Annotated in this window: 112 protein-coding genes and 1 tRNA gene (1 of these 113 only partly in view); 80 read left to right on the forward strand and 33 right to left on the reverse strand. The window is 67.8% G+C overall.

Annotated features, from left to right (window positions below):
* The 6 genes from gspL to gspG all read right to left on the reverse strand — a co-directional run.
* Positions 1-989, reverse strand: partial view of a type II secretion system protein GspL gene (gene gspL / locus QTI45_RS09745; protein ID WP_286654194.1) — the 5' portion only. The gene continues 220 nt to the left of window position 1, outside the view; only the first 989 of its 1,209 coding nucleotides appear in the window; it begins with the start codon at positions 987-989; the stop codon falls past the left edge of the window.
* Between the two features lie 131 nt (positions 990-1,120).
* The gene (gspK, locus tag QTI45_RS09750; protein WP_286654195.1) at positions 1,121-2,266 is read right to left on the reverse strand and encodes a type II secretion system minor pseudopilin GspK; all 1,146 of its coding nucleotides are present in this window, start codon (positions 2,264-2,266) and stop codon (positions 1,121-1,123) included.
* On the reverse strand, positions 2,263-2,916 hold the full coding sequence (locus QTI45_RS09755; RefSeq protein WP_286654196.1) for a PulJ/GspJ family protein: 654 nt from the start codon (positions 2,914-2,916) through the stop codon (positions 2,263-2,265). Before QTI45_RS09755 ends, gspK begins: the two co-directional genes overlap by 4 nt.
* The gene (gene gspI / locus QTI45_RS09760; protein WP_286654197.1) at positions 2,916-3,281 is read right to left on the reverse strand and encodes a type II secretion system minor pseudopilin GspI; all 366 of its coding nucleotides are present in this window, start codon (positions 3,279-3,281) and stop codon (positions 2,916-2,918) included. The genes QTI45_RS09755 and gspI overlap by 1 nt, the downstream gene beginning before the upstream one ends.
* Positions 3,282-3,337: 56 nt before the next feature.
* On the reverse strand, positions 3,338-3,841 hold the full coding sequence (locus tag QTI45_RS09765; protein WP_286654198.1) for a prepilin-type N-terminal cleavage/methylation domain-containing protein: 504 nt from the start codon (positions 3,839-3,841) through the stop codon (positions 3,338-3,340).
* Positions 3,816-4,256 (reverse strand): type II secretion system major pseudopilin GspG, encoded by a 441-nt coding sequence (gene gspG, locus QTI45_RS09770; RefSeq protein ID WP_286654199.1) that lies wholly within the window; start codon positions 4,254-4,256, stop codon positions 3,816-3,818. Before gspG ends, QTI45_RS09765 begins: the two co-directional genes overlap by 26 nt.
* Before the next feature lie 64 nt (positions 4,257-4,320).
* On the opposite strand from gspG, the gene QTI45_RS09775 reads away from it, so the two are divergent.
* Positions 4,321-4,812, forward strand: coding sequence for a type II secretion system protein N (locus QTI45_RS09775; protein ID WP_286369019.1), 492 nt, complete (start codon positions 4,321-4,323; stop codon positions 4,810-4,812).
* 64 nt (positions 4,813-4,876) lie between these two features.
* Here the strand turns inward: QTI45_RS09775 and ilvA are convergent, their stop codons facing one another.
* Positions 4,877-6,430: a threonine ammonia-lyase, biosynthetic gene (ilvA, locus tag QTI45_RS09780; RefSeq protein WP_286654200.1), complete on the reverse strand. Its 1,554-nt coding sequence runs from the start codon at positions 6,428-6,430 to the stop codon at positions 4,877-4,879.
* Between the two features lie 250 nt (positions 6,431-6,680).
* Here ilvA and QTI45_RS09785 point away from each other — a divergent pair, with 250 nt between their 5' ends.
* Complete coding sequence (locus tag QTI45_RS09785) at positions 6,681-7,124, forward strand: OsmC family protein (RefSeq protein ID WP_286369021.1); 444 nt, start codon at positions 6,681-6,683, stop codon at positions 7,122-7,124.
* A 269-nt stretch (positions 7,125-7,393) separates the two neighbouring features.
* Here the strand turns inward: QTI45_RS09785 and coq7 are convergent, their stop codons facing one another.
* Positions 7,394-8,023, reverse strand: coding sequence for a 2-polyprenyl-3-methyl-6-methoxy-1,4-benzoquinone monooxygenase (gene coq7 / locus QTI45_RS09790; protein ID WP_286654201.1), 630 nt, complete (start codon positions 8,021-8,023; stop codon positions 7,394-7,396).
* Positions 8,024-8,306: 283 nt separating this feature from the next.
* Here coq7 and QTI45_RS09795 point away from each other — a divergent pair, with 283 nt between their 5' ends.
* The 7 genes from QTI45_RS09795 to QTI45_RS09825 all read left to right on the forward strand — a co-directional run bounded on the left by QTI45_RS09795 (position 8,307) and on the right by QTI45_RS09825 (position 16,558).
* On the forward strand, positions 8,307-9,581 hold the full coding sequence (locus QTI45_RS09795; protein ID WP_286654202.1) for a porin: 1,275 nt from the start codon (positions 8,307-8,309) through the stop codon (positions 9,579-9,581).
* Positions 9,582-9,741: 160 nt separating this feature from the next.
* On the forward strand, positions 9,742-10,722 hold the full coding sequence (locus QTI45_RS09800; protein WP_286369024.1) for an ABC transporter permease: 981 nt from the start codon (positions 9,742-9,744) through the stop codon (positions 10,720-10,722).
* The gene (locus QTI45_RS09805) at positions 10,723-11,979 is read left to right on the forward strand and encodes a M20 aminoacylase family protein (RefSeq protein WP_286654203.1); all 1,257 of its coding nucleotides are present in this window, start codon (positions 10,723-10,725) and stop codon (positions 11,977-11,979) included.
* A 27-nt stretch (positions 11,980-12,006) separates the two neighbouring features.
* Positions 12,007-13,590: an ABC transporter substrate-binding protein gene (locus QTI45_RS09810; RefSeq protein ID WP_286654204.1), complete on the forward strand. Its 1,584-nt coding sequence runs from the start codon at positions 12,007-12,009 to the stop codon at positions 13,588-13,590.
* Positions 13,591-13,648: 58 nt separating this feature from the next.
* Positions 13,649-14,560 carry an ABC transporter permease gene (locus tag QTI45_RS09815; RefSeq protein ID WP_286369027.1) on the forward strand — a complete coding sequence of 304 codons (912 nt, stop codon included), beginning with the start codon at positions 13,649-13,651 and terminating at the stop codon, positions 14,558-14,560.
* Between the two features lie 16 nt (positions 14,561-14,576).
* Complete coding sequence (locus QTI45_RS09820; protein ID WP_286369028.1) at positions 14,577-15,569, forward strand: ABC transporter ATP-binding protein; 993 nt, start codon at positions 14,577-14,579, stop codon at positions 15,567-15,569.
* A complete protein-coding gene (locus tag QTI45_RS09825) occupies positions 15,566-16,558 on the forward strand; it encodes an ABC transporter ATP-binding protein (protein WP_286369029.1) in 993 nt (330 codons plus the stop codon). The genes QTI45_RS09820 and QTI45_RS09825 overlap by 4 nt, the downstream gene beginning before the upstream one ends.
* A 123-nt stretch (positions 16,559-16,681) precedes the next feature.
* Here the strand turns inward: QTI45_RS09825 and zwf are convergent, their stop codons facing one another.
* The gene (gene zwf / locus QTI45_RS09830) at positions 16,682-18,151 is read right to left on the reverse strand and encodes a glucose-6-phosphate dehydrogenase (RefSeq protein ID WP_286654205.1); all 1,470 of its coding nucleotides are present in this window, start codon (positions 18,149-18,151) and stop codon (positions 16,682-16,684) included.
* A gap of 138 nt (positions 18,152-18,289) precedes the next feature.
* On the opposite strand from zwf, the gene QTI45_RS09835 reads away from it, so the two are divergent.
* The 4 genes from QTI45_RS09835 to QTI45_RS09850 are packed head-to-tail and all read left to right on the forward strand — an operon-like array spanning position 18,290 to position 23,256.
* On the forward strand, positions 18,290-19,309 hold the full coding sequence (locus QTI45_RS09835; protein ID WP_286654206.1) for an ABC transporter substrate-binding protein: 1,020 nt from the start codon (positions 18,290-18,292) through the stop codon (positions 19,307-19,309).
* Between the two features lie 14 nt (positions 19,310-19,323).
* Positions 19,324-21,531 (forward strand): ABC transporter permease, encoded by a 2,208-nt coding sequence (locus tag QTI45_RS09840; protein WP_286654207.1) that lies wholly within the window; start codon positions 19,324-19,326, stop codon positions 21,529-21,531.
* A gap of 19 nt (positions 21,532-21,550) precedes the next feature.
* A complete protein-coding gene (locus QTI45_RS09845) occupies positions 21,551-22,597 on the forward strand; it encodes an ABC transporter ATP-binding protein (RefSeq protein WP_286369033.1) in 1,047 nt (348 codons plus the stop codon).
* Positions 22,594-23,256 carry an HAD-IA family hydrolase gene (locus QTI45_RS09850; RefSeq protein WP_286654208.1) on the forward strand — a complete coding sequence of 221 codons (663 nt, stop codon included), beginning with the start codon at positions 22,594-22,596 and terminating at the stop codon, positions 23,254-23,256. Before QTI45_RS09845 ends, QTI45_RS09850 begins: the two co-directional genes overlap by 4 nt.
* Here the strand turns inward: QTI45_RS09850 and QTI45_RS09855 are convergent.
* On the reverse strand, positions 23,202-23,870 hold the full coding sequence (locus QTI45_RS09855; RefSeq protein WP_286369035.1) for a lipocalin family protein: 669 nt from the start codon (positions 23,868-23,870) through the stop codon (positions 23,202-23,204). The genes QTI45_RS09850 and QTI45_RS09855 overlap by 55 nt on opposite strands.
* Positions 23,871-23,982: 112 nt before the next feature.
* Here QTI45_RS09855 and tal point away from each other — a divergent pair, with 112 nt between their 5' ends.
* The 3 genes from tal (at position 23,983) to QTI45_RS09870 (ending at position 26,913) form a co-directional block, all read left to right on the forward strand.
* On the forward strand, positions 23,983-24,930 hold the full coding sequence (gene tal / locus QTI45_RS09860; protein WP_286654209.1) for a transaldolase: 948 nt from the start codon (positions 23,983-23,985) through the stop codon (positions 24,928-24,930).
* The gene (gene pgi / locus QTI45_RS09865; RefSeq protein ID WP_286654210.1) at positions 24,930-26,486 is read left to right on the forward strand and encodes a glucose-6-phosphate isomerase; all 1,557 of its coding nucleotides are present in this window, start codon (positions 24,930-24,932) and stop codon (positions 26,484-26,486) included. The genes tal and pgi overlap by 1 nt, the downstream gene beginning before the upstream one ends.
* Before the next feature lie 76 nt (positions 26,487-26,562).
* Positions 26,563-26,913, forward strand: coding sequence for a DUF805 domain-containing protein (locus QTI45_RS09870; RefSeq protein WP_286654211.1), 351 nt, complete (start codon positions 26,563-26,565; stop codon positions 26,911-26,913).
* A 6-nt stretch (positions 26,914-26,919) separates the two neighbouring features.
* Here the strand turns inward: QTI45_RS09870 and msrA are convergent, their stop codons facing one another.
* The 9 genes from msrA to QTI45_RS09915 all read right to left on the reverse strand — a co-directional run bounded on the left by msrA (position 26,920) and on the right by QTI45_RS09915 (position 35,288).
* Positions 26,920-27,651: a peptide-methionine (S)-S-oxide reductase MsrA gene (msrA, locus tag QTI45_RS09875; RefSeq protein WP_286654212.1), complete on the reverse strand. Its 732-nt coding sequence runs from the start codon at positions 27,649-27,651 to the stop codon at positions 26,920-26,922.
* Positions 27,652-27,798: 147 nt separating this feature from the next.
* Entirely contained in the window at positions 27,799-29,451 is a 1,653-nt protein-coding gene (groL, locus tag QTI45_RS09880; protein WP_286369040.1) for a chaperonin GroEL, read from the reverse strand.
* Positions 29,452-29,496: 45 nt separating this feature from the next.
* Positions 29,497-29,787: a co-chaperone GroES gene (groES, locus tag QTI45_RS09885; RefSeq protein WP_068675691.1), complete on the reverse strand. Its 291-nt coding sequence runs from the start codon at positions 29,785-29,787 to the stop codon at positions 29,497-29,499.
* Positions 29,788-29,959: 172 nt separating this feature from the next.
* Positions 29,960-30,727, reverse strand: a complete 768-nt coding sequence (locus tag QTI45_RS09890; protein WP_286654213.1) for an ABC transporter ATP-binding protein — start codon at positions 30,725-30,727, stop codon at positions 29,960-29,962.
* On the reverse strand, positions 30,724-31,791 hold the full coding sequence (locus QTI45_RS09895; protein ID WP_286654214.1) for a dihydrodipicolinate synthase family protein: 1,068 nt from the start codon (positions 31,789-31,791) through the stop codon (positions 30,724-30,726). The genes QTI45_RS09890 and QTI45_RS09895 overlap by 4 nt, the downstream gene beginning before the upstream one ends.
* A gap of 29 nt (positions 31,792-31,820) precedes the next feature.
* On the reverse strand, positions 31,821-32,672 hold the full coding sequence (locus tag QTI45_RS09900; RefSeq protein ID WP_286654215.1) for a GNAT family N-acetyltransferase: 852 nt from the start codon (positions 32,670-32,672) through the stop codon (positions 31,821-31,823).
* Entirely contained in the window at positions 32,659-33,723 is a 1,065-nt protein-coding gene (locus tag QTI45_RS09905; RefSeq protein WP_286654216.1) for an NAD-dependent epimerase/dehydratase family protein, read from the reverse strand. The genes QTI45_RS09900 and QTI45_RS09905 overlap by 14 nt, the downstream gene beginning before the upstream one ends.
* A complete protein-coding gene (locus tag QTI45_RS09910; protein WP_286654217.1) occupies positions 33,720-34,526 on the reverse strand; it encodes an ABC transporter permease in 807 nt (268 codons plus the stop codon). The genes QTI45_RS09905 and QTI45_RS09910 overlap by 4 nt, the downstream gene beginning before the upstream one ends.
* Positions 34,527-34,625: 99 nt before the next feature.
* A complete protein-coding gene (locus QTI45_RS09915) occupies positions 34,626-35,288 on the reverse strand; it encodes a TetR/AcrR family transcriptional regulator (protein ID WP_286369046.1) in 663 nt (220 codons plus the stop codon).
* 97 nt (positions 35,289-35,385) lie between these two features.
* On the opposite strand from QTI45_RS09915, the gene QTI45_RS09920 reads away from it, so the two are divergent.
* On the forward strand, positions 35,386-36,396 hold the full coding sequence (locus QTI45_RS09920) for an ABC transporter substrate-binding protein (protein WP_286654218.1): 1,011 nt from the start codon (positions 35,386-35,388) through the stop codon (positions 36,394-36,396).
* 33 nt (positions 36,397-36,429) lie between these two features.
* Here the strand turns inward: QTI45_RS09920 and pgm are convergent, their stop codons facing one another.
* Genes pgm through QTI45_RS09935 form a run of 3 tightly spaced genes read right to left on the reverse strand, consistent with a single transcriptional unit; the run spans position 36,430 to position 40,377 of the window.
* Positions 36,430-38,085: a phosphoglucomutase (alpha-D-glucose-1,6-bisphosphate-dependent) gene (gene pgm / locus QTI45_RS09925; RefSeq protein ID WP_286654219.1), complete on the reverse strand. Its 1,656-nt coding sequence runs from the start codon at positions 38,083-38,085 to the stop codon at positions 36,430-36,432.
* Between the two features lie 19 nt (positions 38,086-38,104).
* Positions 38,105-38,797, reverse strand: a complete 693-nt coding sequence (locus QTI45_RS09930) for an HAD family hydrolase (protein ID WP_286654220.1) — start codon at positions 38,795-38,797, stop codon at positions 38,105-38,107.
* Between the two features lie 11 nt (positions 38,798-38,808).
* Entirely contained in the window at positions 38,809-40,377 is a 1,569-nt protein-coding gene (locus QTI45_RS09935) for a phospholipase D family protein (protein ID WP_286654221.1), read from the reverse strand.
* Positions 40,378-40,556: 179 nt separating this feature from the next.
* Between QTI45_RS09935 and QTI45_RS09940 the strand changes: the two genes are divergently transcribed.
* From QTI45_RS09940 to QTI45_RS09955, 4 genes are all read left to right on the forward strand, one after another.
* Positions 40,557-41,741 (forward strand): PepSY-associated TM helix domain-containing protein, encoded by a 1,185-nt coding sequence (locus QTI45_RS09940; protein WP_286654222.1) that lies wholly within the window; start codon positions 40,557-40,559, stop codon positions 41,739-41,741.
* On the forward strand, positions 41,738-41,920 hold the full coding sequence (locus QTI45_RS09945; protein ID WP_286369052.1) for a hypothetical protein: 183 nt from the start codon (positions 41,738-41,740) through the stop codon (positions 41,918-41,920). Before QTI45_RS09940 ends, QTI45_RS09945 begins: the two co-directional genes overlap by 4 nt.
* 75 nt (positions 41,921-41,995) lie before the next feature.
* Complete coding sequence (locus QTI45_RS09950; RefSeq protein WP_286654223.1) at positions 41,996-44,128, forward strand: TonB-dependent receptor domain-containing protein; 2,133 nt, start codon at positions 41,996-41,998, stop codon at positions 44,126-44,128.
* A gap of 51 nt (positions 44,129-44,179) precedes the next feature.
* Positions 44,180-44,809, forward strand: coding sequence for a phosphoribosyltransferase (locus QTI45_RS09955; RefSeq protein WP_286654224.1), 630 nt, complete (start codon positions 44,180-44,182; stop codon positions 44,807-44,809).
* 3 nt (positions 44,810-44,812) lie between these two features.
* Here QTI45_RS09955 and metK read toward each other — a convergent pair whose 3' ends face one another.
* Positions 44,813-45,994, reverse strand: a complete 1,182-nt coding sequence (gene metK, locus QTI45_RS09960) for a methionine adenosyltransferase (RefSeq protein ID WP_286369055.1) — start codon at positions 45,992-45,994, stop codon at positions 44,813-44,815.
* A 186-nt stretch (positions 45,995-46,180) separates the two neighbouring features.
* Between metK and QTI45_RS09965 the strand changes: the two genes are divergently transcribed.
* Together QTI45_RS09965 and QTI45_RS09970 are read left to right on the forward strand one after the other, a co-directional pair.
* The gene (locus tag QTI45_RS09965; protein WP_286654225.1) at positions 46,181-47,059 is read left to right on the forward strand and encodes a lysophospholipid acyltransferase family protein; all 879 of its coding nucleotides are present in this window, start codon (positions 46,181-46,183) and stop codon (positions 47,057-47,059) included.
* The gene (locus tag QTI45_RS09970) at positions 47,056-47,943 is read left to right on the forward strand and encodes an LpxL/LpxP family acyltransferase (RefSeq protein ID WP_286369057.1); all 888 of its coding nucleotides are present in this window, start codon (positions 47,056-47,058) and stop codon (positions 47,941-47,943) included. The genes QTI45_RS09965 and QTI45_RS09970 overlap by 4 nt, the downstream gene beginning before the upstream one ends.
* Positions 47,944-48,072: 129 nt before the next feature.
* Here QTI45_RS09970 and QTI45_RS09975 read toward each other — a convergent pair whose 3' ends face one another.
* Entirely contained in the window at positions 48,073-48,987 is a 915-nt protein-coding gene (locus QTI45_RS09975; RefSeq protein ID WP_286654226.1) for an alpha/beta fold hydrolase, read from the reverse strand.
* A 103-nt stretch (positions 48,988-49,090) separates the two neighbouring features.
* A complete protein-coding gene (gene yihA / locus QTI45_RS09980) occupies positions 49,091-49,783 on the reverse strand; it encodes a ribosome biogenesis GTP-binding protein YihA/YsxC (RefSeq protein WP_286654227.1) in 693 nt (230 codons plus the stop codon).
* A 70-nt stretch (positions 49,784-49,853) separates the two neighbouring features.
* Between yihA and QTI45_RS09985 the strand changes: the two genes are divergently transcribed.
* The 5 genes from QTI45_RS09985 (at position 49,854) to msrQ (ending at position 55,928) form a co-directional block, all read left to right on the forward strand.
* Entirely contained in the window at positions 49,854-50,528 is a 675-nt protein-coding gene (locus QTI45_RS09985) for a c-type cytochrome (RefSeq protein ID WP_286654228.1), read from the forward strand.
* 105 nt (positions 50,529-50,633) lie between these two features.
* Positions 50,634-52,775, forward strand: coding sequence for a cytochrome c biogenesis protein ResB (locus QTI45_RS09990; RefSeq protein WP_286654229.1), 2,142 nt, complete (start codon positions 50,634-50,636; stop codon positions 52,773-52,775).
* Positions 52,772-54,088 (forward strand): c-type cytochrome biogenesis protein CcsB, encoded by a 1,317-nt coding sequence (gene ccsB / locus QTI45_RS09995; protein WP_286654230.1) that lies wholly within the window; start codon positions 52,772-52,774, stop codon positions 54,086-54,088. The genes QTI45_RS09990 and ccsB overlap by 4 nt, the downstream gene beginning before the upstream one ends.
* Before the next feature lie 113 nt (positions 54,089-54,201).
* Entirely contained in the window at positions 54,202-55,200 is a 999-nt protein-coding gene (gene msrP / locus QTI45_RS10000; RefSeq protein ID WP_286369063.1) for a protein-methionine-sulfoxide reductase catalytic subunit MsrP, read from the forward strand.
* Positions 55,201-55,268: 68 nt separating this feature from the next.
* Positions 55,269-55,928, forward strand: a complete 660-nt coding sequence (gene msrQ, locus QTI45_RS10005; protein ID WP_286654231.1) for a protein-methionine-sulfoxide reductase heme-binding subunit MsrQ — start codon at positions 55,269-55,271, stop codon at positions 55,926-55,928.
* Here msrQ and lysA read toward each other — a convergent pair.
* Both lysA and lptM read right to left on the reverse strand, forming a co-directional pair.
* Positions 55,918-57,198: a diaminopimelate decarboxylase gene (lysA, locus tag QTI45_RS10010; RefSeq protein WP_286654232.1), complete on the reverse strand. Its 1,281-nt coding sequence runs from the start codon at positions 57,196-57,198 to the stop codon at positions 55,918-55,920. The two genes, msrQ and lysA, sit on opposite strands and share 11 nt — an antisense overlap.
* Positions 57,195-57,404, reverse strand: coding sequence for an LPS translocon maturation chaperone LptM (lptM, locus tag QTI45_RS10015; protein ID WP_286369066.1), 210 nt, complete (start codon positions 57,402-57,404; stop codon positions 57,195-57,197). The genes lysA and lptM overlap by 4 nt, the downstream gene beginning before the upstream one ends.
* 36 nt (positions 57,405-57,440) lie before the next feature.
* On the opposite strand from lptM, the gene cyaY reads away from it, so the two are divergent.
* Positions 57,441-57,773 carry an iron donor protein CyaY gene (gene cyaY / locus QTI45_RS10020; RefSeq protein ID WP_286654233.1) on the forward strand — a complete coding sequence of 111 codons (333 nt, stop codon included), beginning with the start codon at positions 57,441-57,443 and terminating at the stop codon, positions 57,771-57,773.
* A gap of 36 nt (positions 57,774-57,809) precedes the next feature.
* Here the strand turns inward: cyaY and QTI45_RS10025 are convergent, their stop codons facing one another.
* On the reverse strand, positions 57,810-60,212 hold the full coding sequence (locus QTI45_RS10025; RefSeq protein ID WP_286654234.1) for a penicillin-binding protein 1A: 2,403 nt from the start codon (positions 60,210-60,212) through the stop codon (positions 57,810-57,812).
* Between the two features lie 241 nt (positions 60,213-60,453).
* Here QTI45_RS10025 and QTI45_RS10030 point away from each other — a divergent pair, with 241 nt between their 5' ends.
* From QTI45_RS10030 to hisA, 32 genes are all read left to right on the forward strand, one after another.
* Positions 60,454-61,533, forward strand: coding sequence for a pilus assembly protein PilM (locus QTI45_RS10030; RefSeq protein WP_286369069.1), 1,080 nt, complete (start codon positions 60,454-60,456; stop codon positions 61,531-61,533).
* Positions 61,530-62,144 (forward strand): PilN domain-containing protein, encoded by a 615-nt coding sequence (locus QTI45_RS10035; protein ID WP_286654235.1) that lies wholly within the window; start codon positions 61,530-61,532, stop codon positions 62,142-62,144. Before QTI45_RS10030 ends, QTI45_RS10035 begins: the two co-directional genes overlap by 4 nt.
* Positions 62,145-62,150: 6 nt before the next feature.
* A complete protein-coding gene (locus QTI45_RS10040) occupies positions 62,151-62,834 on the forward strand; it encodes a type IV pilus inner membrane component PilO (protein ID WP_286654236.1) in 684 nt (227 codons plus the stop codon).
* Complete coding sequence (locus QTI45_RS10045; protein ID WP_286369072.1) at positions 62,831-63,370, forward strand: pilus assembly protein PilP; 540 nt, start codon at positions 62,831-62,833, stop codon at positions 63,368-63,370. The genes QTI45_RS10040 and QTI45_RS10045 overlap by 4 nt, the downstream gene beginning before the upstream one ends.
* Positions 63,367-65,514: a type IV pilus secretin PilQ gene (locus QTI45_RS10050; protein ID WP_286369073.1), complete on the forward strand. Its 2,148-nt coding sequence runs from the start codon at positions 63,367-63,369 to the stop codon at positions 65,512-65,514. Before QTI45_RS10045 ends, QTI45_RS10050 begins: the two co-directional genes overlap by 4 nt.
* Positions 65,515-65,536: 22 nt before the next feature.
* Positions 65,537-66,088 (forward strand): shikimate kinase, encoded by a 552-nt coding sequence (locus tag QTI45_RS10055; RefSeq protein WP_286654237.1) that lies wholly within the window; start codon positions 65,537-65,539, stop codon positions 66,086-66,088.
* Positions 66,089-66,183: 95 nt separating this feature from the next.
* Positions 66,184-67,281: a 3-dehydroquinate synthase gene (gene aroB, locus QTI45_RS10060; protein WP_286654238.1), complete on the forward strand. Its 1,098-nt coding sequence runs from the start codon at positions 66,184-66,186 to the stop codon at positions 67,279-67,281.
* A gap of 19 nt (positions 67,282-67,300) precedes the next feature.
* Entirely contained in the window at positions 67,301-68,431 is a 1,131-nt protein-coding gene (locus tag QTI45_RS10065; RefSeq protein WP_286654239.1) for a deoxyguanosinetriphosphate triphosphohydrolase, read from the forward strand.
* A complete protein-coding gene (locus tag QTI45_RS10070; RefSeq protein WP_286654240.1) occupies positions 68,428-69,678 on the forward strand; it encodes an MFS transporter in 1,251 nt (416 codons plus the stop codon). The genes QTI45_RS10065 and QTI45_RS10070 overlap by 4 nt, the downstream gene beginning before the upstream one ends.
* Positions 69,675-70,247, forward strand: coding sequence for a DUF1415 domain-containing protein (locus QTI45_RS10075; protein WP_286654241.1), 573 nt, complete (start codon positions 69,675-69,677; stop codon positions 70,245-70,247). The genes QTI45_RS10070 and QTI45_RS10075 overlap by 4 nt, the downstream gene beginning before the upstream one ends.
* Positions 70,244-71,104 (forward strand): class I SAM-dependent methyltransferase, encoded by an 861-nt coding sequence (locus QTI45_RS10080; RefSeq protein WP_286654242.1) that lies wholly within the window; start codon positions 70,244-70,246, stop codon positions 71,102-71,104. Before QTI45_RS10075 ends, QTI45_RS10080 begins: the two co-directional genes overlap by 4 nt.
* A 52-nt stretch (positions 71,105-71,156) precedes the next feature.
* The gene (locus tag QTI45_RS10085; RefSeq protein WP_286369080.1) at positions 71,157-71,852 is read left to right on the forward strand and encodes a transposase; all 696 of its coding nucleotides are present in this window, start codon (positions 71,157-71,159) and stop codon (positions 71,850-71,852) included.
* 182 nt (positions 71,853-72,034) lie between these two features.
* Positions 72,035-76,777 (forward strand): glutamate synthase-related protein, encoded by a 4,743-nt coding sequence (locus QTI45_RS10090; RefSeq protein WP_286369081.1) that lies wholly within the window; start codon positions 72,035-72,037, stop codon positions 76,775-76,777.
* Positions 76,778-76,944: 167 nt separating this feature from the next.
* The gene (locus QTI45_RS10095; RefSeq protein WP_286654243.1) at positions 76,945-78,423 is read left to right on the forward strand and encodes a glutamate synthase subunit beta; all 1,479 of its coding nucleotides are present in this window, start codon (positions 76,945-76,947) and stop codon (positions 78,421-78,423) included.
* A 241-nt stretch (positions 78,424-78,664) separates the two neighbouring features.
* Positions 78,665-79,489, forward strand: a complete 825-nt coding sequence (locus tag QTI45_RS10100; RefSeq protein ID WP_286654244.1) for an ABC transporter ATP-binding protein — start codon at positions 78,665-78,667, stop codon at positions 79,487-79,489.
* Positions 79,486-80,268 carry a lipid asymmetry maintenance ABC transporter permease subunit MlaE gene (gene mlaE, locus QTI45_RS10105; protein ID WP_286369084.1) on the forward strand — a complete coding sequence of 261 codons (783 nt, stop codon included), beginning with the start codon at positions 79,486-79,488 and terminating at the stop codon, positions 80,266-80,268. The genes QTI45_RS10100 and mlaE overlap by 4 nt, the downstream gene beginning before the upstream one ends.
* 34 nt (positions 80,269-80,302) lie before the next feature.
* Positions 80,303-80,794, forward strand: coding sequence for an outer membrane lipid asymmetry maintenance protein MlaD (gene mlaD / locus QTI45_RS10110; protein WP_286654245.1), 492 nt, complete (start codon positions 80,303-80,305; stop codon positions 80,792-80,794).
* The gene (locus tag QTI45_RS10115) at positions 80,791-81,537 is read left to right on the forward strand and encodes an MlaA family lipoprotein (RefSeq protein ID WP_286369086.1); all 747 of its coding nucleotides are present in this window, start codon (positions 80,791-80,793) and stop codon (positions 81,535-81,537) included. The genes mlaD and QTI45_RS10115 overlap by 4 nt, the downstream gene beginning before the upstream one ends.
* Before the next feature lie 130 nt (positions 81,538-81,667).
* On the forward strand, positions 81,668-82,321 hold the full coding sequence (locus QTI45_RS10120; RefSeq protein WP_286369087.1) for an MlaC/ttg2D family ABC transporter substrate-binding protein: 654 nt from the start codon (positions 81,668-81,670) through the stop codon (positions 82,319-82,321).
* Between the two features lie 7 nt (positions 82,322-82,328).
* Positions 82,329-82,601: an STAS domain-containing protein gene (locus QTI45_RS10125; RefSeq protein WP_286369088.1), complete on the forward strand. Its 273-nt coding sequence runs from the start codon at positions 82,329-82,331 to the stop codon at positions 82,599-82,601.
* Positions 82,602-82,899: 298 nt separating this feature from the next.
* The gene (locus QTI45_RS10130; protein ID WP_286369089.1) at positions 82,900-83,847 is read left to right on the forward strand and encodes an ABC transporter ATP-binding protein; all 948 of its coding nucleotides are present in this window, start codon (positions 82,900-82,902) and stop codon (positions 83,845-83,847) included.
* Entirely contained in the window at positions 83,847-84,611 is a 765-nt protein-coding gene (locus QTI45_RS10135; RefSeq protein WP_286654246.1) for an ABC transporter permease, read from the forward strand. The genes QTI45_RS10130 and QTI45_RS10135 overlap by 1 nt, the downstream gene beginning before the upstream one ends.
* A 285-nt stretch (positions 84,612-84,896) precedes the next feature.
* Positions 84,897-85,139 carry a BolA family protein gene (locus QTI45_RS10140; RefSeq protein ID WP_286654247.1) on the forward strand — a complete coding sequence of 81 codons (243 nt, stop codon included), beginning with the start codon at positions 84,897-84,899 and terminating at the stop codon, positions 85,137-85,139.
* 18 nt (positions 85,140-85,157) lie between these two features.
* Positions 85,158-86,444, forward strand: coding sequence for a UDP-N-acetylglucosamine 1-carboxyvinyltransferase (gene murA, locus QTI45_RS10145; protein ID WP_286369091.1), 1,287 nt, complete (start codon positions 85,158-85,160; stop codon positions 86,442-86,444).
* On the forward strand, positions 86,441-87,079 hold the full coding sequence (gene hisG / locus QTI45_RS10150) for an ATP phosphoribosyltransferase (protein ID WP_286369092.1): 639 nt from the start codon (positions 86,441-86,443) through the stop codon (positions 87,077-87,079). Before murA ends, hisG begins: the two co-directional genes overlap by 4 nt.
* The gene (gene hisD, locus QTI45_RS10155) at positions 87,076-88,404 is read left to right on the forward strand and encodes a histidinol dehydrogenase (RefSeq protein WP_286369093.1); all 1,329 of its coding nucleotides are present in this window, start codon (positions 87,076-87,078) and stop codon (positions 88,402-88,404) included. The genes hisG and hisD overlap by 4 nt, the downstream gene beginning before the upstream one ends.
* Positions 88,401-88,958 (forward strand): WcaF family extracellular polysaccharide biosynthesis acetyltransferase, encoded by a 558-nt coding sequence (locus QTI45_RS10160; protein WP_286654248.1) that lies wholly within the window; start codon positions 88,401-88,403, stop codon positions 88,956-88,958. The genes hisD and QTI45_RS10160 overlap by 4 nt, the downstream gene beginning before the upstream one ends.
* Entirely contained in the window at positions 88,925-89,305 is a 381-nt protein-coding gene (locus tag QTI45_RS10165) for a hypothetical protein (RefSeq protein WP_286654249.1), read from the forward strand. Before QTI45_RS10160 ends, QTI45_RS10165 begins: the two co-directional genes overlap by 34 nt.
* 7 nt (positions 89,306-89,312) lie before the next feature.
* Positions 89,313-90,404 (forward strand): histidinol-phosphate transaminase, encoded by a 1,092-nt coding sequence (gene hisC, locus QTI45_RS10170; protein WP_286369096.1) that lies wholly within the window; start codon positions 89,313-89,315, stop codon positions 90,402-90,404.
* The gene (gene hisB, locus QTI45_RS10175) at positions 90,401-91,030 is read left to right on the forward strand and encodes an imidazoleglycerol-phosphate dehydratase HisB (protein WP_286369097.1); all 630 of its coding nucleotides are present in this window, start codon (positions 90,401-90,403) and stop codon (positions 91,028-91,030) included. Before hisC ends, hisB begins: the two co-directional genes overlap by 4 nt.
* 16 nt (positions 91,031-91,046) lie before the next feature.
* Positions 91,047-91,697, forward strand: coding sequence for an imidazole glycerol phosphate synthase subunit HisH (gene hisH / locus QTI45_RS10180; RefSeq protein ID WP_286369098.1), 651 nt, complete (start codon positions 91,047-91,049; stop codon positions 91,695-91,697).
* 125 nt (positions 91,698-91,822) lie between these two features.
* Positions 91,823-92,563 carry a 1-(5-phosphoribosyl)-5-[(5-phosphoribosylamino)methylideneamino]imidazole-4-carboxamide isomerase gene (hisA, locus tag QTI45_RS10185; RefSeq protein WP_286369099.1) on the forward strand — a complete coding sequence of 247 codons (741 nt, stop codon included), beginning with the start codon at positions 91,823-91,825 and terminating at the stop codon, positions 92,561-92,563.
* Positions 92,564-92,568: 5 nt separating this feature from the next.
* On the opposite strand, the gene QTI45_RS10190 is transcribed toward hisA, so the two are convergent.
* Entirely contained in the window at positions 92,569-93,507 is a 939-nt protein-coding gene (locus tag QTI45_RS10190; protein WP_286654250.1) for an amino acid ABC transporter substrate-binding protein, read from the reverse strand.
* A 9-nt stretch (positions 93,508-93,516) separates the two neighbouring features.
* Positions 93,517-94,824 (reverse strand): dicarboxylate/amino acid:cation symporter, encoded by a 1,308-nt coding sequence (locus QTI45_RS10195; protein WP_286369101.1) that lies wholly within the window; start codon positions 94,822-94,824, stop codon positions 93,517-93,519.
* A gap of 89 nt (positions 94,825-94,913) precedes the next feature.
* Here QTI45_RS10195 and QTI45_RS10200 point away from each other — a divergent pair, with 89 nt between their 5' ends.
* The 9 genes from QTI45_RS10200 (at position 94,914) to tatC (ending at position 99,753) form a co-directional block, all read left to right on the forward strand.
* Complete coding sequence (locus tag QTI45_RS10200; RefSeq protein WP_286654251.1) at positions 94,914-95,753, forward strand: D-hexose-6-phosphate mutarotase; 840 nt, start codon at positions 94,914-94,916, stop codon at positions 95,751-95,753.
* A 23-nt stretch (positions 95,754-95,776) separates the two neighbouring features.
* Positions 95,777-96,556 (forward strand): imidazole glycerol phosphate synthase subunit HisF, encoded by a 780-nt coding sequence (gene hisF / locus QTI45_RS10205; RefSeq protein ID WP_286654252.1) that lies wholly within the window; start codon positions 95,777-95,779, stop codon positions 96,554-96,556.
* A 16-nt stretch (positions 96,557-96,572) separates the two neighbouring features.
* A complete protein-coding gene (hisI, locus tag QTI45_RS10210; RefSeq protein WP_286504841.1) occupies positions 96,573-96,974 on the forward strand; it encodes a phosphoribosyl-AMP cyclohydrolase in 402 nt (133 codons plus the stop codon).
* Complete coding sequence (locus QTI45_RS10215; RefSeq protein WP_286654253.1) at positions 96,971-97,354, forward strand: phosphoribosyl-ATP diphosphatase; 384 nt, start codon at positions 96,971-96,973, stop codon at positions 97,352-97,354. Before hisI ends, QTI45_RS10215 begins: the two co-directional genes overlap by 4 nt.
* 14 nt (positions 97,355-97,368) lie before the next feature.
* The gene (locus QTI45_RS10220; RefSeq protein ID WP_286654254.1) at positions 97,369-97,758 is read left to right on the forward strand and encodes a DUF4870 family protein; all 390 of its coding nucleotides are present in this window, start codon (positions 97,369-97,371) and stop codon (positions 97,756-97,758) included.
* Complete coding sequence (locus QTI45_RS10225; RefSeq protein WP_286369107.1) at positions 97,748-98,107, forward strand: histidine triad nucleotide-binding protein; 360 nt, start codon at positions 97,748-97,750, stop codon at positions 98,105-98,107. The genes QTI45_RS10220 and QTI45_RS10225 overlap by 11 nt, the downstream gene beginning before the upstream one ends.
* Positions 98,108-98,172: 65 nt before the next feature.
* The gene (gene tatA, locus QTI45_RS10230) at positions 98,173-98,421 is read left to right on the forward strand and encodes a Sec-independent protein translocase subunit TatA (protein WP_286369108.1); all 249 of its coding nucleotides are present in this window, start codon (positions 98,173-98,175) and stop codon (positions 98,419-98,421) included.
* 13 nt (positions 98,422-98,434) lie between these two features.
* Entirely contained in the window at positions 98,435-98,893 is a 459-nt protein-coding gene (tatB, locus tag QTI45_RS10235) for a Sec-independent protein translocase protein TatB (RefSeq protein WP_286369109.1), read from the forward strand.
* A gap of 59 nt (positions 98,894-98,952) precedes the next feature.
* Positions 98,953-99,753: a twin-arginine translocase subunit TatC gene (gene tatC, locus QTI45_RS10240; RefSeq protein WP_286654255.1), complete on the forward strand. Its 801-nt coding sequence runs from the start codon at positions 98,953-98,955 to the stop codon at positions 99,751-99,753.
* Between the two features lie 27 nt (positions 99,754-99,780).
* Here tatC and QTI45_RS10245 read toward each other — a convergent pair whose 3' ends face one another.
* Entirely contained in the window at positions 99,781-100,944 is a 1,164-nt protein-coding gene (locus QTI45_RS10245; protein WP_286369111.1) for a trypsin-like peptidase domain-containing protein, read from the reverse strand.
* A gap of 115 nt (positions 100,945-101,059) precedes the next feature.
* On the opposite strand from QTI45_RS10245, the gene QTI45_RS10250 reads away from it, so the two are divergent.
* From QTI45_RS10250 to pdxA, 3 genes are read left to right on the forward strand one after another with little or no spacing between them, the layout of a single operon-like run.
* A complete protein-coding gene (locus QTI45_RS10250; RefSeq protein WP_286654319.1) occupies positions 101,060-102,406 on the forward strand; it encodes an MFS transporter in 1,347 nt (448 codons plus the stop codon).
* Positions 102,403-103,176: a Nif3-like dinuclear metal center hexameric protein gene (locus tag QTI45_RS10255; RefSeq protein ID WP_286654256.1), complete on the forward strand. Its 774-nt coding sequence runs from the start codon at positions 102,403-102,405 to the stop codon at positions 103,174-103,176. Before QTI45_RS10250 ends, QTI45_RS10255 begins: the two co-directional genes overlap by 4 nt.
* Entirely contained in the window at positions 103,173-104,225 is a 1,053-nt protein-coding gene (pdxA, locus tag QTI45_RS10260; protein ID WP_286654257.1) for a 4-hydroxythreonine-4-phosphate dehydrogenase PdxA, read from the forward strand. Before QTI45_RS10255 ends, pdxA begins: the two co-directional genes overlap by 4 nt.
* 49 nt (positions 104,226-104,274) lie before the next feature.
* Here the strand turns inward: pdxA and mscL are convergent, their stop codons facing one another.
* Positions 104,275-104,700: a large conductance mechanosensitive channel protein MscL gene (gene mscL, locus QTI45_RS10265; protein ID WP_286369115.1), complete on the reverse strand. Its 426-nt coding sequence runs from the start codon at positions 104,698-104,700 to the stop codon at positions 104,275-104,277.
* 175 nt (positions 104,701-104,875) lie between these two features.
* Here mscL and petA point away from each other — a divergent pair, with 175 nt between their 5' ends.
* From petA to QTI45_RS10300, 7 genes are all read left to right on the forward strand, one after another.
* Positions 104,876-105,499, forward strand: coding sequence for a ubiquinol-cytochrome c reductase iron-sulfur subunit (gene petA, locus QTI45_RS10270; RefSeq protein WP_286369116.1), 624 nt, complete (start codon positions 104,876-104,878; stop codon positions 105,497-105,499).
* Positions 105,500-105,512: 13 nt separating this feature from the next.
* Entirely contained in the window at positions 105,513-106,913 is a 1,401-nt protein-coding gene (locus QTI45_RS10275) for a cytochrome b (RefSeq protein ID WP_286369117.1), read from the forward strand.
* A gap of 16 nt (positions 106,914-106,929) precedes the next feature.
* Positions 106,930-107,685, forward strand: coding sequence for a cytochrome c1 (locus QTI45_RS10280; protein WP_286369118.1), 756 nt, complete (start codon positions 106,930-106,932; stop codon positions 107,683-107,685).
* Positions 107,686-107,777: 92 nt separating this feature from the next.
* On the forward strand, positions 107,778-108,389 hold the full coding sequence (locus QTI45_RS10285; RefSeq protein WP_286369119.1) for a glutathione S-transferase N-terminal domain-containing protein: 612 nt from the start codon (positions 107,778-107,780) through the stop codon (positions 108,387-108,389).
* 19 nt (positions 108,390-108,408) lie between these two features.
* Positions 108,409-108,966: a ClpXP protease specificity-enhancing factor gene (locus tag QTI45_RS10290; RefSeq protein WP_286369120.1), complete on the forward strand. Its 558-nt coding sequence runs from the start codon at positions 108,409-108,411 to the stop codon at positions 108,964-108,966.
* Positions 108,967-109,005: 39 nt separating this feature from the next.
* Positions 109,006-109,081 (forward strand) — tRNA-Thr (locus QTI45_RS10295).
* A gap of 43 nt (positions 109,082-109,124) precedes the next feature.
* Positions 109,125-109,805, forward strand: a complete 681-nt coding sequence (locus QTI45_RS10300; protein WP_286654258.1) for a PepSY-associated TM helix domain-containing protein — start codon at positions 109,125-109,127, stop codon at positions 109,803-109,805.
* Between the two features lie 10 nt (positions 109,806-109,815).
* On the opposite strand, the gene QTI45_RS10305 is transcribed toward QTI45_RS10300, so the two are convergent.
* Positions 109,816-110,121 (reverse strand): hypothetical protein, encoded by a 306-nt coding sequence (locus tag QTI45_RS10305; protein WP_286654259.1) that lies wholly within the window; start codon positions 110,119-110,121, stop codon positions 109,816-109,818.
* Positions 110,122-110,255: the final 134 nt, after the last annotated feature.

A 110,255-nucleotide genomic window follows, 5' to 3' on the forward strand; every position in this document is an offset into this window, starting at 1 on the left:
GCGACGCCTCCGGTGGCCTGCTGCAGGGCCGCGACTTCGCGCGCCATCTGCAGCGGGGCGTCGACCACCAGCTGCACCGAAGGGAAGGTCTGGGTCAGGAGCGCGCGCACCGCGCCTCTCTTGGCATCGAGCGCACTGCGCTCCTTCCAGGCCCAGGCGTTGAGGCCGACCAGCTGCGCCAGCACCAGCGCCAGCGCGCCCCAGCGCGCCGCCCGCCAGCGGGGTCCGTGCCACAGCTCGCGCGAGATCGCCGCCAGCTTCTTTCCGGCGCGGGCGCGGCCGGTCGATGCCAGGTCGAACTGCGCCAGATCCCAGGGCGAACGGCTGGCCTGCAGCCAGCGCGCGGCCGGCTTGATGATCGGCACGCGGCGCCCCAGCGCGCTTTCGGCCAGTTCGGCGACCGCCGGCTCCGCCAGCGCGGTGGTCTCGGGCGGCAGCGGACCGGCGAGCGCCAGTCCGGCGGCGTCGAGCGGCAGCAGGGCCACGCCCTCGGCGCCGCAGACCACGCACGAGGCCGTGGCCGGCTCGCCGATCGCGAACACCATCGGCGGCGCGCCGGCCGGCTGGGGAGAGAACTCCGGAATGATCCGGGTGATGCGGCGGCCCGCTCCTTCGAGCGCCTGCACGGCGCTGCGCAGCCAGATGCGGTTGCAGGCCGCCACCCACGCCGGCGCGTCGACCCGGGCACCGGGCTCGAGCGCGAAATGCAGCGATTCGGGATCGTCGAGCAGGCGGTCTTCCAGCAGGCCGTTGAGCACCGAGCGCAGCCGCGCGGCGCCGCTCATGCTGCCCTGGGGCAGCGTGACCTGGTGCCACGAGAGGGCGGCGACCGGCACCACCAGGATCACTTCGTCGCTGCTGGGCAGCAGGGCCGGTGCCGCGCTGCCCTGTGCGCGCAGCTTGCGCCCGTCGCTCGACCAGGCCGCCCAGCCGTACTCGGCGGCAGCCCCGCCGGAGGCGAGAGGAATGGTTACAAGCAGCAAGGCCATGGACAGCAGTAAAGGGTCACTATTGTAGGAGAGGGTGGCTTCTAGATGCTACAGATTTGATAGCATCTCATATAGATGCAACGGGCGTTGCGCTTATTTTTGACCCAATAGGGCCGAGCAGGGCTTCCGCATCAGGATCTGGGCGGCGGCAGCGTGGCGCCGGCGCCACGTTCTCGCCACACGATCCGGACGTCGCTGCCTTCGCGTCGCAGCAGGGTCTGTTCCTCGACCCAGGTCCGGTCGATGCGCAGCCGGGCGTGGACTTCGAAGTTGTTGCTGGACACGCCATGCTGGTCCGGCGTGAACTGCGGAGAGCTTTGCTGGACCAGCGCACTGGCATCCTCGAGCGACTTGAAGACGACGCGCGAGCGCGCCTCGACCAGCCGCTTGGCGCCCGCCAGGTCCAGCCCGGGCGCGCTGGCGAACAGGGCCTCGGCGCTGGCGGTGTTGAGGTTGAGCTTGGTGCCGGCCGGCAGCACCGTCACATAGGGCTCCAGCGCCGCCACGGTCGAGGGCGACAGGCCGAGCCAGACCAGCTGCGCGGTGCGCTGCGGAACCAGCGCGCCGGCGCTGCCGCCGCTGCTGCCGGCCTGGGCGCTCGAATCCATCGTGGTCTGGGCGGTCGCGCTGCCGCCGGTGGCGTCGGTCGTGGCCGCCGGGGTGCTGGTCGAGCTGCTGGTCGAGCTGCCGGTGCCGCTCGCCGTACCGGTGCCAGCCGTCGTTCCCGAGGTGCCGGCCGTCGCGCTGGCCGTGGCCGGCACGGCGCGCAGCAGGTTGGCGGTCAGCAGCGTCAGCTCCTCGCGCGGCAGCCGCAGCAGCTGGAACAGCTTGTCGAAGGCCGCCACCGCCTTGGGGGCCGCCTTGCCGCCGTCCACCAGGTTCATGACGTTGAGCTTCGACTGGGCATCGATGATGCGGCCCGACAGGAAGGCATCGGGCAGCCCTTCGAGGGCGTCGCTGGCGATGTTCTTGTCGGCCGCCAGGAAGGTGGTGAGCTTGGCTTCCTCGAGCGGCACCGCCCAGGGCTCGGCCAGGTGGTCGACGAGGGTTCCGCTGCCGGCGGTGCGGGCATCCTCGCGCAGGATCAGCCGCGACCAGTCGAGCGCGCCGATCAGCACCCATCCGGCCTGCGCCCGGGCCCGCTCGGCGGCCTCGATTTCGATCGAGCGCCATTGCTGCCAGAGCGCCGCCGCGGCGAAGGTCGCGACCAGCGTGACGGTCAGCATCGCCGTCAGCAGCGCGGCACCGTACTGGTTCGGCTTCCCGGCGGACCTCATGACTTCGGCACCGTCAAGCTCGGCCGCACCCAGTCGCGGGTGAGCAGGCCCGCGAGCGCCGGTCCCGGGGGCAGGCTCAGGACCAGGCGCACGCCGTCGGGCAGGGTGGAGGTGGTGCTGCCCAGCGCCGCGGCGCTCACGGCCGGCGTCCAGGCATCGTTGCGGAAATAGGCGATCTGCCAGCCATCGAGCGGAATCAGGTCGACGTCGGCCACGCCGGTGTTGCTGCTGCCGTCCGCCGCCCAGGCAGCGGCCTGCGCCCAGGCCTGCTGCCATTCGGCGCGGGTCGTGAAACCCGGTGATTGCCAGCGCCGCCAGTGCGCACCGCCGGTGGTCTGCGGGCGCAGCGTCCAGGCCACCACCAGGACCATCGGCGTGGCGCTGTCGGTGCTGCGGCGCGTGAGGCGCAGCACGCGCCCGTCCCAGTCGATGGCCGAGGTCTGCGGCAGTGCCACCATCGCGTCGAGGTCGGCACCCCACTGCGCCAGCGTGGTCTGGAGTGTCAGCACGGCGTCGCCGCGCTCCCGGTTCTGGGCCTGCGCGCGCCCCATGGCGTCGAGGCCGCGCCAGCTCATGAGCGCGAGCAGCGCCATGGCCGCGATCGCGACCATCAGCTCGATCAGCGTGAAACCGTGCGCCCTGCGTGCCATCAGTAGCGCCCCACCACGGTGGACAGGCGCAGCACCGGCGCCTCGGAGGCATCGCGCACCTGGACATCGACGCGGCGGAAGTTCGGATTCAAGGTCGACGTGGTCGAGACCGTCACGCCGAAGCTCTGGTTGGCTTGCGTGCAGATGACGCCGGCATCGCCCACCGGTGGCATCTGGCGGGCCAGCCTTGCCTTGATCAACTCGTTCTCGGCGCAGATCTGGGCCAGCATCACATCCGATTGGCGCTGCGCGTTGCGGGTCAGCGCCAGCGTGGCCTGGGTGCCGGCCATCAAGGCGATCGCGACGATGCCCAGGGCCACCAGCACCTCGATCAGGGTGAAGCCGCGCGCGGCCCTGCGTTTCATTCGGCAGCCTTCGCGCAGCAGCGCTTCGGCCTTCGCCTTGGGAGCGGCCCTGCGGCTCATGGCGCCACGACCGCGAAGGGACGCAGCCCGTCGGTGCCGACGCGCAGGCTGCGATCGGGCAGCGCCTGCGAAGTCAGCAGCACCTGCTGTGCCGCGATGATCGGGTCCGGGCCCAGCTGCAGGGCTGCCGCGGCCCTGCCGTCGACGCCGATCGGCTGGGCCGTGATGCCATCCGACAGCCAGGCCGTCGGCAGCGCGCCGAGCGGCAGGCCGTCGAAACTGAAGTTGCCGGGCCCATCCGGGGTGATGCGCCATCGCACTGCAACGCCGCTGGCGCGCGATTGCGCCCGCGCCGATTCGAGCAGGGCGACCAGCCGCTCGGCCTCGCGGTCGAGAGCGGCCTGGCCGGAATCCCTGAGCGAGAGCCCGACCCCGGCGGTGGCCAGCGCGATGATCGCGATCACCACCAGCAGTTCGAGCAGCGTGAAGCCGGTCGTGCCGGGACGGCGGCCCGAGTTCCGACGGCAGCGCGCGCTACTGCCAGCTGCCGATGTCGGCATTCTTGCCTTCGCCGCCGGGCTCGCCATCGGCGCCGAGCGAAAGCACGTCGATCTCGCCCTTGATGCCCGGGTTCATGTACTGGTACGGCCGACCCCAGGGATCGTTGGGCAGCTTCTCGACGTAGGGCTTCCAGTTGGGCGCGGCGGGGCCGCTGGTCGGGCGTACGAGCAGCGCTTGCAGGCCCTGTTCCGCCGTCGGGTAGCGCTGGTTGTCCAGACGGTACAGCTTGAGCGCCTGCATCAGGTTGTTGACGTCGGTCTTGGCCGCGGTGACGCGGGCGTCGTCGGCCCGTTCGATCACGTTCGGCACGATCAGGGCCGCCAGCACGCCGATGATGACCAGCACCACCATCAGCTCGATCAGGGTGAAGCCGCGCTGCAGGGCGCGGGAGGAGGTGCGGATGAAAGTGGGCATCGAGGGCGGGTGGGGCTGAAGGAAGGCGGCGACGGCCGCGTTCGCTGCATGATAATCCGGCCTCATGTCGGTTCCTTACGCACCCGCCCGCTGGCCTTCGGCCACTGCCACCACCGCCGTCTGGGCGCTGGCGGCCGCGAGCCTCGTGTTCTGGGGCCTCCGGCTGGCCGGGCCTTCGGATGCGCCGGCGCCGCCGGCCGTGGCCGGCACGCCGCAGGCCGCGCTCGACCCGGCGGCGGTCGCCCGGGTGCTGGGCGCGGTGTCCACGCAGGCGGCGGCGGTGGCCGCGCCCGAGGCCGCCAGCCGCTTCTCGCTGCTGGGCGTGGTCGCCGATGCCGAGCAGCAGGGCGTGGCCCTGATCGCGGTCGACGGCAAGCCGCCGCGGCCGTTCCGGGTCGGCGCCAGGGTGGCCGACGGTTTCGTGTTGCAGTCGCTCGGCGCCCGGAGCGCGGCGTTCGGCGCCAGCCCCGAAGCGGCCACCGCGTTCACCCTGCAGCTGCCCACGCGGCCGCTGGCGGTCATGACGCCGCCCGGGCCGCTGCCAGCGCAAGACTGAAACCTTGCGGGACAGACCAAGAAACTGCGCAGCAGTTTTTGCCCTGTCCTCAACTGACTGACGGTTACACCTTCAGGAACAGCCGGTAGACCGGGTTGGCGGTTTCTTCCACGAACGGATAGCCCAGCGTCTGCAGGAACTCGTCGAAGGCCGCGTTGTCGGCCGGCGGCACCTGCAGCCCGACCAGGATGCGTCCGTAGTCGGCGCCCTGGTTTCGGTAGTGGAACAGGCTGATGTTCCAGTTCGGCCGCAACAGGCTCAGGAACTTCAGCAGTGCGCCAGGCCGCTCCGGGAACACGAAACGCAGCAGCCGCTCCTCGTGGGCGAGCGTGCTGCGCCCGCCCACCATGTGGCGGATGTGCTCCTTGGCGAGTTCGTCGTGCGTGAGGTCGATGGCGCCGAAGCCGTGCGCCACGAAGGTGTCGGCGATGGTGGTCGATTCGCCGCGCGTGGTGGTCGTCAGGCCGACGAACACGTGGGCTTCGGTCGAATCGCTGATGCGGTAGTTGAACTCGGTCACGTTGCGCGAAGCGCCCGGCAACTGCCCGACCAGCTCGCAGAAGCGGCGGAAGCTGCCGCGCTCCTCGGGGATGGTCACCGCGAACAGCGCCTCGCGCTCCTCGCCGACCTCGGCCCGCTCCGCCACGAAGCGCAGCCGATCGAAGTTCATGTTCGCGCCGCACAGGATCGCGGCATAGGTCTCGCCGCGGGTGCCGCGGGCCTCGACATACTGCTTGATCGCCGCCACGGCGAGCGCCCCGGCCGGCTCGACGATGCTGCGGGTGTCGATGAAGACGTCCTTGATGCCGGCGCAGACCGCGTCGGTGTCGACCGTGATGAACTCGTCCACCAGGTCGCTGGCGATGCGGAAGGTCTCCTCGCCGACCAGCTTGACCGCGGTGCCGTCGGAGAACAGGCCGACGTCGGGCAGCGTCACGCGCTGGCGGGCGGCCACCGATTGCATCATCGCGTCGGAGTCGTTCATCTGCACGCCGATCACCCGGATCTCGGGCCGCACCGCCTTGATGTAGTTGGCCACGCCGGAGATCAGGCCGCCGCCGCCGATGGCGACGAAGACGGCGTGCAGGGGTCCCTGGTGCTGGCGCAGGATCTCCATGGCGATCGTGCCCTGGCCGGCGATCACGTCCGGGTCGTCGAAGGGATGCACGAAGGTCAGGCCGTGCAGCTTCTGCTGCTCGAGCGCGTAGCCGTACGCGTCCGAATAGCTGTCGCCGTGCAGGTGCACCTCGCCGCCGAGCGCGCGCACGGCGTCGACCTTCAGTTGCGGTGTGGTCACGGGCATCACCACCACGGCCCGCGCGCCGAGCTTGTGGGCGCCCAGGGCGACGCCCTGCGCATGGTTGCCCGCCGAGGCGCAGATCACGCCGCTGGCCAGTTGCTCGGGGCTCAGCTTCGCCATCTTGTTGTAGGCGCCGCGCAGCTTGAAGCTGAAGACCGGCTGCTGGTCCTCGCGCTTGAGCAGCACCGTGTTGCCGATCCTGGCGCTCAGGGCGCGCGCGGGTTCGAGGGCCGATTCGACCGCCACGTCGTAGACGCGCGCGGTCAGGATCTTCTTGAGGTAGTCGGCGGGAGTGAGGGGCTGGGGCGCAGAGGACATAGGGCCGCGATCATAGGCTTTGCCGATGCGCGGGCCGGCCCCAAGAAAAAAGCCCCGGGCCTTGCGGCTCGGGGCTAAATCCACCAATTGGGAGGGTGGAGGAGACAACCGGTGCACATATGTCGATGTGCGATGAAATAAAGTATATCGGTTGATTGCTGCAATGCAACACGCCCGTTGCTTTTTTTGAACAATAAATCACGCGGAGCGAGGTTTCCTCACCTTGGTCTGCGACTTTTCGGAGTCTGAAATGGAATGCACAGTGAGTTGGACCGGCAACGCCGGCGCGCGGTCGGCGATGGGCTTCGTTGCCGAGACCGGTAGCGGACATGTCCTGATGATGGATGGCGCGCCGGATGCCGCCAAGCCGGAGAACGGTGGCCAGAACCTGGCGGCCCGGCCGATGGAGACGGTGCTGGCCGGTGCCGGCGGCTGCACCGCCTACGACGTGGTGCTCATCCTGAAGCGCGGGCGGCACCAGGTCGAGCGCTGCAGCGTCAAGCTGACCAGCGAACGGGCGGAAAAAGATCCCAAGGTATTCACCAAGATCCACATGCACTTCACGGTGGCCGGCAAGGACATTCCCCCCGCCGCGGTGGAGCGGGCCATCGCCCTGAGCCATGAGACCTATTGCTCGGCGACCATCATGCTCGGCAAGACGGCCGAGATCACGACCAGCTTCGAACTGGTTTGACTCGCCCCCAGGTTGGGCTCACTTCGTGTAGCCCGCCCACCCCCTGCCGGGGGCAACACCAGCGGCCTGGCAAAGCCAGTTCCGCGGTGTTTCACCAACGGGCCTGGCTGCGCCGGCCAACAACAATCCGGCGCCGTGTTGTTCTCCGGCGGCGCGCAGCGCCCGCCCGTTGGTGGGCAGTCGCGGAACCGGCTTCGCCGGGCCGCTGACTGCGCCCCCGGCAGGGGGTGGGCGCCCGGACACGAAGTGCCGGGCAACCTGGGGGCGAGCTAAACCCGGTGCGCGATGGTCGTCATGACGCGCGAGGCCATCCGCATCGCCGCCTTGGCGGGTGCAGGCAGTTCCTTGGCGCCGGCTTGCCAGGCCTGGGCGGCGTGACGGGCCTCGTCCAGCTTCATCTGCTGGATCACGGCCCGCGAGGCGCTGTCGCCCGCCGGCAGCCGGTCCAGATGGCCGTCCAGGTGGGCCTCGACCTGGCGCTCGGTTTCGGCGACGAAGCCGAGGCTGGTCGCGTCCCCGAACCGGCCGGCGACCAGTCCAAGCCCGAAAGCCCCCAGATACCAGAGCGGATTCAGCACCGATGCGTGGCTGCCCAGGTCGTCGAGCCGCTGCTGGGTCCAGGCCAGGTGATCTGTTTCCTCGCGTGCGGCCTCGTCGAAGTGGCGCCGCAGGACGGGGTCGCGCGTGACGGCGGCCTGCGCGGTGTAGAGGGCCTGGGCGCAGATCTCCCCCACATGATTGACCCGCATCAGCGCGCCGGCCTCGCGCCGCTCGGTCTCGCTCAGCGGGCCTGGCGGGGTCTCGGGCGTCGGGGGCGTCCGAGTCGAATGCGGTTTGGCGAACAGGGTGCGCAGTGCCGCGTCTGCCACTGCCAGGACGGAGTCGAGCGATCGGGTCATCTGGCGATTGGAACCGATGTACAAAATGTCACAACATTGGCGGCCCGAATGTTTCACATGATGGAGTGAAGAAGAGCACCAAAGCTTTGTTGCACTGCTGCAACGAAACGCCTCGCCCGGCCGCGTTTTCGGGCGATTTGCTTTGCCCTCCCGAAGCGGCTCTGGTGCAATAGCGACAACTTCCCAAAAGGAGGTTGGCCCGGGGTCCGGTGGGAGCACTAAGTGCCAGTCACGGTGAGCCCTTCGCACCGGAGCCCTATGTTTAACCTTGGAGAAACTTGCAATGAAAAAATCTCTAGTTGCCCTGGCTGCTCTGGCTGTTGCCGGTATTGCCTCGGCTCAGTCGTCGGTCACCCTGTTCGGTGTGGTTGACGCCACGATCAGCGGCTTTTCGAACAAGACCGAAGGCGTTCTGGGCCAAAGCGTCACGACCAGCCAAACGGTTCTGCGCAACTCGGGCTACAACTCCAGCCGTCTGGGCTTCCGTGGTACGGAAGACCTCGGTGGTGGCCTGGCAGCCAGCTTCTGGCTCGAAGGTGCTCTGAACAACGACGACGGCACCGGTGCAGCTACCGGCGGCGGCCAAAACTGGCAGCGTCGTTCGACCGTGAGCCTGTCTGGTGGCTTCGGTGAACTGCGCCTCGGTCGTGACTACACCCCGACGTTCTGGAACGACACCGTGTTCGATCCGTTCGGCACCAACGGCGTTGGTACCAACCTGATCTCGACCGCCAACGGTTACAACAACCCGGGCTCGATCATCTCGCAAGGTGGTTTCACCGCCAACACGACCTACGTGCGCGCCAGCAACTCGATCGGCTACTTCCTGCCGCCGAACCTGGGTGGCTTCTACGGTCAGTTCATGTACTCGTTCAACGAGAAGACCAGCTACGACCCGGGTTCGCTGACGCCTCCTGGCGCTTCGGCCTTCATCGCGGATCCGACGCAAGCTGGCCGCAACGAACGTGCCGGCCGCTACATCGGTGGTCGCGTGGGCTACGCCAACGGTCCTCTGGATGTCGCTCTCGCTTACAGCGAAGCCACCATCGCTTCGAACTACTTCGCAGGCACCACGAACAACCTCGACACGCTCAACCTGGGCGCTTCGTATGACTTCGGCGTGGTCAAGCTGTTTGGTGAGTACTCGAAGGCTGACCTGAAGCAAGACACCTCGTCGAACTTCGTTGCCGGCGCGACCAACCCGTTCGGCTTCCGTGAACCCGGCGCTGACGGCTGGCTGATCGGTGCAACCGTTCCCGTCGGTCCTGGCCTGATCCGTGTTTCGTACTCGGCAGTGGACTACAAGAACACCGGCGCTTTCATCAACCAACTGTTCGGCTTCCAACCCGATCCGAAGGCTGACAAGTTCGCCCTGGGCTATGTCCACAACCTGTCGAAGCGTACGGCCCTGTACGCAACGGTGGCTCGCGTGAGCAACAAGAACGGTGCTGACCTGACCGTCGGCGGCCCGGCATTCTTCTCCGGCAACGCTGCTACCGGCGTGCTGACCCCGAAGAACTCGACCGGCTACGACTTCGGTATCCGTCACGCTTTCTGATCTGACGCTGGCGTAAGCCAGCATCAAGGGAAGTTTTGAAGGCCACTCGACGAAAGTCGAGTGGCTTTTTTCTTTGCTGAAAGCGCGCTGCACCCCCGGGGAACTCCCGCATGGGCACGCAGATTGCTCTGCTAGCATCGTTGAACACTCTGTCTGCTGAATGATCGCTTTCGTACTGCGCCGCCTGATCCAGGCCGTGATCGTCATGGTCGCGGTCGCCTTCTTCGCCTTTCTCCTCTTCCAGTACGTGGGCGATCCGGTCGTCTTCCTGCTCGGGCAGGACGCCAAGCCCGAACAGATCCGCGAGCTGCGCTCCGCCTTGGGGCTCGACAAGCCCTTCTTCGTGCAGTTCTGGCACTTCCTGGTCAATGCCGCTCAAGGCGAGTTCGGCCTCAGCCTGCGGCAGGGCGCGAAGGTCTCGCGCCTGATCGGCGAACGCTTCCCGGCCACGCTCGAACTGGCGCTGGTCGCCGCCGTGCTGGCCCTCGTCGTCGGCATCCCGATGGGCGTCTACACCGCACTCAAGCGCGGCACCTTCTCTAGCCAGGTCTTCATGACGCTGTCGCTGCTCGGCGTCTCGCTGCCGACCTTCCTGATCGGCATCCTGCTGATCCTGGTGTTCGCGGTGCACCTGGGCTGGTTCCCGAGCTTCGGGCGCGGCGAGACCGTGCAGCTGGGCTGGTGGAGCACCGGCCTGCTGAAGTCGGACGGCTGGATGCACATCGTGCTGCCGGCGGTCACGCTGGCGATCTTCCAGCTGACCTTGATCATGCGTCTGGTGCGTGCCGAGATGCTCGAGGTGCTGCGCACCGACTACATCAAGTTCGCGCGCGCACGTGGACTCTCCGATCGCGCGATCCATTTCGGCCATGCGCTCAAGAACACGCTGGTGCCGGTGATGACCATCACCGGGCTGCAGCTGGGCGGCCTGATCGCGTTCTCGATCATCACCGAGTCCGTGTTTCAGTGGCCCGGCATGGGGCTGCTGTTCATCCAGGCCGTGACCTTCGCCGACATCCCGGTGATGGCCGCCTACCTGTGCCTGATCGCCCTGATCTTCGTCGTCATCAATCTCGTGGTCGACCTGCTCTATTTCGTGGTCGATCCCAGGCTGCGCATCGGCAACGCCGGAGGCCACTGAATGAGCGAATCCCGACTGCAGGCGGCCGGCAGACCTTTCGCGCACATCGCGCGCTTCTATCCGGAGCTGACCGCGTTCCGCCGCGATCTGCATGCGCATCCCGAACTGGGCTTCGAGGAGGTCTATACCTCCGGTCGCGTCAAGGAGGCGCTGAAGGCCTGCGGCGTGGACGAGATCCACGCCGGCATCGGCAAGACCGGCGTGGTCGGCGTGATCCATGGCCGCTCCACGGACAGCGGCCGCATGATCGGCCTGCGGGCCGACATGGATGCCCTGCCGATGTGCGAGGACAACGACTTCGAATGGCGCTCGGCCAAGCACGGCCTGATGCACGGCTGCGGCCACGACGGCCACACCGCGATGCTGGTCGGCGCGGCGCGCTACCTGGCGGAGACGCGCAATTTCGACGGCACTGCCGTGCTGATCTTCCAGCCCGGCGAGGAAGGTTTCGCAGGCGCCCGCGTGATGATCGAGGACGGCCTGTTTGACCGCTTCCCGGTCGACTCGGTGTATGCCATGCACAACTGGCCCGGCATGCCGGCCGGCACGGTCGGCATCAACCGCGGCGCGATGATGGCGGCGGCGGACCGCATCACGATCGAGGTCACGGGCAAGGGCGGCCATGGAGCCCACGCCTACCTGACGGTCGATCCGGTGGTCGTCTCGGCCCACATCATCACCGCGGTGCAGAGCATCGTGTCGCGCAACGTGCGCCCGATCGACGCGGCAGTGGTCAGCATCTGCGCCGTGCAGGCCGGCGACCTCGGCGCGATGAGCGTGGTGCCCGGCAAGGCGACGCTGGTCGGCACCGTGCGCACCTTCAGTTCGCGCGTGCAGGAGCAGGTCGAGCAGCGGCTCGCGGAGCTCTGCGCCGCGGTGGCGGCGGGCTTCGGTGCCACGGCCCAGGTCAAGTTCGAACGCATCTATCCGGCCACCATCAACACCGCGCCCGAGGCCCAGTTCGCCGGCGACGTCGCGCAGTCTCTGGTCGGCGCGCACAACGTCGAGCGCAACATGGAGCCCAGCATGGGCGCCGAGGACTTCTCCTTCATGCTGCAGAAGAAGGCCGGCGCCTACCTGCGCATCGGGCAGGACGCCCGTGGCGGCGCTTTCCTGCACAACAGCAAATACGATTTCAACGACGAGATCCTGCCATTGGGCGCCGCCTTGCACGCGGGCCTGGTCGAGCAGGGCATGCCGCCGGCCGTCCAGGCCGGCAAACCAGAAACCAGGGCCGTCGTTTCGACGGCGTCCTGAGTCTTTCCAACCCGAGGAGTGCTTCTCATGAGTCTGAAGAAAAATGTGGTCGCGGCCGCGATCCTGTCCGTGCTGGCAACCGCAAGCCTGATGGCCGGTGCCCAAACGATCCGCATCGCCAACCAGGGCGATGCCCTGTCGCTCGACCCGCATTCGCTCAATGAATCACTTCAGCTCAGCGTCACTTCCAACGCCTACGAGACCCTGGTCGGCCGCAACAAGGACCTGAGCCTGGCGCCGCTGCTGGCGACCAGCTGGAAGCAGACCTCGCCCACCGTCTGGCGCTTCGAGCTGCGCAAGGGCGTGCAGTTCCACGACGGCACGCCGTTCACGGCCGACGACGTGGTCTTCAGCTTTGCCCGCGCCAAGGGCGACGGCTCCGACCTGAAGGCCACGCTGAGCGACATCAAGGAAGTGCGCAAGGTCGGCGACCTGGCGGTCGAGATCGAGACCAACGGTGCCTTCCCGATCCTGCCGGACGTGATCTCGCTCACCATGATGATGAGCAAGAAGTGGTGCGAGGAGAACGGCGCCGCCAAGCCGGTCGACAAGCGCAAGGGCGTCGAGAACACGGCCTCGTTCAAGGCCAACGGCACCGGTCCCTTCCGCGTGCGCGAGCGCCAGCCCGACGTGCGCACCGTGTTCACGCGCAACCCGACCTACTGGGGCAAGATCGAAGGCAACGCGCAAGAGATCATCTTCACGCCGATCGCCAACCCCTCGACCCGCGTCGCCGCGCTGGTGTCGGGCCAGGTCGACGTCATGGAGCCGGTGCCGGTACAGGACATCGCGCGCATCACGGCCAGCCCCAACGCCCGCGTGATCACCGGCCCCGAACTGCGCACCATCTTCCTGGGCATGGACCAGAAGCGCGACGAGTTGCTGTATTCGAGCGTGAAGGGCAAGAACCCGTTCAAGGACAAGCGCGTGCGCCAGGCCTTCTACCAGGCCATCGACATCGTCGGCATCCAGAAGACCGTGATGCGTGGCGCCTCGCGTCCGACGGCGCTGCTGGTCGGCCCCGGCATCAATGGCTGGACCGAGCAGCAGGACAAGCGCCTGCCCTTCGATGTCGATGCCGCCAAGAAGCTCCTGACCGACGCAGGCTACCCGAACGGCTTCGAGGTCACGATGAACTGCCCGAACGACCGCTACGTGAACGACGGCCAGATCTGCCAGAGCGTGGCCTCCAACCTGGCGAAGATCGGCGTCAAGATCAATCTCGCGACCGAGACCAAGGGCACTTATTTCCCGAAGATCCTGCGCCGCGACACCAGCTTCTACCTGCTGGGCTGGACGCCGACCACCTACGACTCGCACAACGCGCTGTCGTCGCTGACCGCCTGCCCGGACGACAAGGGCACGGGCCAGTTCAACCTGGGCGCCTACTGCAATCCGAAGCTCGACGATCTGACCAAGAAGATCCAGTCCGAGACCGACAAGGGCAAGCGCAACGAGCTGATCAAGGAGGCCTTCACGATCCATGCGGACGACGTCGCCCACCTGCCGCTGCACCAGCAATCGCTGGCCTGGGGCGTGAGCAAGAAGGTCGAGCTGACCCAGCTCGCCGACAACTTCATGTTCTTCAAGTGGATGAGCATCAAGCCCTGATCCCGTTGTCTGCCTGACCCAGGGGCCCGCGTCAGCGGGTCCCTTCTTTCGCCTCTCGATGAAAAAAACCCTAGCGCGCTGGCTCGACAGCGATGTCGGACACAGCTTCCGCAGTTCGCCGGTCGCGATGATGGCCGCCGTGATCGCGTTCCTGTGCCTCTTCTGCGCGGTGTTCGCCGGCTGGGTGACGCCGCACAATCCCTTCGACCTCGCCGCGCTCGAGCTCGGCGATGCCCGCCTGCCGCCGGCCTGGAGCCCCGAGGGTTCGACCAAGTACCTGCTGGGCACCGACGACCAGGGCCGCGACATTCTCTCGGCCGTGATCTATGGCGCGCGCATCTCGCTCGTCGTCGGCCTCGTGTCGGTGCTGCTGTCGGTCCTGGTCGGCGTGATGCTCGGCCTGCTCGCCGGCTTCTGGGGCGGCTGGCTCGACGCCTTCCTGATGCGCGTCTGCGACGTCATGCTCTCGTTCCCGCCGATCCTGATCGCGCTGCTGATGGCCGGGGTCGGGCGGGCGCTGTTTCCCGATGCGCCGACCTCGGTCGCCTTCGGCGTGCTGATCGTCGCCATCTCGCTGACCGGCTGGGTGCAGTACGCACGCACCGTGCGCGGCTCGACGCTGGTCGAGCGCAGCAAGGAATACGTGCAGGCGGCGCGCGTGACCGGCGTCTCGCCCTGGCGCATCATGGTGCGCCATGTGCTGCCCAACGTGATGGGCCCGGTCATGGTGCTGGCGACGATCCAGGTCGCGACCGCGATCATCACCGAGGCCACGCTGTCGTTCCTGGGCGTCGGCGTACCGCCGACCTCTCCGTCTCTGGGCACCCTGATCCGCGTCGGCAACGACTACCTGTTCTCGGGCGAATGGTGGATCACGGTGTTCCCGGGAGCGATGCTGGTGCTGATCGCGCTCAGCGTGAACCTGCTGGGCGACTGGCTGCGCGATGCCTTGAACCCGCGCTTGCGCTGAAGCTGGAGCCCCGCACATGAGTCTTCTGCAAGTTCGGAATCTGGTCGTCGAGTTCCCGCACCGGCGCGGCACGCTGCGTGCGCTGGACGACATTTCCTTCGAGATCGCGCCGGGGGAGATCCTCGGCGTGGTGGGTGAATCCGGTGCCGGCAAGTCGCTCACCGGCGCGGCGATCATCGGTCTGCTGGAGCCGCCCGGCCGCGTGGCTTCGGGCCAGATCCTGCTCGAAGGCCAGCGCATCGACAACCTCGGCCACGAGGCGATGCGCCACATCCGCGGGCGCAAGATCGGCGCCATCTTCCAGGACCCGCTGACCTCGCTGAATCCGCTGTACACCATCGGCCGGCAGCTGACCGAGACCATCCGCACCCATCTGCCGGTGAGCGAGGACGAGGCCCGACGGCGCGCCATCGCTCTGCTGCAGGACACCGGCATCCCGGCGGCGGCCCAGCGCATCGACCACTTCCCGCACCAGTTCTCGGGCGGCATGCGGCAGCGCGTGGTGATTGCGCTGGCCCTCGCGGCCGAACCCAAGCTGATCGTTGCCGACGAGCCGACCACCGCGCTCGACGTCTCGATCCAGGCCCAGATCATCCAGCTGCTGAAAGGCATCTGCAAGGAGCGCGGCGCCGCCGTGATGCTGATCACGCACGACATGGGCGTGATCGCCGAGACCTGCGACCGCGTGGCCGTGATGTACGCGGGCCGGGTGGCCGAGATCGGCCCGGTGCACGAGGTGATCCACCAGCCGGCGCATCCCTACACCGCCGGCCTGATGGCCGCCATTCCCGACATGACGATGGAGCGCGAACGCCTGAACCAGATCGACGGCGCGATGCCGCGGCTCAATGCGATTCCGCGCGGCTGCGCCTACAACCCGCGCTGTCCGCGCGTGTTCGACCATTGCCTGGTCGAACGGCCGGACCTGTTCAATGCCGGCGCCACCCGCGCGGCCTGCTGGCTCCAGGAGACGCACACCGCGTCGCCGGCCTACGGAGGTGCCCCATGACGGCATTGGTCCAGGCGCACGACCTGGCAAAGAGCTTCGATGTCTCGCCGCCCTGGCTCAACCGGGTGCTCGAGCGCAAGCCGCGGGTGCAGTTGAAGGCGGTCGATGGCGTGAGCTTCTCGATCGAGCGCGGCAAGACGCTGGCGCTGGTCGGCGAGTCCGGCTGCGGCAAGAGCACGGTGGCGCGGCTGCTGGTCGGGCTTTACGAGCCGACCCGCGGCGGCATGCAGTTCGACGGCCTGGACGCCCACGCGGCCTTCAAGACTGCCGAGGGGCGCGTCCTGCGCCGGCGCGTGCAGATGATCTTCCAGGACCCCTACGCGAGCCTCAACCCGCGCTGGATCGTCGAGGACATCGTCGGCGAGCCGCTGCGCGAGCACGGCATCCTGAAGGCCGGGCCGGCGCTCAAGGCACGGGTCGGCGAGCTGCTGAAATCGGTCGGCCTGAGCCCGCTCGACATGGTGAAGTACCCGCACCAGTTCTCCGGCGGCCAGCGGCAGCGGATCTCGATCGCGCGGGCGCTGGCGACCCAGCCCGAGTTCCTGGTCTGCGACGAGCCGACCTCGGCGCTCGACGTCAGCGTGCAGGCGCAGGTGCTGAACATCATGAAGGACCTGCAGCGCGAGCAGGGCCTGACCTATCTCTTCATCTCGCACAACCTCGCGGTGGTGCGGCACGTGGCCGATCAGGTCGGCGTGATGTACCTGGGGCGGCTGGTCGAGGTGGCGGACAAGCAGCAGCTCTTCGCGAGCCCGCAGCATCCCTACACCCGCATGCTGCTCGATGCGATCCCGCAGATGAAGCACACCGGCCGGCGCCGCACGCCGGTGCAGGGCGAGGTGCCGAATCCGCTGAATCCGCCGAGCGGCTGCACCTTCCATCCGCGCTGCCCCCTGGCCAACGAGCGCTGCAAAACCGAGCGGCCGCCGCTGCAGATGCTGCGCGGCGTACAGGTAGCCTGCCACGCGGTGGAAGAAAACAGAGACTAGGCTCGCCCCCAGGTTGGGCTCACTGCGTGTAGCCCGCCCACCCCCTACCGGGGGCAACACCAGCGGCCCGGCAAAGCCGGTTCCGCGGTGTTTCACCAACGGGCCTGGCTGCGCCGGCCACAGCTACTGTTCCTCGCCCCACGAGTAGCCGTCGCGGGCAATCATCGCGCTCGACGCGCTCGGCCCCCAGGTGCCGGCCGCATAGGGCCGCGGCGCGCCGTCCGATGACCAGCTGTCGATCAGCGGCTCGACCCAGCGCCACGCTTCTTCCTGCTCGTCGCTGCGCACGAACAGGTTCAAGCGGCCGTCGATGACGTCGAGCAGCAGCCGCTCGTAGGCGCCCACGCGTTCGCTGCCGAAGCGCTTGTCGAAGTCGAGGTCGAGCTGCACCGGCGCCAGCTGCGGGCCGGCATGCCGGCTGCCGTTGCGCTGGCGCTTGTCCTGCGCCTGGGCCAGCAGGTGCAGCTCGAGCCCGTCCTTGGGCTGCAGGTTGATCACCAGCTTGTTGAACGCATTGGTCGGCGCGCGGAAGATCGCGTGCGGCGTCTGCCTGAAGTTGACCTCGATGCGCGCATCGCGCGAGGCCAGCCGCTTGCCGGTGCGGATGTACAGCGGCACGCCGGCCCAGCGCCAGTTGGCGATCTCGGTGCGCAGCGCGACGAAGGTCTCGGTGCGGCTGTCGGGGTCGACGCCGGGCTCGTCGCGGTAGCCCTGCACGCGCTCGCCGTAGGCGGTGCCGGCCGTGTACTGGCCACGGATCGCATGCATGCCGATCGACTCGGTGGTCCAGGGCTTCAGTGCCCGCAGCACCTTGAGCTTCTCGTCGCGGATGGCATCGGCATGGGCATTGATCGGCGGCTCCATGCCGAGCGCGCAGACCAGTTGCAGCGCGTGGTTCTGCACCATGTCGCGCAGGGCGCCGGTCTGGTCGTAGAAGGCGCCGCGCTTCTCGACGCCGAGGTCTTCGGCGATCGTGATCTGGATGTTGGCGATGTACTCGCGGCGCCAGATCGGCTCGAACAGCGCGTTGCCGAAGCGCATCGCGAACAGGTTCTGCACCGAGGGCTTGCCCAGGTAGTGGTCGATGCGGAAGATCTGCTGCTCCGACAGCACGTCGCGCACCGCGTGGTTGATCGCCCGGTTCGAGGCCAGGTCGTGGCCCAGCGGCTTCTCGAGCACCAGCCGGGTCTGCGGGCCGTTGAGGCCGGCGGCCGCGATCTGCTCGACCACCTGGGTGAAGAGTCCGGGCGCGGTGGCCAGGTACATCACCACGTTGTCCACGTTGCGTGCCTTCAGCAGCTCGGCGAGCCGGGCGTAGTCGTCAGGCTTGGAGAGGTCCATGCGCAGGAAGTACAGCATCGAGGCGAACTGTTTGAACTCCTCGGGCGTCGGCCGCTTGGCGCCCTCGACCGCCGCGAAGCGCGACTGGATCAGCTCGCGGTAGCTGTCGTCGCTCAGGTCGTCGCGGGCGACGCCGATGATCCGCCCGCCCTCGGGCAGACTGCCGTGGCGGAAGGCCTGGAACAAGGCCGGCATCAGCTTGCGCCACGCGAGGTCGCCGGTGCCGCCAAAGAGGACAAGGTCGAAACTCATGGATACATCCGTGTTGTTTTCAAAGTGGAGCATGAAGCTTGCCAGCGAATGGTACTTGTACCGATCGTTGCGGTGATGACTACACGCTAAGCTGAAATTGAAACAGGGATGGCCTTATTACTCCGGAGCAGGGTCCTGATGAAGAAGATTTTCGCGATGTCGGCGCTGGCAGCGCTGCTGGGCGCCTCGGGCGCCGCCTCGGCCCAGACCGTCAACGTCATCTGTTCGGTCCAGGCCGAATGGTGCAACATGATCGCCACGGTGTATGCCCGGACCACGGGCGTCAAGCTCAACATGTCGTTGAAGGGCTCGGGCGAAGCGCTGGCGCAACTGATCGCCGAGCGCGACAACCCCAAGACCGATGTCTGGTTCGGCGGCACCGGCGACCCGCACCTGCAGGCGGCCGAGTCGGGCCTGACGCTCGAGTACAAGTCGCCGAGCCTGCCGCAGCTCTATCCGTGGGCGCAGCAGCAGGCCCAGCAGTCGGGCTGGAAGACGGTCGGCATCTATTCGGGCCCGCTGGGCTTCGGCTACAACACCGAGCTGCTCGCGAAGAAGAAGCTGGCCGTGCCGCGCAGCTGGGCCGACCTGCTCAAGCCCGAGTACAAGGGCGACATCCAGGTGGCGAACCCGGCCTCGAGCGGCACCGCGTACACGATGATCGCGACGCTGGTGCAACTGATGGGCGAGGACAAGGCCTACGAGTACCTCAAGGGCCTGCACAAGAACGTGGGCCAGTACACGCGCTCGGGCACCGGGCCGATCAAGGCGGTGGCGCGCGGCGAGACCGCGGTGTCGATCAGTTTCGTCCACGATGCGCCGCAGGAGCGGATGCAGGGCTTTCCGGTCGAGACCGTGACGCCGTCCGAGGGCACCGGCGCCGAGATCGGCTCGATGAGCATCATCAAGGGCGCGCGCAACCTGGCCGAGGCCAAGAAGTTCTATGAATGGGCGCTGACGCCGCAGGCCCAGACCTTCGGCGCCGCGGCCAAGCAGTTCCAGCTGCCGTCGAACAAGGCGACGCCGGTCGACGCCAACGTGCCGGACTTCAAGAAGATCAAGATGATCGACTACGACTACGCCAAGTACGGCGCCAGCGCCGAGCGCAAGCGCCTGATCGCGCGCTGGGAGAAAGACGTCAACTCGCTGCCGCGCTGAACCGGGCCTGCACGTTGTCACGGCGCCCCAATGCCCCGGTCTGGACCTGCGTCGCGGCGGGGCTGCTGGCCTATCTCGCGCTCCCCTGGTATGCGATCCAGGACACCGGCTGGTGGGAGGCGATCCCGCAGGTCTTCGGTTCGGGCGAGGGCGCCAACGGCGTCATGCAGGCGCTGCTGCAAGGCCGCGACTGGCTCTGGATCGGCGTCGTCGGCCTGGCGATCTGCGCCGTCGGCGGCCTGCTGCCGGCGGGCCGCGCCCAGGGCCGGCTGCTGCTGGTGGGCGGCGCGGTCGGCGCCATCGGCCTGGCCCTCGGCGGCTTCCTGATCGGCGCCCGGGGCTGGACCCTTCCGATCCTGAATGCGCAGCTTGGCGAGTTGCCGGTCAACCAGTTCGGCATCGGTGCCGGCGGCTTCATCGCGCTCACGGCGCTGATCCTGCTCGCCGCCTTCGGGCTGGCCCGGCTCGGCTTCTTCAAGGGCGACCTGTTCGTGTCCGGCGCGGTGATCGGCTGCGGCGTGCTGCTGGCGCTGTTCATCGCCTACCCGGTCAGCAAGGCGCTGGCCGGTGCCTTCCTCGACGAGAACGGCCGGGCGTCCTTCGCCGCCTTCGTGGCGCGCATCGGCACCGAGCGGGTCTGGGGCCTGGGCTGCCTGGCCGGCGGCGTGCGCTGCGGCGTGGCCTGGAACACGCTGGTGCTGGCCCTGCTGACGGCCGCCGGCACCACCTTCCTGGGCACGCTGATGGCATTGATGGCCGAGCGTGGCAGCCGGCGCTGGCAGGGGCCGCTGCGCATCCTCGCGCTGCTGCCGATCATCACGCCGCCCTTCGTGGTCGGGCTCGGGCTGATCCTGCTGTTCGGCCGCGCGGGCGTGGTCAACCAATGGCTCGAATTCGCCTTCGGCATCGAGCCGACGCGCTGGTTCTACGGCATGCCAGGCGTGCTGGTGGCGCAGCTCTTCGCCTTCACGCCGATCGCCTTCATGATCATGCGCGGCGTGGTGCAGGGCGTCTCTCCGAGTCTGGAGGAAGCCGCGCAGATGCTGCGCGCCGACCGCCGCCGCACCTTCTTCACGGTCACGCTGCCGCTCATCAAGCCCGGGCTCGCGAATGCCTTCCTGGTCGGCTTCATCGAGAGCATTGCCGACTTCGGCAACCCGATCGTGGTGGGCGGCCAGTTCTCGGTGTTGTCGACCGACATCTTCTTCGCCATCGTCGGCGCCCAGTACGACCAGGGCCGCGCGGCCTCGCTGGCCTGGGTGCTCACGCTCTTCGCGCTCGCCGTGTTCGCGCTCCAGCGCGCGGTGCTCGGCAAACAGAACTACACGACGGTCAGCGGCAAGGGCGACGCCGGCATCGCGATGGCGCTTCCCGACGGCGTGCGCCGCACCATCTACGGCATCGCGCTGCCGTGGATCGCCTTCACCGTGGTGGTCTACCTGTTCGCCTTCGCGGGCGGCTTCGTCCAGACCTGGGGTCGCGACTACACCTTCACGCTCAACCATTTCAAGAATGCATTCGCGCTCGAATGGGGGCAGTTCGGCATCGTCTGGGCCGGCACGGCGTGGAACTCGCTCATCACCACGGTCAAGCTGGCGGGCATCTCGGCGCCGCTGACCGCGGCCCTCGGCCTGCTGATCGCCTGGCTGCTGGCACGCAACGAATTCAAGGGTCAGGGGGCCTTCGAGTTCGCCGCGCTGCTGGCCTTCGCGATCCCGGGCACGGTGCTGGGCGTGAGCTACATCCTGGCCTTCAACGTGCCGCCGCTGGAGCTCACGGGCACCGGCCTCATCATCGTGCTGTGCTTCATGTTCCGGAACCTGCCGGTCGGCGTGCGGGCCGGCACGGCGGCCTTCAAGCAGCTCGACCGCTCGCTCGACGAGGCCTCGCTGATGCTGCGCGCCTCGACCTCGCAGACGCTGTTCAAGGTGGTCCTGCCCTTGCTGAAGCCGGCGCTGGTGGCAGCACTGGTCTACAGTTTCGTGCGCGCGATGACCACGGTGAGCGCGGTGATCTTCCTGGTCACGGCCGAGAACGAACTGGCCACCACCTACATCATTGGCCGGGTCGGCAACGGCGACTACGGCATCGCGCTGGCCTACTGCACGGTGCTGATGATCCTGATGTCGGTCGCGATCGCCGCGGTGCAGCTGCTGGTCGGCGAGCGCAAGCTCGGGCGCCGCAAGCAGGGCGTGCCCAGCATCGCGGTCGCGGCACATTGACGAGAACACGGGAGCACGCATGAGCCAGGGCATCGAACTGCGCAATGTCACCAAGCGCTACGGCAGCGACGCGCGTGCGCCGCTGGCGGTCAAGGGCATCAGCTTCGAGGTGCCGGTCGGCACGCTGACCACCATCCTCGGGCCTTCGGGCTGCGGCAAGACGACCACGCTGCGGATGATCGCCGGGCTCGAATCCCCGAGTTCGGGCGCGATCCTGATGGGCGGGCGCGATGTCACCACGCTCGGGCCGGCCGAGCGCAACGTCAGCATGATGTTCCAGAGCTACGCGCTGTTCCCGCACATGAGCGTGATCGAGAACGTGGGCTACGGCCTGCGCATGAGCGGCGTGCGCAAGCCCGAGGCCGCGGCGCGCGCCCGCGAGGCGCTGCGGGGCGTCGGGCTGGTCGACTTCGACGACCGGCTGCCGAGCGAGCTGTCGGGCGGCCAGCAGCAGCGCGTCGCGCTGGCCCGCGCGCTGGTGCTCGAGCCGGCCGTGCTGCTGTTCGACGAGCCGTTGTCGAACCTCGACGCCCGGCTGCGGCGCGAGATGCGCGAGGAGATCCGCGGCCTGCAGCAGCGGCTGCAGCTCACGGTCGCCTATGTCACGCACGATCAGAGTGAGGCGCTCGCGGTCAGCGACCAGATCATCGTCATGGACCACGGCGTGATCGCCCAGCAGGGCACGCCCGAGGACCTCTACGGCCATCCGCGCAGCGAATTCGTCGCCGGCTTCATGGGCGAGGCGATGGTGTTCCCGGCCCTCGCGACGCCCGAGGGGCGAGTCGAACTGGGCCCGTTGACCTTGGCGCCGCGCTACGACGTGGCGCCGGGCTTCGTCAAGGTGGCGGTGCGGCCCGAGGCCTGGCTGATCGGTGCCGCCATCGGCCTGCCCGCGACGCTGCGCAAGGCGGCTTACCTGGGCAGCTTTTACGAATATGCTTTCGACACCGCGCTGGGTCCGGTGTTCGTGGTGTCGAGCGACCTCGCACGACCGCTGGCCGCCGGTGCCCAGACCACGCTGTCCCTCGCCAGCCATGGCGTTTCCGTCGTACCCGTTGCCGCATGAATGTCGTTTTCGATCTTGGAGCCGTGCTCCTGAGCTGGGAGCCCGTCGCCCTGGTTCAAGCCCAACTGTCGCCCCATGCCCCCACCGCCGAGGCCGCGCATGCGCTGGCGCGCCAGATGTTCCATCACGAGGACTGGCTCGGCTTCGACCGCGGCACGCACAGCCTGGACGACGCGATCGGCCGCATGGCGCTGCGCCTGGCGCTTCCTGCCGACCGGCTCAGCGAGGTGCTGGCGCCGATGGGCGAGCGGCTGGAGCCGATCGCGGTCACCGTGGAACTGCTGGCCGGCCTGCGGGCGCGCCGGGAGGCGGGGGAAGACCTGCGGCTCTACTACCTGTCGAACATGCCGTCTCCCTATGCGCGCGTGCTCGAGTACCGGCATGCGTTCTTCCAGTGGTTCGACGGCGGCATCTTCTCGGGCGACGTCCAGATCATCAAGCCGCAGCGCGAGATCTATGACCTGCTCGCGGCGCGCTACCGCCTCGCGGCGGCCGAGACGGTCTTCATCGACGATTCGCTCGCCAACGTGCTCGCGGCGCGCGAGATCGGCTGGCAGGCGATCCATTGCGAGCGGCCCAGCGCGCTGCCGGCGCAACTGGCCACCTACCTGCCGGTCAGCTCGACCTTGTCGACATCGAAGCCCAGCGTGCGGGCGTAGTCCAGTTCGGCCTGGAGCAGGTCGTCGTCGAGCCGCGGCGCGCGCGAGAGCACCCACAGGTACTGGCGGTTCGGCGTGCCGACCAGCGCCACCTGGTAATCGCGGTCGAGCTTGAGGATCCAGTAGTCGCCCCACACCAGCGGCAGCCAGCCCAGCCATTCGGGCGCGAAGCGCACTTCGAGCCGGCCGGCGCCGGGCTGGCCCGCCACCGGCACGACACGGGCCGAGCCGACGGATTCATCGAAGCCGCCGTTGGCCAGGATGCAGCGGTTGCGCACCTCCACGGTGCCGTCGTCCAGCAGCGTGTAGTCGGCGGTCACCGGTCCCGCGCATTGCTTCTGGAAGCGGTTGGGAAGCCTCGCCTGCTCGTGCCACAGCCCGGCATAGCGCTTGAGATCGACCGGCGCCACCACCTGCAGCGCAGCGCGCATCAGCGGCGCGCCATCGGCCGGTCCGGCAACGGTCGCGGCGCGTGCCGTGCGGGCGCTCGAAAGGGCCAGCAGGGTCAGGGCGCCGCCGACGCAGAAGGCCGCCGCCAGGGTTCCGATCGAGGCGCTGTGGGCGCGGTCGTCGAAAGCGGCCGGCGGGGGTGCACGGTGGCTGCGAAAAGACATGGGATTCCTCCGGAAGACGGTCAATCGAGCCGACAGATTAGAAGGGCCGGCCCTCGAGCGGCGTCAGCCACGGACCACACGCCATGTAGTGCAGCGGCGGGATAATGGACGGATGAACCAACTCGATGCCCTCCGCCAATGGACCACCGTGGTCGCCGACACCGGTGATTTCCGCCAGCTCGCCCAGTTCAAGCCGCAGGATGCGACCACCAACCCGTCGCTGATCCTCAAGGCGGTCCAGAAGGCCGACTACCGGCCGCTGCTGGACGAGGTGGTGCAAAAGCACAAGGGTGCGCCCATCGACGAGGTCATCGACCGCCTGCTGGTGCGCTTCGGCACCGAGATCCTGTCGATCATCCCGGGCCGGGTGTCGACCGAGGTCGACGCCCGGCTGAGCTTCGACACCCAGGCCACCATCGCGCGCGCCGAGCGCATCGTGGCGCTCTATCGGGAGCAGGGCATCGATGTGCACAAGCGCCTGCTGATCAAGATCGCCTCGACCTGGGAAGGGATCGAGGCCGCCCGCCAGCTCGAGCTGAAGGGCATCCATTGCAACCTGACGCTGCTGTTCTCCTTTGCCCAGGCGGTGGCCTGCGGCGCCGCCAAGGTGCAGCTGATCTCGCCCTTCGTCGGCCGCATCTACGACTGGCACAAGAAGTCGCAAGGTACGCAATGGGACGAGGCCGCCAATGCGGGCGCGAACGACCCCGGCGTGAAGTCGGTGCGCCAGATCTACGACTACTACAAGAAGAACGGCATCGCGACCGAGGTGATGGGCGCCAGCTTCCGCAACGTCGGCCAGATCGCCGCGCTGGCCGGCTGCGACCTGCTGACCATCAGCCCCGAGCTGCTGGCCGAGTTGGCCGCCAGCGACGCGCCGATCGCGCATGCGCTGGACGCCGAGGCGGCGCAGCGCCTCGCGATCCCCAAGGTCTCGCTCGACGAGGCGGCTTTCCGTTTCGCGCTGAACGAGGACGCGATGGCCACCGAGAAGCTGGCCGAAGGCATCCGCGCCTTCGCGGCCGATGCGGTGAAGCTCGAGAAACTCATGGAGACCTGATGATGAACACCCGTTGCGATCGCACGGCCGCCTGGGGTGTGCTCCAGGCCCACTACGACACCGACGGACTGGGCTTCGACATGCGCCGGGCCTTCGCGAGCGACACCGGACGCTTCGCGGCCTTGAGCCAGTCGGCGCCCCATGTCTTCGCCGACCTGTCGAAGAACCTCCTCGACCAGCGCACCGAGCAGCTGCTGCTGGCGGTGGCGCGCGAAGCCGGGCTGGAGGCGCATCGCGACGCCATGTTCGCGGGTCGGCACATCAATGCCACCGAGGATCGCGCGGTGCTGCACACGCTGCTGCGGCGGCCGGCTTCGGCAGCGCCCTCCGGCGACCTGGCGGGCGCCTTCGGCGATGTGCACCGGACGCTCGACGCCATGCTGGCCTACGCCGAGAAGGTGCGATCGGATTCGACCATCACCGACGTGGTCAACATCGGCATCGGCGGCTCCGACCTCGGTCCGCAGATGGCGGTGCTGGCGCTCGACCAGTTCGCCGCGCCGGGCAAGCGCTTTCACTTCGTGTCCAACGTCGACGGCCACGAGCTGGCCGGCATCCTGCGCGGCCTGGCGCCCGAGCACACGCTGTTCCTGATCGCCTCGAAGACCTTCACGACCGCCGAGACCATGGCCAACGCGCAGTCGGCCAAGCGCTGGTTCGAGCAGTCGGGCGGCGTCGACATCGCGCGCCACTTCGCCGCGCTGACCACCAACGTGGCGGCCGCCAAGGCCTTCGGCATCGATACCACCTTCGGCTTCTGGGACTGGGTCGGCGGGCGCTATTCGATGTGGTCGGCAATCGGCCTGCCGATCGCGCTGGCCATCGGCGCCGACGGATTCCGTGGCCTGCTGGCCGGCGCGCACGCGATGGACGAGCACTTCCGCAGCGCGCCGCTCGAACAGAACCTGCCGGTGCGGCTCGGGCTGCTCGACGTCTGGTACCGGAACTTCCACCGCTTCACGACCCGGAGCATCGCGCCCTATCACAGCGCGCTGAAGCGGCTGCCGGCCTACCTGCAGCAGCTCGAGATGGAAAGCAACGGCAAGCAGGTCGACATGGCCGGGCAGCTGCTCACCTTCGGCACTTCGCCCGTGCTGTGGGGCGAGCCCGGCACCAACGGGCAGCACGCCTATTTCCAGATGCTGCACCAGGGCACCGACGTGACGCCGCTGGAGTTCATCGCGGTGCGCGACGCGGCGCACGACCTCGCCGGCCACCACCCCAAGCTGCTGGCCAATGCACTGGCGCAGGCGCAGGCGCTCATGGTCGGCCAGCAGGACGCGGGCGGGCACAAAAACTTCCCGGGCAACCGGCCGAGCACCTTCTTCGTCCTCGATCAGCTGACGCCGGAATCGCTGGGTGCCTTCCTGGCGCTGTACGAGCACCGCGTCTTCACCAGCGGCGCGCTGTGGGGCATCAACAGCTTCGACCAGTGGGGCGTGGAGCTCGGCAAGGTGCTGGCCCGGGACATCGAGCCACGGCTGGCCTCCGGCGACGTGGCGGGGCTCGACGCCTCGACGGCGGGCCTGCTGCAGCGCCTGAGGCCGCTGGCCTAGCTTTCATCAAAGGCGCGAGCCCGCTCGATATGATGACCACGGGGTTGTCCCGTGGGAATCACAAGAGGAGTTGCTCATGAACTTTCAACAGGCCGTCCAGACCTGCTTTCGCAAGTACGTCGAGTTTTCCGGCCGTGCGAGCCGGCCCGAGTACTGGTGGTTCATCCTGGCCTACTTCGTGGCGGCCTTCGTGGGGGGGTTCATCCACGAGTTCGTCTACTACCTGGTGGTGCTGGCCTTCCTGCTGCCCCTGCTCGCGGCCGGGGCACGCCGCCTGCATGACGTCGGCCGCAGCGCCTGGTTCCTGCTGCTCGGGCTGATCCCGGTGATCGGCACGCTGGTGCTGCTCTATTTCATGGTGCAGCCGAGCCAGCCGGAGTCCAACGAATACGGGCCGCCGCCCGCGCCGGTGCCGGTAGTCGCCTGATACGCCTCAGGCCCTTGCGCCCACCAGCACCGGCTTCGCCCGGTAGCTGGCCGGAAACACCTTCTTCAGGTTGTCGACCTTCGGCAGGTCGTTGATCGCGATGTAGGGGTGGTCGGGGTTGCGGGTCATGAAATCCTGGTGATACGCCTCGGCCGGGTAGAAGGCCTTGAGCGGCTCGATCGTGGTGGCGATCGGCTTGCCGAAGACGCGGGCGCGGTCGAGTTGCGCGATGTAGTTCTTCGCGATGCGCGCCTGCTCGGGGTTGGTGGCGAAGATGGTCGACCGGTACTGGGTGCCGACGTCCGGTCCCTGGCGATCGCGCTGGGTCGGATCGTGCGCGACCGAGAAATGGATCTGCAGCAGCCGCGCGAAGCTGATCTGCTTCGGGTCGTAGCTGATGCGCACCGACTCCGCATGGCCGGTGTTGCCCAGGCTGGTCGCCTCGTAGTTGGCGGTGGCGGCGTCGCCGCCCGCGTAGCCCGAGACCGCGCTGGTCACGCCCTTGACATGCTGGAAGACCCCCTGCACGCCCCAGAAGCAGCCGCCGGCGAACGCCGCCGTCTCGGTACCGGCCTGGCCGGCCGGAGGATCGTCCGCCGCGGGCGGGATCACGGTGGCGCGCTCGCCGGCTCGGGCCGGCGCGGCGCGGCCCAGCGCAAGCCCGGCGCCGAGCGCGAGTGCGCAAAGCAGGGCGCGGCGCGGCAGCCCGCCGGGGCGTTCGAATGTCTCGGTGTTCATGCCGGTGAGCTCCTTCGGGTCCAGGCCCTGGACGATGTCCCCGCTTGTACGCCAATCCGCCTGCGGGCTCCAGCGGGACGAAAAAAAGCCCCGCGGCTCGCACCGCGGGGCTTTTTGGCTTGGCTGTGGCAGCCGGGCCGGGGGGAATTACATCCCCATGCCGCCCATGCCACCCATGCCGCCCATGTCGGGCATGCCGCCGCCAGCGCCGGCTTCTTCCTTCGGTGCGTCAGCGACCATGGCTTCGGTCGTCAGCAGCAGCGAGGACACCGAAGCGGCGTTCTGCAGTGCGGTGCGGGTCACCTTGGTCGGGTCCAGGATGCCCAGTTCGAGCATGTCGCCGTAGGTGTCGTTGGCGGCATTGAAGCCGTAGTTGCCCTTGCCGGCCAGCACCGCGTTCACCACCACCGAGGCTTCGCCACCGGCGTTGTTCACGATTTCGCGCAGGGGGGCTTCGATGGCCTTGAGCACCAGCTTGATACCGGCGTCCTGGTCAGCGTTGTCGCCCTTGAGCTTGTCGCCCACGGCTTGCTTGGCGCGCAGCAGGGCCACGCCACCACCGGCAACCACGCCTTCTTCCACTGCAGCGCGGGTGGCGTGCAGGGCGTCTTCGACGCGTGCCTTCTTTTCCTTCATTTCGACTTCGGTGGCAGCGCCGACCTTGATCACGGCAACACCGCCGGCCAGCTTGGCCACGCGCTCTTGCAGCTTTTCGCGGTCGTAGTCGCTGGTCGCTTCTTCGATCTGCACGCGCACTTGCTTGACGCGGGCTTCGATGTCGCCAGCAGCGCCGGAGCCGTCGATGATGATGGTGTTTTCCTTGCCCACTTCGATGCGCTTGGCCTGGCCGAGGTCGGCCAGGGTCACCTTCTCGAGGGTCAGGCCCACTTCTTCAGCGATGACCTTGCCGCCCGTCAGGATGGCGATGTCTTCCAGCATGGCCTTGCGGCGGTCGCCGAAGCCAGGTGCCTTGACGGCCACGACCTTCAGGATGCCGCGGATCGTGTTCACGACCAGCGTTGCCAGGGCTTCGCCTTCGACTTCTTCGGCAATGATCAGCAGCGGACGGCCGGCCTTGGCGACTTGTTCCAGCGTCGGGAGCAGGTCGCGGATGTTGCTGATCTTCTTGTCGAACAGCAGCACGAAGGGGTTGTCCAGAATCGCGGATTGCTTTTCGGGGTTGTTGATGAAGTAGGGCGACAGGTAGCCGCGGTCGAACTGCATGCCTTCGACGACGTCGAGTTCGCTGTCCAGCGACTTGCCGTCTTCGACGGTGATCACGCCTTCCTTGCCGACCTTGTCCATCGCGTCAGCGATGAGCTTGCCGATGGTTTCGTCGCTGTTGGCCGAGATCGAGCCGACTTGCGCGATTTCCTTCGAGGTGGTGGTGGCCTTCGAAGCCTTCTTCAGCTCGGCGACCAGGGCGGTGACCGCCTTGTCGATGCCGCGCTTCAGGTCCATCGGGTTCATGCCGGCGGCGACCAGCTTGAAGCCTTCGCGAACGATGGCTTGTGCCAGCACGGTCGCGGTGGTGGTGCCGTCACCGGCGTTGTCCGAAGTCTTGGAGGCCACTTCCTTCACGAGCTGGGCGCCCATGTTCTGGAGCTTGTCCTTGAGTTCGATTTCCTTGGCGACCGACACGCCGTCCTTGGTCACGGTGGGGGCGCCGAAGGAGCGCTCGAGCACCACGTTGCGGCCCTTGGGGCCCAGGGTGACCTTGACTGCATTGGCGAGGATGTTGACACCCTCGACCATGCGCGCGCGGGCTTCGCCGCCGAAGACTACGTCTTTTGCTGCCATGAGATTTCTCCGAGATTCAGTTGATTGGGTTGAAGAGACAAGTGCTTACTTCTCGACGACCGCGAACAGGTCGTCTTCCTTCATGACCAGCAGTTCGTCGCCATCGACCTTGACGGTCTGGCCGCTGTACTTGCCGAACAGGACGCGGTCGCCGACCTTGATGTTCAGTGCGATCAGGTCGCCCTTGTCGTTCTTCTTGCCAGGACCGACGGCCAGGACTTCGCCCTGATCGGGCTTTTCGGCGGCGTTGTCGGGGATCACGATGCCCGAGGCGGTCTTGGTTTCGCTTTCAATGCGCTTGACGATCACGCGATCGTGCAAAGGACGAAGTTTCATTGCTTGCATCTCCTGAGGGGAACGAGGTTTGGTGGGGCCCCGGTGTTGTTCCGAAGCCACATTCGTTGTGAGGGAGGCGCTGTTAGCACTCAACCCCAACGAGTGCTAATCATAAGGGTGTTTTGTGTCTTTTCAAGGAAGAGCGCCCGTTTTTGCCGGGGCATCGGGCCGTCTATTCGACGCCGAGCAGGTCGTAGATGCGGCGCACGTAGCCGCCGAACTCGGCGTTGGTCTTGATGTGCAGCCGGCGCGGCGCCGGCAGTTCGATCGGGAAGAAATCCGCCATCCGCGCCGGCCCGGCGGTCAGCACCGCGCAGTGCGTGCCCAGGAACACCGCCTCCTGGATGCTGTGGGTCACAACCACGAAGGTCTTGCCGGTCTCCTCCCAGATGCGCAGCATCTCGAGGTTCATCTTCTCGCGCGTGAGGGCGTCGAGGGCGCCGAAGGGTTCGTCCATCAGGATCAGCTTCGGATCGTGGATCAGGGCGCGGGCGATGGCGGCGCGCTGCTGCATGCCGCCCGACAGCTCGTAGGGCAGCTTGTCGGCGAAGCCGGTCAGCCCGACCATCTCGAGCAGGGCGTGCGCACGTTCGACGGCCGCCTTGCGCGGCAGGCCGAGGATGTCGACCGGCAGCAGCACGTTGTCGATCACGGTGCGCCACTTGAGCAGCAGCGGCTGCTGGAACACCATGCCGACGTCGCGCCCGGGATTGAAGGCGGCGCCGCCGGTGCCGCCGATCTGCAGCACGCCGCCGTCGTGCCCGTGCAGGCCGGCGAGGATCTTCAGCAGGGTCGACTTGCCGCAGCCCGAGGGTCCGACCAGCGACACCATGTCGCCTTCGTGGATGTCCATCGAGACGTCGGATACGGCCAGGAACTCTTCCGCCTTCTTGCGGTAGACCTTGCGCAGCTGGCGCATGCGGATCAGCGGATCGCTCATGCGAGCCACCGCGCCAGGTTGTCGCGCACGAAGGCGTCGTCGCCCAGGTCGCCGTGCAACCGGTAGACCCGGTCGATCTCCGCGGCCTGGCCCTGGCCCAGCCCTTCCTCGGGGTCCAGGCACCAGATGCCTTCGAGCAGGCCCTGCCGGCGCAGCACCTCGTGGCAGCCGGCGATGCAGCCGTGGAAGTTGTTGGCGACGTCGAAGAAGGCGGCGTTGCAGTCGGTCACGCGCGAGTCGAGCGCCAGCAGGGCCGGGCTCAGCGTGCCGCCGTTGGCCGCCAGCTCGGCCTTGATCTGCGCCAGCTGCGCGACCGCGCTCGAGGTCCAGACCGACCAGTGGCCGAGCAGGCCGCCGCGAAAGCGCACCGTCACCGGCGCCCCGTCACGCATTGCGCTGAAGGGCAGCGCGAGGTCGAGCACGATGTGGTCGTCGTTGCCGGTGTAGAGGAAGACGCGCTCCTCGGCCCGCGCATCGACCAGGCCGCGCACCACGTCGATGGTGCGGTAGCGGTTGAAGGGCGCGACCTTGATCGCCAGCACGTTCGGCAGCAGCGCGAAGCGGCGCCAGAAGTCGCTCGACAGCACCGGCCCGCCGACCACCGTCTGCAGGTAGAAGCCGATCAGCGGGATCTCCCGGCTGACGGCCTCGCAGTGCGCGATGAGTTCGTCTTCGGAAGCGGTCGCGACCGCGGCCAGGCTCAGCAGCCCGGCGTGGTAGCCGAGGCCGACCGCGGTCTGCGCCTCGGCCCTGGCCTGTGCGGTCGGGCCGCAGAGGCCGGCGATCATCGCCATCGGCCGCCCGGTCCATGCCCGCTGGTCCTCGATGGCGGCGCCGAGCACGGTCTCGTAGAGGCCGCGCTCGCGGATCGCGAACTGGGTCGTGTGCACGCCGACCGCGAGGCCGCCGGCGCCGGCGTCGACGTAGTAGCGGGTCAGGGCGCGTTGCCGGCGCCGGTCGAACCGGCGCCCGGCATCGAGGGCCAGCGGATGGGCGGGAATCACGGTGCCCGCCGCCAGCAGGTCCAGCACCTGCGCGGGAAGATCGGATCGTTGCAACGGCATGAAAGCTCCTGAAGGGAAGGGGTGTGGCGTCAGCCGTATTCCGGGCCGGCGATCGCGTGGATGAAGGCGGTCTGGCCGCGCGCCGGCGCGTCGCCCGCCGCCATGCGCACGAAGCCGCGCTGCAGCGTGAAGCCCGCCTCGGCGAGTTGCCGGCGCAGCAGCGGGCGGTCGTCTGGAACGTCGACGAAGAGCGCCGGCGTGCGGCCGTCGGTCAGCTCGCGCAGCAGCAGGGCCGCGCTGACTTCGTCGGTCGCCACCAGCGGCCCGACGTGGTGGGCGATGCGGCCGCCGCGAACCACGGCGAAGGCCTGGGCATGGCGCACCACCCGGCTGTCCGCGCGCCGCATCAACTCGCCCAGCACCGCGCTGCGGTCCAGGCCGAGGGCTTCGGCATCGAGGGCGGCGAGGGCATCGAATCCGGTGTCGTCCGATCGCGCCGCCGCTGTCGCGGCGCTGCCGTCGACCGGCCCGCGATGCCAGCGCGACAGCCGCCAGAGCGGCGTGAAGCCGTACTGCAGGTAGAGCCGTTCGCCGGCCGGCGTGGCGTCGAGCATCGCGATGCGGCCCGCGGCCTTCACCGTCCGCAGGCATTGCTCGAAGACGCTGCGGCCGAGGCCGAGGCCGCGCGATCCGGGGGCGACCAGGATCATGCTGATCCAGGCGGCGCTGGCGCCCAGCGGCAGCACCGCGCCGCTGGCCACGATCTGCCCGTCGGCGTCGCGCACCGCGTGCACGCTGCCATGGCGGGCGAACAGCGCCCAGTCGTCGGCGGTCTGGTTCCAGCCGCTGGCGACCACCAGCGCGTCGAGCATCGCGAGGCTGCCGGCGTCCAGCGCGGCGAGTGTCTCGACCGCGGGCGGGCCGGACTCAGTACTTGCCATCGCGCGACTCGAACTTGGTCGGCTTGCCGTAGAGGCGCTGTTCGCGCGCGATCCAGTCGGCGACCCAGCCGATCAACTGCGACAGCGGCACCTTGGGGTAGCCGAACAGCCGCTCGGCCTCGCCGGTGTTCATGAGCCAGGCGGTGGGTGCCTCGCTGCCGGTGATCTCGACCGGCTTGTCGAAGCGTCGGCCGAACTCCTCGGCCAGCCAGCGGATCGATGTCGTTTCGGGGCCGCTGACATTGAGCGGCGATGTCGGCACGGTGGCCGCCACCAGGCAGCGCAGCGCCTGCGCGTTGGCGTCGCCCTGCCAGATCACGTTGACGTGGCCCATGGTGACGTCGACCGGTTCGCCGCGCCAGACCTTGATCGCGACGTCGGCCAGCACGCCGTAGCGCAGGTCGATCGCATAGCTGAGGCGGAACAGGCGACCTGGCGTGCCGTGCAGCTTCGAGAAGTACTCGAACATGCGCTCGCGCCCGACGCATGAATTGGCGTACTCGCCGGGCGGGCTGGGTGGCAGGTCTTCCGCTGCGCCCTGGCCGGTCACCGGCACGAAGGGGTACACGCAGGCGGTCGAGAAGGCCACGATGCGCGAGCGGCTGAAGGCCTGCGCCACCAGGGCCGGCACATGCACGTTCATGGCCCAGGTCAACGGGTTGTCGGCATCGGCGCCGAACTTGCGCCCGGCCATGAAGATCACGTTGGGGCACTGCGGCAGTGCGGCCAGCGCAGCGGCGTCGAGCAGGTCGCATGCGATGGTCTCGATGCCATGGCCTTCGAGCATCTCGCGCATGCCGGGCTCGCTGAAGCGCGCCACCGCGATCACCCGCCGGTCCGCCGGCAGCGCATTGCGCGCCAGCCGCGCGAGCGTCGGGCCCATCTTGCCGCCGACGCCCAGGATCATCAGGTCGCCCGGGAGGCGCGCGAGGTCGTCGACCAGTTCGCGCGACGGCGTGGCGAGGAACTGCTCCAGTGCCGCCTCGGTCTCGAAGTGCGAAGGGAAGTGGCGCTCGTCGAGCAGCGCGGGGGTGTGCGCGGAGGTGTTCATTGGATTCTTGCGTCCTGGGTGATGAAGTACCGTTCCATCAGCAGGACCAGCAGATAGAGCAGCACGCCGAGGCCGGTGATGAGCAGCACGGCCATGAAAACAGCGGGGGTGTCGAGCGAGGCCTGCACCTGGATCATCAGATAGCCCAGGCCCTTGTCCGAGGCGATGAACTCGCCGACCACGGCGCCCGCGACCGCGAGGATGGTGGCGACCTTCATGCCCGAGAACACGTAGGGCAGGGAGCCCGGCAGCTGGATGTAGCGGAACAGCTGCCAGCGCGAGCCGCGCAGCGCGTGCACCAGGTTCAGCAGGTCGGGCTCGGTCTCGTTGAGGCCGCGGATCGTGGTCAGCAGGATCGGAAAGAAGCACAGGCTGAAGGTGATCAGGATGTTGGGCCCGATGCCATAGCTGAACCACACGATGATCAGCGGCCCGAGCGCCACCTTGGGGATCATGTTGAGCGTGACCAGCAGCGGGAACGCCAGCAGCATCAGCCGGCGGCTGGTGATGAACAGCAGGGCGCCGAGGATGCCGAGCACCAGTCCGAGCGCGTAGCCGCCGAACACCTCGAGCGCGGTCACGCCGGTGTTGTGCAGCCAGTGGTAGTTGGGATTGGCCAGCGTGGCCAGCACCTGCGACGGCGCCGGCAGGATGAAGGTCTGGATCTTGAATGCGCGCACCGCCAGTTCCCACAGCGCGATGCAGGCGAGGTGGACACCGGCCACCGCGGCCCAGCGCTGCCAGGCGGGGCGGTCGGCGGAAGCGGCGGGCTGGCCGCTGGCTGCGGGGACGATGGCCGTCATATCGATTTCTTTCTCACGAGGAGCGGTCGTGAAGAAATGATAGGGCGATGGCCCTCAGGTGTCAACCAACTGGTTGATTAAATAAGAGCTGGAAGATCGTCAGGGCCGCAGCGCGTTCAGCGCGAACTCGATCACGTGGCGCCGGCGCTGCACCAGCGCGCCGCGCGAGCCCAGCGGCTTGCCGAAGATCGCCGACAGCGTGTGGTTGTTCGAGAAGAAGAAGTAGGAGATGCCGGCGATCGAGATGTAGAGGTTGATGGCGTCGAAGTCGGCCCGGAAGACGCCTTCGGCCACGCCGCGCGCCAGCGTGGCTTCGAGCATCTCGATGAACGGCGAGTGCATCTTCTGCAGCCGCTCGGATTCGAGGATGTGGCTGCCCTGGTTGCGGTTTTCGTCGGTCAGCAGCGCAATGAACTCCGGGTGCTCGGCCAGGTAGTCGAAGGAGAAGGCGACCAGTTGGCTCATCGCCTCCGCCGGCGCCAGTTCGCCGAGCGACAGGCGCTGCTCTTTTTCGCGGATCTCGGCGTAGACCGATTCGAGCGCCACCAGATAGAGGCCCTGCTTGCTCTCGAAGTAGTGGTAGACGAGCTGCTTGTTGACGCCTGCCGCGCGGGCGATCTCGTCGACCCGCGCACCCGCGAAGCCGTTGCGGGAGAACTCGCTCACGGCCGCCTCGATCAGTGCCGCGCGCGTGGCGGCGGCATCCCTCCGGGCGACGGCGGGCGGGGTGGCGGCGGGGGCGGTGCGGGATGTGGAGGCCATGGCGGGATTCTTCGTTCGACCAGGTTGCGTGTCAACCAAACAGTTGGTAATATAAATTCTACGCCTCTACCAACCCTTCCATTCTGGAGCGAGCCCCATGCGAATCCGATTGCCTGCCGTTCTTTCCGCCCTGGCTGCCGCCTTGCTCGCGAGCGCCGGAATGACCGGCGCCGCATCGGCAGCCGAGCCGATGAACCTGATGCTCAACTGGACGCCGACCGCGGACCATGCGCCGATCTACTTCGCGAAGGCCAAGGGCTGGTACACCGAGGCCGGCATCGACCTCACGATCGAGGCCGGCAAGGGCTCGGCCCTGTCGGCGCAGCGCGTGGGATCGGGCGGCGCCAACCTCGGCATCGCCGACCTGCCGACCGCGATCCAGGCGGTCGGCAAGGGCGCCGACCTGAAGGCCGTCATGGTGATCTATGCCAACAGCCCGCAGGGCTTCTACTGGCTCAAGTCCTCCGGCATCAACGCGCCGAAGGACTTCGCCGGCCGCAAGATCGGCAACCCGCCGGGCGACGCGGCGCGCCTGATGTGGCCAGCGTTCGCCAAGAAGACCGGCATCGATCCGGCGGCCGTGAACTTCGTCAACCTGAGCCCGCAGGCCAAGGTCGGGGCGCTGAAGAGCAAGTCGGTCGACATCATCAGCGACTTCTACAACGAGCACGACCTGAAGGTGCGCGAGTTCGGCCCCGACCTCGGCTTCGTCGCCTGGCGCGACATCGGCGTCAACGTGTATGGCAATTCGCTGATGGTCAACGGCGCCTACCTGGCGGCCAATCCGGAGCGCATCAGGAAGTTCGCGGCGGTCACGCAGCGGGCCTACAGCGCCTGCGTCAAGGACTTCGCGCCCTGCCTCGACGCGCTCACCGCGAGCGTCAGCGGCCTGAGCCCCGACAACCAGCGCGACCAGTGGGGCCGCATCAAGCAGCTGATGCGCGACGACACCACCACCAAGGTGGCGCTCGGGGCTTTCGATGGTGCGCGGGTCAAGGCCGACTACGAACTGGTGCAGTCGCTGATCGGCCTCGACAAGCCCTTCGACCCGGCCCGGCTCTATACCAACGACTACCTCGACAAGGGCGTGAGGATGCCGGCCGAGTAAGGCGGTTTCGGCTTCGGGCCGCGCGATGCGCCATCAGGCGGTGGGCGAGATCGCCGCGTCGACGATGGTCTGGGCCTCGGCGAGGATCCGTTCCAGGTGCTCGGCGCCGCGGAAGCTCTCGCCGTAGATCTTGTAGATCTCCTCGGTGCCCGAAGGCCGGGCGGCGAACCAGCCGTTGCTGGCGATCACCTTGATGCCGCCGATCGCGCCGCCGTTGCCCGGGGCATGGCTCAGCACGCTCTCGATCGGTTCGCCGGCCAGTTCGGTGGCGCGCAGCTGCTGCGGGCTCAGGGCCGACAAGCGCTTCTTCTGCTCCCGGCTGGCGGGGGCGTCGATCCGGCTGGCCACCGGGTTCCCGAACTCGTTCGCCAGTTCGGCATAGAGCGCGCCCGGGTCGCGGCCGGTGCGGGCCGTGATCTCGCCCGCCAGCAGCGCCGCGGCGATGCCGTCCTTGTCGGTGGTCCAGACCGAGCCGTCGCGGCGCAGGAAGGTGGCGCCGGCGCTCTCCTCGCCGACGAAGCCGAGCGAGGCATCGAGCAGGCCGTCGACGAACCACTTGAAGCCGACCGGCACTTCATGGAGCCGGCGGCCGAGGCGCTTCGCCAGCGCATCGATCAGCCGCGTCGACACCACCGTCTTGCCGACCGCGGCATCGGCGCCCCACTGCGGGCGGTGTCGGAACAGGTAGTCGATCGCCACCGACAGATAGTGGTTGGGTTGCAGCAGGCCGGCGCTGCGGGTCACGATGCCGTGCCGGTCATGGTCGGTGTCGCAGGCGAAGCCGACGTCGAAGCGATCCCTGATGTCGATCAGCCGCTGCATCGCGTGGGTCGACGACGGGTCCATGCGGATCTGGCCGTCCCAGTCGAGGGTCATGAAGGCGAAGCGCGGGTCGACCGCCTCGCTGACCACGCTGAGGTCGATCCGGTAGCGCTCGGCGATGGCGCTCCAGTAGTGCACGCCGGCGCCGCCCAGCGGGTCGACGCCCATGCGCACGCCCGCCTCGCGGATCAGGTCCATGTCCACCACGCTGCCCAGGTCGCCCACGTAGGCCGCCAGGAAATCGTGGCGATGCGTGGTGGCTGCCTTCAGGGCCTGGTCGTGCCGCATGCGGCGCACGCCCTCGAGGCCTTTCTCGATGTAGCGGTTGGCCGCGTCCTGCACCGGGCCCGTGATCTCCTGGCCGGCCGGCCCGCCATTGGGCGGGTTGTACTTGAAGCCGCCGTCGCGCGGCGGGTTGTGCGAGGGCGTCACCACGATGCCGTCGGCCAGCCCGCTGGTGCGGCCGCGGTTGTACGTGAGGATGGCGTGCGACAGCGCCGGGGTGGGCGTGAACTCGTCGCCGGTCGCGAGCATCACGTCGACACCGTTGGCCGCCAGCACCTCGAGCGCGCTGGCCGCGGCGGGCGCCGACAGCGCATGCGTGTCGATGCCGAGATAGAGCGGTCCGTCGATGCCCTGTGCCCGGCGGTGATCGCAGATCGCCTGGGTCACCGCGAGCACATGCCATTCGTTGAACGAGCGCTCGAAGGCGCAGCCGCGATGGCCCGAGGTGCCGAAGGCCACGCGTTCGCCCGCCACGGTCGGGTCGGGGCGCTGGTCGCGGTAGGCGGCGAGCAGTGCGTCGACGTCGATGAGGGCGTCCGCGGGGGCCGGCTGGCCGGCGAGGGGACTGAGTCGTGAGGCCATGGGAGCTCCTGGGTGGCGTTCAAAGGGTAGGCGCTGCCGCTCGCCGGGGGACGGCGAGGGGCCATTCGAGAAGATCGGCGATGCTTTCGATCGTGATGTCGGCCGCGGGATGCGCGGCGCTCTCGTGCGGATCGAGCGCATAGTGGCCCTGGCGCGGAAAGACCGTCGTCAGCCGATCGCCCCACTGGTCCTTCATCGCCGAGAGGATGCGCAGCTTGTCGTCGACCATCACGTAGTGGCGCGCCGGATAGCGCTTGTGCACCGCGTCGAGCATCAGCTCCTTGTGGATGTAGATCAGCACCCGGCCGTCGACCGCCTGCCAGAGTCCCGATCGCTGCACCTTGCGCGGCTGGAACACGACGTCCCCGTCCGTCAGGATCACGGTGGTGCCGAAGCGCTGCAGATGCTCGACCACCTTCAGCGCCCCCGGATACAGCCGCTCGGCGAACGGGTAGTCGACCAGGAAGGTCGACATCTGCAGCAGGCGCGGGTCGTTCATGTCGTCGCTCAGCTCGCGCAGCCGATAGCGCTGCAGCGCGCCCAGGTAGTCGGTGTAGCCGAGTTCGACGCGCAGCTCTTCGAAGAAGGTCCAGTAGCGTTCGGCGCTGGTGCTGCCGAAGTTGTCGCTCAGGCGGCGGCGCAGGTCGTCGACCACGGCATCGTTGTCGAGCAGCGTGTTGTCGACGTCGAGCAAGAAAACCATGTCCTGCATCCGCATCTCTCCTAGAGCAAGTCGCTCGGCACGAACCACGAGAACAGCAGCAGCTTGAGCCGCACCAGCAGGTTGGCGTCGGGCTCGTCGTCGTGCACCAGGCTCTCGCCGTCGGTGCTGATCCACTGGATCCGGTCGGTGCCGGGTTTGAGCCGCAGTTCGTAGGCGCTTTCGACATTGTCGACCTGGAAGGCATCGAGCAGGCGGTGGGCGACTTCGAAGCCCTGCAGGCGCACGCCGAGCTCGGTGTTGATGTGGGCCGAGCGCGGATCGAAGTTGAGCGAGCCGATCAGCGCCCACTCGCGGTCGATCAGCGTCAGCTTGGCGTGCAGCCGGCCGCGCGACTGGCGGAACGCCTTGCGCAGGTTCAGGCTGCGCTTGATCTGCTCGGAGCTGACCTCGTAGAGCCGGACGCCGAGCCGCAGCATCTCGACGCGGTAGTTGTTGTAGTTGATGTTGACCAGCGGCTCGTCGGTGTCGGCCAGCGAGTTGGTGGCGACGCTCATCTGCACGTCGCGGGCCCGCAGCCGGGCGATCTGCGCCATGCCTTCCTCGCCGGGCAGGAAGTAGGGCGACACGATGTCGACGCTGTAGCGCGCCAGGTCGAGCTGCACGCGCATGCGCTCGGCCACGGTCGGCGGCCGGCGTTCACGGACGACCTGGTCTGCCTCCGGCTGCAGCGCCTTGCTCGGCGAATCGGCGACCGCGTTGGCGCGCGCCGGAATCAGTTCGAGCCGCCCCTGGTCGATCAGGACGCCGAGCGGCGGGTCGCCGAACATGTCGGTGTCCGGCGGCGCCGGGGGAAGCGGTGCCTGCTGGCGCGAGGTGAGCCGCTCGAAGCTCGCCTGCAAGGACTCGGGCGACTCGATGGCCGGCACGATCGCGTGCAGCGGCCAGACCACCTCGCTGTTCCAGTAGTTGTCGAAGATGGTCTGGAGCTCGGGCACGACCGGGCCGGCCAGCAGCATGTCGAGGTCGATGAAGTTGGCGCCTTCGCTGCGCAGGAAGTACTCGTCCGCCAGGTTGCGGCCGCCGGCGATCGCGAACGCGCCGTCGGCGACGAAGAGCTTGTTGTGCATCCGGTGATTGAGGCGCCGGAAATCGGCCGCGAAGCCCATCCACCGGGTGGCCGCGTGGTCGCGGCCGGCCACGAAGGGATTGAACAGCCGGATCTCCACGTTCGGCCAGGACGCCAGGCCGAGCAGCAGCGGGTCCAGCCCGGTCGTGTAGAAGTCGTCCAGCAGCAGGCGCACCCGCACGCCGCGCCGGGCGGCATCGCGCAGTTCGCGCAGCATCAGCTTGCCCGTCTTGTCGTTGCCGAGCAGGTAGTACTGCAGGTCGAGCGAAGACCGGGCGCGCCGGATCAGTTCCAGCCGGGCGTCCAGCGCGAACGCGCCCTGCGCCAGCACGCGGGTGCCCGACAAGCTGTCGGGGGAGGCCGTGAAGGGTGCGGCCAGCCGGCCCAGCTCGGTGGCCGGCGAGGCAGCGATGGCCGGCACGTACGGCGCCGCGGGGACGGCCGGGAGCCCGGCGCAGGCCGACAGCAGGCAGGCGAGCAGGAGGACCAGGCAGCGGAGCATGAATGAGGACAGCGCGGGGGCGGCCGGGTGAAGGGATCCCGTCCGGACGGACGGCCCGCGGATCGTAGCCCGGGACTTGTCCATCCCCATCACGCGAATAGAATGCGAATGATTATCAACGGCAGAAACCGCCTCTCACCCCGCACGGCTGCCTTGGCGGCCTGCCTTCCCGACCTTCGATGAACAGCCGACGAATCAAGACCTGGGCCTGGATCCACAAGTGGAGCAGTCTGGTCAGCACCGCCTTCATGCTGCTGCTGTGCCTCACCGGGCTGCCGCTGATCTTTCACCACGAGATCGGCCACCTGCTGGGCACCGAGATCGAGGCTCCCAGGATGCCCGCGAATGCGCCGCGGGCCAGCCTCGACCGGGTGCTGGCAGCGGCGAATGCGCTCTATCCCGATCGAATCGTGCAGTTCGTCTCGCAGGAGGCGGACGACGACGCCCTGTGGTTCGTCACCCTGACGCCGTCACCGGAACCGACGGACGATTTCAAGTCGATCGCGGTCGATGCGCGCACCGCACTGGTGGTGGGGCAGCCGCCCACCGACGAGGGCTTCATGCACCTGATGCTGCGGCTCCACGTCGACCTGTTCGCGGGGCTGCCGGGCAAGCTGTTCCTGGGTTTCATGGGCCTCTTGCTGCTGGTCGCGATCGTCTCCGGCGTGGTGCTCTACGCCCCCTTCATGCGCAAGCTCGAGTTCGGCACCGTGCGGCGCGAGCGCCGGCCGCGCCTCCAGTGGCTGGACCTGCACAACCTGCTGGGCATCGTGACCCTGGTGTGGGCCTTCACGGTGGGCGCCACCGGCATGATCAACACCTGGGCCGACCTGATCGTCAAGTACTGGCAGCACGACCAGCTGAGCGCGCTGCTCCAGCCTTACAAGGGGCAGGCGACGGTGCCGGCCGCGGAGCGCGCACCGGTGCAGGAGGCGCTCGACGCCGCGAAGGCGCGCGTTCCGGGCAGCAAGGTGGCCTTCATCGCCTTCCCGGGCACGCTGTTCTCGAGCCCGCACCACCACACGGTGTTCCTGCGCGGCAACGAGCCGCTCACCTCGCGCTTGCTGCAGCCGGTGCTGGTCGATGCCAAGACCAGCGAGATCACGGCCAGTCCGCGGCTGCCGTGGTATCTGACCGCGCTGCTGGTCTCGCAGCCGCTGCACTTCGGCGACTACGGCGGCATGCCGATGCAGATCCTCTGGGCGCTGCTCGACATCGCGACGATCATCGTGCTGGGCAGCGGGCTCTACCTGTGGCTCAAGCGCGGCAAGGCGGCGCCGACGCGGGCGGACGAGGCGGGTCAGGCTCAGGGCCCGGCGCCGTCGATGGCGCCGTCCGGCGCTGCCGTCAAGGCGAGCACATGAAGCATCAAGGACATTTCTGGCGGCTCTGGGGCTGGCCGATCGTGCTGGGCCTGCTCACCGCGGTGGGGCTGGTCTCGGCGCTGTTCAGCGACGGCGGCCTGGGCGATGCGATCGCCTGGGTCACCCTCGGCATCCCGGTCGCCGCCGGGCTCTGGTTCGGCTGGCTGCGACGCACCTAGCTTCCTCCTGCGTCGGCGCGCCATAGGGTATTGCCCTTCGCCGGCGCCGGCGCGGCGCACCGCAGAATCGCGGCGATGAAACTCTCCTTCGTCGCCTCCGCCTGCCTGCTGCTCGCAGCCGCGTCTGCGGCCCAGGCCCAGGCCCAGGCCCAGAACGGCGGCAGCGCCCCGACGCTGGGCGAGGTCACGGTCTCGACGCCCGCCGGCCCGACCCCGCTGTTCGAGGTGGCGGGCTCGGTCGACCGCGTGGAAGGCGTCGACATGCGCGACAGCCGGCTCGGGGTCAACCTGTCGGAGAGCCTGAGCGGCGTGCCGGGGCTGCAGATCCAGAACCGCAACAACTATGCGCAGGACCTGCAGATCTCGATCCGGGGCTTCGGCGCCCGTTCCACCTTCGGGGTACGGGGGGTTCGCCTGTACGTCGACGGCATCCCGGCGACCTTGCCCGACGGCCAGGGGCAGACCTCCAACATCGACATCGGGTCGGTCGACCATGTCGAGGTGCTGCGCGGACCTTTCTCGGCGCTCTACGGCAACTCCTCGGGCGGGGTGGTGCAGTCCTTCACCGAGACCGGCGAAGGGCCGCCGACGCTGGGCTTCTCGATGGCCGCGGCCAGCTTCGGCACGACCCGAACCGGCGTCAAGGCCAGCGGTTCCTCCGGCGCCGTCGACTACCTGCTGAGCGGCGGCCACTTCGAGACCGACGGCTATCGGGACCACAGCGCGGCCAAGCGCGACATCATCAACGGCAAGATGGGCTTCACGCTGGAAGACGGCAGCCGGCTGACGCTGGTGGCCAACAGCGTGCGCCTCGATGCCCAGGATCCGCTCGGGCTCACCGCCGAGCAGTACGCGCTGAACCGGCGCAGCGCGGTGGTGGCGACGCAGTTCGATACCCGCAAGACGGTCGACCAGACCCAGGCCGGGCTGACCTACGAACGCCGGCTGGACGCCGACAACACGTTGCGCCTGCTGGTCTACGGCGGCCAGCGCAAGACCTCGCAGTACCAGGCCATCCCGCCCACGGCGCAGCTGAGCCCGACCAGCGCCGGCGGCGTGATCGGGCTGGCGCGCGACTATGGCGGCCTCGACCTGCGCTGGATCTCGCGGATGCAGCTGGCGGATCGGCCCTTCGAACTCGTCGCCGGCCTCGAATACAACAAGCTGCGCGAGCAGCGCACCGGCTACGAGAACTTCCTGGGTCCGGCGGCCCGGCCGCTGCTGCTCGGCGTGCAGGGGCGGCTGCGCCGCAACGAGACCAACGAGGTCTACAACCTCGATCCCTACCTGCAGGGCAACTGGCGCTTCGCCGAGAACTGGACGCTCGAGGCCGGCGTGCGCCGCAGCACGGTCGACTTCGACTCGCAGGACCACTACATCGTGGGCGCCAACCGCAACGACAGCGGTAGCGCGCGCTATGCCGAGACATTGCCGGTGGCGTCGCTGCGCTACCAGGCGACGCGCGACCTGGCGCTCTACACCTCGGTCGGCCGCGGCTTCGAGACGCCGACGCTGAACGAACTCTCGTACCGGCCCGACGGCTTGGGCGGGCTCAACTTCGCGCTCCAGCCGGCGACCAACGACAGCTTCGAGGTCGGCGCCAAGGCGCGGCTGTCGGGCGGGCTGCTCACGGCGGCATTGTTCAAGACCCGGACCAGCGACGAGATCGTGACGGCCACCAACGTCGGCGGCCGGGCCACCTTCCAGAATGCCGGGCAGACCACCCGCGACGGCTTCGAGCTGGCCTGGCAGCACCAGAGCGCGAGCAACTGGCGCACCCAGCTGGCCTACACCTGGCTCGACGCGCGCTACAGCGACACTTTCTGCAGCACCGTGCCATGTACCGCGGCCGCCATCGTGCCGGCCGGCAATCGCATCCCGGGCATTGCTCCGCAGGCCTTCTTCGCCTCCTTCGGCTGGGTGCCGCCGCAGGGCTGGCGCGCCGGCGCCGAGCTGCGCGCGCTGTCGAAGATCGAGGCCAACGACCGCAACACGGTGAGCGCGCCGGGCTACGCGGTGGCGGCGCTGTTCGCGGGCTACGTGATGCAGTGGCAGCGCTGGGACCTGAACGCCTTCGCGCGCATCGACAACCTGTTCAACCGCCAGTACATCGGCTCGGTGATCGTCAACGAGGGCAATGCCCGCTACTACGAGCCGGCACCCGGGCGCAACTGGACGATCGGCATGAGTGCGGCGTATCGTTTCTGAGACCTTGCTCTGTCCCCAACCGATCAGGTTGACTCCGTGCGGGAGGCCCCCATGGATTTCAAGAATCGAAGCGACGCCGGCCGCGCCCTGGCCGGCGCCCTCGCGGCCTGGCGCGGCCAGCCCAACCTGCTGGTGCTCGGCCTTCCCAGAGGCGGCGTCCCGGTGGCCTCCGAAGTCGCATCCGCGCTGAATGCCCCGCTCGACGTGCTGGTGGTGCGCAAGCTCGGCCATCCGGGCCAGGAGGAGTTCGCGATGGGTGCCATCGCCTCGGGTGGCGTGCGCTACCTGGACGAATCGACACTGGCCTGGCCGGTGCCCGCGGCGGAGGTCGAGGCCGTGGTCCGGCGCGAACAGGCCGAGCTGGCGCGCCGCGAGCGCCTCTATCGGGGCGAGCGTCCGCCGCTGGCGCTCGAGGATCGCGTGCTGCTGCTGGTCGACGACGGCCTGGCGACTGGCGCCACCATGCGCGCAGCCGTCATGGCAGTGCGCGCCGGGCGGCCGCAGCGCATCGTGGTGGCGGTGCCGGTGGCCTCGCGCGAGGCGCTGCAGAGCGTCGGTTTGGTGGCCGACGAGGTGGTGTGCGTCTTCACGCCCGAGCACTTCCGTGCCGTCGGGCAGTGGTACGAGGACTTCGGCCAGACCTCCGACGAGGAGGTCTGCCGGCTGCTGGCGAATGCCTGAGGCTTACAGCCCGGCCGCAGCGCGAAGCGCCGCCGCATTGGCGGTGCTCTCCCAGGTGAACTCCGGCTCTTCGCGGCCGAAGTGTCCGTAGGCGGCGGTCTTGCCGTAGATCGGGCGCAGCAGGTCGAGCATCTGGATGATGCCCTTCGGGCGCAGGTCGAAATGCGCCTGCACCAGCTCGGCGATCTGCTCGTCGGGGATCACGCCGGTGCCTTCGGTGTAGACCGTCACGTTCATCGGCCGCGCGACGCCGATCGCGTAGGCGACCTGGATCTGGCACTGGCGCGCCAGGCCCGCGGCGACGATGTTCTTCGCCACGTAGCGCGCCGCGTAGGCGGCCGAGCGGTCGACCTTGCTCGGGTCCTTGCCCGAGAAGGCGCCGCCGCCGTGCGGGCAGGCGCCGCCGTAGGTGTCGACGATGATCTTGCGGCCCGTGAGGCCGCAATCGCCCTGCGGGCCGCCGATGACGAAGCGGCCGGTCGGGTTGATCAGGTAGCGGGTGTCCTTGAGCCACTCCTTGGGCAGAACCGGCTTGATGATCTCCTCGATGATGGCTTCGTTGAACGAGGCCTTCATCTTGGTCGGCGTCTCGCTCTGGTCAGGGTGGTGCTGGGTGGAGAGCACCACGGTGTCGATGCTGTGCGGCTTGCCGTCGACATAGCGCATCGTCACCTGGCTCTTGGCGTCGGGACGCAGGAAGGGCAGGCGGCCGTCCTTGCGCAGCTGGGCCTGGCGCTCGACCAGGCGGTGCGCGTAGTAGATCGGCGCCGGCATCAGCTCGGGCGTCTCGTCGCAGGCGTAGCCGAACATCAGGCCCTGGTCGCCGGCGCCGGTGTTGAGGTGGTCGTCGCTGGCGTGGTCCACGCCCTGCGCGATGTCGTTGGACTGCTTGTCGTAGCAGACCATCACGGCGCAGCCCTTGTAGTCGATGCCGTAGTCGGTGTTGTCGTAGCCGATGCGCTTGATGGTGTCGCGCGCGACCTGGATGTAGTCGACGTGCGCATTGGTCGTGATCTCGCCGGCGAGCACCACGAGGCCGGTGTTGGTCAGCGTCTCGGCGGCCACGCGCGAGCGCGGGTCCTGTTCGAAGATCGCGTCGAGGATCGCGTCGGAGATCTGGTCCGCCACCTTGTCGGGATGGCCTTCGGAGACGGATTCGGAAGTGAAGAGGAAATCGTTCGCCATGTGTTTCAAACTCCTTGGTAACTGGTCAATTGGCGCGTTGCCGACCCGTTTCGGAGCTGTGGCGAACGCTTTAGCAGAGGTGTTTAACGTCGCCCTGCAAGTAGTTCCATAACTCAGCGACAATTTGCATTCTATTCGAGCCGCGCTGTACGCTGCGCGCGCGTCCTGTCACATCCCCATGTTTCGATGATTGCCTTGTTCAGATTGCTTGCCCGTGTCCCGCTGCCCCTGATGCACGCGGTCGGGGCCGGCGTGGGTTGGCTGGTCTGGTGGCTCGCGCCGGACTACCGCCGGCGCTTCAGGGAGAACGCCGAGGCGGCCGGCTTCACGCCCGCGCAGTACCGTCCGGCGATCGCCGCCGCCGGCGCCATGGTCGGCGAACTGCCCTTCGTGTGGGCCCGGCCCCGCGACCGGAGCCTGCTGCCGTACATCGTGCGCTGGGACGGCGTCGAGGGCTTCGAGGCCGCGCTGGCCGCGCGCAAGGGCGTGATCCTGGTGTCGCCGCACCTGGGCAGCTGGGAGACCTTCGGCCAGGCGGTGGGCGAGCGCTTCTTCAAGGACTACGGCCCGATCACGGCCTTGTTCCGCCCGGCGCGCAAGAAGTTCATGGCCGAGCTGATCGCCGGCTCGCGCGACCGCCCCGGACTGCAGACGCTGCCGACCACCGTGTCCGGCGTGCGCGGCCTGATCCGCACTCTGCGCAACGGCGGCTACACCGGCCTCTTGCCCGACCAGGTGCCGCCGCTGGGGCAGGGTGTCTGGGCGCCGTTCCTCGGCCGGCCGGCCTACACCATGACCCTGCTGCCGCGGCTGGCCCAGCAGACCGGCGCGCGCGTGTTCCTCGGCGTCTGCGAGCGGCTGCCGCGCGGCGCCGGCTTCGCGATCCGCTTCGTGCCCTTCGACGGCACCGCGATGAGCGACCCCAAGGCCACGCCCGAGGCTGCCGCCACGGCGATGAACGAAGGCATCGAGAAGCTGATCCGCAGCCTGCCGGGCCAGTACGTCTGGGACTACGCCCGCTACAAGCAGCCGCGCGCCGAAGCCGCGGTGGAGGCGGCGACATGAGCAAGCTCACGTCGAAGCTCGGCATCGGCTTCATGCGCACGCTGGCGCACGTGCCCTTTCCGCTGGTGCGTGGCTTCGGCGCGGTGCTCGGACGCGTGCTGCATGTGCTGGCGGTGCCGCGGCGGCGCGTGGTCGACACCAATTTGGCGCTGTGTTTTCCCGACAAGACGCCGGCCGAGCGCCATCGCATGGCGCGCGAAACCTTCGTCTTCGTGGCGCAGTCGTGGTTCGACCGCAGCTGGCTCTGGCACGCGCCGGAAGCGGTGGTGGCGCGGCGCCTGAAAGTCGTCGGTGCCGCGGACGTGATCGAGGAGATCGCGCACGGCCACGAGCCGATGATTCTCTTCGCGCCGCACTTCTACGGTCTCGATGCCGCCGCCACGGCGCTCACGATGCACACCGACCGGCCGTCGACCACGATCTACACCACGCAGCGCGATCCGATGGTCGACCAATGGGTCAGCGAGGGCCGCAAGCGCTTCGGCAACGTCATCACGCTCAACCGCATGGACGGCATCAAGCCGATCGTCGCGGGGCTGCGCAAGGGCGGCCTGCTGTACCTGCTGCCGGACATGGACTTCGGCCGCGACCAGACCGTGTTCGTGCCTTTCTATGGCGTGCAGGCGTCGACCGTGCCCTCGCTGTCGCGTTTCGCGCGGCTGGGCCGCGCCAAGGTGGTGCCGGTGGTCTCGAAGCTCACGCGCGAGGGCTACGAGATCGAGGTGCTGCCGGCCTGGGAGGATTTCCCGACCGACGACGTGATGGCCGACACGGCCCTCATGAACCGGCGCCTGCAGGGCTACATCGACGCCATGCCCTCGCAGTACTACTGGGTGCACCGGCGCTTCAAGACCCGGCCGGAGGGCGAGGAGCCGGTGTATTAGGCTCGCCCCCAGGTTGCCCGGCACTTCGTGTCCGGGCGCCCACCCCCTGCCGGGGGCAACACCAGCGGCCTGGCGAAGCCAGTTCCGCGGTGTTCCACCAAAGGGCCTGGCTGCGCCGGCCGGGCGGAGTCAGCGGGTGCGCTCGAGGAATGACTCGATTTCGGATGCGACGAAGGCCGGCCGCTCGTGCACCATCCAGTGCGTGGCGCCCGGTACCTTGACGATCTCGAGCTTCGGCACGTAGTCCTCCAGCCCCTCGAGCAGCCCGGGCAGGAGGGCCTTGTCGTCGAGCGCCCACAGGACCATCGTGGGCACGGCCACGGTCAGATTGTCATGCGGCAGATCCGGCATCGCGGGCGTCGGCTGCCCGGGCATCGGGGGCTTGAGCGGCGTCACGCGGTACAGGTTGCAGGCGCCCGTGAGGCCCGCATCCCACACGTCGCGGTACTGGTCCTTGACCTTCTCGGTCAGCCAGCCGAAACCCTCGGGGCCGGCCTTCATGCCGAGGAAGAAGGGCCACATGCGTCGATAGTCGTCGGCCGCCAGCAGGGCCTCGGCATCGGGCCGCGCGAGGAAGTTCATGTAGGCGCTGGCCGCCCGCTGTTCGGCGCTGTTCTGCAGTTCGCGGGCAAAGGTTCCCGGATGCGGCGAATTGAGGATCACCAGCCGGCCGAGCCGGTCGGCGTGCCGGTTGCCGTAGCCCCAGCCGAAGGCACCGCCCCAGTCGTGCGCCACCAGCACCTCGATGCGGCCGGCCGGGTTCTCGCTCGCCGCCAGTTCGGCGATGTCCTGCACCAGCAAGTGGGCGCGGTAGGCCGACACCTCGGACGGCGCGCTGGATTTCTCGAAGCCGCGCAGGTTCGGCGCCACGCAGCGGAAGCCGCCGTGCTCGGGTGCCGCAAAGTACGCGAGCAGTTCGTCCCAGATGAAGGCCGCCTCCGGAAAGCCGTGCAGGAACATCATCAGCGGCCGGCCGGGGGCGCCGGCCGCGCGGCAGCTCAGGGTGGTGCCGTTCGGCAGCGCACGGGCGAAAGTCTCGATCACAGGCGGTCTCCTTGGTGGTCCCTACGGCGAGGAGGCGCCAGCGCTGCGTTCAGGGCTGCTCGTCGATGGGGGCTGGTTCGGGGGTTGCCGCGGGCTGCCCGTCCTAGGGGTGCGCCCAGCGCCACAGCAGTTCGGCCGCCTCGTCCACGCCTTGCTGCTTCAGTGCCGAGAACAGTTTGACCTCGCCGCCGCCGGCTTGCAGTCGCGCAATCGACAGCGCCTTGGCGCCTTCCGAGCGCGTGAGCTTGTCGGACTTGGTCAGCAGCACCAGGAACTTGAGTCCTTCCTCGACCCGCGGCCGGATGACGTCGAGCAGGATGTCGTCGAGCTCGGTCAGTCCGTGGCGCGGATCGCACATCAGCACCACGCCGCGCAGGTTCTCGCGCGTCATGAGGTAGTTGCCCATCACGCGCTGCCAGCGCAGCTTGGCTTCCTTGGGCACCGCCGCGTAGCCGTAGCCGGGCAGGTCGGCCAGCACGGCGTCGTCGACCTTCTGCTTGCCGACCCCGAACAAGTTGATGTGCTGGGTGCGGCCCGGCGTCTTCGATGCGAAGGCGAGCCGATGCTGCTGCGTGAGCGTGTTGATGGCGGTCGACTTGCCGGCATTCGAGCGGCCGACGAAGGCGATCTCGGGCAGCTCGAAGGGCGGCAGATGCTCGAGCTGCGGCGCGCTGGTGAGGAAGTGGGCGGTGTGCAGCCAGCCCCGTGCCACACGGGCGCGTTCGGCGGCTGCCGGGTCGGCTGCGGTGTCCTTGCGGGAGTAGCTGGGGGCGGGCTTCCGCGGCGGGGTGGTCATCAATGGGCTTTCGGTACGGGGCGCCATTGTAGAATCGCCGGGTTTTGCGCCATAAATCCAAGCCCCCGATATGAAGTTGTTTGCCAAATTTCTGCTTGCAGCCCTTCTGGGCGCCGCCGCCAGTGCCAGCTTCGCGGCTGACGAGCCCGCTGCAAAGCCGGCAGCCGAGGCGCCCGCCAAGGCACCGAAGCCCGATCTCGCCAAGGGCGACACGGTCTTCAATGCCACCCCGGCAAACAGCCAGAGCTGCGCCTCGTGCCACAACGCGGACGGCAATTCGGCGATCGCGGCCAACCCCAAGCTGGCGCAGCAGCACCCCGAATACATCCTCAAGCAGCTGCAGGACTTCAAGTCCGGCAAGCGCAAGAGCGCGATCATGAAGCCGCTGGCCTCGGCGCTGTCGGACGAGGACATGCGCAACATCGCCTGGTTCGTGGCCTCCAAGAAGATCAAGCCCGGCTTCTCCAAGGAGAAGGAGCTGGTCGGTCTGGGCGAGCGGATCTTCCGCGGCGGCGTCGCCGATCGCCAGATCCCGGCCTGCGCCGGCTGCCACAGCCCGAACGGCGCCGGCATCCCGGTGCAGTACCCGCGCCTGGGTGGCCAGCACGCCGACTACACCGCGCAGCAGCTGACCCTGTTCCGCGAAGGCACCCGGCTCAATTCGCCCGTCATGACCGGGGTCGCCGCCAAGCTCAGCAACAAGGAAATCGCGGCCGTTTCCGACTACATCGCCGGCCTGCGCTGAACGCCGGGCCTCGAAGCCTGAACCAACCGCCGATAACAAACTCCTAACAAGGCGGGTCCATCCAGCAGGATGGCCCGCCTTGTTTGCTTTCCAAGCCTCGCACCCATGTCTGTCTCCACCCACGGCCTTCGCGTCCGCCGCGGACCTCAAGCGGTTCGTGCGGCGGTGGAGCTGTTCTCGTCGATGCGCTTCGCGATCGCGCTGCTGACCATCATCTGCATCGCATCGATCATCGGCACCGTGCTCAAGCAGCACGAGCCCTTCGGCAACTACGTCAACCAGTTCGGACCCTTCTGGGCCGAGCTGTTCCGCGCCGCCCGGCTCGATGCGATCTACAGCGCCTGGTGGTTCCTGCTGATCCTGCTGTTCCTCGTGATCAGCACCTCGTTGTGCATCGCCCGCAACACGCCGCACATCCTGAGGGACCTGAAGACCGTCAAGGAGGGCATCCGCGCCCAGAGCCTGAAGGCTTTCGGCCAGCGCGCCGAGACCGTGCTCGACGAGACCCCGGACGCGGCCGCCAAACGCATCGGCCAGCTGCTCGCGGGCGGCGGCTGGAAGGTCAAGCTGCAACACCGCGAGGGCGACGGCTGGATGGTGGCGGCGCGTGCCGGCGGCGCCCACAAGCTCGGCTACATCGCGGCCCACAGCGCGATCGTGCTGGTCTGCATCGGCGGCCTGTTCGACGGCGACCTGGTGGTGCGGGCCCAGACCTGGTTCAACGGCAAGAGCGTCTACACCGGCGGCGGCCTGATCGCCGACGTCGCGCCCGAGCACCGGCTATCACCGCGCAACCCGACCTTCCGCGGCAACATCCTGGTGCCAGAGGGCGCACAGTCCAGCGTCGCGATCCTGAACCAGGCCGACGGCGTGCTGCTGCAGGACTTGCCGTTCTCGATCGAGCTCAAGAAGTTCATCGTCGAGTACTACTCGACCGGCATGCCCAAGCTGTTCGCGAGCGAGGTCGTGCTGCACGACCGCGAGACCGGCGAGCAGTTCGCCAAGCGCATCGAGGTCAACCATCCGGCCAGCTACAGGGGCGTCGAGATCTACCAGTCGAGCTTCGACGACGGCGGCTCCAGCGTGAAGCTCAAGGCGGTGCCGATGGGCGCGGCAGCCAAGCCCTTCGAGATCGACGGCACCATCGGCGGCAGCAGCGAGATCACCAACGGCAGCGAGCGGCTCACGCTCGAGCTGGTGGCGCTGCGCGTGATCAACGTCGAGAACTTCGCCGACGGCAACGGCGGCGCCATGACCAGCGGCGCCGACGTGCGCAAGGTCGACCTGCGGCACGATCTCGAGTCGCGCCTGGGCGCCGCCAACAAGACCAACAAGCCCAAGGTGCTGCGCAACATCGGCCCGAGCATCGGCTACAAGCTGCGCGACGCCGCGGGGCAGGCGCGCGAGTTCCAGAACTACATGGTGCCGGTCGACACCGGCGACGGCCAGCCGGTGTTCCTGCTCGGCGTGCGCGAGCGGCCCGAGGAGCCCTTCCGTTACCTGCGCGTGCCGGCCGACGAACAGGGCTCGATGGATGGCTTCGTGCGCATGCGTGCCGCGCTGGCCGACGCGAAGCTGCGAGATCGTGCCCTCGACCGCTATATCGCGCGTGCCGCCGATCCCAAGCGACCCGAGCTGGCGGCCCAGTTGCGTGGTTCCGCCGCCCGGGCGCTGGCCCTGTTCGCCGGCACCGAGCGCGCCAAGGCCGATGCGGTCAGCAGCGGCGGCTGGCAGGCGGTGGCCGAGTTCATGGAAGCCAACGTGCCCGAGGCGGAGCGCGAGCGGGCGGCCGCGGTGCTGGTGCGCATCCTCAACGACGTGCTGTTCGAAGTGCTCAACCTGAGCCGCGAGCAGGCCGGCCTGGCCGTCATGCCGCCCGACGAGAAGTCGCAGACCTTCCTCACGCAGGCGGTGCTGGCGATCAGCGACGCCCACTTCTATCCGGCGCCGGTCGCGATGATGATGAGCGACTTCAAGCAGGTGCAGGCCAGCGTCTTCCAGGTGGCGCGAGCGCCGGGCAAGAACATCGTCTACCTCGGCTGCCTGTTGCTGATCGTGGGCATTTTTGCGATGCTGTACGTGCGCGAGCGCCGGCTGTGGGTGTGGCTCGCGAAAGACGGCGGCAACGTCCAGGGCAGCGCGGCGACCCTGGCCTACTCGGTCAATCGCAAGACCCTCGACAGCGACCGCGAATTCGAGCACCTGAAGCACAGGCTGCTCGCCATCAGGAAAGACAACGCGCCATGACCACCACCACGCTCACGCTCAACGACAGCTGGCTTTCGCGCCGCAACGCCCTCGACTGGGTGTTCGCGCTGCTGGTGCTGGCCGGGGCCGCTTTCGCCTTCTCGCGCTATCACGGCGCGATGGACTTCTACGAGCAGACCATCCTGGTGGCGACCGTCCCGGCAGCGATCTGGCTCGGCTGGTTCTGGCGGCCGCTGCGGGTGCTCGCGATCGTGGTCGCGGCCGCGGCGCTGCTGGCCATCGCCTCCTACCAGGGCGACCTGGCGCGTGCCGACAGCGTCTTCTGGCTCAAGTACTTCCTCTCGAGCCAGTCGGCCATCCTCTGGATGAGCGTGCTGTTCTTCATGAGCACGCTGTTCTACTGGATCGGCTTCTTCGGCGGCCGCCAAGGCGACGCCATGGACCTGATCGCCTCGCGCCTGGCCTGGGCCGCGGTCACGATGGCGCTGATCGGCACCATGGTTCGCTGGTACGAAAGCCACCAGCTCGGCCCGGACATCGGCCACATCCCGGTCAGCAACCTGTACGAGGTGTTCGTCCTGTTCTGCTGGCTCACCGCCGCCTTCTACCTGTATTTCGAATGGCGCTACCGCACGCGCGCGCTCGGCGCCTTCGTGATGCTGGTGGTCAGCGCCGCGGTGGGCTTCCTGCTCTGGTACACGCTGGTGCGCGACGCCCACGAGATCCAGCCGCTGGTGCCGGCATTGCAGAGCTGGTGGATGAAGCTGCATGTGCCGGCCAACTTCATCGGCTACGGTACTTTCTCGCTGGCCGCCATGGTCGCCTTCGCCTACCTCATCAAGGAGCAGGCCGACGAGTCCCGCTGGTACAAGCTGACGCCGATCTGGCTGCTGGGCGTGGCGCTGTGCTTCGTGCCGGTGGCCTTCCGCCAGCGGGTGCAGGAGGCCGGCGGCAGCTACTGGGTCGGCTACGCCGCGATCTCGGCGCTGATCGCCGCCGGCATCCTCATGGGCCGCAAGCGCATCGCGGCGCGGCTGCCGGCCAACGAGGTGCTGGACGACGTCATGTACAAGTCGATCACGGTCGGCTTCGCCTTCTTCACCATCGCCACCGTGCTGGGCGCGCTCTGGGCCGCCGACGCCTGGGGCGGCTACTGGAGCTGGGACCCGAAGGAAACCTGGGCCCTGATCGTCTGGCTCAACTACGCGGCCTGGCTGCACATGCGGCTCGTGAAGGGCCTGCGCGGCACGGTCGCCGCCTGGTGGGCGCTGGCCGGGCTGGCCGTCACCACCTTCGCCTTTCTCGGGGTGAACATGTTCCTGAGCGGGCTGCACAGCTACGGCACCCTGTAGGCGCCCCGGTCTTTCGCCCGTGAAATGATCCGCAGGCGCCGTTCCGGCGTAACCGGATCGGTGTCGGCAACGAACTCACCCTGACAAACGACTCAGGCGAAAGGCAATCCATCATGTTGATTCAGTCCCGCGACGACGGCTTCATCCACCCGCGTTCGAGCGAGATCACCCCCCGTGCCGCCTACGAAGGGCGGCGTGAGATGCTGCGCTGGCTGGCCGGCGGCGTCGCCGGTGCCGCCATGGCCTCCTGGGCCGCGCGCGATGCCATGGCCCAGGCAGCCGCCCCGGGCAAGCTGGCGCCTTTGCCGGGTGCGAAGTCGACGGTCGCCGGCGCCCAGACGATGGAAAAGCTGACCGACTACAAGGACGCCACCAGCTACAACAACTTCTACGAATTCGGCACCGACAAGGGCGATCCGGTCAAGAACGCCGGCACCCTCAAGACCCGGCCCTGGACGGTCGAGGTCGAAGGCCTGGTCAAGAAACCGGGCAAGTACGGCATCGAGGACCTGATCAAGCTCAGCGCCCAGGAAGAGCGCATCTACCGCCTGCGCTGCGTCGAGGGCTGGTCGATGGTGATTCCCTGGGTCGGCTACTCGCTGTCCGAACTGATCAAGAAGGTCGAGCCGCAGGGCAATGCGAAATACGTCGAGTTCCTGACCCTCGCGGACCCCAAGACCATGCCCTTCGTCGGCTCGCGCGTGCTCGACTGGCCCTACGCCGAGGGCCTGCGCATGGACGAGGCGATGCATCCGCTCACGCTGCTCACCTTCGGCATGTACGGCGAGGTGCTGCCGAACCAGAACGGCGCCCCGGTGCGCATCGTCGTGCCCTGGAAGTACGGCTTCAAGAGCGCCAAGTCGATCGTCAAGATCCGCTTCGTCGAGAAGGAGCCCGGCACGGCCTGGAACAAGGCTGCGGCGCAGGAGTACGGCTTCTATTCGAACGTCAACCCGAACGTCGACCACCCGCGCTGGAGCCAGGCGACCGAGCGCCGCATCGGCGACGGCAGCGGCCTTTTCGCGAAGCGAACCAAGACCCAGTTGTTCAATGGCTACGAGGCCCAGGTCGGCCAGCTGTATGCCGGGATGGACTTGAAGAAGAATTACTGAGACTTTGCGGGACAGACCAAGAAACTGCGCAGCAGTTTTTGCTCTGTCCTCAACTGACTAGAAAAGACATGAACAAGCTGCTGCTGCACCCCGCCGCCAAGCCCCTGGTGTTCGTGCTGTGCCTGCTGCCCTTCGCGTGGCTGTTCTACGGCGCGCTGACCGACGGGCTCGGCGCCAACCCGGCCGAATACCTGATCCGCGCGACCGGCGACTGGACCCTGCGCTTCATCTGCATCGTGCTGGCCGTGACGCCGCTGCGCGTCATGACCGGGACCAATGCGCTGGCCCGCTTTCGCCGGATGCTGGGGCTGTTCGCGTACTTCTACGTGGTGCTGCACCTGCTGAGCTACAGCTGGTTCGACATGGGCTTCGATGTGCCCGAGATCGCCAAGGACATCGCCAAGCGGCCGTTCATCCTGGTCGGCTTCTCGGCCTTCATGCTGCTGACGCCGCTGGCCGCCACTTCGTTCAACCGCGCGATCAAGGCGCTCGGCGCGAAGCGCTGGCAGGCGCTGCACAAGCTGGTCTACGTGATCTCCGGCCTCGGGCTGCTGCACTTCTTCTGGATGCGCGCGGGCAAGAACAACTTCGCCGAAGTGTTCGTCTATGCCGCGATCATCGGCCTGCTGCTGGGCTGGCGCGTCTGGAACTTCGCGCGCAAGAAGAGGGAAGGCGGCCAGGTGCCGCGGCCGATCACCGCAGCAACCCGGGGGCCAGTCAGTCGTTGAAACGCTCGCTTGCGAGCTGGTCGTCGATAGACTCGCGGCGCCGGATCAGCGTCGCCTGCGTGCCGCTCACCAGCACTTCGGCCGCGCGGCCGCGCGTGTTGTAGTTGCTGGCCATCGCCATGCAGTAGGCACCTGCGGACAGCACCGCGAGCAGGTCGCCCGACTCGACCCGCAAGGCACGGTCGCGGCCGATCCAGTCGCCGCTCTCGCAGACCGGGCCGACCACGTCGTAGGTTGCCGCCTCGCCGGCGCGCCGCGTGACGGAAACGATCTGATGGAAGGCCTGGTACATGGCCGGCCGGGGCAGGTCGTTCATGGCTGCATCGACGATGCAGAAGTTCTTTTCCTCGCCCGGCTTGAGGTAGAGCACCTCGGTCACGCAGACGCCGGCGTTGCCGACCAGCGAACGCCCCGGCTCGACGATCAGCCGGCGGCGTCCGAACCCGCGGGCGTCGAGGCGAGCCAGCAGCTGCTGCCAGAGCGCGTCGGCTGCGGGGGGCGTGTCTCCGTTGTAGTCGATGCCCAGGCCGCCGCCGAAGTCGAGGTGGTGCAACGGAACGCCCGCCTTCTCGATCGCCTCGACCAGGTCGAGCACGCGCTCCAGCGCCTCGAGGTAGGGCGAGGCGTCGGTGATCTGCGAGCCGATGTGGCAGTCGATGCCCACCACCTTCAGGCCCTTGAGCGAAGCCGCATGCAGGTAGATCGCGACCGCGCGGTCGTGGGCGACGCCGAACTTGTTGCCCTTGAGTCCGGTCGAGATGTAGGGATGCGTCTTTGGATCGACGTTCGGATTGATGCGGATGCTGACCGCCGCAGGGCGTCCCTCTTCGAGCGCCACGGCGTTGAGCACATCGAGTTCGGCCTCGCTTTCGACGTTGAAGCAGCCGATGCCGGCGGCCAGCGCCTGGCGCATCTCGGCGCGGGTCTTGCCGACGCCCGAGAAGATCACCTTGGCCGGATCGGCGCCGGCGGCGAGCACGCGCGCCAGTTCGCCGCCCGAAACGATGTCGAAACCGCAGCCGGCCTCGGCGAAGACGCGCAGCACGCCGAGCGAGGAGTTCGCCTTGATGGCGTAGCAGACCATGGCATCGCGGCCCTCGAAGCCGCGCTGGTAGGCGGCGAGGGCGTCGAGCATCCATTGCTTCGAATAGACGAAGAGGGGCGTGCCGTGTTCCTGCGCGAGGGCGGCGAGCGGCAGGCCTTCGACCTGCAGCGCGTCGCCCTGGCGCGCGATGTAGGGGTGGCCCGGGAGCAGGGTCGCCGCGCTCACTTCGAAGCCCCTGCGGGTGCGCGGCTGGTGCTTGCCGGGTTCGGCGCGTCGGCGTCCTGCGAGGTGCTGGCGGGTGGCGTGGGCAGCAGCAAGCCGGGGAGGGTGGTGCGGTCCTTGGCGATCGGATCCGTGGGCAGGTACAGCGCGCCCCTCTGGCCGCAGGCCGTCAGGCCGACCCCTACGAGCGCGAGGCCTAAGGCGCTCACTAGAATTTGGCGAACTTTCAACATGGCGAAATTGTAATGACCGACCCCGAGTACATGGACCGCGCAGAAGCCGCGCTGGCCGCGATCGAGCGCAGCTGCGACCGCATCAACGATGAAAGCGATGTCGACATCGACAACCAGCGGGTCGGGGGGATGATCACGATCACCTTCCGCAACGGCAGCCAGCTGATCGTCAATCTGCAGAAGCCGCTGCAGGAGATCTGGCTGGCGGCCCGCTCGGGCGGCTACCACTACCGCCACGACGGCCAGGCCTGGGTCGACACCAAGACCGGCGAGGAGTTCTTCGGCAACCTGTCGCGCGAGGCGACCCTGCAATCCGGCCAGCCGCTCCAGTTCATCTCCGGCTGAGCGCTCCTCCAGGCCGGCGCAGCCCGGCCCCTGACGCTAGTTCCTGAAGAGGTCCAGGATCCGGCTGCGCTCTTCGACCGGCGCCGGTGCGCTGATCGGCGGCGCCGCAACCGCCTCGGCCGGCGGCGTCGGCCCGCTCTCGACGCCCAGGCTGGCGACGCCGCGGCCCGGCGCGTAGTCGTCGTAGTACCACTCGCCGCCGACGTTCACCACGCCCGGCGGCGCCGGCACCTCGGCCACCGGCACGCCCTTGATCGCGGTCTCCATGAAATTGATCCAGATCGGCAGGCTCAGGCCGCCGCCGGTCTCGCGGTCGCCGAGCTTGCGCGGCGTGTCGTAGCCCATCCAGGCCACTGCCGCCATGGTCGGCTGGAAGCCCGCGAACCAGGCGTCCAGCGAATCGTTGGTGGTGCCGGTCTTGCCGTAGATGTCGGTGCGCTTGAGCGTCGCCTGCGCCTTGGCGGCCGTGCCGCCGCTGGCCACGGACTGCAGCAGGCTGGCCATCAGGAAGGCATTGCGCTGCGGCACCGCGCGCAGGGTCTCGTTGAGCAGCGGCGGCTGCTTGTCGATCAGCACCTTGTCCTTGTGGTCGGTGACCCGGGTCACGAGGTAGGGATTGACGCGGTAGCCGCCGTTGGCGAACACCGAATAGGCGGTCACCATCTGCATCGGCGTCACCGAGCCGGCGCCCAGTGCCATCGGCAGATAGGCCGGGTGCTTCTCGCGCTCGAAGCCGAAATTGGTGGCCCAGTCCTGGGCGTAGCGCGTGCCGATCGATTGCAGGATGCGGATCGACACCATGTTCTTCGACTTCATCAGCGCCCGGCGCATCGACATCGGGCCCTCGAAGTTGCCGTCATAGTTCTTCGGCTCCCAGGGCTGGCCGCCGGTGGTGCCGGCATCGAAGAACAGCGGCGCGTCGTTGATCACCGTGCTGGGCGTGAAGCCCTTCTCGAGCGCGGCCGAATAGATGAAGGGCTTGAAGCTCGAGCCCGGCTGGCGCCAGGCCTGCGTCACATGGTTGAACTTGTTCTTGTCGAAGTCGAAGCCGCCGACCATCGCCTTGACCGCGCCGTCGCGCGGGTCGACCGCGACGAAGGCGCCTTCGACTTCGGGCAGCTGGGTGATTTCCCAGGCGCCCTTGGGCGTCTTCACGACCCGGATCACGGCGCCGCGGCGGATCTTGATGTTTGGCGGCGCCTTGTCGGAAAGTCCCGACTGCGCCGGCTTCAGGCCTTCGCCGGTGATCTGCACGGCGTCGCCATTGCCCCGGACCGCCTGGATTTCCTTGGCGTTCGCCTTCAGCACCACCGCCGACATCACGTCGCCGTTGTCGGGATGCTCGGCCAGCGCGTCATCGACGGCCTCGTCCAGTTCCTTGGGATTGTTCGGAAGTTCGACGAACTTCTCCGGTCCACGGTAGATCTGGCGCCGCTCGTAGTCCATGATGCCGCGGCGCAGCGCGCGGTAGGCAGCAGCCTGGTCGGCGGCCACCAGCGTGGTGTAGACCTTGAGTCCGCGGGTGTAGGTGCTGTCGCCGTACTGGGCGTACATCAGCTGGCGCACGGTCTCGGCGACGTATTCGGCGTGCAGGCGGCTCGGGTCGGCGGCGTCGCGCAGGTGCAGGTCCTCCTTGCGCGCCTGCGCGGCCTGCTCGGCGCTGATGAAGCCGGCTTCCTGCATGCGGTCGATCACGTACAGCTGGCGGCCGCGCGCGCGTGCCGGATTGTTGACCGGGTTGTTGGCCCCGGGCGCCTTCGGCAGCCCGGCCAGCATGGCGGCCTGGGCGATCGTGATCTCCGACAGGGGCTTGCCGAAATAGGCCTCCGACGCGGCCGCGAAACCATAGGCCCGATTGCCCAGGTAGATCTGGTTCAGGTAGATCTCGAAGATCTGGTCCTTGCTCAGCAGATGCTCGAGCTTGAAGGTCAGCAGCACCTCGTAGATCTTGCGGGTCAGCGTCTTTTCAGAACTCAGGTAGACGTTGCGCGCCACCTGCATCGTGATGGTCGACGCACCCTGGCTCTTGGCCCGGTTCATGTTGGCGATGCCGGCCCGCAGCATGCCCTTGTAGTCGACGCCGCCGTGGTCGTAGAAGCGCGCATCCTCGGCCGCCAGCACCGCGTCCTTCATGATCTTCGGGATGGTCGCGATCGGGGTCAAGTTGCGACGCTCTTCACCGAACTCGCCGATCAGGATCCCCTCGGCCGAGAAGACCCGCAGCGGCAGCTTCGGCCGGTAGTCCGCGAGGTCCGAGATGTCGGGCAGATTGGGGTAGGCCACGGCCAGCGCGACCGCGATCACGCAGACCAGCGCGACCGCCCCGGCCGCCACGATGCCGAGGCTCCACAGGATGAAGCGCAACAGCCATGTCAGCCAGGTCGGGCGTTTGGGAACGGGAGCCTTTGAAGGCCCTTTGGGTCGAGATGTTTCGGGCATTGAGGCTGTTGGAGTCTGAGCGCATTATAAAAACGCGCCGTCGTAGGACGGTGCCGCCGTAGCAGTTAGGACCCAAGTACTCTTATTTGTGACGTAAGTTGCAGTTCCAAACCGTTACGTCGACTTTTGACAACGATTGCTCACTCGCCAGGGTTGGGACGCTTGGTTGGGCTCGCACCTTGCTGCTAGCATGCAACCACACGCAATTATTTCCAATCGTTACAAACGGATGGGATCGAACTTGACTGCTTTCGGATCGTTGTTTCGCCGCCAGCCCGCGCCTCTGCTCGGGCTGGACGTCAGTTCTTCCAGCGTCAAGCTGGTCGAGCTGGGCCGTGACGCGAGCGGCAGGCTGGTGCTCGAACGCTGTGCGATCGAGCCCCTCGAACGTGGCTGGATCACCGACGGCAACGTCGAGAAGTTCGATGAAGTCGCGGAAGCCGTGCGGCGTGTGGTCCGCAAGAGCGGCACCCGTACCAAGAACGTCGCCCTGGCGCTGCCGCCTTCGGCCGTGATCACCAAGAAGATCGTGCTGCCCGGCGGCATGAGCGAGCAGGAACTCGAGATCCAGGTCGAGTCGGAGGCCAACCAGTACATCCCGTTCTCGCTCGACGAGGTGAGTCTGGATTTCTGCGTCATCGGGCAGAGCGCCAATTCGGCCGGCGACGTCGAGGTCCTGATCGCCGCTTCGCGCAAGGAAAAGGTCCAGGACCGCCAGGGCCTGGCCGAGGCCTCGGGCCTCAAGGCCGTGATCCTCGATGTCGAGTCCTATGCCTCCCGGCTCGCCACGGCGCGCCTGATCGAGCAGCTCCCGGGCCAGGGCCAGGATGCGGTGGTGGCTCTGTTCGAGGTCGGCGCGTTCACCACCAGCATGCAGGTGTTGCGCAACCAGGAAGTGCTTTATGACCGCGACCAGGCTTTCGGCGGCGCGCAGCTGACCCAGCTCATCGTGCGCCAGTACGGCTTTTCCGCCGAAGAGGCCGAAGCCAAGAAGCGCAGCGGGGACCTGCCCGACGACTACGGCGCAGGCGTGCTCAAGCCCTTCGTGGCCAGCATCGCGCAGGAAATCGCCCGGGCGTTGCAGTTCTTCTTCACCAGCACGCCGCACAACCGCGTCGACTATGTGCTGCTGGCCGGAGGGTCGGCGGCGCTGCCCGGTCTCACGACGGCGGTCACGCGCCAGACGTCGTTTGCCTGTTCGCTGGTGAATCCCTTCGATGGCATGGAGATCGGCAGCGGCATCCGCGAGAAGAAGGTGCGGCGTGAGGCGCCGTCCTACCTGACCTCCTGCGGCCTGGCGATGCGGAGGTTCCTGCAGTGATCCTGATCAACCTGCTCCCGCACCGGGAGGCCGCGCGCAAGCGTCGGCGCGAGACCTTCTACGCCACGCTGGGCTTCTCGGCCTTGCTGGGCTGCCTCATCGCCGGCGCCGCCTTCCTCTGGTTCGAGGCCCAGATCTCGAGCCAGCAAGCGAAGAACACGCTGCTGAAGACCGAGATCACGAAGCTCGAGACCGAGATCAAGGAAATCTCGACCCTCCAGGCCGAGATCGCAGCCCTGCGCGCACGCCAGACCGCGGTCGAGGACCTGCAGGGCGACCGCAACCTGCCGGTGCACCTGCTCAACGAACTCGTGCGGCAATTGCCCGACGGCGTCTACATCACGAGCATGAAGCAGGAAAACCAGACCGTCACGCTGCAAGGCATGGCGCAGTCCAACGAGCGGGTCTCCGAACTGCTGCGCAATCTGGGCAACAGCAGCCCATGGCTGGTCAAGCCCGAGCTGATCGAGATCACCTCGGCGAACGTGACTCTGAGCGCGCGCGACGTGCGGCGCGTGGCGAACTTCAAGATGCGCATCGGTCTCAAGCGGCCGACCGACGCCCAGAAACCAGCCGCCGGCACGCCGGCAGCCGTCAAGGCGAAGGGGTAAGCGGCCATGGCAAAGAAACGCCCTTCCGAGAGGTTCGATCTCACGCTGTCCCTGCAGCGCCTCGGCCGGCAGTTCCAGGGCCTGAATCCCAACGACCCGGCGGCCTGGCCCCCGGTGCCGCGCTACGCCCTGTGCGTCGCGGTGGCGGTGGTGGTGCTGGTGGCGCTGTGGTTCTTCTGGCTGACCAATTCGAACGACGAGCTCGAGGCCGAGCGCTCCAAGGAAGTCACGCTCCGCGCGGACTACCAGAAGAAGGTGGCGCAGGCGGCCAATCTCGACCTGCTCAAGAAGCAGCGCGAGCAGGTGCAGCAATACGTCACGCTGCTCGAGAAGCAGCTGCCCAGCAAGGCCGAGATGGATGCCCTGCTGTCGGACATCAACCAGGCCGGGCTCGGCCGCAGCCTGCAGTTCGAGTTGTTCCGTCCGGGCGGGATATCGGTCAAGGACTACTACGCCGAGCTCCCCATCGCGGTCCGCGTGACTGGCCGGTACCACGACATGGGCGCCTTCGCGGCCGACATCGCGAACCTGTCGCGCATCGTGACCCTCAACAATGTCTCGCTGGCACCGCAGAAAGATGGCGCGCTGGTCATGGATGCCACGGCGCGGACCTATCGCTACCTCGACGAGGAAGAGCAGGCGGCACAGAAGCGGGCGGCCGCCGCGGCTGCGGGGGCGAAGAAGAAATGAGAACGCTCAGCTTTCTATGGATTGCCGTTGCGGCGGTCGGCCTGACCGGCTGCCTGGGCTCCGAGCAGGAAGACCTTCGGCGCTGGATGGCAGAGCAGCGGGCGCAGGTGAAGCCCAATGTGCCGCCCATCACGGAGCCGAAGAAGTTCACTCCGCAGGCCTACACCGAAGGTGCGGCCATCGACCCGTTCAACATGCAGAAGCTGACGCAGGCGCTGCGCCGCGACTCGGCTCAGCCCAGCACTTCGGGTCTCATCGCGCCGGAGCTGGCGCGCCGCAAGGAAGCGCTGGAAGCCTTCCCGCTCGACTCGATGGCGATGGTGGGCAGCTTGAGCCGCAACGGCGAGCCTGTGGCGCTGATCACCGTCGACAAGCTGCTCTACCAGGTGCGGGTCGGCAACTATCTGGGACTCAACTACGGGCGCATCACCCGTATCAGCGAAACCGAACTCGGCTTGCGTGAAATCGTGCAGGACGCCGCCGGTGAATGGATCGAACGCGTGGCGACGCTGCAGTTGCAAGAGAGGTCGAAATGAACCAACAAAAATCAAAGCTCGCGCAGTGGCTGCGCGTGGCCGGTGCGGCGGTCGTGGCATTCAGCGCGGCAGCCGTCGTGCATGCCCAGAACGCGATCGAATCGGTCACGAGCTCGATGCAGTCCGGCGCCGAAGTGATCCGGATCGACTTCAGTCAGCCGCTGGCAGCGGCGCCGACCGGCTTCGCGATCCAGTCGCCGGCACGCGTCGCCCTCGACTTCCCGGGCGTGACCAATGCGATCGGCCGCAACGCGATCGAGGTCAACCAGGGCAACCTGCGCTCGGTCAACGTGGTCCAGGCCGGCGAGCGCACCCGACTGGTGCTGAACCTCAAGCAGGCGACCGCGTACAAGACAGAAATCCAGGGCAAGTCGCTGCTGGTCTCGCTCGAGCCAGTGGCCGGTGCCGCGCTGGTCAGCTCGACCCCCTCGGCCTTTGCCGAGAACCGCAACCGCGACATGCTGCCCCTGCGCGACGTGGATTTCCGCCTCGGCAGCGACAACACCGGCCGCGTGATCGTCGACCTGGCCAACAACCAGGTGGGCGTCGACATCCGCCAGCAGGGCAAGAACCTGGTGGTCGAATTCACCAAGTCGACCTTGCCTGAAGGCCTGCGCCGCCGGCTCGACGTCTCCGACTTCGGCACGCCGGTGCAACTCGTGACCACCCAGCAGGTCGGTGACCGCGTGAGGATGGTGATCGAACCGCGCGGCGAGTGGGAGCACAGCGCCTACCAGAGCGAGAACCAGTTCGTGGTCGAGGTGCGCCCGCGCAAGATCGACCCGACCAAGCTCACGCAAGGCGTCGGCTACAACGGCGAAAAGCTGTCGCTGAACTTCCAGAACATCGAGGTCCGCTCGCTGCTGCAGGTGATTGCCGACTTCACGAACTTCAACATCGTCACCTCCGACTCGGTCACCGGCTCGCTGACCCTGCGCCTGAAGGACGTGCCCTGGGACCAGGCGCTGGACATCATCCTGCAGGCCAAGAACCTGGGCATGCGCAAGAACGGCAGTGTGCTGTGGATCGCGCCCAAGGACGAGATCAACGCCAAGGAAAAGATGGAGTTCGAGGCCCAGGCCGCGATCCAGAACCTGGAGCCGCTGCGCACGCAGTCCTTCCAGCTCAACTACACCAAGGCGCTGCAGATCGCCCAGGGCCTGACCGGCACTGGCGCCAGCGGCGGCGGCGGCGGTGGCGGCTCGACCACCCGCATCCTGAGCCCGCGTGGCAGCGTGATCGCCGAAGCCCGCACCAACCAGCTGTTCGTGTCGGACATCCCGTCGCGGCTGGTGCAGGTGGCCGAGCTGATCCAGAAGCTGGACATCCCGGTGCGGCAGGTGCTGATCGAGGCGCGCATCGTCGAAGCCGCCGACACTTTCGGCAAGTCGCTCGGCGTGAAGCTCGGCGGCGGTATCGCCGGCGGTTCGGTCGGTTCGGTCAACGGCAGCAACATCTTCGGCAATGCCGGCGTGATGCCGGTCGTGACGCCAGGCCTGAACGGCAATCCCTCGCAGGCGCTGACCACCTTCACGAACTCCAACTTCGTGAACCTGCCCTCGACCGGCGTGTCGGGCAACGGCAACGCGCCCGGCACCTTCGCGATCTCGCTGTTCAATTCGAGCTTCTCGCGGATGCTGAACCTCGAGATCTCGGCCCTCGAAGCCGACGGCAAGGGCAAGGTGGTGTCGAGCCCGCGTGTCGTGACCGCCGACCAGACCAAGGCGCTGATCGAGCAGGGCACCGAACTGCCCTACCAGGTCGCGACCTCCAGCGGCGCCACCTCGATCGCCTTCCGCAAGGCGAACCTGAAGCTCGAGGTCACGCCCCAGATCACGCCTGAGGGCAACATCATCCTGACGCTCGACGTCAACAAGGACACGGTGGGTCAGCCGACCACCGCAGGCTTCGCAATCAACACGAAGCACGTGCAGACCGAGGTGCTGGTCGAGAACGGCGGCACGGTCGTCATTGGTGGTATCTTCGAACTCACCGAATCCAACGACGAATCGCGCATCCCGGTGCTCGGCGAAGTGCCCTATGTGGGCGCGCTGTTCCGGACGCGCACTCGCACTGCCAACAAAACTGAAATGCTCGTCTTCATCACCCCGAAAATGATCACCGACCGCAACGCTGCGCGCTGAGGCGCAGCGTTCGCAGCCTTGCATGGCGGTCGCACTCGTCGGCTTGCCCGGCGCCGGCAAATCCGCGATTGGCCGGCGCCTTGCGCAGCGCCTTCAGCTTCCCTTCGTCGACAGCGATCACGTCATCGAAGAGCGGATCGGCTGTTCCATTCGCGACTTTTTCGAGCGCGAGGGCGAAGCCAGTTTCCGGGATGTCGAGCAGTCGGTCATCGCCGACCTGGCCGCGGCGCCGCATGGCGTGGTGGCCACCGGTGGGGGCTGCGTGCTGCGGGAGGCCAATCGGCAGATCTTGCGCGCGCATTTCCATGTGCTCTACCTGCGTTCGCTGCCCGAGGAACTCTTCCGCCGGCTGCGCCACGACGTCAAGCGTCCGCTGCTGCAGGTGGCCGACCCGCTGGGCCGGCTGCGCGAGCTCCACGACGCACGCGATCCGCTCTACCGCGAAACCGCCCATGAAACAGTCGAAACCGGGCGGCCGTCGATCGCGGTGGTGGTCAACATCATCGTGATGCAGCTCGAACTGGCCGGGGTCGTGACGGCACCCGGCCCCGGCGGCAGCCTGTCGGAGGACTGAGTGGCTCCCACGCTCGTCAGGGGGCGCAAACCGGCTTGGGGCGGCCCGGCGCCGGTCTGAGCCAAGGCGGCCGGGCGAGCCCCTAAACTCGGGGGATGTCATTGATTGCCCCCGAAAGCGTCGAGATCCGGCTCGGCGAGCGCAGCTACCAGATCCTGATCGGCAGCGGCCTGCTCGGCGATGCGCGCCATTTCGCCACGGTCCCTGCGGCAGCCAGCGCCCTGATCGTCACCAACACCACGGTGGCGCCGCTCTACGCGGCGGCGCTGCGGTCGGCGCTGGCCGGCCGCTACCGCGAGGTCCATGTGCTCGAGCTGCCCGACGGCGAGGCGCACAAGGACTGGCCGACCCTGAACCTGATCTTCGACGCGCTGCTCGCCCGCGGCGCCGACCGCAAGACCGTGCTGTTCGCGCTGGGGGGCGGGGTGGTCGGCGACATGACCGGCTTCGCGGCCGCCAGCTACATGCGTGGCGTGCCCTTCGTGCAGGTGCCGACCACCTTGCTGGCGCAGGTCGATTCTTCGGTCGGCGGCAAGACCGCGATCAACCACCCCCTGGGCAAGAACATGATCGGCGCCTTCTACCAGCCGCAGCTGGTGCTGTGCGACCTGGCGACGCTGGCCACCCTGCCGCCGCGCGAGCTCAGCGCCGGGCTGGCCGAGGTGATCAAGTACGGCCCGATCTACGACATGGACTTCCTGGCCTGGATCGAGGATCACATCGACGCACTGGTCGGCCGCGAGCCGGCCGCCCTGGCCCACGCGGTCAGGCGCAGCTGCGAGATCAAGGCCGAGGTCGTGGGCCAGGACGAGCGCGAGGCCGGCTTGCGCGCGATCCTCAATTTCGGCCACACCTTCGGCCATGCGATCGAGTCCGGCCTTGGCTACGGCGAGTGGCTGCACGGTGAGGCGGTCGGCTGCGGCATGGTCATGGCGGCCCACCTGTCTCAGCGCCTGGGCGGCATCGACGCGGCCTTCGTCGAGCGGCTGACCGCGCTGGTCCGGCGCGCCGGCCTGCCGGTGGTCGCTCCGGCCCTCGGTGCCGAGCGCTATCTGGAGCTGATGCGCATCGACAAGAAGTCGGAGGCCGGGGAGATCCGCTTCGTGGTCCTCGACCGGCCCGGCTCGGCGGTCGTGCGCAGCGCGCCCGACGCGATGGTGCGCGAGGTGCTGGCGCAATGCGTCGGCGCCTGAACGCACGGGCGCCGCGCCGATGACCCTCGCGCCCTACGCCAGCGACCCGGCCCGTACGCGCGGCCGGCGCCACGCCGAGGCGCCGGCGCCGACCCGCGACGCCTTCCAGCGCGACCGCGACCGGATCGTCCATTCCACCGCTTTCCGGCGCCTGGTCTACAAGACCCAGGTGTTCCTGAACCATGAGGGCGACCTGTTCCGGACCCGCCTGACCCATTCGCTCGAGGTCGCCCAGCTGGGGCGGTCGATCGCGCGGGCGCTGGGCCTCAACGAGGACCTGGTCGAGGCGATCGCGCTGGCCCATGACCTGGGCCACACGCCATTCGGCCATGCCGGCCAGGATGCGCTCGATGCCTGCATGCAGGCGCACGGCGGCTTCGAGCACAACCTGCAGAGTCTGCGTGTGGTCGACGAACTCGAGCATCGCTATCCGCAATACGACGGCCTCAACCTGAGCTTCGAGACCCGCGAAGGCATCCTCAAGCACTGCTCGCGTGCCAATGCCGAACGCATCGAGGCCGAGGAGCCGGGCGGGGTGGGGCGGCGCTTCCTCGATCGCACGCAGCCCGGGCTCGAGGCGCAGCTGTGCAACCTGGCCGACGAGATCGCCTACAACGCGCATGACATCGACGACGGCGTGCGCTCCGGCCTGATCAGCATCGAGCTCCTGGGCGAGGTCGGCCTGTTCGAACGCTACCGGCGCGAGGCCCTGGCCGAGCACCCGGGGCTCGAGGGCCGAAGGGTGCTCTACGAAACCATCCGCCGGATGCTCAGCGCCCAAGTCTACGACGTCATCGATGCCACGCGCAGCGCCATCGAGTCGACCGCGCCGGCCGACGCCGATGCGGTGCGCCGGAGCGAGCCGCTGGTGCTCTTCAGCGCCGTGATGCGATCGGAATCCACCGAGCTGAAGCGTTTCCTGTTCCGCAATCTCTATCGCCATCCGCAGGTCACGCAGACCGCAGACCGGGCGCAGGCCGCGGTGCGGGTGTTGTTCGCCGCCTACCTCGCCGCGCCCGGCGAAATGCCCGAGGCCTTCGTCCGTCGCAGCGACCGCCATCGTGGCGTGGCGGACTACATCGCCGGCATGACCGATCGGTTCGCGATCCGCGAATACGAACGCCTCACGAGGCAACGGTGGGTTCAATGAGCCGCCCGAAGGTCCCGGTCGCGGCGCTCGCCGTGGTCGCAGGCGGCGTCGCCGCCGCGCTGCACATCGGCAAGCTGCCGCCGGCCGTGCCCGCCTTGCAGGCGACGCTCGGCATCGGATTGGTGCAAGCCGGCTTCCTGCTCTCGCTGGTGCAGGTCGCGGGCATGACCCTGGGCCTCGGCGTGGGCCTGGCCGCCGACACCGTGGGCCTTCGGCGCAGCATGCTGGGCGGCCTGGCGCTGCTCAGTCTTGCCAGCGCCCTCGGCGGCGGTGTCGGTGCCTGGGTCGACGATCCGGCGCGGGCCTTTGCCTGCCTGCTGGCGCTGCGGGCCCTCGAGGGCGTGGGCTTTCTCCTGGCCGTGATGCCGGGACCCGGCTTGATCCGCGCCATCGCGCCGGCGGGTGCCGACAAGGCGGCGATCGGCCTCTGGGGCGCCTACATGCCGCTCGGTGTCGCCTTGGCGCTGCTCGCCGGGCCGTGGCTGATCGCCGGGGCGGGATGGCCGGGCTGGTGGTTGGCGTTGGCGGCAACCTCGGCCGCTGCGGCGCTGTGGGTGGTGCTGGCGGTGCCGGCCGACCGGGCCCGGCGAAGCCCGGAAGCGGCGCCCGCGGTCGAAGGTTGGTCGACCAGGCTGCGGGACACGCTGAGCGCGGGAGGTCCGTGGACGCTGGCGCTCGCGTTCGCGGTGTACGCCTCCCAGTGGATCGCGGTGATCGGCTTCCTGCCGGCCATCTACGTCGACGCGGGCATCCCCGGCGGCTGGACGGCCGCCCTGACCGCGCTCGCGGCGGCGCTCAACATCATCGGCAACGTGGTGGGCGGGCGGCTGCTCCAGCGCGGCGTGGCGCCGGTGCGGCTGTTGCGCTGCGGCTTCGTCGTGATGGCGCTCGGCAGCGTCGCGGCCTTCGTGCGGATCGGTGCGCCCGAGGCCGCCTGGAGCCTGCCGCCCGCACTGCGCTACCTGGCGATCTGCATGTTTTCGCTCGCCGGCGGCATGGTGCCGGCAACGCTCTTCATGCTCAGCGTGCGGCTCGCGCCGGGAAAGTCCACGGTCTCGACCACCGTCGGCATGATGCAGCAGGCTTCATCCTTCGGCCAGTTCGTGGCGCCACCGGTCGTGGCCTGGCTCGCGCATCGCGCCGGCGGCTGGCAATGGACCTGGATCGTGACCCTGTCCTGCTCGCTCGCGGGCCTGGCCCTTGCGGCCCGGCTTGCGCTGCCCATACCGCGCAGGGAGGTCGCATGAGGAACGCCCAGGACATCACGGCGGCGCAGGCCGAAGCCGACACCCGGCGCTGGCTGGAGCGCGCCGTGATCGGGCTCAACCTGTGCCCCTTCGCCAAGGCGGTGCACGTGCGGGGCCAAGTGCACTATGCCGCCTATCTGCCGGCCGACGAGTCCGGCCTGATCGACGCGCTGCTCGCCGAGGCCGAGGCGCTCTCGGCAATCGACGCTTCCGCGCGCGACACTACGCTTCTGATGGCACCGAACACCTTGTCCGACTTTCTGGATTTCAATGATTTCACGGCGCTTGCCGAGCGACGCCTCGCGCGCGCGGGCTTCGACGGGGTGCTGCAGCTGGCCAGCTTCCACCCGCGCTTCCAGTTCGGCGGCACCGAGCCGGACGACATCACGAACGCCACCAACCGCGCACCGCACCCGACCTTGCACCTGCTGCGCGAGGACAGCGTGAGCCGGGCGGTGGATGCCTTTCCGGAGGCCGAGGCGATCTTCGGGCGCAACATCGAGACGCTCGAAGCGCTTGGCATCGAGGGCTGGACCGCACTCGACGTCGGACCCGGGAGTGCGCGATGAACAAGGCTGCGAAAGCGAGCCGGGCCGAAGCTGAGGTGCTGAGCGAACTGCGCCCGGGGCAGTCGGTCGAACTGCTCAAGGAGCTCCACATCCTCACGCGGGAGGGCCGGCTCAACCAGGACTCGCGCCGCAAGCTCAAGCAGGTCTACCACCTGTTCCAGTTCATCGAGAAGCTGCTGCGCGAACTGCCCGACCAGGGTGCGCAGGCTTCGCTGGCGGACCACGGCGCCGGCAAGTCGTACCTGGGCTTCATCATCTACGACTTGTTCTTCAAGCAGGGCGGCGCCGGCCATGTCTATGGGATCGAGACCCGTGCCGATCTGGTCGACAAGTCGCGCCTCCTGGCCGGGCGGCTGGGTTTCGAGCGCATGGACTTCCTCAATCTGACGGTGGCCGAGTCGGCGACGGCGGCGCAGCTGCCTGAACGGATCGACGTCGTGACCGCGCTCCATGCCTGCGACACCGCCACCGACGACGCGATCGCTTTCGGGCTCGCGAAGAAGGCACGCTACATGGTGCTGGTGCCTTGTTGCCAGGCCGAGGTCGCGGCCTGCCTGCGCGAGACCAAGGCGCTGGCGCTCTCGCGCACGCCGCTGGCCGAGCTCTGGCGCCATCCGCTGCACACCCGCGAGATCGGCAGCCAGCTCACCAACGTGCTTCGCTGCCTGTACCTCGAAGCCCATGGCTACCAGGTCACCGTGACCGAACTCGTGGGCTGGGAGCACAGCATGAAGAATGAACTCATCATCGCGCGCCATACGGGGCAGCGCAAAGCCAGCGCGGCCGATCGCCTGCGGGAGCTGCTCGACCAGTTCGGCCTGGCCTCGCTGCTGGAGACGCGCTTCCGGCTGCCCTGAGCCTCTGCGCACGTCGCTCGATCCTCCCGCGCTGTCTCACGCGACTCCTGCCATGGCACGATTGCCCCGCCTCACGCTCGCCGGCCAGCCGCACCACGTGATCCAGCGCGGCAACAACCGGCAGGCGATCTTCCTGGACCGCGCCGATCGCGAGATGTTCCTCGGCCTGCTGGGTGAGAACGCCGTCCGCTTCGGCATCGCGCTGCATGCCTACGTGCTGATGGAAAACCACTTCCATCTGCTGGCGACACCGTCGACTGCCGACGGACTTCCGCAGTGGATGCAGTCGGTGGGCCGGCGCTACGTGCGCTACTTCAACGACCGGCACGGCCGCAGCGGCACGCTATGGGAAGGGCGATACAAGTCGACCCTGATCCAGACCGACCGCTACCTGTTCGCCTGCATGGCCTACATCGATCTGAATCCGGTTCGCGCCGGGATGGTGGACGAGGCGCGCGAGCACCCGTGGTCCAGCCATGCCCACTACGCCGGCCTCGCGCACGACCGGCTGCTGACACCGCATCCGCTCTACTGGACCCTCGGCAACACGCCCTTCGCCCGCGAGGCGGCCTATGCCGAAATGGTGCGTGCGGGCGTTCCGGCCGCCGCCCAGGCCCTGCTGACGGACGCCACCCTGCACGGCTGGGCCGCCGGCGACCCGGATTTCGTCGATTCGTTACAAAAAACCACAGGCCGCCGTACATCGAAAGCGCGCGCAGGCAGGCCTCCGCTGCCGCGCACGCCCTAGCAAAACTCGCGAAACTGCCGACCAGGCTTGGTGATGTTGCTATTGATTTTGATGTGTCCCCAATTTGTAGTCGACAAAATTTCTCGGAATTTAATTGGAATCTGACCCCAATTAAAGGATTTGGCATTATTTGTGCAAAGCAATATGCTCCTTTTCCCTGCGAAAACTGAAGGAGCACGCCCATGACGACGGCTGCCGAGATCCAGCATCTCCAACAAAACGGTCTTTATTCCGCCGCTGACGAGCACGACGCCTGCGGCGTCGGCTTCGTGGCCCACATCAAGGGCGAGAAAAGCCACGCCATCGTGCTGCAGGGCCTCAAGATTCTCGAGAATCTGGACCACCGCGGCGCAGTGGGCGCTGACAAGCTCATGGGCGACGGCGCCGGCATCCTGATCCAGCTGCCCGACCTGCTGTACCGCGAAGAAATGGCCAAGCAGGGCGTGACCCTGCCGCCGCCCGGCGAATACGGCGTCGGCATGATCTTCCTGCCCAAGGAGCACGCCTCGCGCGAGGCCTGCGAGCAGGAGATGGAGCGCGCGATCAAGGTCGAAGGCCAGGTGCTGCTGGGCTGGCGCGACGTGCCGGTCAACCGCGACATGCCGATGTCGCCCAACGTGCGCGCCAAGGAGCCGCTGCTGCGCCAGGTCTTCATCGGCCGCGGCAACGACGTCATCGTGCAGGACGCGCTGGAGCGCAAGCTCTACGTGATCCGCAAGACCGCCAGCGCCAACATCCAGCGCCTGAAGCTCAAGCACAGCAAGGAATACTACGTTCCGAGCATGTCGAGCCGCACAGTGGTCTACAAGGGCCTGCTGCTGGCCGACCAGGTCGGCACCTACTACCTCGACCTGCAGGATCAGCGCTGCGTCTCGGCGCTGGGCCTGGTGCACCAGCGCTTCTCGACCAACACCTTCCCCGAATGGCCGCTGGCCCACCCGTACCGCTATGTCGCCCACAACGGCGAGATCAACACGGTCAAGGGCAACTACAACTGGATGAAGGCGCGTGAAGGCGTGATGTCCTCGCCGGTGCTGGGCGCCGACCTGCAGAAGCTCTATCCGATCAGCTTCGCCGGCCAGTCCGACACCGCCACCTTCGACAACTGCCTCGAACTGCTCACGATGTCCGGCTACCCGATCAGCCAGGCCGTGATGATGATGATCCCGGAGCCCTGGGAGCAGCACGCCACCATGGATCCGCGCCGCCGCGCGTTCTATGAGTATCACGCCGCGATGCTCGAGCCCTGGGACGGCCCGGCCTCGATCGTCTTCACAGACGGCCGCCAGATCGGCGCCACGCTCGACCGCAACGGCCTGCGCCCGTCGCGCTACTGCGTGACCGACGACGACCTGGTCATCATGGGCTCCGAGTCCGGCGTGCTGCCGGTGCCCGAGCAGAAGATCGTCCGCAAGTGGCGCCTGCAGCCCGGCAAGATGTTCCTGATCGACCTCGAGCAGGGCCGCATGATCGACGACGAGGAAGTCAAGGCGACGCTGGCCAACAGCAAGCCCTACAAGCAGTGGATCGAGAACCTGCGCATCAAGCTCGACAGCGTCGAGGCCGAGACGGTGCAGGCACCGGCCAGCGAGGTCAGCCTGCTCGATCGCCAGCAGGCCTTCGGCTACACGCAGGAAGACATCAAGTTCCTGATGAGCCCGATGGCAGCGGCCGGCGAGGAGGGCATCGGCTCGATGGGCAACGACAGCCCGCTGGCCGTGCTGTCGAACAAGAACAAGCCGCTCTACAGCTACTTCAAGCAGCTGTTCGCACAGGTGACGAACCCGCCGATCGACCCGATCCGCGAGGCGATCGTGATGTCGCTGGTGTCCTTCATCGGACCCAAGCCGAACCTGCTGGACATCAACCAGGTCAACCCGCCGATGCGGCTCGAAGTGAGCCAGCCGATCCTCGACTTCGCCGACATGGCGAAGCTGCGCGACATCGGCAAGTACACCCAGGGCAAGTTCAAGAGCTACACGCTCGACATCACCTACCCGCTGGCCTGGGGCGATGAAGGCGTCGAGGCCAAGCTGGCCTCGCTGTGCGCCGAAGCGGTCGATGCCATCAAGGGCGGCCACAACATCCTGATCGTGAGCGACCGCGGCGTCGGCCCGACCCAGGTCGCGATTCCCGCGCTGCTGGCGCTGTCCGCGATCCACCAGTACCTGGTGCGCGAAGGCCTGCGCACGACCGCCGGCCTGGTGGTCGAGACCGGCTCCGCGCGCGAAGTGCATCACTTCGGCGTGCTCGCGGGCTACGGCGCCGAAGCCGTGCACCCGTACCTGGCGATGGAAACGCTGGCGGCGATGCACGAGGACCTGTCGGGCGACCTGAGCGCCGACAAGGCGATCTACAACTACGTCAAGGCGGTCGGCAAGGGCTTGTCGAAGATCATGTCGAAGATGGGTGTCAGCACCTACATGAGCTACTGCGGCGCCCAGCTGTTCGAGGCCATCGGCCTCAACACCGAGACGATAGAGAAGTACTTCACCGGCACCGCCAGCCGGGTGCAGGGCATCGGCGTGTTCGAGATCGCCCAGGAAGCGATCCGCATGCACAAGGCGGCCTTCAGCGACGATCCGGTGCTCGCCCACATGCTCGACGCCGGCGGCGAGTACGCCTGGCGCACGCGCGGCGAGGAGCACATGTGGACGCCCGACGCGATCGCCAAGCTGCAGCACAGCACGCGCGCCAACAACTTCAGCACCTACAAGGAATACGCGCAGCTGATCAACGACCAGAACCGCCGGCACCTGACGCTGCGCGGCCTGTTCGAGTTCAAGATCGATCCGGCCAAGGCGATTTCCGTCGACGAGGTCGAGCCCGCGAGCGAGATCGTCAAGCGCTTCGCCACCGGCGCCATGTCGCTCGGCTCGATCAGCACCGAGGCGCACGCGACCCTGGCGGTGGCGATGAACCGCATCGGCGGCAAGAGCAACACGGGTGAAGGCGGGGAAGACCCGGCGCGCTACCGCAACGAGCTCAAGGGCATCCCGATCAAGCTGGGCGACACGCTCAAGAGCGTGATCGGCGAGGCCAATGTCGAGGTCGACCTGCCGCTCAAGGACGGCGACTCGCTGCGTTCGCGCATCAAGCAGGTGGCCTCGGGCCGCTTCGGCGTCACGGCCGAATACCTGTCGTCGGCCGACCAGGTGCAGATCAAGATGGCACAGGGCGCCAAGCCCGGCGAGGGCGGCCAGCTGCCCGGCGGCAAGGTCACGAAGTACATCGGCCAGATGCGCTACTCGGTGCCGGGCGTGGGCCTGATCTCGCCGCCGCCGCACCACGACATCTACTCGATCGAGGATCTGGCGCAGCTGATCCACGACCTGAAGAATGTCGCGCCGCATGCCAGCGTCAGCGTCAAGCTGGTGAGCGAAGTGGGCGTCGGCACGATCGCCGCGGGCGTCGCCAAGTGCAAGAGCGACCACGTCGTGATCGCCGGCCACGACGGCGGCACCGGCGCTTCGCCGTGGTCGTCGATCAAGCACGCGGGCAGCCCGTGGGAAATCGGCCTCGCCGAGACCCAGCAGACCCTGGTGCTGAACCGCCTGCGCGGCCGCATCCGGGTGCAGGCCGACGGCCAGATGAAGACCGGCCGCGACGTCGCCATCGGTGCCTTGCTCGGCGCCGACGAGTTCGGCTTCGCGACCGCGCCGCTGGTGGTCGAGGGCTGCATCATGATGCGCAAGTGCCACCTGAACACCTGCCCGGTCGGCGTCGCCACGCAAGACCCGCTGCTGCGCAAGAAGTTCTCGGGCAAGCCCGAGCACGTGGTCAACTATTTCTTCTTCGTCGCCGAGGAAGTGCGCCAGATCATGGCCCAGCTCGGCATCCGCAAGTTCGACGACCTGATCGGCCGCGCCGACCTGCTGGACACCAAGACCGGCATCGAGCACTGGAAGGCCCGCGGCCTCGATTTCAGCCGTCTGTTCGCACAGCCGAACGTGCCGGCCGACGTGCCGCGCTTCCATGTCGAGAACCAGGAGCACGGCCTCGAGAAGAGCCTCGACGTGAAGCTCATCGAGCGTTCGCGCCCGGCGATCGACAAGGGCGAGAAGGTGCAGTTCATCGAGGTGGCGCGCAACGTCAACCGCTCGGTCGGGGCGATGCTCTCGGGCGCGCTGACCAAGGTGCATCCGCAGGGCCTGCCCGACGACTCGATCCGGATCCAGCTCGAAGGCACGGGTGGCCAGTCCTTCGGCGCCTTCCTGGCGCGCGGCATCACGCTCTACCTGATCGGCGACGCCAACGACTACACGGGCAAGGGCCTGTCGGGCGGCCGCGTGGTGGTGCGCCCGAGCCTGGACTTCCGCGGCGAGGCGGCGCGCAACACGATCGTCGGCAACACCGCGCTGTACGGCGCGACCACCGGCGAGGCCTACCTCTGCGGCGTCGCCGGCGAGCGCTTCGCGGTCCGGCTGTCGGGCGCCACCGCGGTGGTCGAAGGCACCGGCGACCATGGCTGCGAGTACATGACCGGCGGCACGGTCGCGGTGCTCGGCAAGACCGGGCGCAACTTCGCGGCCGGCATGAGCGGCGGCGTGGCCTTCGTCTACGACGAGGACGGCCAGTTCGCCTCGCGCTGCAACCTCTCGATGGTGTCGCTCGACAAGGTGCTGACCTCGGCCGAGCAGACCGCCAGCGTGCACCGCAAGGTCTGGCACGAAGGCGAGACCGACGAGGCGCAGCTGCGCAAGCTGCTCGAGGAGCACCACCGCTGGACCGGCAGCAAGCGCGCGCGCGAACTGCTCGACAACTGGGCGGTCTCGCGCACCCGGTTCGTGAAGGTCTTCCCGAACGAATACAAGCGCGCGCTGGCCGAGATCCACGACCGCGAGGTCGAGGTCGCCAGCAGTGGCAACAACGCGCATGCGGGCATGGAGCCGCATGCGGCCGCCAGCAAGCCAGTCACGGCCTAACCCGAGCAACAACACTTTCACGCTCCGTGCCAGCTTGCTGTCGGCGCTTTCTCTCCCTGCGGGGAGCACCGCGGAACCGGCTTTGCCGGGCCGCTGGTGCTGCCCCCGGATGGGGGGAGGCGGCTACACGAAGTGAGCAAGCAGCGGGGGCGAACTAAGGAATCACGATGGGAAAAATCACCGGCTTCATGGAGCATGAGCGCATCGAGGAGGGCTACAAGCCCGTCGACGAGCGGGTCAAGCATTACAAGGAATTCGTGGTCGGCCTGGACGAGGCGCAGGCCAAGGTGCAGGGCGCGCGCTGCATGGACTGCGGCACGCCGTTCTGCAACAGCGGCTGCCCGGTCAACAACATCATTCCGGACTTCAACGACCTGGTGTACCGGGCCGACTGGGAGAGCGCCTTCGTGGTGCTCGACTCGACCAACAACTTCCCCGAGTTCACCGGCCGCATCTGCCCGGCGCCTTGCGAGGCTGCCTGCGTGCTCAACGTCAACGACGATCCGGTCGGCATCAAATCGATCGAGCACGCGATCATCGACCGCGCCTGGGACGAAGGCTGGGTCGCGGCGCGCCCCGCCAAGCACAAGACCGGCAAGAAGGTCGCGGTGGTCGGATCGGGCCCGGCCGGCATGGCGGCGGCGCAGCAGCTGGCACGCGTCGGCCACGACGTCACGCTGTTCGAGAAGAACGACCGCATCGGCGGCCTGCTGCGCTATGGCATCCCCGACTTCAAGATGGAGAAGGTTCACATCGATCGCCGCGTCGAGCAGATGAAGGCCGAAGGCGTGACCTTCCGCACCGGCGTGATGGTCGGCGCGGCCAAGGATCCGCTGGGCAAGGGCTCCAAGGTCACGAACTGGGCCAAGGAAACCGTCACGCCCGAGCAGCTCGACAAGGAGTTCGACGCGGTGCTGCTGACCGGCGGCGCAGAGCAGTCGCGCGACCTGCCGGTGCCCGGCCGCGACCTCGACGGCATCCATTTCGCGATGGAGTTCCTGCCGCAGCAGAACAAGATCAACGCCGGCGACAAGGTCAAGGGCCAACTGCGCGCCGACGGCAAGCACGTGATCGTGATCGGCGGCGGCGACACCGGCTCCGACTGCGTGGGCACCAGCAACCGCCACGGCGCGGCCAGCGTGACCCAGTTCGAGCTGATGCCTCAGCCGCCGGAGGAAGAGAACCGCCCGATGACCTGGCCCTACTGGCCGTACAAGCTGCGCACCAGTTCCAGCCACGAAGAGGGCTGCGAACGCGAGTTCGCGATCTCGACCAAGGAGTTCATCGGCGAGAAGGGCAAGGTCACCGGCCTGAAGACGGTCCGCGTCGAGTGGAAGGACGGCAAGATGGTCGAGGTGGCCGGCAGCGAGCAGGTGCTCAAGGCCGACCTGGTGCTGCTGGCCATGGGCTTCGTGAGCCCGGTGGCCAACGTGCTGGACGCCTTCGGGGTCGAGAAGGACGCCCGCGGCAACGCCCGTGCCAGCGTCGACTTCATCGGCGGCTATGCGACCAATGTGCCCAAGGTGTTCGCCGCCGGCGACATCCGCCGCGGCCAGTCGCTGGTGGTGTGGGCGATTCGCGAGGGCCGCCAGGCGGCGCGCTCGGTCGATGAATTCCTGATGGGATTCAGCGACCTGCCGCGCTGAATTGTCCCCCACGCTCCCTCACTGCGTGTAGTGGCTGCCCCCCGAGGGGGGCCGCAGGCCGCCTTGGGGCGGCCCGGCGCCGGCCTGACCTGGCCCCCACGCTCCCTCACGCGGGCCTGACCGGCCCTGTCGCTCATTCCAATCAGATTTCTCTGAGACGGGCAGGGTTCGTGCTTCCCTTATCATTGAGCGTTACCGCGAGCCGGGATGTCCTCAGGGGCGCCCCGGCTTTTTCATTGCCATGGACCCTGCACCTTCCACATCCCTCGTTGAATTCCACGACGTCGTCTTCGGCTACGGTGATCGCGCGATCCTCGACGGCGTCTCGTTCTCGGTGCCGCGCGGCAAGGTGACGGCCCTGATGGGCGCTTCGGGCGGGGGCAAGACCACCGTGCTGCGGCTGATCGGCGGCCAGGTGCGGGCCCGCCGCGGCCAGGTGCGGGTCAACGGCGAGGACATGGGCAAGCTGGCGCCCGCCGCCCTCTACGCGGCCCGGCGCCGTATGGGCATGCTGTTCCAGTTCGGTGCGCTCTTCACCGACATGAGCGTGTTCGACAACGTCGCCTTTCCGCTGCGCGAGCACACCGGCCTGCCCGAAGGTCTCATTCGCGACATCGTGCTCATGAAGCTCGACGCGGTCGGACTGCGCGGCGCCCGCGAGCTGATGCCCAGCGAGGTGTCGGGCGGCATGGCGCGGCGCGTGGCGCTGGCGCGGGCGATCGCGCTCGACCCCGACCTGGTCCTGTACGACGAGCCCTTCGCCGGCCTCGACCCGATCTCGCTCGGCACCGCGGCCCGGCTGATCCGGCAACTCAACGACACGCTGGGCCTGACCAGCGTGGTCGTGTCGCACGATCTCGAAGAGACCTTCCGCATCGCCGATCACGTGATCATCCTGGCCAATGGCGGCATCGCGGCCCAGGGCAAACCGGAGGAGGTGCGTGTCAGCACCGATCCGCTGGTCCATCAGTTCGTCAATGCACTGCCCGAGGGGCCGGTGCATTTCCATTACCCCGCGGTCGGCATCGAGGCCGATTTCGGGAACTCGCAGGGGGGGCGCGAATGAGCTGGTACAAGCCGGCCGACGTGGGCTTCGCCGTGCGCGGCAAGTTGGCCGACCTCGGGCTTGGAGCGCGCCTGTTCCTGCAGCTCGCGTTGCGCGGTGCGCGCAGCCTGCGCCGTTTCGGGCTGGTGCGGGACCAGATCCATTTCCTCGGCAACTATTCGTTGGCGATCATCGCGGTCTCGGGACTGTTCGTCGGCTTCGTGCTGGGGCTGCAGGGCTATTACACGCTGCAGCGCTACGGTTCGTCCGAAGCGCTCGGGCTGCTGGTCGCCCTGAGCCTGGTGCGCGAACTCGGCCCGGTGGTGGCGGCCCTTCTGTTCGCCGGGCGCGCAGGCACTTCGCTCACGGCCGAGATCGGCCTCATGAAGGCCGGCGAGCAGCTGAGCGCCATGGAGATGATGGCGGTCGATCCGGTGCAACGCATCCTGGCGCCGCGCTTCTGGGCTGGCGTGATCACCATGCCGCTGCTGGCGGCGGTCTTCAGCGCGGTCGGCGTGATCGGCGGCTACGTGGTCGGCGTGCTGATGCTGGGCGTCGATCCGGGCGCCTTCTGGGGCCAGATGCAAGGCGGCGTCGACGTCTGGCGCGACGTCGGCAACGGCGTCGTCAAGAGCATCGTCTTCGGCATCGCCGTGACCTTCATCGCGCTGCTGCAGGGCTTCCAGTCGCAGCCGACGCCCGAGGGCGTGTCGCGCGCCACGACGCGCACCGTGGTGGTCGCTTCGCTCAGCGTGCTCGGGCTCGATTTCATGCTGACCGCCATGATGTTCAGCATTTAGGGCCCCACGCCCATCGTTCAGAGAGAGTGCACACATGCAACGTACCAACAATGACATCTGGGTCGGCCTTTTCGTGCTGATCGGCGGCGCCGCGCTGCTTTTCCTGGCGCTGCAGTCGGCCAACCTGCTGGGCCTCAACTTCCAGAAGACCTACGCGGTGACCGCGCGCTTCGACAACATCGGCGGCCTCAAGCCCCAGACCGCGGTCAAGAGCGCCGGCGTGGTGGTCGGGCGTGTCGAATCCATCACGTTCGACGACAAGAACTTTCAAGCGGCCGTGACGCTGGCGCTGCAAAATCGCTACAGTTTCCCCAAGGACAGCTCTTTCAAGATCCTGACCAGCGGCCTGCTCGGCGAGCAGTTCATCGGGATCGAGGCCGGCGCCGACGAAAAGACCCTTCAGGCCGGCGACGTCGTGACCGATACCCAATCAGCCGTCGTGCTGGAAAACCTGATCAGCCAGTTTCTGTACAGCAAGGCGGCAGAAGGAAGCACGCCGTCCGGTAACGCCAACAACAAGAAATGACACCACGATCCACTCTCGCCGGCTCGGCCGCGCGCGCCCGCATCGGCTCCGGCCTGCGTGCCGCCTGCGCCACCGGCGTTCTCGTTCTCGCCGCCGGCTGCGCGACCGGCCCGAACGCCAATCCCGCCGACCCGCTGGAGCCGCTCAACCGACAGGTCTATCGCTTCAACAACGCGCTCGACGACGCGATCCTGAAACCGGCTGCGACCGTCTACGTCAAGGTGCTGCCCTCGCCGGTGCGCACCGGCGTGAACAACTTCTTCGGCAACCTCTCGGATGTCTGGAGCTTCGCCAACAGCGTGGCGCAGCTGAAACTCGAGAACAGCGCCCAGACCTTCATGCGAGTGAACGTCAACACCGTGTTCGGCCTCGGCGGCATCCTCGACGTTGCCACCGAAATCGGCATCGACCGGCACAGCGAGGACTTCGGCCAGACTCTCGGCCGCTGGGGCGTTCCGCCGGGCCCGTACATCGTCTTGCCGTTCCTGGGCCCGTCGACCCTGCGCGACACGGTCGCGCTGCCGGTGGACGTGATGGGTGATCCGGTCGACTCTGTCGCCGACATCGCGGTGCGCAATTCGATGTACGCTCTGCGCCTGGTCGACATCCGCGCCAACCTGCTGAGGGTGGGCCAGCTGCTCGAGGACGCCGCACTCGACCGTTACACCTTCACGCGCGACGCCTTCCTGCAGCGTCGCCGCAGCGAGGTTCACGATGGAAACCTGCCGGACGACGGCAACTAGGGCCATCGCCGCGGGCTATGGCCCTTGCATTCGGTTGCAGCCCCGGTGCACACCATGGAACCCTGGAGGCCGGGCGGTCTCCAAACCGTCAGGGCGCTGGCCCTGCTTTTGACTACAAGGGATTGACTCGATGAATCAGATTCTTCAACGCCGGACTTTCGGACGCCTGGCCCTGGCAGGCCTGCTGCTGGCAGGCGCCGCAGTCGGATTCGTGCGGCCGGCCCAGGCTGCCGACGAATCGCCGGATGTGCTGGTGAAGCGCTTGTCCGTCGATGTGCTGGACACCATCAAGGCCGACAAATCGATCAAGACCGGCGACATCGACAAGATCATGCAGCTGGTCAACACCAAGATCATGCCGAACGTGAATTTCCTGCGCATGACGGCTTCCGCGGTCGGCCCGGCCTGGCGCCAGGCGACGCCGGAGCAGCAGAAGCGGCTCGAGGATGCGTTCAAGACCTTGCTGGTGCGCACCTATGCGGGCGCGCTCGACCAGGTCAGCGACCAGACGGTCGTCGTGCGCCCCTTCCGCGGCTCGCCCGACGACAAGGAGGTGCTGGTGCGCACCGAGGTCAAGGGCAGCGGCGACCCGGTGCAGCTCGACTACCGGCTCGAAAAGACGCCAGGCGAGGCCGGTGGCTGGAAGATCTACAACATCAATGTGCTCGGCGTGTGGCTGGTCGACACCTATCGCACCCAGTTCGCGCAGCAGATCAACAGCAAGGGCATCGATGGCCTGATCGCTGCGCTCGAGGCGCGCAACAAGAGCAACGGCAAGGGCTGAGCCGGCCATGCTGGTGCTGCCACCCAAACTCACGCACGACGAGGCGCCTGCCTGCGCCTACATGCTCCAGCAGGGGCTGGCCGGGCAGACCGACACGGCCACCGTGGTCGATGCCAGCGCCCTGGTCCAGTTCGATTCCTCGGCGCTCGCAGTGCTGCTCGAGTGCCGGCGCGAGTCCAGCGCGCTGGGCCGCGGCTTCGCGGTCAAGGGCCTGCCGACGCGCCTGCGCGAACTCGCCGCGCTGTACGGAATCGCAGGTCTTTTGCCCGCCGCGCCGTAGCTGTTGCTCGCCCCCAGGTTGCCCGGCACTTCGTGTCCGGGCGCCCACCCCCTACCGGGGGCGCAGTCAGCGGCCCGGCGAAGCCGGTTCCGCGACTGCCCACCAACGGGCGGGCGCTGCGCGCCGCCGTAGATCAACACATCGCGCCAGTTTTCCCCGGCCGGCGTAGCCAGGCCGGCCGTTGGTGAAACACCGCGGAACCGGCTTCGCCGGGCCGCTGGTGTTGCCCCCGGCAGGGGGTGTGGGCGGCTACACGAAGTGAGCCAACCTGGGGGCGAGCTTAAAATGCTCTGTTCTCATGCCCGCGATCTCCTTTCAGTCGGTCTCCAAGACCTATCCTCCCTCACGCCAGCAACGAAGCCAGGGCAAGCCCGGGCTCCGCGCCGTCGACGACGTGAGTTTCCAGATCGAGGAAGGCGAGTTCTTCGGGCTGCTGGGGCCGAACGGCGCCGGCAAGACCACCCTGATCAGCATGCTCGCCGGGCTCTCGCGCCCGACCAGCGGTGCCATCGGTGTCCACGGCTTCGACGTCCAGAAGGACTACGCCCAGGCCCGCCGCCAGCTCGGCGTGGTGCCGCAGGAGCTGGTCTTCGACCCGTTCTTCAATGTCCGCGAGGCGCTGCGGATCCAGTCGGGCTACTTCGGCATCAAGAACAACGACGCCTGGATCGACGAACTGCTGCAAAGCCTGGGCCTGGCCGACAAGGCGGGCGCCAACATGCGGCAGCTCTCGGGCGGCATGAAGCGGCGCGTGCTGGTGGCCCAGGCGCTGGTCCACAAACCGCCGGTGATCGTGCTGGACGAGCCCACCGCGGGCGTCGACGTCGAGCTGCGCCAGACGCTGTGGCAGTTCGTCGCCAAGCTCAACAAGCAGGGCAGCACGGTGCTGCTGACCACCCACTACCTCGAAGAGGCCGAGGCGCTGTGCCATCGGATCGCGATGCTCAAGCAGGGCCGGGTGATCGCGCTCGACCGCACCAGCGAGCTGCTGCGCTCGGCCGCCAGCAACGTGCTGCGCTTCAAGACCGACGGCATGCTGCCCTGGGCGATCGCCCAGCACGCCCGCATCACGGGCCGCATCGTCCAATTGCCGGCGCAGAACGCCCACGAGGTCGAGCAGCTGCTGGCCGCGATCCGCGAAGCCGGGCTCGATGTCGAGGACGTCGAGATGCGCAAGGCCGACCTCGAGGACGTCTTCATCGACCTCATGGCGGGCGAGCAGACGCCGCTGGAGGTCGCAAGATGATGATCAACGCTCTTGGGTGGCGCGCGCTTCTGTACAAGGAGACGCTGCGCTTCTGGAAGGTCGGCTTCCAGACCGTCGGCGCCCCGGTCCTGACCGCGGTGCTCTACCTGGCGGTCTTCGGTCACGTGCTCGAGGACCACGTCAAGGTCTTCGGCACGGTGAGCTACACGGCCTTCCTGGTGCCCGGCCTCGTGATGATGAGCGTGCTGCAGAACGCCTTCGCCAACAGTTCGTCGTCGATCATCCAGAGCAAGATCATGGGCAGCCTGGTGTTCGTGCTGCTGACGCCGCTGTCCCACTGGGGCTGGTTCCTCGCCTACGTGGGCTCGTCGATCGTGCGCGGGCTGGCGGTGGGCCTGGGCGTGTTCATCGTCACCGCCTTCTTCGCGATGCCGGGCTTCGTGGCGCCGCTGTGGATCCTGGTGTTCGCCTTCCTGGGCGCCGCCATCCTGGGCACGCTGGGCCTGATCGCCGGCCTCTGGGCCGAGAAGTTCGACCAGATGGCGGTGTTCCAGAACTTCCTGATCATGCCGATGACGTTCCTGTCGGGCGTCTTCTATTCAATCGGCTCGCTGCCGCCCTTCTGGCAGAAGGTGAGCCACCTGAACCCCTTCTTCTACATGATCGATGGCTTTCGCTACGGCTTCTTCGGCGTCAGCGACGCGTCGCCCTGGCTGAGCCTGGCGATCGTCGGCAGCGCCTGGCTGGTGGTCAGCGCCATTGCCGTCCAACTGCTGCGCATCGGCTACAAGATTCGCGGATGAAAAATATGGCTCGCCCCCAGGTTGCCTCGCACTGCGTGTCGAGGCGCCCACCCCCTGCCGGGGGCGCAGTCAGCGGCCCGGCGAAGCCGGTTCCGCGACTGCCCTCCAACGGGCGCGCTGCGCGCAGCCGAACAACAACCACAGCGCCGGTTTCCCCGGCCGGCGCAGCCAGGCCCGTTGGTGAAACACCGCGGATCTGGCTCTGCCAGTCCGCTGGTGTTGCCCCCGGCAGGGGGTGGGCGCCCGGACACGAAGTGCCGGGCAACCTGGGGGCGAGCAACAAATATGACAGCTGACGAACTCCAATCGATCATCCAGGCCGGCCTGGCCTGCGACCACATCACGCTCGAGGGCGACGGCCGCCACTGGTACGCGACCATCGTCTCGGCCGAGTTCGAGGGCAAGCGCCCCATCCAGCGGCATCAGCGCGTCTATGCCACCCTGGGTGCGAAAATGCATACCGACGAAGTGCATGCGCTCTCGATGAAAACCTTCACGCCTGCCGAGTGGGCAGGCCAGACCCGCTAGATTTCCGCTGGAATCCTCATGGACAAACTTCTGATTCGCGGCGGGCGCCAGCTCCGCGGCGAGGTACTCATTTCCGGCGCCAAGAACGCAGCGCTGCCCGAGCTCTGCGCGGCGCTGCTGACCGACCGTCCCGTGACGCTGCACAACGTGCCGCGCCTGAAGGACGTCGCGACCATGCTCAAGCTGGTCCACAACATGGGCGTCGTCGCCGAGCGCGACGACAACGGCACGGTGCGCATCGACGCCCGTTCGCTCGAGGTGCCCGAGGCGCCCTACGAGCTGGTCAAGACGATGCGGGCCTCGGTGCTCGCGCTCGGTCCGCTGCTGGCGCGTTTCGGCCGGGCCAAGGTCTCGCTGCCGGGTGGCTGCGCGATCGGCTCGCGTCCGGTCGACCAGCACATCAAGGGCATGCAGGCCATGGGTGCCGAGATCGTGGTCGAGCACGGCTACATGGTGGCGCGCATCGGCGGTGGCCGCAAACGCCTGCACGGCGCCCGCATCACGACCGACATGGTGACCGTCACCGGCACCGAGAACTTCATGATGGCCGCGGCGCTGGCCGAGGGCGAGACCGTGCTCGAGAACGCCGCCCAGGAGCCCGAGATCGCCGACCTGGCCGAGATGCTGATCGCCATGGGCGCGAAGATCGAGGGCCACGGCACCAGCCGCATCCGCATCCAGGGCGTCGAGCGCCTCGATGGCTGCACGCACCAGGTGGTGGCCGATCGGATCGAGGCCGGCACTTTCCTGTGCGCCGTGGCCGCGGCCGGCGGCGACGTGTTCCTCAAGCATGGCCGGGCCGACCATCTCGATGCCGTGATCGAGAAGCTGCGCGAAGCCGGCGCCCAGGTGGCGGCGGTCGAGGGCGGCATCCGGGTGCAGAGCCAGGGCCGGCTCAAGGCCCAGAACTTCCGCACCACCGAGTACCCGGGCTTTCCGACCGACATGCAGGCCCAGTTCATGGCGCTCAACGCGATCGCCGAGGGCACCTCGACCGTGACCGAGACGATCTTCGAGAACCGCTTCATGCACGTCGACGAGATGCTGCGCCTGGGCGCCAAGATCCAGACCGACGGCAAGGTGGCGGTGATCGAGGGCGTCGCGCAGCTTTCCGGCGCCACCGTGATGGCGACCGACCTGCGGGCCTCGGCCAGCCTCGTGATCGCCGGCCTGGTGGCCGACGGCGAGACGCTGGTCGACCGCATCTACCACCTGGATCGCGGCTACGACCGCATGGAAGGCAAGCTGCGCGGCCTCGGCGCCGACATCGAGCGCGTGGCGGGGCCGGCCGAGGTGCAGCCGTGATCACGCTGGCGCTGTCCAAGGGCCGCATCTTCGAGGAAACCCTGCCGCTGCTGGCCGCCGCCGGCATCGAGGTCACCGAAGACCCCGAGAAATCGCGCAAGCTGATCCTGGCGACCACCCGGCCCGATGTCCGCGTGGTGCTGGTGCGCGCCTCGGACGTGCCGACCTACGTGCAGTACGGCGGCGCCGACCTCGGCGTGACCGGGCTGGACGTGCTGCTCGAGCACGGCAACCAGGGCCTGTACCAGCCGCTCGACCTTCGCATCGCGGCCTGCCGCCTGAGCGTGGCGGTGCGCGCCGACTACGACTACGCCTCGGCCGTGAAGCAGGGCTCGCGGCTCAAGGTGGCGACCAAGTACGTCGGCCTGGCGCGCGAGTTCTTCGCCAGCAAGGGCGTGCACGTCGACCTGATCAAGCTCTACGGCAGCATGGAGCTGGCGCCGCTCACCGGCCTGGCCGACGCGATCGTCGACCTGGTCTCGACCGGCAACACGCTCAAGGCCAATCACCTGGTCGAGGTCGAGCGCATCATGGACATCAGCGCCCGGCTGGTGGTCAACCAGGCGGCGCTCAAGCTCAAGCAGGAGCCCATCCGCCGCATCGTCGACGCCTTCGCATCCGCCATTCCGAAATGAACCTGAAAGCCGCTCCCGTCCGCCTGTCTACCACGTCGGCCGACTTCGAGGCCGAATTCAAGGCGCGCCTGCATTGGTCGGCCGAGGCCGATGCGGCGATCGAGCAGGTGGTGGCCGACATCCTCGCCGACGTGCAGCGGCGTGGCGACGAGGCGGTGCTCGACTACACGCGGCGCTTCGACCGCCTCGAGGTCGACGGCATGCCGGCGCTGGAACTCACGGCAGCCGAATTGCGCGCTGCCTTCGAGTCGCTGCCGGCGCAGCAGCGCGATGCGCTCGAGACCGCGGCCCGGCGCGTGCGCACCTATCACGAGGCCCAGAAGAAGGCCAGCGGCGAAAGCTGGAGCTACCGCGATGCCGACGGCACGCTGCTGGGCCAGAAGGTCACGCCGCTGGACCGCGTCGGCATCTACGTGCCGGGCGGCAAGGCCGCCTATCCGTCGAGCGTGCTCATGAATGCGGTGCCGGCGCACGTGGCCGGCGTGGGCGAGATCATCATGGTGGTGCCGACGCCGGGCGGCGAGAAGAATCCGCTGGTGCTGGCCGCCGCCCACGTCGCCGGCGTCACGCGCGCCTTCACGATCGGCGGCGCCCAGGCCGTGGCCGCGCTCGCGTACGGCACCCGGACCATTCCCAAGGTCGACAAGATCACCGGCCCGGGCAATGCCTATGTCGCGAGCGCCAAGAAGCGGGTCTTCGGCACGGTCGGCATCGACATGATCGCCGGCCCGAGCGAGATCCTGGTGCTGGCCGACGGCAGCACGCCGCCCGACTGGGTGGCGATGGACCTGTTCAGCCAGGCCGAGCACGACGAGCTCGCCCAGAGCATCCTGCTGTGCCCCGACGCTGCCTACATCGAGCGCGTGCAGCAGGAAATCGACCGCCTCCTGCCCTCGATGCCGCGCGCCGAGATCATCGCCGCCTCGCTCAACGGCCGCGGCGCGTTGATCCAGACGCGCAGCATGGAAGAAGCCTGCGAGATCAGCAACCGCATCGCGCCGGAGCACCTCGAAGTCAGCAGCAGCGAGCCGCACCGCTGGGAGCCGCTGCTGCGGCATGCCGGCGCGATCTTCCTCGGCGCCTTCACCAGCGAGAGCCTGGGCGACTATTGCGCCGGCCCGAACCACGTGCTGCCTACCAGCGGCACGGCGCGCTTCAGCTCGCCGCTGGGCGTCTACGACTTCCAGAAACGATCGAGCCTGATCGAGGTCAGCGAAGAGGGGGCCCAGGCACTCGGCCACGTGGCCTCGGTGCTGGCCCACGGCGAAGGCCTGCAGGCGCACGCACGCGCCGCCGAGATGCGCCTGCGCAGCCCGAAGCCATGACCACCCCGGGCGCCATGGACCTCAAGACCAGCCGCGGGCATCCCTGGAGCCTGGGCCAGAAGCTGCGCCGTGCGGCCTGGATGCTGGTCTGGGGCCTGCTCGGCCGCCCCGGACCGCGTGCCTTCTCGCCGCTGCGTCTGTTCCTGCTGCGGCTCTTCGGGGCCCGCATCGGCGAGCGGGTCCTGGTGAGTTCCGGCGTCAAGGTCCTGATGCCCTGGAACCTCGAGATCGGCGAGTACACGGCTATCGGCGAGGGCGTCGAGATCTACAACTACGGCCAGGTCCGCATCGGCAAGAACAGCTGCGTGTCGCAGCGGGTGTGGCTGTGCACCGGCACCCACGACTACAAGCAGCCCAGCTTTCCGCTGATCTGGGACGACATCCAGGTCGGCGACGGCGTCTGGCTGGCCGCGGAAACCTTCGTGGCGCCCGGCGTCACGATCGGCGATGGCGCCGTGGTGGGGGCCCGATCGGTCGTCACCCGCGACCTCGAGGGATGGTCGGTTTTTGCAGGGAACCCATGCGTGCTGATCAAGCCACGCCCGCGCGACTGATCCGCATCGGGGCCGCCGGCGTGCTGCTGCTGGCGTCGGCGACGCTCGCCCAGGCGATGTCGATCCGGGAACTGCGCACGCTCGAGGCCAACGAGAAAGACGGCAAGCTCTACGCCAACTACTACCTCGTGGGCGTCATGGAAGGCCTGCGCGAGGCCAACGACGCCGAGCGGCGCGCCGGCCAGAAGCCGCTGTTCTGCATCGACGGCCGCCGGCTCGAGCCGGCCATGGCGCGCTCCCTCTACCAATCCGAGCTGGCGCGCAATGCCGACAGCTACGAGGCCGACATGCCGGTGCAGCTGGTGCTCTCGGCCGCCATGCGAAACAGTTATCGCTGCAACCCCTGACCACCGAATGACCGCTACCGACGACACCCGCCGCGCACTGGCGCGGATCCGCGCCGACGTCCAATCCATGCACGCCTATGCGGTGCAGGACGCCCGCGGCCTGATCAAGCTCGACGCCATGGAGAACCCCCACGGCCTGCCGCCGGCGCTGCAGGCCGCGCTCGGCCAGCGCCTCGGCGCGCTGGCGCTGAACCGCTATCCCGGCGATCGCGGCGCCGACCTGCAGCGCGCGCTGGCGGCGCATGCCGGCCTGCCCGACGGTTTCTCGCTGATGCTCGGCAATGGCTCCGACGAGCTGATCTCCCTGCTGGCGATCGCCTGCGACCTGCCCGGTGCCGCGATCCTGGCGCCGGTGCCCGGCTTCGTGATGTACGCCATGAGCGCCCAGCTGCAGGGCCTGCGCTTCGTCGGCGTTCCCCTTTCAGCCGATTTCGAGCTCGACGAGGGCGCCATGCTCGACGCCATCGCCCGCGAGAAGCCGGCCATCGTCTTCCTGGCCTACCCGAACAACCCGACCGCCAACCTCTGGGACGACGCCGTGATCGAGAAGATCGTCGCGGCCCAGGGCGCCCAGGGCGGGCTGGTGGTCATCGACGAGGCCTACCAGCCCTTCGCCGGCCGCAGCTACATCGACCGCGTGGCGCGCCACGGCCACGTGCTGCTGATGCGCACGCTGAGCAAGTTCGGCCTCGCCGGTGCCCGCCTGGGCTACCTGATGGGCCCGGCGGCGCTGGTGGCGGAGATCGACAAGGTGCGCCCGCCCTACAACATCAGCGTGCTCAACTGCGAGTGCGCGCTGTTCGCGCTCGAGCACGCCGAATTGTTCGACGCCCAGGCGGCCGAGATCCGCAGCCAGCGCGCCGTCGTGGTGCAGCGGCTGGCCCTGCTGCCATCGGTCCGGAGCTGGCCGAGCGAAGCCAACATGATCCTGATCCGGGTCCCCGACGCGGCAAAGACCTTCGACGGAATGAAGGCTCGCGGCGTGCTGGTCAAGAACGTTTCTAAAATGCACCCATTGCTCGCGAACTGCCTGCGCCTCACGGTCGGAACCGCCGACGAGAACGCGCAGATGCTCGCAGCCCTCGAAGCCTCACTATGAACACCCCACTGGCACCCGAAGCCGTCATTGCCACCGGCGCGCGCGCGGCGTCCGTCACGCGCAACACGGCAGAGACCAAGATCACGGTCAAGGTCGACCTCGACGGCACCGGCCGCGCGAAACTCGCGACCGGCATCGGCTTCTTCGACCACATGCTCGACCAGATCGCCCGCCACGGCCTGATCGACCTCGACATCGACTGCCAGGGCGACCTGCACATCGACGGCCACCACACGGTCGAAGACGTCGGCATCACGCTGGGCCAGGCGGTGGCCAAGGCGGTCGGCGACAAGAAGGGCATCAGGCGCTATGGGCATGCCTACGTGCCGCTCGACGAGGCGCTGAGCCGTGTCGTGATCGATTTCTCGGGCCGCCCGGGCCTGGTCATGGATGTGCCCTTCACCAGCGGCATGATCGGCACATTCGACAGCCAGCTGACCTACGAATTCTTCCAGGGCTTCGTCAACCACGCCTTCGTGACGCTGCACATCGACAACCTCAAGGGCGTCAACGCGCACCACCAGTGCGAGACCGTGTTCAAGGCCTTCGCACGGGCGCTGCGGGCGGCGCTCGAGCTCGATCCGCGCTCGGCCGGCGTCATTCCCTCGACCAAGGGCTCGCTTTGATCTGCCCGGCCGCCGCATGAGCTCCAATACCGTCGCCGTTGTCGACTACGGCATGGGCAACCTGCGCTCGGTGTCGCAGGCCGTGCAGCATGCTGCCGACCAGGTCGGCGTCGAGGTGTTCGTCACCTCCGATCCCGATGTGGTCCGCCGCGCCACCCGCGTGGTGCTGCCGGGGCAGGGTGCCATGCCCGACTGCATGCGCGAGCTTTCCGATTCCGGCCTGCTCGAATCGGTGCTCGAGGCCGCCGCCGGCAAGCCCCTGTTCGGCGTCTGCGTCGGCATGCAGATGCTGCTGTCGCACAGCGACGAAGGCCCGACCGACGGCCTGGGACTGATTCCCGGCGACGTCCGGAAGTTCGAGCTCGAAGGCCGGCTGCAGCCGGACGGCAGCCGTTACAAGGTGCCGCAGATGGGCTGGAACCAGGTGTCGCAGACGCGTTCGCACCCGGTCTGGGCCGGCGTGCCCGACCAGAGCTACTTCTATTTCGTCCACAGTTTCTATGCCGCGCCCGCCGATCCGGCCCACAGCGCCGGCGAGGCCGATTACGGTGGGCGCTTTACCGCCGCCCTGGCACGCGATAATATTTTTGCCACCCAGTTCCACCCGGAGAAGAGTGCGGACCACGGGTTGCAGCTCTATCGAAACTTCCTCCACTGGAATCCCTGACGCACTGAACGCTTCCACCGTTCGGCCCGGGCCCGTGCGCGCGGGCCTGCCGGGTTGAGTACCATCGCGCTTTCTTCCGCCCATCGTCCCCGATTCCTCCGTACGCCACGCAATCCCGCACCACCATGCTCCTCATTCCTGCGATCGACCTCAAAGATGGCCACTGCGTTCGCCTCAAGCAAGGCGATATGGACCAGTCCACCACTTTCAGCGAAGACCCGGCCGCGATGGCGCGCAAGTGGCTCGAAGCCGGTGCCCGCCGCCTCCACCTGGTCGACCTGAACGGCGCCTTCGCCGGCAAGCCGCAGAACCACGCGGCGATCAAGGCGATCCTGAGGGCGGTCGGCGACGACATCCCGGTGCAGCTGGGCGGCGGCATCCGCGACCTCGACACCATCGAGCGCTACATCGACGACGGCCTGCGCTACGTCATCATCGGCACCGCGGCGGTCAAGAACCCGGGCTTCCTGAAGGACGCCTGCAGCGCCTTCGGCGGCCACATCATCGTCGGCCTGGACGCCAAGGACGGCAAGGTCGCCACCGATGGCTGGAGCAAGCTGACCGGGCACGAGGTTGCCGACCTGGGCAAGAAGTTCGAAGACTACGGCGTCGAGTCGATCATCTACACCGACATCGGCCGCGACGGCATGCTGTCGGGCATCAACATCGACGCCACCGTGCGGCTGGCGCAGGCGCTGACGATCCCCGTGATCGCCTCGGGCGGGCTCTCGAACATGGCCGACATCGACAAGCTGTGCGCGGTCGAGCCCGACGGCATCGAAGGCGTCATCTGCGGCCGCGCCATCTATTCGGGCGACCTGGACTTCGCCGCCGCCCAGGCCCGGGCCGACGAGCTCGCAGTCTAGGCAGACTACTCGGCCTTGATCGCCATCGCCCGCAGGATCGTCTCCAGCTGCGGGCTCATCGGCAGATCGAGGCTGTTGCCGGTGGGCAGCTTGCGCAGGAACCAGCGCTTGTACTGGCGCTCGATCTCCCCGTCCTCGGCCAGCACCTGGAAGGTGTCGTTGACCACCTTCGCCATCTCCGGATCGTCCTTGCGGTACATCACGCCGTAGGGGTCGTAGGACAGGAAGTCGCCGACCACCTGGTAGTCGGTCGGGCCCTGGGCGCTGCCCCGGTCCTGCGCGATCAGGCCGTACAGCAGCACCTCGTCGGTTGCGAAGGCCTCCACCTTGCCGGACTTCACGAGCGCGAACGATTCGGCGTGGTCGCGCGAAACCACCAGCTCCAGGCCCAGCTTGAAGCGCGCCGACAGCTCGCGCATCGTCTTCTCGTTGGTGGTCCCGGCGGTCACGGCCACCGGCTTGCCGGCGAGGTCGCGGAAGAACTGGACCGGCGAGCCTTTCCTGACCAGCAGCCGGGTGCCCGAGACGAACAGCGTCGGCGAGAAGGCGACCCGCTTCTGGCGCTCCAGATTGCTGGTGGTCGAGCCGCATTCGAGATCGACCTGGCCGTTGGCCACGGCATCGATGCGGGTCTCGGCGGTCACTGGCAGCCACCGGATCTCCAGCGTCTTGTGCACCGCATCGCCCATCGCCTCGACCACCGCCTTGCACAGCTCGATCGAGTAGCCGATCGGCTCCTTGCGCGGCGACAGGAAGGAAAACGGCACCGAGGATTCGCGGTAGCCGATCACGACCGCGCCGGCCGCCCGCGCCTTGGCCAGCGTGCCGCTGAGCGCGGCCGGCGTCGCCGGCGTCGGATCGGACTGGGCGAACGCGGCCGGCGCCGGCCCCAGCAGTGCTGCCAGCAGCGCGGCGGTGGTTGCCAGGGCCCGGACGGCGCTCATCCCGGGGCCTCAGGCATGCGCCGGGTGGGCGAGGGTGGCGGCGCTTTCGACGTCCATGGCCCGCGCATTGGCCGCGGCGTCGCTTTCGGAGAGCAGTTCGCCCTCCCACTTGGCGACCACCGCCGTGGCGATCGAATTGCCCACCGCGTTGGTGGCCGACCGGCCCATGTCCAGGAAGGTGTCGACGCCGAGGATCAGCAGCAGCCCGGCTTCGGGGATGTTGAACTGGTTCAGGGTCGCGGCGATCACGACCAGCGAGGCGCGCGGCACGCCGGCCATGCCCTTGGAGGTCAGCATCAGGATCAGCAGCATCGTGAGCTGGGTGCCGAGCGACAGCGGGATGTCGTAGGCCTGGGCGATGAACAGCACCGCGAAGGTGCAGTACATCATCGAGCCGTCGAGGTTGAACGAATAGCCCATCGGCATCACGAAGCTGGAGATCTTGCGCTTGACACCGAAGCGGTCGAGCGCGATGAGGATCTTGGGGTAGGCCGCCTCCGAGCTGGCGGTGGCGAACGAGAGCAGGAAGGGTTCCCGGATCAGCTTCAGCAGGGTCACGATGCGCGGCCCGAGGAAGACGAATCCGGCCAGGGCCAGCAGCGCCCACAGGATGAACAGGCTCAGGTAAAAGCCGCCCATGAAGACCGCGAACTTGAGCAGGATGCCCAGGCCGTTGACCGCGATCGTGGCCGCCATGGCGGCCAGCACCGCCAGCGGCGCCAGCTTCATCACGTAGCCGGTGATCTTGAGCATGGCGTGGGACAGCTCCTCGATCGCGTTGACCAGCGTGCGGGCCTTCTCGCCGAGCGAGGCCAGCGCGACGCCGAAGAACATCGAGAACACCACGATCTGCAGGATCTCGTTGTTGGCCATGGCCTCGACGAAGGACTTCGGCACCACGTGGCCAACGAAATCCTTGAGCGTGAACTTGGAGGTGGCGAGGTTGGCGGAGGACCCGATCTCGGGCAGGGGCAGCCCGAGGTCGTGGCCCGGCTGCAGCAGGTTGGCCATCAACAGGCCCAGCAACAGAGACACCAGCGAGGCGGTGATGAACCAGCCCAGCGCCTTGCCGAACACCCGCCCGACGGCAGCCGCGTCGCCCATGTGGGCGATGCCGACGACCAGGGTGGAGAACACCAGTGGCCCGATCAGCATTTTGATCAGGCGCAGGAACACGTCCGACATGATCGAGATGTAGCCCGCGATCTCGGCGGCGGTCTTCTTGTTCGGGAAGTTGGTGAAGACCATGTAGCCGATGACGATCCCGATCAGCATCGCGATCAGGATCCAGGCGGCCGGCGGCAGTTTCCTTCTCATGGAGGCGCTCCTCGTTGCGAGTTGTTCTGAAGCGGGATCCGTGTCGCCGATCCGAAACCGCAAGCGCCGGCCAAACCTAGAATCGGGCCATGACCCTCCAAGCCCTCGTCTTTCGTGGCCAGCCGGCCGTGCGGCTGGCGCTGCCCGGCGGCGACAGTTGCACTGTAGCGCTGCACGGCGCTCATGTGTTGTCGTGGACCACGGCCGATGGCGTCGAGCGCCTCTATCTGAGCCCCGAGGCCCGCTTCGACGGCCAGAGCCCGATCCGCGGCGGCATCCCGGTCTGCTGGCCGCAGTTCAACCAGCGCGGCCCGCTGCCCAAGCACGGCTTCGCCCGCAACCTGCCGTGGACGGCCGAGCCGCAGACCGACGAGCGGCTCGACACCGTCGTGCTGGCCTTGCGCGACGACGCCGCCACGCGGGCGCTCTGGCCGCACGCGTTCCGGGCCCGGCTGGCCGTCACGCTGGCCGCGCGTTCGCTGCGCGTCGCGCTGACCATCGACAACTTGGGCGGCGAGCCCTGGTCCTTCGCGGCGGCGCTCCACAGCTACCTGCGGGTCGACGAAGCCACCGAGGCCCGGCTCGAAGGCCTGCAGGGCGCCAACCGCTGGGATGCGGTGCGCGACGACCGCCATGTCGAAATGGCACCGGCGCTGGCCTTCGGCAGCGAATTCGACAGCGTCTACGCCGCGCCCGCCCGGCCGCTGCGGCTGGTCCAGCCTTCGGGCACACTCGAGATCTCGCAAAGCGCGAGCTGCACCGAGACCGTGGTCTGGAACCCGGGCCCGCTGCTCGCCGCCAAGCTCGACGACCTGCCCGACGACGGCTGGCGCCACATGCTCTGCGTCGAAGCCGCCCGCATCGACGAATCCGTGCTGCTGGCGCCCGGCGGCCAGTGGCAGGGCTGGCAACAGCTCAAGGTCGCCTGAACCCCTTTCGCTTGAACCACACCATGCTCGCCAAACGCATCATTCCCTGCCTCGACGTCACCGGCGGCCGCGTCGTCAAGGGCGTCAATTTCGTCGAACTGCGCGACGCCGGCGACCCGGTCGAGATCGCGGCCCGCTACAACGCACAGGGCGCCGACGAGCTCACCTTCCTGGACATCACCGCCACCAGCGACGGCCGCGACCTGATCCTGCCGATCATCGAGGCGGTGGCCTCCCAGGTCTTCATCCCGCTGACCGTCGGCGGCGGCGTGCGCACCGTGGCCGATGTCCGCCGGCTGCTCAATGCCGGGGCCGACAAGACCAGCTTCAATTCGGCCGCGATCGCCGATCCCCGGGTGATCGAGGATGCCTCGCAGAAATACGGCGCCCAGTGCATCGTGGTGGCGATCGACGCCAAGCGGCGCTCGCCCGAGGACGCTGCCACGCGCGGCCCGGGCTGGGACGTCTACAGCCACGGCGGGCGCAAGAACACCGGCCTCGACGCCGTGAAGTGGGCGGTCGAGATGGCGCGCCGCGGCGCCGGCGAGATCCTCCTGACCAGCATGGACCGCGACGGCACGAAAAGCGGTTTCGACCTCGAACTGACGCGGGCCGTGAGCGACGCCGTCAGCGTGCCGGTGATCGCCTCGGGCGGTGTCGGCAGCCTGGAGCACCTGGCCGACGGCATCCAGACCGGCGGCGCCGACGCCGTGCTGGCGGCGAGCATCTTCCACTATGGCGAGTTCACCGTCGGCGAAGCGAAGCGGCAGATGGCCGCGCGCGGCATCCCGGTGCGTCTGTGACCGACAATAGCCCGCTATGAACTGGCTAGATGAAGTGAAATGGGACGCCAACGGCCTGGTGCCGGTGATCGCGCAGGAACAGGGCAGCAACGACGTGCTGATGTTCGCCTGGATGGACCGCGAGGCGCTGGCCAGGACGGCGGAACTCGGCCGCGCCGTGTACTTCAGCCGCTCGCGCCAGAAGCTCTGGTTCAAGGGCGAGGAATCCGGCCACGTCCAGACCGTGCACGAGATCCGGATCGACTGCGACAACGACGTGGTGCTGCTCAAGGTCACGCAGCAGGGCCACGAGCCCGGCATTGCCTGCCATACAGGCCGCCACAGCTGCTTCTTCAGCAAGTACGAGAACGGCCAGTGGGTCGCGACCGAGCCGGTCTTGAAAGACCCGGCCTCGATCTACACATCGTCCCCAAGATGAGCACCGAACCCCGCAACGCCGAAGACGCCCTGGCGCGCCTGGCGGCCGTGATCGAAAGCCGCCTGCCGTCGCGCGGCGGCGACCCCGACAAGAGCTATGTCGCCCGCCTGCTGCAGCGCGGCCCGGATGCCTTTCTCAAGAAGATCGGCGAGGAGGCCACCGAGGTCGTGATGGCCGCCAAGGACGCCGACCACGGCGGCGACCGCGCGAAAGTGGTGAACGAAGTGGCCGATCTCTGGTTCCACAGCATGGTGGCGCTCGCGCACTACGGTTTCTCGCCCGCCGACGTGGTCGCCGAACTCGAGCGTCGCGAGGGCACCAGCGGCATCGAGGAAAAGGCCCTGCGCAAGGCGCAGGATCGCGAAGCTTCCAACGATTGAAAGGAGCGCACGCCATGCCCAACGACATCGTGACCATCGAGCCCGACGACTCGCTCAAGACCTGGGGCTGGGTCAGCTACATCCTGCACCTGGTGGTGGCGGTCGGCGCGGTGCTGCCCGGCGCCCAGGCGTCGATCGGCCTGCTGGTGATCGCGCTGGTGATCGACCTGGTCAAGCGCGAGGATGCCGCCGGCACCTGGCAGGCCTCGCACTTCAGCTGGCGCATCCGCTCGGTGCTCTGGGCCGGCGTGCTGTACCTAGTGACCTCCTGGCTGTGGCTGCTGTTCCTGGTGCCCGGCTGGATCGCCTGGGCCCTGATTTCGCTTTGGTTCCTCTATCGCATCGTCAAGGGGATGGTGCGCATGAACGCGGGCCGCTCCATGGAAACCGGCAATGTCCTCTGATCCGAACTGCGTCTTCTGCAAAATCATCGACGGCAAGATCCCGTCGCGCAAGGTCTACGAGGACGACGAGCTGTTCGTCTTCCACGACATCGCGCCGTGGGCGCCGGTGCACTTCATGATCGTGCCCAAGCGCCACATCCCGTCGATGGCGCAGGTGACACCCGACGACGCCGCGCTGCTCGGCAAGATCATGACCCTGGCGCCCAGGCTGGCGGTCGAGCAGGGCTGCCGCCCCTACCCCGAAGGCGGATTCCGCATCGTGGTCAACACCGGCGCCGAGGGCGGGCAGGAGGTGCACCATCTCCATGTGCACGTCATGGGCGGCCCGCGGCCCTGGCTGCGGGGCTGAAAGACATCGTTTCGGCCGGTCATTTCCCGGCGACTAAAATCCGACTCATTCTTCAGGAGTAATCCATGGGTTCACTTTCCATCTGGCACTGGCTGATCGTGCTGCTCGTCGTCGTCATGATCTTCGGCACCAAGAAGCTCCGCAACATGGGCTCCGACCTGGGCGGCGCCGTCAAGGGCTTCAAGGACGGCATGAAGGACGGCGCCACGGCCGACGCAGCCACGCCCACCGCCACCGGCCCCAACGCCCAGGTGACTGGCAACAGCACCGCCGACAAGTCGACGATCGACGTCGAAGCGCGTCAGAAGTCCTGAGCCAGACCACTCCGTGATCGATCTCGGCATCTCGAAGCTGGCCCTGATCGGCGCCGTGGCGCTGATCGTCATCGGGCCGGAGAAGCTGCCGCGCGTGGCGCGCACGGTCGGCACCCTGCTGGGCAAGGCGCAGCGCTACGTGGCAGACGTCAAGGCCGAGGTCAATCGCTCGATGGACCTCGACGAGCTGCGCAAGATGAAGGACACGGTGCAGGACGCGGCGCGCGACGTCGAGCAGAGCATCCAGTCCGGCGCCAGCGACTTCGAGAAGCAGTTCTCCGAGAGCGGGCAGACGCTCTCGGAACTGTCCGACACGACCCCTTCCTTCCCCGAGTACAAGCATCCACGCAAGAACTGGCGCCTGAAGCAGGGCGCCACGCCGCAGTGGTACAAGGCGCGCAACGGCGTGCGCACCAAGGCGCTGTCGGGCGCTGCGCGCGTGGCCCGCTACCGCCCTCACAAAATCAACTAGCGCTAACTCGCGAAACGGCCGCGCGCAGCGTGCGCCGAGCCTGACTGCAGCGTCCCCACATGGCCGACCCCACCGACAAGAACAAAGAAGACGAACTGGCCGGCACCGAGCAGCCTTTCGTCCAGCACCTGATGGAGCTGCGGGACCGCCTGCTCTACTGCGTCTACGGCCTGGTCGTGGCCGGCGTTCTGCTGGCCATCTGGCCCGGGCCGGCCGGCCTGATCGACATGATCGCGGTGCCGATCCGCGCCCACATGCCGCCCGATGCCAAGCTGATCGCGATCGGCGTCTTCTCGCCTTTCTTCGTGCCGCTCAAGGTGCTGGCCATGACGGCGGTGCTGCTCGCCTTGCCCTGGCTCATGTACCAGGCCTGGATGTTCATTGCGCCCGGCCTCTACAGCCACGAGAAGAAGTTCGCGCTGCCGCTGATCTTCTTCGGCAGCCTGCTGGCCTACGGCGGCATCGCCTTCGTGCAGTTCTTCGTGCTCGACAAGATGTTCGGCTTCATCCAGAAGTTCACGCCGCCGTCGGTCAACGCCACGCCCGACATCTCGTCCTACGTCGAGGCGATCCTGTCGCTCTACATTGCCTTCGGCGTCGCTTTCCAGGTGCCGATCGTGGTGATGCTGCTGGTGCGCTTCGAGCTCGTCACGATCGAGAAGCTGCGCGCGTTCCGGGGCTACTTCATCGTGCTGGCCTTCGTCGTCGCCGCGGTGCTGACACCGCCGGACGTGGTCTCCCAGCTCGCGCTGGCGATCCCGATGTGCCTGCTGTACGAGGTCGGCATCATCGGCGCCCGCTATTTCACCAAGTTCAGCAAGCCGCCCGAAGAGAGCAGCACCGACTCGGCCCAGACCTGATCTCCCGGCCCGAGGGCCGGAGCAGGGTCACTCGGTGTCGGTCGGCGACCGGCGCACCAGCGAGCGGGGCCGCAGGCCCGGCGTGATGTCCAGTTCCAGCTTGTCGCTGCCGCGCTGCAGCACGAAGCGCGACGCCGTGCCCGGCTTGAGGCCGGCGACAGCGCTCAGCAGTTGCTGGCTGTTGCCGATGCTCTTGTCACCCACGCCGGTGATCACGTCGCCGGGCCGCAGGCCGGCCTTGGCGGCCGGGCCGTTCTGCAGCACGCCGGTGATGATCACGCCGGCGCTCGCCTTGACGCCGAAGGTTTCGGCCAGTTCGGGCGACAGATCGTTCGGCTCGACGCCGATCCATCCGCGCGTGACCTTGCCGGCCTTCACGATGTCCTCGAGCACCTGCTTGGCGGTCGACACCGGGATCGCGAAGCCGATGCCCATGCTGCCACCCGAGCGCGAGTAGATCGCGGTGTTGATGCCTTCGAGGTTGCCGTTGACGTCGATCAGCGCGCCGCCCGAGTTGCCCGGATTGATGGCCGCGTCGGTCTGGATGAAGTTCTCGAAGGTGTTGATGCCGAGCTGGTTGCGCCCGAGCGCCGAGACGATCCCGCTGGTCACGGTCTGGCCGACGCCGAAGGGGTTGCCGATGGCCAGCACCTGATCGCCGACCTGCAGCGCATCGGAGTCGCCCAGCACGATCACCGGCAGCTTGTCGAGCTCGATCTTGAGCACCGCGAGGTCGGTGTCCGGGTCGGTGCCGATCACCTTGCCGCGCGCGTGACGGCTGTCGTTGAGCGTGACGTCGATCTCGTCCGCTCCCTCGACCACGTGATTGTTGGTGAGGATGTAGCCGTCGGCGCTGACGATCACGCCGCTGCCGAGGCCGACCTGCGGCTGGTCCGCGCCCTGGTCGCCGAAGAAGAACCGGAACCACGGGTCGTTGCTGCGCTGCGAGCGCTGGGCCGCCTTGCTGGTGTTGATGCTCACCACGGCGGGCGAGGCTTTCTTGGCGGCCGCGCTGAGGCTGCCGGCGGTCACGAGGCCGGCCGGTGCGGCGGGGGCCTCGATCACCGAGACCAGGCCGGTGAGCGGGCCGGCGCGCCGGTTCAGCCACTCGGGCTTGAGGGTCGCGACGACGAAATAGGCCGCGAGCAGGACGGTTACGGCTTGGGCGAACAGCAGCCAGGTGCGTTTCATGAAAAAGACAGGGGAAGAAAGCACCGATTGTCCCTCAAGCCCAGGATCGCTCGGTTTCGATCGAAGCGCAGGCCGCAGGCGAATATAGGTGAAAACCCTTAAAATCCTGACCCTCATGACCACTTCTTCCTTGGCTGGAGGCGCTTCCGCGACCTCGACGCCCGCCCGCACCCTCGGCTCCCGCGACTACAAGACGCTCGCTCTCTCCGCCCTCGGCGGCACGCTCGAGTTCTACGATTTCGTCATCTACGTCTTTTTCGCCACGGTCCTGGGCGGCCTGTTCTTCCCGGTCGACATGCCGGACTGGCTGCGCCAGCTCCAGACCTTCGGCATCTTCGCCGCCGGCTACCTGGCGCGCCCGCTGGGCGGCATCGTGATCGCGCATTTCGGCGACCTGCTCGGCCGCAAGCGGATGTTCACGCTGTCGATCTTCCTGATGGCCGCGCCGACGCTGGTGATCGGCCTCTTGCCGACCTACGCCAGCATCGGCGTGGCGGCGCCGCTGCTGCTGCTCGCGATGCGGGTGCTGCAGGGCGCGGCGATCGGCGGCGAGATGCCGGGCGCCTGGGTGTTCGTGGCCGAGCACGTGCCGGCGCGTCGCTACGGCTTCGGCATCGGCACGCTGACCTCGGGCATCACCGGCGGGATCCTGCTCGGGTCGCTGGTCGCCGTGGCGATCAACAGCCGCTACACGCCGGACGAGGTGAGCGACTTCGCCTGGCGCATCCCGTTCATCCTCGGCGGCGTGTTCGGTCTGGTGTCGGTCTACCTGCGCCGCTTCCTGCACGAGACGCCGGTGTTCCAGGAGCTGGCGGACCGCCGCAGCGTGGCGCGCGAGCTTCCGCTCAAAACCATCCTGCGCGAGCATCGCGCTGCCAGCCTCTATGTCGGACTCCTGACCTGGGTGCTGTCGGCCGCGATCGTGGTGGTCGTGCTCTATACGCCGACCTACCTGCAGAAGGTGCACCACGTTCCGGCCACGCTGGCGCTGGAGGCGAATGCAGTCGCGACGCTGATGCTCACGCTGGGCTGCATCGCGGTCGGCTGGGCCAGCGACCGGATCGGCACGCGGGCCGTGATGCTGGTCGGCTGGGCCGGCCTGCTGGTCACCAGCTACCTCTTCTACACCGGCCTGCCCGGCACGCCGGCCTCGCTGGTCTGGCACTACGGGCTGGTGGGGCTCTTCGTCGGCACCATCGCCACCGTGCCGATCGCCGGGGTGCGTGCCTTCCCGGCGCCGGTGCGCTTCACCGGGCTTTCGTTCGCCTACAACATGTCCTATGCGATCTTCGGCGGCCTCACGCCGGTGATCCTGACGCTCTGGCTGCAGCACGACCCGATGGCGCCGGCGCACTACGTGGCCGCGCTCGCGGTGCTGGGCTTCGTGCTCGGCCTGTTGCCCCTGGGGGCACGCGGCCATGCGATGCGGCCCGCCGCCGGCGGGGCCACAATGGCGCGATGAGCACGACCCGCCACGAACTCCTGCACGCATTCGATCTGCTGCTGGCGCCCGCGCGCTTCAAGGACTACGGGCCCAACGGCCTGCAGGTCGAGGGCCGGACCACGGTGCGCAAGATCGTCTCCGGCGTGACCGCCAGCCGGTCCCTGATCGAAGCCGCGATCCATGCCGAGGCCGATGCGATCTTCGTCCACCACGGCCTGTTCTGGCGCGGCCAGGACGGCCGCGTCACCGGCTGGATGCGGCAGCGCCTCGGCTTGCTGCTCGGCGACGACGTCAACCTGTTCGCCTATCACCTGCCGCTCGACGCCCACCCCGAACTCGGCAACAACGCCCAGCTCGGCCTGCGGCTGGGTCTGGTGGCGCACCCGGGTTCGGCCGGCCGCTTCGGCGAACAGGAGATCGGCTTCCTCGGCGCCCGCGACAGCGGCGAGAGCTTCGCGAATGCGAAGGCATTGGCGGCCCATGCCGAGAAGGCGCTCGGCAAGGCGGTGACGCTGGTGGAAGGTGCGCCGCGCCCGGTCCGCAACGTCGCCTGGTGCACGGGCGGCGCGCAGGGCTACTTCGAGGCCGCGATCGCCGCCGGTGCCGATGCCTTCATCACCGGCGAGATCTCGGAGCCGCAGGCCCACTATGCGCGCGAGATGGGCGTCGCCTACCTGGCCTGCGGCCACCATGCCACCGAACGCTACGGCGCGCCGGCGGTGGCGGCGCACGTGGCGGCGCAGCTGGGCCTGGCGCACGAGTTCATCGACATCGACAATCCCGCGTGAGCTTCGACACCGCCTCGCCCATCGCCATCACGCTCGGGGATCCCGCGGGCATCGGGCCCGAGATCATCGCGAAGGCGTTTCGCGATGCCGGCGTCGATCTGCGCGGATGCTTCGTGGCCGGCGATGCCGGCATCCTGCGCCGAGCCGCCCAGGCGATCGCCGGCGCCGGTGCGCCGGCCTTGCCGGTCGCGCTGATCGAGGCGGCGAGCGATGCGGGCGACCTGCCTCCGGGCTGCATTCCCGTGCTGCAGGTGGTCGCGCCGCCGGAGGGCGCTATCGCGCAGGGCGAGATCAGCGCAGCCGCGGGCCGCATCGCCGGCGATTGCGTGGTCTGGGCCGCCCGCGCGGCACTGCGCGGCGAGATCGCCGCGATCGTCACCGCGCCGCTGCACAAGGAGGCGCTGGCGGCGGCCGGCTTTCCGTATCCGGGTCACACCGAACTGCTGCAGGCCGAGGCCGCGGCCCATCTCGGCCGACCGCTGGCCGAGGTGCCGGTGCGCATGATGCTGGCCAACGACGAACTGCGCACCGTGCTCGTGAGCATCCACATGTCGCTGCGCGATGCGATCGAGGCCGTGAGCTTGGATGGCGTGCTGCAGACGCTGCGCATCGCGCACCGGGCGCTCGGCGCGGTGCTCGGGCGGGCGCCGAGGATCGGCGTCGCGGGACTCAATCCGCACGCGGGGGAGGGCGGGCTGTTCGGCTCCGAGGAGCGCGACATCATCGCGCCGGCGATCGCGGCCGCGCGCGCCGAGGGCATCGATGCCGACGGCCCCCACGCGCCGGACACCGTCTTCATGCGCGCCCGCGCCAAGGCCGATGGCCGCGGCGAGTTCGACGTCGTGATCGCGATGTACCACGACCAGGGTCTGATCCCGGTCAAGTACCTGGGCGTCGAGAAGGGCGTCAACGTGACGCTGGGGTTGCCGCTGGTGCGCACCAGTCCGGATCACGGCACGGCGTTCGATATCGCGGGCAGTGGGCGGGCGGATGCGTCCAGCCTGGTCGAGGCGGTGCGGATGGCGCGGTCGTTGACCCTGGTCAGTTGAGGACAGAGCAAAAACTGCTTCGCAGTTTCTTGGTCTGTCCCGCAAGGTCTCAGGGGCGCTTCAGGCTGTCGCGGATCTCGCGCAGCAGCATCACGTCTTCGGGCGTGGGCGCCGGCGGCGGGGCCTCGGCCGTGTTGCGCAGCCGGTTGATCTGCTTGACCATCAGAAAGATGATGAAGGCCAGGATCACGAAGTTCACCGCGACCGTGATGAAGCTGCCGTAGGCGAGCACAGGCGCGCCGGCCTTCTTGAGTTCGACCAGCGTGTCGGCCACGCCCGCCGGCCTCGGGCCGAGCACGATGTAGAGGTTGGAGAAGTCGAGCTTGCCGAAGATGAGTCCGACCAGCGGCATGATGATGTCGCTCACCAGCGAGTCGACGATCTTGCCGAAGGCCGCACCGATGATCACGCCGACCGCCAGGTCGATGACGTTGCCCTTGACGGCAAATTCGCGGAACTCTTTCAGAAAGCTCATGTCGTGCACCTCTTCTGGGGGGTTGTTTTGAACGCGGCCAGTATAGGGGTGGGTCGGTGTCTGTTCCCGGTCACGCACGCGTGCGGCAGGCGTCTGGCATCGTTGAATTCGCCTTTTACGCTCCGCTACAATCGCGGGTTGACCCAAGTCCCCCCGAAGAAGATTGAGGATCTCCATGAGTGACAGCAGCGCGAGTACCGCCGGCCGACCCCGGATCGACACCAGCAAGCGGACATGGTTGATTGCCTCAGGCTGCGCCGGCGCAGTGGGTGGCGTGGCCGTCGCAGTGCCTTTCGTGAGTTCGTTCCAGCCGTCGGAAAAGGCCAAGGCCGCCGGCGCGCCGGTCGAGGCCGACATCGGTGCCCTGCAGGTCGGCGAGAAGATGACCGTCGAATGGCGCGGCAAGCCGGTCTGGATCCTCAAGCGTTCGCCGGCACAGGTCGCAGAGCTCCCCAAGCTCGACCCGCTGCTCGCCGATCCGCAATCCAAGCGCAACCCGGACGAGTTCACGCCCGCCTACGCGCGCAACGATCATCGCTCGATCAAGCCCGAGATCCTCGTGGTGGTCGGCATCTGCACCCACCTGGGCTGCTCGCCGGTCGACCGGCTCCAGCCGGGTCCGCAGGCCTCGCTGCCCGACAACTGGGAAGGCGGCTTCCTCTGCCCCTGCCACGGTTCGACCTTCGACCTGGCCGGCCGCGTCTTCAAGAACAAGCCCGCGCCCGACAACCTGCCGGTGCCGCCGCACATGTACCTCTCCGACACGCGCCTCCTGATCGGCGACGACAAGAAGGCCTGAGGAGAACAAGAACATGGCTGAATTCCACGAGATCTCCCCCAATGCGCCGGCCGGCGAGAAGCTGCTCAACTGGGTCGACAACCGTTTCCCGCTGACCAAGCTCTGGAACGACCAGTGGGGCAAGTACTACGCGCCGAAGAACTTCAACTTCTGGTACATCTTCGGCTCGCTCGCGATGCTGGTCCTCGTGATCCAGATCGTGACCGGCATCTTCCTCGTGATGCACTACAAGCCCGACGCCGCGCTGGCGTTCGGCTCGGTCGAGTACATCATGCGCGACGTGCCCTGGGGCTGGCTGATCCGCTACATGCATTCCACGGGGGCCTCGGCCTTCTTCATCGTGGTCTACCTGCACATGTTCCGCGGCCTGATGTACGGCAGCTACCGCAAGCCGCGCGAGCTGATCTGGATCTTCGGCTGCGCGATCTTCCTGTGCCTGATGGCCGAGGCCTTCATGGGCTACCTGCTGCCCTGGGGCCAGATGAGCTACTGGGGTGCCCAGGTGATCGTGAACCTGTTCGCCGCGATCCCCTTCGTCGGTCCTGACCTGGCCCTGCTGATCCGCGGCGACTACGTGGTGAGCGACGCCACCCTCAACCGCTTCTTCAGCTTCCACGTCATCGCGGTGCCGCTGGTGCTGCTCGGCCTGGTGGTGGCCCACCTGATCGCGCTGCACGAAGTGGGTTCCAACAACCCCGATGGCATCGAGATCAAGGCCAACCGCGGCGCCGACGGCCATCCGGTCGACGGCATCCCGTCGCACCCGTACTACACGGTGCACGACATCTTCGGCGTGGTGGTGTTCCTGACGATCTTCTCGGCCGTGATCTTCTTCGCGCCCGAGGCCGGCGGCTACTTCCTCGAGTACAACAACTTCATCCCGGCCGACTCGCTGAAGACGCCGAACCACATCGCGCCGGTCTGGTACTTCACGCCCTTCTATTCGATGCTGCGTGCGATCACCAGCGAGATGATGTATGCGCTGATCGCCTGCGTGCTGGCGGCGGCAGGCTACGGCGTCTGGAAGGCCCGCCTGCCTTCCTTCGCCAAGGTCGGCGTCGTGATCGTCGCCGTCGGCGTGATCGCCATGATGCTGTCGATCGATGCCAAGTTCTGGGGCGTGGTGGTGATGGGCGGCGCGGTCGTCATCCTGTTCTTCCTGCCGTGGCTGGACCACAGCCCGGTGAAGTCGATCCGCTACCGTCCGAGCTGGCACAAGTATGTCTACGCCGTGTTCGTCATCAACTTCCTGGTGCTCGGCTACCTCGGGGTGCAGCCGCCTTCGCCGGTCGGCGAACGCATCTCGCAGATCGGATCGCTCTTCTATTTCGGTTTCTTCCTGCTGATGCCGTGGTGGAGCCGCCTCGGCGAATTCAAGCCGGTCCCCGAGCGCGTGGTTTTCAACGCTCACTGACCGGGAGACAACAAGAATGAAGAAACTGATCCTCACGTTGATCGCGGCGCTCGGCATCGTCACCGGCGCACAGGCTGCCGAGGGCGGCATCGCCTGGGACAAGGCACCGAACCGCACGACTGACCTGGCCGCGCTGCAGAACGGCGCCAAGCTGTTCGTCAACTACTGCCTCAACTGCCACTCGGCGGCGTTCATGCGCTTCAACCGCCTGACCGACCTCGGCATCTCCGAGCAGCAGATCAAGGACAACCTGCTGTTCACGACCGACAAGATCGGCGAGACCATGAAGGTCAACATGGACCCGCAGCAGGCCAAGCAATGGTTCGGCACGGTCCCGCCCGACCTGACCCTGGTGGCGCGTTCGCGTGCCGGCCACGGCGGCACCGGCGCCGATTACCTCTACACCTACCTGCGCACCTTCTACCGCGACGACACCAAGGCCACCGGCTGGAACAACCTCGCGTTCCCGGCGGTCGCGATGCCGCACGTGATGTGGGAACTGCAGGGCGAGCGCCGTCCGGTCTTCGAGAAGGTCGAGGCCCACGGCCATCCCGTCGAAGTCTTCAAGGGTTGGGAGCAAGTGAGCCCGGGCACCATGACGCCGATCCAGTTCGACCAGAACATGGGCGACCTGGTGAGCTTCCTGCAATGGATGGCCGAACCGGCACAGAACACCCGTATTCGCGTCGGCGTCTGGGTGCTGCTGTTCCTGGTCATGGCGGTTGTCTTCACGTGGCGCCTCAATGCCTCGTACTGGAAAGACGTCAAGTAATTTCCACGCCGATCCGGCGCCTCGTGCGCCGGGTCCCGCAGAGTGGGTTGCCAACGCGACCCACTCTTTTTGATTTTTAGGAGTCTTTCGCCATGATGGTCCTGTATTCTGGAACGACCTGCCCCTTTTCCCATCGCTGCCGTTTCGTGCTGTTCGAGAAGGGCATGGATTTCGAGATTCGCGACGTCGATCTCTACAACAAGCCCGAGGACATCAACGTGATGAATCCGTACGGGCAGGTGCCGATCCTGGTCGAGCGCGACCTGATCCTGTACGAGTCGAACATCATCAACGAGTACATCGACGAGCGCTTCCCGCATCCGCAGCTGATGCCCGGCGACCCGGTCGACCGCGCCCGCGTGCGCCTGTTCCTGCTCAACTTCGAGAAGGAACTGTTCGTTCATGTCTCGACGCTCGAGAACCGCACCACCAAGGGCAACGAGAAGGCGCTCGAGAAGGCGCGCTCGCACATCCGCGACCGCCTGACGCAGCTGGCGCCGGTGTTCCTCAAGAACAAGTACATGCTGGGCGACAACTTCTCGATGCTCGACGTCGCGATCGCGCCGCTGCTGTGGCGCCTCGACTACTACGGTATCGACCTCAGCAAGAACGCGGCCCCGCTGCTGAAGTACGCCGAGCGCATCTTCTCGCGCCCGGCCTACATCGAGGCGCTGACGCCGTCCGAAAAGGTCATGCGCAAGTGAGTCGCCTGCGCCTTCGGTCATGATCAACGCGCTCGAGTCTTCATCGACGCGCCCGTACCTGATCCGGGCGCTGTATGAATGGTGCACGGACAACGGCTTCACGCCGTATGTCGCGGTGCAGGTCGACGACACGGTCCAGGTGCCGCGCGAGTACGTCAAGAACGGCGAGATCGTGCTGAACATCAGCTTCGACGCGACCAGCTCGCTCAAGCTGGGCAACGACTTCATCGAGTTCAAGGCCCGCTTCGCCGGCACCGCGCGCGAGATCAGCGTGCCGGTCGGCCGTGTGATCGCGATCTACGCGCGCGAAAACGGGCAGGGCATGGCGTTTCCGGCGCCGGCGCCGGCCGCGGGCGAAGGCAGCAGTCCTGCAGCCTCGACCTCCACTGCGGCGTCCACCCGGACGCCGTTGCGCGACGCATCGCGCGGCACCGAGGGCGACGCCAGCAAGGTCGTCCACCTGGTGAGCGAGGCGGACGAGACGGCCGAGACCGGCAGTGCGCCCCTCGAGCCCGAAGATCCACCACGCCCACCGGCCGGTGGCGGCGCGCGCCCGTCGCTCAAGCGGATCAAGTGAACCGGGCGGCCCGGCCCGGGCCGCTAAAATCAGCATCCCGCCGCTTTAGCTCAGTTGGTAGAGCAACCGCCTTGTAAGCGGTAGGTCGTCAGTTCGATTCCGACAAGCGGCACCATCCACGGCTCCCGGGCCTCCCGAGGCCCGAGCACGCTGAACCCATGTCCTACGCACCGAACGCCGCCGTCCAGGCCGAAGCCCGCAGCCGCGTGCCGCCGCGCCGCGTCACCGCCATCCAGTGGATCCGCAAGACCCATGGCTGGATCGGTCTGTGGGGCGCGATCCTGGGCCTGATCTTCGGCACCGCCGGCATCTGGCTGAATCATCGCGCGGTGCTGAAACTGCCGATGGCGCAGCAGCGCATCAACGCCCAGTTGGCGCTCCCCGACCCGGCGCCTGCGAACGCGCAGGAGATGGCGCGCTGGCTGCAAGGCGCGCTGGCGCAGCAGGGCCCGCCCAATTCGATGCGAACCGAGCCGGCGCGGCCGGTCGCCTGGGCCGAGAAGGGCAAGGCCGACCCGCTGATGCAGCCCGAGCGCTGGGTGTTCAACTTCGGCGGGCCCGACGCCATCGTGCAGGCCGACTATTGGCGCGGCAACCGCTCGGTGGGCGTCACCACCACGCAGAACGGCCTGGTCGCGACGCTGGCCAACATGCACAAGGGCACCGGCATGTCGGTGGGCTGGATCCTGCTGGTCGATACGCTGGCGGGCAGCCTGATCTTCCTGTCGATCTCGGGCGTGGCGCTGTGGATGCTCACCCACCGCCGCCGCAGCGTCGGGCTGGCGATCTTCGGAACTTCGGTGGCGCTGACGCTCGGCCTGGCACTGGCCCAGCTCTGAGCCCGGGTGCTCAGCGCCGGGACATCACCTTGATCCGGATCGTCGCGACCTCCCAGCCGCGCGACTTGAGCCGTGCCTGCAGCATGGGCGCCAGCTGGCGCAGCTTGGCGGCCGCCGCACTGCCGTTCACCAGCATGCACCAGACATCGCCTTCGGCGGGGCCGGGCTGGATCGCGGGACGCATTTCCGCGGGAATCAGGTCCTGCACCGCAGCCAGCCGCTCGCCGGCGTCGCGGGCACGCGCAGCCAGGTTCGCCAGGGTCGGCGAGCCCTCGGTGGCTTCGAGCAGGGTGACGGCGTTATAGCGGCGATTCATCGGCAATGGACAGTGGTCGGGAAGGGTTGGGCAAGCGGCTAAAATCTGCGGTTTGCCGGCAATCCTGCGGGCCGGTCCGCTTGCCTTTTGGCAAAGCGCGCCCAAGTTCGTTCTCCGTCTATCTTAGGGATTTC

This window comes from Variovorax saccharolyticus, from assembly GCF_030316765.1.
In the GTDB taxonomy this organism is placed as follows: Bacteria; Pseudomonadota; Gammaproteobacteria; order Burkholderiales; family Burkholderiaceae_C; genus Variovorax; species Variovorax saccharolyticus.

What these genes read in the sequence shown, in the direction of transcription:
- QTI45_RS09805 (WP_286654203.1), top strand. Translation starts at nt 10,723, where the DNA reads ATGAGCGAATCCCGACTGCAGGCGGCCGGCAGACCTTTCGCGCACATC.
- murA (WP_286369091.1), top strand. Translation starts at nt 85,158, where the DNA reads ATGGACAAACTTCTGATTCGCGGCGGGCGCCAGCTCCGCGGCGAGGTA.
- QTI45_RS09810 (WP_286654204.1), top strand. Translation starts at nt 12,007, where the DNA reads ATGAGTCTGAAGAAAAATGTGGTCGCGGCCGCGATCCTGTCCGTGCTG.
- QTI45_RS10220 (WP_286654254.1), top strand. Translation starts at nt 97,369, where the DNA reads ATGCCCAACGACATCGTGACCATCGAGCCCGACGACTCGCTCAAGACC.
- metK (WP_286369055.1), bottom strand. Translation starts at nt 45,994, where the DNA reads ATGGCGAACGATTTCCTCTTCACTTCCGAATCCGTCTCCGAAGGCCAT.
- zwf (WP_286654205.1), bottom strand. Translation starts at nt 18,151, where the DNA reads ATGAGTTTCGACCTTGTCCTCTTTGGCGGCACCGGCGACCTCGCGTGG.
- QTI45_RS09965 (WP_286654225.1), top strand. Translation starts at nt 46,181, where the DNA reads ATGATTGCCTTGTTCAGATTGCTTGCCCGTGTCCCGCTGCCCCTGATG.
- QTI45_RS10245 (WP_286369111.1), bottom strand. Translation starts at nt 100,944, where the DNA reads ATGAAACGCACCTGGCTGCTGTTCGCCCAAGCCGTAACCGTCCTGCTC.
- QTI45_RS10075 (WP_286654241.1), top strand. Translation starts at nt 69,675, where the DNA reads ATGAGGAACGCCCAGGACATCACGGCGGCGCAGGCCGAAGCCGACACC.
- QTI45_RS10115 (WP_286369086.1), top strand. Translation starts at nt 80,791, where the DNA reads ATGACACCACGATCCACTCTCGCCGGCTCGGCCGCGCGCGCCCGCATC.
- QTI45_RS09765 (WP_286654198.1), bottom strand. Translation starts at nt 3,841, where the DNA reads ATGCCGACATCGGCAGCTGGCAGTAGCGCGCGCTGCCGTCGGAACTCG.
- QTI45_RS09825 (WP_286369029.1), top strand. Translation starts at nt 15,566, where the DNA reads ATGACGGCATTGGTCCAGGCGCACGACCTGGCAAAGAGCTTCGATGTC.
- QTI45_RS09870 (WP_286654211.1), top strand. Translation starts at nt 26,563, where the DNA reads ATGAACTTTCAACAGGCCGTCCAGACCTGCTTTCGCAAGTACGTCGAG.
- QTI45_RS09835 (WP_286654206.1), top strand. Translation starts at nt 18,290, where the DNA reads ATGAAGAAGATTTTCGCGATGTCGGCGCTGGCAGCGCTGCTGGGCGCC.
- QTI45_RS10195 (WP_286369101.1), bottom strand. Translation starts at nt 94,824, where the DNA reads ATGAGAAGGAAACTGCCGCCGGCCGCCTGGATCCTGATCGCGATGCTG.
- QTI45_RS10120 (WP_286369087.1), top strand. Translation starts at nt 81,668, where the DNA reads ATGAATCAGATTCTTCAACGCCGGACTTTCGGACGCCTGGCCCTGGCA.
- QTI45_RS10045 (WP_286369072.1), top strand. Translation starts at nt 62,831, where the DNA reads ATGAGAACGCTCAGCTTTCTATGGATTGCCGTTGCGGCGGTCGGCCTG.
- QTI45_RS10135 (WP_286654246.1), top strand. Translation starts at nt 83,847, where the DNA reads ATGATCAACGCTCTTGGGTGGCGCGCGCTTCTGTACAAGGAGACGCTG.
- QTI45_RS09890 (WP_286654213.1), bottom strand. Translation starts at nt 30,727, where the DNA reads ATGAGCGATCCGCTGATCCGCATGCGCCAGCTGCGCAAGGTCTACCGC.
- groES (WP_068675691.1), bottom strand. Translation starts at nt 29,787, where the DNA reads ATGAAACTTCGTCCTTTGCACGATCGCGTGATCGTCAAGCGCATTGAA.
- QTI45_RS10285 (WP_286369119.1), top strand. Translation starts at nt 107,778, where the DNA reads ATGATGGTCCTGTATTCTGGAACGACCTGCCCCTTTTCCCATCGCTGC.
- QTI45_RS09800 (WP_286369024.1), top strand. Translation starts at nt 9,742, where the DNA reads ATGATCGCTTTCGTACTGCGCCGCCTGATCCAGGCCGTGATCGTCATG.
- QTI45_RS10165 (WP_286654249.1), top strand. Translation starts at nt 88,925, where the DNA reads ATGCGTGCTGATCAAGCCACGCCCGCGCGACTGATCCGCATCGGGGCC.
- mscL (WP_286369115.1), bottom strand. Translation starts at nt 104,700, where the DNA reads ATGAGCTTTCTGAAAGAGTTCCGCGAATTTGCCGTCAAGGGCAACGTC.
- QTI45_RS09815 (WP_286369027.1), top strand. Translation starts at nt 13,649, where the DNA reads ATGAAAAAAACCCTAGCGCGCTGGCTCGACAGCGATGTCGGACACAGC.
- QTI45_RS09905 (WP_286654216.1), bottom strand. Translation starts at nt 33,723, where the DNA reads ATGAACACCTCCGCGCACACCCCCGCGCTGCTCGACGAGCGCCACTTC.
- QTI45_RS10085 (WP_286369080.1), top strand. Translation starts at nt 71,157, where the DNA reads ATGGCACGATTGCCCCGCCTCACGCTCGCCGGCCAGCCGCACCACGTG.
- mlaE (WP_286369084.1), top strand. Translation starts at nt 79,486, where the DNA reads ATGAGCTGGTACAAGCCGGCCGACGTGGGCTTCGCCGTGCGCGGCAAG.
- petA (WP_286369116.1), top strand. Translation starts at nt 104,876, where the DNA reads ATGAGTGACAGCAGCGCGAGTACCGCCGGCCGACCCCGGATCGACACC.
- hisF (WP_286654252.1), top strand. Translation starts at nt 95,777, where the DNA reads ATGCTCGCCAAACGCATCATTCCCTGCCTCGACGTCACCGGCGGCCGC.
- hisA (WP_286369099.1), top strand. Translation starts at nt 91,823, where the DNA reads ATGCTCCTCATTCCTGCGATCGACCTCAAAGATGGCCACTGCGTTCGC.
- ccsB (WP_286654230.1), top strand. Translation starts at nt 52,772, where the DNA reads ATGACCACCACCACGCTCACGCTCAACGACAGCTGGCTTTCGCGCCGC.
- QTI45_RS09945 (WP_286369052.1), top strand. Translation starts at nt 41,738, where the DNA reads ATGAAGCATCAAGGACATTTCTGGCGGCTCTGGGGCTGGCCGATCGTG.
- QTI45_RS10025 (WP_286654234.1), bottom strand. Translation starts at nt 60,212, where the DNA reads ATGCCCGAAACATCTCGACCCAAAGGGCCTTCAAAGGCTCCCGTTCCC.
- QTI45_RS10140 (WP_286654247.1), top strand. Translation starts at nt 84,897, where the DNA reads ATGACAGCTGACGAACTCCAATCGATCATCCAGGCCGGCCTGGCCTGC.
- aroB (WP_286654238.1), top strand. Translation starts at nt 66,184, where the DNA reads ATGTCATTGATTGCCCCCGAAAGCGTCGAGATCCGGCTCGGCGAGCGC.
- coq7 (WP_286654201.1), bottom strand. Translation starts at nt 8,023, where the DNA reads ATGACCCGATCGCTCGACTCCGTCCTGGCAGTGGCAGACGCGGCACTG.
- QTI45_RS10290 (WP_286369120.1), top strand. Translation starts at nt 108,409, where the DNA reads ATGATCAACGCGCTCGAGTCTTCATCGACGCGCCCGTACCTGATCCGG.
- QTI45_RS09850 (WP_286654208.1), top strand. Translation starts at nt 22,594, where the DNA reads ATGAATGTCGTTTTCGATCTTGGAGCCGTGCTCCTGAGCTGGGAGCCC.
- QTI45_RS10305 (WP_286654259.1), bottom strand. Translation starts at nt 110,121, where the DNA reads ATGAATCGCCGCTATAACGCCGTCACCCTGCTCGAAGCCACCGAGGGC.
- groL (WP_286369040.1), bottom strand. Translation starts at nt 29,451, where the DNA reads ATGGCAGCAAAAGACGTAGTCTTCGGCGGCGAAGCCCGCGCGCGCATG.
- QTI45_RS09785 (WP_286369021.1), top strand. Translation starts at nt 6,681, where the DNA reads ATGGAATGCACAGTGAGTTGGACCGGCAACGCCGGCGCGCGGTCGGCG.
- QTI45_RS10080 (WP_286654242.1), top strand. Translation starts at nt 70,244, where the DNA reads ATGAACAAGGCTGCGAAAGCGAGCCGGGCCGAAGCTGAGGTGCTGAGC.
- QTI45_RS10225 (WP_286369107.1), top strand. Translation starts at nt 97,748, where the DNA reads ATGTCCTCTGATCCGAACTGCGTCTTCTGCAAAATCATCGACGGCAAG.
- gspI (WP_286654197.1), bottom strand. Translation starts at nt 3,281, where the DNA reads ATGAAACGCAGGGCCGCGCGCGGCTTCACCCTGATCGAGGTGCTGGTG.
- yihA (WP_286654227.1), bottom strand. Translation starts at nt 49,783, where the DNA reads ATGACCACCCCGCCGCGGAAGCCCGCCCCCAGCTACTCCCGCAAGGAC.
- QTI45_RS10040 (WP_286654236.1), top strand. Translation starts at nt 62,151, where the DNA reads ATGGCAAAGAAACGCCCTTCCGAGAGGTTCGATCTCACGCTGTCCCTG.
- QTI45_RS10050 (WP_286369073.1), top strand. Translation starts at nt 63,367, where the DNA reads ATGAACCAACAAAAATCAAAGCTCGCGCAGTGGCTGCGCGTGGCCGGT.
- hisB (WP_286369097.1), top strand. Translation starts at nt 90,401, where the DNA reads ATGAACACCCCACTGGCACCCGAAGCCGTCATTGCCACCGGCGCGCGC.
- hisD (WP_286369093.1), top strand. Translation starts at nt 87,076, where the DNA reads ATGAACCTGAAAGCCGCTCCCGTCCGCCTGTCTACCACGTCGGCCGAC.
- pgm (WP_286654219.1), bottom strand. Translation starts at nt 38,085, where the DNA reads ATGGCCTCACGACTCAGTCCCCTCGCCGGCCAGCCGGCCCCCGCGGAC.
- QTI45_RS10300 (WP_286654258.1), top strand. Translation starts at nt 109,125, where the DNA reads ATGTCCTACGCACCGAACGCCGCCGTCCAGGCCGAAGCCCGCAGCCGC.
- QTI45_RS09895 (WP_286654214.1), bottom strand. Translation starts at nt 31,791, where the DNA reads ATGCCGTTGCAACGATCCGATCTTCCCGCGCAGGTGCTGGACCTGCTG.
- gspG (WP_286654199.1), bottom strand. Translation starts at nt 4,256, where the DNA reads ATGCCCACTTTCATCCGCACCTCCTCCCGCGCCCTGCAGCGCGGCTTC.
- QTI45_RS10095 (WP_286654243.1), top strand. Translation starts at nt 76,945, where the DNA reads ATGGGAAAAATCACCGGCTTCATGGAGCATGAGCGCATCGAGGAGGGC.
- QTI45_RS10055 (WP_286654237.1), top strand. Translation starts at nt 65,537, where the DNA reads ATGGCGGTCGCACTCGTCGGCTTGCCCGGCGCCGGCAAATCCGCGATT.
- QTI45_RS09845 (WP_286369033.1), top strand. Translation starts at nt 21,551, where the DNA reads ATGAGCCAGGGCATCGAACTGCGCAATGTCACCAAGCGCTACGGCAGC.
- QTI45_RS10125 (WP_286369088.1), top strand. Translation starts at nt 82,329, where the DNA reads ATGCTGGTGCTGCCACCCAAACTCACGCACGACGAGGCGCCTGCCTGC.
- QTI45_RS09955 (WP_286654224.1), top strand. Translation starts at nt 44,180, where the DNA reads ATGGATTTCAAGAATCGAAGCGACGCCGGCCGCGCCCTGGCCGGCGCC.
- QTI45_RS09900 (WP_286654215.1), bottom strand. Translation starts at nt 32,672, where the DNA reads ATGGCAAGTACTGAGTCCGGCCCGCCCGCGGTCGAGACACTCGCCGCG.
- gspK (WP_286654195.1), bottom strand. Translation starts at nt 2,266, where the DNA reads ATGAGGTCCGCCGGGAAGCCGAACCAGTACGGTGCCGCGCTGCTGACG.
- QTI45_RS09775 (WP_286369019.1), top strand. Translation starts at nt 4,321, where the DNA reads ATGTCGGTTCCTTACGCACCCGCCCGCTGGCCTTCGGCCACTGCCACC.
- msrQ (WP_286654231.1), top strand. Translation starts at nt 55,269, where the DNA reads ATGAACAAGCTGCTGCTGCACCCCGCCGCCAAGCCCCTGGTGTTCGTG.
- tatC (WP_286654255.1), top strand. Translation starts at nt 98,953, where the DNA reads ATGGCCGACCCCACCGACAAGAACAAAGAAGACGAACTGGCCGGCACC.
- QTI45_RS10250 (WP_286654319.1), top strand. Translation starts at nt 101,060, where the DNA reads ATGACCACTTCTTCCTTGGCTGGAGGCGCTTCCGCGACCTCGACGCCC.
- QTI45_RS09930 (WP_286654220.1), bottom strand. Translation starts at nt 38,797, where the DNA reads ATGCAGGACATGGTTTTCTTGCTCGACGTCGACAACACGCTGCTCGAC.
- QTI45_RS09970 (WP_286369057.1), top strand. Translation starts at nt 47,056, where the DNA reads ATGAGCAAGCTCACGTCGAAGCTCGGCATCGGCTTCATGCGCACGCTG.
- tatA (WP_286369108.1), top strand. Translation starts at nt 98,173, where the DNA reads ATGGGTTCACTTTCCATCTGGCACTGGCTGATCGTGCTGCTCGTCGTC.
- msrA (WP_286654212.1), bottom strand. Translation starts at nt 27,651, where the DNA reads ATGAACACCGAGACATTCGAACGCCCCGGCGGGCTGCCGCGCCGCGCC.
- QTI45_RS09985 (WP_286654228.1), top strand. Translation starts at nt 49,854, where the DNA reads ATGAAGTTGTTTGCCAAATTTCTGCTTGCAGCCCTTCTGGGCGCCGCC.
- QTI45_RS09920 (WP_286654218.1), top strand. Translation starts at nt 35,386, where the DNA reads ATGCGAATCCGATTGCCTGCCGTTCTTTCCGCCCTGGCTGCCGCCTTG.
- msrP (WP_286369063.1), top strand. Translation starts at nt 54,202, where the DNA reads ATGTTGATTCAGTCCCGCGACGACGGCTTCATCCACCCGCGTTCGAGC.
- QTI45_RS09935 (WP_286654221.1), bottom strand. Translation starts at nt 40,377, where the DNA reads ATGCTCCGCTGCCTGGTCCTCCTGCTCGCCTGCCTGCTGTCGGCCTGC.
- QTI45_RS09910 (WP_286654217.1), bottom strand. Translation starts at nt 34,526, where the DNA reads ATGACGGCCATCGTCCCCGCAGCCAGCGGCCAGCCCGCCGCTTCCGCC.
- QTI45_RS10275 (WP_286369117.1), top strand. Translation starts at nt 105,513, where the DNA reads ATGGCTGAATTCCACGAGATCTCCCCCAATGCGCCGGCCGGCGAGAAG.
- QTI45_RS09855 (WP_286369035.1), bottom strand. Translation starts at nt 23,870, where the DNA reads ATGTCTTTTCGCAGCCACCGTGCACCCCCGCCGGCCGCTTTCGACGAC.
- QTI45_RS10090 (WP_286369081.1), top strand. Translation starts at nt 72,035, where the DNA reads ATGACGACGGCTGCCGAGATCCAGCATCTCCAACAAAACGGTCTTTAT.
- hisI (WP_286504841.1), top strand. Translation starts at nt 96,573, where the DNA reads ATGAACTGGCTAGATGAAGTGAAATGGGACGCCAACGGCCTGGTGCCG.
- cyaY (WP_286654233.1), top strand. Translation starts at nt 57,441, where the DNA reads ATGACCGACCCCGAGTACATGGACCGCGCAGAAGCCGCGCTGGCCGCG.
- QTI45_RS10190 (WP_286654250.1), bottom strand. Translation starts at nt 93,507, where the DNA reads ATGAGCGCCGTCCGGGCCCTGGCAACCACCGCCGCGCTGCTGGCAGCA.
- QTI45_RS09940 (WP_286654222.1), top strand. Translation starts at nt 40,557, where the DNA reads ATGAACAGCCGACGAATCAAGACCTGGGCCTGGATCCACAAGTGGAGC.
- QTI45_RS09915 (WP_286369046.1), bottom strand. Translation starts at nt 35,288, where the DNA reads ATGGCCTCCACATCCCGCACCGCCCCCGCCGCCACCCCGCCCGCCGTC.
- QTI45_RS09950 (WP_286654223.1), top strand. Translation starts at nt 41,996, where the DNA reads ATGAAACTCTCCTTCGTCGCCTCCGCCTGCCTGCTGCTCGCAGCCGCG.
- ilvA (WP_286654200.1), bottom strand. Translation starts at nt 6,430, where the DNA reads ATGTCCTCTGCGCCCCAGCCCCTCACTCCCGCCGACTACCTCAAGAAG.
- QTI45_RS10200 (WP_286654251.1), top strand. Translation starts at nt 94,914, where the DNA reads ATGACCCTCCAAGCCCTCGTCTTTCGTGGCCAGCCGGCCGTGCGGCTG.
- QTI45_RS09820 (WP_286369028.1), top strand. Translation starts at nt 14,577, where the DNA reads ATGAGTCTTCTGCAAGTTCGGAATCTGGTCGTCGAGTTCCCGCACCGG.
- hisC (WP_286369096.1), top strand. Translation starts at nt 89,313, where the DNA reads ATGACCGCTACCGACGACACCCGCCGCGCACTGGCGCGGATCCGCGCC.
- QTI45_RS10070 (WP_286654240.1), top strand. Translation starts at nt 68,428, where the DNA reads ATGAGCCGCCCGAAGGTCCCGGTCGCGGCGCTCGCCGTGGTCGCAGGC.
- QTI45_RS09795 (WP_286654202.1), top strand. Translation starts at nt 8,307, where the DNA reads ATGAAAAAATCTCTAGTTGCCCTGGCTGCTCTGGCTGTTGCCGGTATT.
- QTI45_RS10130 (WP_286369089.1), top strand. Translation starts at nt 82,900, where the DNA reads ATGCCCGCGATCTCCTTTCAGTCGGTCTCCAAGACCTATCCTCCCTCA.
- pgi (WP_286654210.1), top strand. Translation starts at nt 24,930, where the DNA reads ATGATGAACACCCGTTGCGATCGCACGGCCGCCTGGGGTGTGCTCCAG.
- QTI45_RS10255 (WP_286654256.1), top strand. Translation starts at nt 102,403, where the DNA reads ATGAGCACGACCCGCCACGAACTCCTGCACGCATTCGATCTGCTGCTG.
- QTI45_RS10280 (WP_286369118.1), top strand. Translation starts at nt 106,930, where the DNA reads ATGAAGAAACTGATCCTCACGTTGATCGCGGCGCTCGGCATCGTCACC.
- QTI45_RS09755 (WP_286654196.1), bottom strand. Translation starts at nt 2,916, where the DNA reads ATGGCACGCAGGGCGCACGGTTTCACGCTGATCGAGCTGATGGTCGCG.
- tal (WP_286654209.1), top strand. Translation starts at nt 23,983, where the DNA reads ATGAACCAACTCGATGCCCTCCGCCAATGGACCACCGTGGTCGCCGAC.
- QTI45_RS10160 (WP_286654248.1), top strand. Translation starts at nt 88,401, where the DNA reads ATGACCACCCCGGGCGCCATGGACCTCAAGACCAGCCGCGGGCATCCC.
- QTI45_RS10065 (WP_286654239.1), top strand. Translation starts at nt 67,301, where the DNA reads ATGACCCTCGCGCCCTACGCCAGCGACCCGGCCCGTACGCGCGGCCGG.
- QTI45_RS10215 (WP_286654253.1), top strand. Translation starts at nt 96,971, where the DNA reads ATGAGCACCGAACCCCGCAACGCCGAAGACGCCCTGGCGCGCCTGGCG.
- QTI45_RS10100 (WP_286654244.1), top strand. Translation starts at nt 78,665, where the DNA reads ATGGACCCTGCACCTTCCACATCCCTCGTTGAATTCCACGACGTCGTC.
- mlaD (WP_286654245.1), top strand. Translation starts at nt 80,303, where the DNA reads ATGCAACGTACCAACAATGACATCTGGGTCGGCCTTTTCGTGCTGATC.
- hisH (WP_286369098.1), top strand. Translation starts at nt 91,047, where the DNA reads ATGAGCTCCAATACCGTCGCCGTTGTCGACTACGGCATGGGCAACCTG.
- QTI45_RS09990 (WP_286654229.1), top strand. Translation starts at nt 50,634, where the DNA reads ATGTCTGTCTCCACCCACGGCCTTCGCGTCCGCCGCGGACCTCAAGCG.